At 62.3% G+C, this 115098-nt stretch carries 104 protein-coding genes and 5 tRNA genes (1 of these 109 running past the window's edge); 32 read left to right on the top strand and 77 right to left on the bottom strand.

The genetic code is table 11. The annotated features are described in order from the left end of the window. Positions 1 to 41: 41 nt before the first annotated feature. The 14 genes from FH041_RS01905 to FH041_RS01835 all read right to left on the bottom strand — a co-directional run bounded on the left by FH041_RS01905 (position 42) and on the right by FH041_RS01835 (position 14963). Positions 42 to 971 carry a ketoacyl-ACP synthase III gene (locus tag FH041_RS01905; protein WP_023533948.1) on the bottom strand — a complete coding sequence of 310 codons (930 nt, stop codon included), beginning with the start codon at positions 969 to 971 and terminating at the stop codon, positions 42 to 44. A gap of 366 nt (positions 972 to 1337) precedes the next feature. After that, a complete protein-coding gene (locus tag FH041_RS01900) occupies positions 1338 to 2900 on the bottom strand; it encodes a flagellar hook-associated protein 3 (protein ID WP_140174129.1) in 1563 nt (520 codons plus the stop codon). A 12-nt stretch (positions 2901 to 2912) separates the two neighbouring features. Continuing rightward, positions 2913 to 4955, bottom strand: a complete 2043-nt coding sequence (gene flgK, locus FH041_RS01895; protein WP_140174128.1) for a flagellar hook-associated protein FlgK — start codon at positions 4953 to 4955, stop codon at positions 2913 to 2915. Positions 4956 to 4967: 12 nt separating this feature from the next. After that, positions 4968 to 6128, bottom strand: coding sequence for a flagellar assembly peptidoglycan hydrolase FlgJ (gene flgJ / locus FH041_RS01890; RefSeq protein ID WP_027915937.1), 1161 nt, complete (start codon positions 6126 to 6128; stop codon positions 4968 to 4970). An 11-nt stretch (positions 6129 to 6139) separates the two neighbouring features. After that, complete coding sequence (locus FH041_RS01885) at positions 6140 to 7249, bottom strand: flagellar basal body P-ring protein FlgI (RefSeq protein WP_023533921.1); 1110 nt, start codon at positions 7247 to 7249, stop codon at positions 6140 to 6142. Positions 7250 to 7260: 11 nt separating this feature from the next. Continuing rightward, positions 7261 to 7956, bottom strand: a complete 696-nt coding sequence (flgH, locus tag FH041_RS01880; RefSeq protein ID WP_023533931.1) for a flagellar basal body L-ring protein FlgH — start codon at positions 7954 to 7956, stop codon at positions 7261 to 7263. 37 nt (positions 7957 to 7993) lie between these two features. Further along, on the bottom strand, positions 7994 to 8779 hold the full coding sequence (gene flgG, locus FH041_RS01875) for a flagellar basal-body rod protein FlgG (RefSeq protein ID WP_023533986.1): 786 nt from the start codon (positions 8777 to 8779) through the stop codon (positions 7994 to 7996). 47 nt (positions 8780 to 8826) lie between these two features. Beyond that, positions 8827 to 9567, bottom strand: a complete 741-nt coding sequence (locus tag FH041_RS01870; RefSeq protein WP_023533964.1) for a flagellar basal body rod protein FlgF — start codon at positions 9565 to 9567, stop codon at positions 8827 to 8829. A gap of 390 nt (positions 9568 to 9957) precedes the next feature. Next, a complete protein-coding gene (gene flgE / locus FH041_RS01860) occupies positions 9958 to 11280 on the bottom strand; it encodes a flagellar hook protein FlgE (RefSeq protein ID WP_049695617.1) in 1323 nt (440 codons plus the stop codon). Between the two features lie 30 nt (positions 11281 to 11310). After that, complete coding sequence (gene flgD / locus FH041_RS01855) at positions 11311 to 12012, bottom strand: flagellar hook assembly protein FlgD (protein ID WP_027915934.1); 702 nt, start codon at positions 12010 to 12012, stop codon at positions 11311 to 11313. 12 nt (positions 12013 to 12024) lie between these two features. Continuing rightward, complete coding sequence (gene flgC / locus FH041_RS01850; RefSeq protein ID WP_023533977.1) at positions 12025 to 12468, bottom strand: flagellar basal body rod protein FlgC; 444 nt, start codon at positions 12466 to 12468, stop codon at positions 12025 to 12027. A gap of 2 nt (positions 12469 to 12470) precedes the next feature. Continuing rightward, entirely contained in the window at positions 12471 to 12881 is a 411-nt protein-coding gene (flgB, locus tag FH041_RS01845; protein ID WP_023533958.1) for a flagellar basal body rod protein FlgB, read from the bottom strand. A gap of 274 nt (positions 12882 to 13155) precedes the next feature. Beyond that, positions 13156 to 13983, bottom strand: a complete 828-nt coding sequence (cheR, locus tag FH041_RS01840) for a protein-glutamate O-methyltransferase CheR (protein WP_023533991.1) — start codon at positions 13981 to 13983, stop codon at positions 13156 to 13158. A 50-nt stretch (positions 13984 to 14033) separates the two neighbouring features. Next, complete coding sequence (locus tag FH041_RS01835) at positions 14034 to 14963, bottom strand: chemotaxis protein CheV (protein ID WP_023533940.1); 930 nt, start codon at positions 14961 to 14963, stop codon at positions 14034 to 14036. A gap of 76 nt (positions 14964 to 15039) precedes the next feature. On the opposite strand from FH041_RS01835, the gene flgA reads away from it, so the two are divergent. The 4 genes from flgA (at position 15040) to FH041_RS01815 (ending at position 17609) form a co-directional block, all read left to right on the top strand. Then, a complete protein-coding gene (gene flgA / locus FH041_RS01830; RefSeq protein WP_110607044.1) occupies positions 15040 to 15789 on the top strand; it encodes a flagellar basal body P-ring formation chaperone FlgA in 750 nt (249 codons plus the stop codon). 165 nt (positions 15790 to 15954) lie between these two features. Continuing rightward, positions 15955 to 16269 (top strand): flagellar biosynthesis anti-sigma factor FlgM, encoded by a 315-nt coding sequence (flgM, locus tag FH041_RS01825; RefSeq protein WP_023533930.1) that lies wholly within the window; start codon positions 15955 to 15957, stop codon positions 16267 to 16269. Positions 16270 to 16318: 49 nt separating this feature from the next. After that, positions 16319 to 16786 carry a flagella synthesis protein FlgN gene (locus tag FH041_RS01820; protein WP_027915932.1) on the top strand — a complete coding sequence of 156 codons (468 nt, stop codon included), beginning with the start codon at positions 16319 to 16321 and terminating at the stop codon, positions 16784 to 16786. 79 nt (positions 16787 to 16865) lie between these two features. Then, entirely contained in the window at positions 16866 to 17609 is a 744-nt protein-coding gene (locus FH041_RS01815) for a flagellar brake protein (protein ID WP_027915931.1), read from the top strand. 454 nt (positions 17610 to 18063) lie between these two features. Here the strand turns inward: FH041_RS01815 and FH041_RS01810 are convergent, their stop codons facing one another. Together FH041_RS01810 and bkdR are read right to left on the bottom strand one after the other, a co-directional pair. Continuing rightward, complete coding sequence (locus tag FH041_RS01810; RefSeq protein ID WP_088523371.1) at positions 18064 to 19401, bottom strand: MFS transporter; 1338 nt, start codon at positions 19399 to 19401, stop codon at positions 18064 to 18066. 165 nt (positions 19402 to 19566) lie between these two features. Further along, positions 19567 to 20052 (bottom strand): Bkd operon transcriptional regulator BkdR, encoded by a 486-nt coding sequence (bkdR, locus tag FH041_RS01805; protein WP_023533792.1) that lies wholly within the window; start codon positions 20050 to 20052, stop codon positions 19567 to 19569. A gap of 198 nt (positions 20053 to 20250) precedes the next feature. Here bkdR and FH041_RS01800 point away from each other — a divergent pair, with 198 nt between their 5' ends. From FH041_RS01800 to lpdA, 4 genes are read left to right on the top strand one after another with little or no spacing between them, the layout of a single operon-like run. Continuing rightward, positions 20251 to 21483 carry a 3-methyl-2-oxobutanoate dehydrogenase (2-methylpropanoyl-transferring) subunit alpha gene (locus FH041_RS01800; protein ID WP_027915929.1) on the top strand — a complete coding sequence of 411 codons (1233 nt, stop codon included), beginning with the start codon at positions 20251 to 20253 and terminating at the stop codon, positions 21481 to 21483. A 1-nt stretch (position 21484) separates the two neighbouring features. Continuing rightward, positions 21485 to 22543, top strand: coding sequence for an alpha-ketoacid dehydrogenase subunit beta (locus tag FH041_RS01795; protein WP_027915928.1), 1059 nt, complete (start codon positions 21485 to 21487; stop codon positions 22541 to 22543). Further along, positions 22544 to 23815 (top strand): dihydrolipoamide acetyltransferase family protein, encoded by a 1272-nt coding sequence (locus FH041_RS01790; protein WP_027915927.1) that lies wholly within the window; start codon positions 22544 to 22546, stop codon positions 23813 to 23815. A gap of 2 nt (positions 23816 to 23817) precedes the next feature. Continuing rightward, complete coding sequence (gene lpdA, locus FH041_RS01785; protein ID WP_059183742.1) at positions 23818 to 25197, top strand: dihydrolipoyl dehydrogenase; 1380 nt, start codon at positions 23818 to 23820, stop codon at positions 25195 to 25197. A gap of 27 nt (positions 25198 to 25224) precedes the next feature. On the opposite strand, the gene FH041_RS01780 is transcribed toward lpdA, so the two are convergent. The 3 genes from FH041_RS01780 to phnN all read right to left on the bottom strand — a co-directional run bounded on the left by FH041_RS01780 (position 25225) and on the right by phnN (position 27205). Next, the gene (locus FH041_RS01780) at positions 25225 to 26223 is read right to left on the bottom strand and encodes a diguanylate cyclase (protein WP_028688021.1); all 999 of its coding nucleotides are present in this window, start codon (positions 26221 to 26223) and stop codon (positions 25225 to 25227) included. 201 nt (positions 26224 to 26424) lie between these two features. Then, positions 26425 to 26501 (bottom strand) — tRNA-Arg (locus FH041_RS01775). 110 nt (positions 26502 to 26611) lie between these two features. Beyond that, the gene (gene phnN, locus FH041_RS01770; protein ID WP_049695616.1) at positions 26612 to 27205 is read right to left on the bottom strand and encodes a phosphonate metabolism protein/1,5-bisphosphokinase (PRPP-forming) PhnN; all 594 of its coding nucleotides are present in this window, start codon (positions 27203 to 27205) and stop codon (positions 26612 to 26614) included. A gap of 343 nt (positions 27206 to 27548) precedes the next feature. Between phnN and FH041_RS01760 the strand changes: the two genes are divergently transcribed. Further along, complete coding sequence (locus tag FH041_RS01760) at positions 27549 to 27875, top strand: Arc family DNA-binding protein (protein WP_027915923.1); 327 nt, start codon at positions 27549 to 27551, stop codon at positions 27873 to 27875. A 130-nt stretch (positions 27876 to 28005) separates the two neighbouring features. Here the strand turns inward: FH041_RS01760 and mgtE are convergent, their stop codons facing one another. From mgtE to alaS, 8 genes are all read right to left on the bottom strand, one after another. Then, on the bottom strand, positions 28006 to 29448 hold the full coding sequence (gene mgtE, locus FH041_RS01755; protein ID WP_023533822.1) for a magnesium transporter: 1443 nt from the start codon (positions 29446 to 29448) through the stop codon (positions 28006 to 28008). 408 nt (positions 29449 to 29856) lie between these two features. After that, positions 29857 to 29933 (bottom strand) — tRNA-Arg (locus FH041_RS01750). A 69-nt stretch (positions 29934 to 30002) separates the two neighbouring features. Then, positions 30003 to 30079 (bottom strand) — tRNA-Arg (locus FH041_RS01745). A 70-nt stretch (positions 30080 to 30149) separates the two neighbouring features. Further along, positions 30150 to 30226, bottom strand: a tRNA-Arg gene (locus FH041_RS01740). Positions 30227 to 30332: 106 nt separating this feature from the next. Next, positions 30333 to 30423 (bottom strand) — tRNA-Ser (locus FH041_RS01735). Between the two features lie 72 nt (positions 30424 to 30495). Next, positions 30496 to 30684, bottom strand: a complete 189-nt coding sequence (csrA, locus tag FH041_RS01730; protein ID WP_023533771.1) for a carbon storage regulator CsrA — start codon at positions 30682 to 30684, stop codon at positions 30496 to 30498. Between the two features lie 167 nt (positions 30685 to 30851). Continuing rightward, positions 30852 to 32087: an aspartate kinase gene (locus FH041_RS01725; protein WP_023533761.1), complete on the bottom strand. Its 1236-nt coding sequence runs from the start codon at positions 32085 to 32087 to the stop codon at positions 30852 to 30854. A 118-nt stretch (positions 32088 to 32205) separates the two neighbouring features. Next, positions 32206 to 34830, bottom strand: coding sequence for an alanine--tRNA ligase (gene alaS / locus FH041_RS01720; protein ID WP_027915921.1), 2625 nt, complete (start codon positions 34828 to 34830; stop codon positions 32206 to 32208). A 395-nt stretch (positions 34831 to 35225) separates the two neighbouring features. Between alaS and FH041_RS01715 the strand changes: the two genes are divergently transcribed. Next, positions 35226 to 36059 carry a hypothetical protein gene (locus tag FH041_RS01715; RefSeq protein ID WP_140174126.1) on the top strand — a complete coding sequence of 278 codons (834 nt, stop codon included), beginning with the start codon at positions 35226 to 35228 and terminating at the stop codon, positions 36057 to 36059. A 3-nt stretch (positions 36060 to 36062) separates the two neighbouring features. On the opposite strand, the gene astE is transcribed toward FH041_RS01715, so the two are convergent. From astE to acs, 13 genes are all read right to left on the bottom strand, one after another. Continuing rightward, positions 36063 to 37070, bottom strand: coding sequence for a succinylglutamate desuccinylase (gene astE / locus FH041_RS01710; RefSeq protein ID WP_027915919.1), 1008 nt, complete (start codon positions 37068 to 37070; stop codon positions 36063 to 36065). Positions 37071 to 37081: 11 nt separating this feature from the next. Then, entirely contained in the window at positions 37082 to 37372 is a 291-nt protein-coding gene (locus FH041_RS01705; RefSeq protein WP_023533754.1) for a type IIA topoisomerase (DNA gyrase/topo II, topoisomerase IV), A subunit, read from the bottom strand. 13 nt (positions 37373 to 37385) lie between these two features. Beyond that, on the bottom strand, positions 37386 to 38735 hold the full coding sequence (astB, locus tag FH041_RS01700) for an N-succinylarginine dihydrolase (protein ID WP_027915918.1): 1350 nt from the start codon (positions 38733 to 38735) through the stop codon (positions 37386 to 37388). A gap of 20 nt (positions 38736 to 38755) precedes the next feature. Beyond that, positions 38756 to 40219 (bottom strand): succinylglutamate-semialdehyde dehydrogenase, encoded by a 1464-nt coding sequence (astD, locus tag FH041_RS01695; protein WP_088523374.1) that lies wholly within the window; start codon positions 40217 to 40219, stop codon positions 38756 to 38758. Beyond that, on the bottom strand, positions 40220 to 41248 hold the full coding sequence (gene astA, locus FH041_RS01690; protein ID WP_023533743.1) for an arginine N-succinyltransferase: 1029 nt from the start codon (positions 41246 to 41248) through the stop codon (positions 40220 to 40222). It abuts the gene before it with no gap. Between the two features lie 69 nt (positions 41249 to 41317). Further along, positions 41318 to 42337 carry an arginine/ornithine succinyltransferase subunit alpha gene (gene aruF / locus FH041_RS01685; protein WP_027915916.1) on the bottom strand — a complete coding sequence of 340 codons (1020 nt, stop codon included), beginning with the start codon at positions 42335 to 42337 and terminating at the stop codon, positions 41318 to 41320. Positions 42338 to 42466: 129 nt separating this feature from the next. Then, positions 42467 to 43687, bottom strand: coding sequence for an aspartate aminotransferase family protein (locus FH041_RS01680; protein ID WP_028688027.1), 1221 nt, complete (start codon positions 43685 to 43687; stop codon positions 42467 to 42469). 238 nt (positions 43688 to 43925) lie between these two features. Next, positions 43926 to 44906: a transcriptional regulator ArgR gene (gene argR / locus FH041_RS01670; protein WP_023533814.1), complete on the bottom strand. Its 981-nt coding sequence runs from the start codon at positions 44904 to 44906 to the stop codon at positions 43926 to 43928. Between the two features lie 98 nt (positions 44907 to 45004). Beyond that, positions 45005 to 45769, bottom strand: a complete 765-nt coding sequence (locus FH041_RS01665) for an ABC transporter ATP-binding protein (RefSeq protein ID WP_027915914.1) — start codon at positions 45767 to 45769, stop codon at positions 45005 to 45007. Positions 45770 to 45791: 22 nt separating this feature from the next. Beyond that, positions 45792 to 46490, bottom strand: a complete 699-nt coding sequence (locus FH041_RS01660) for an ABC transporter permease (protein WP_023533799.1) — start codon at positions 46488 to 46490, stop codon at positions 45792 to 45794. After that, positions 46487 to 47176, bottom strand: coding sequence for an ABC transporter permease (locus FH041_RS01655; RefSeq protein ID WP_023533806.1), 690 nt, complete (start codon positions 47174 to 47176; stop codon positions 46487 to 46489). The genes FH041_RS01660 and FH041_RS01655 overlap by 4 nt, the downstream gene beginning before the upstream one ends. Positions 47177 to 47264: 88 nt before the next feature. After that, positions 47265 to 48050 (bottom strand): ABC transporter substrate-binding protein, encoded by a 786-nt coding sequence (locus FH041_RS01650; RefSeq protein WP_027915913.1) that lies wholly within the window; start codon positions 48048 to 48050, stop codon positions 47265 to 47267. A gap of 557 nt (positions 48051 to 48607) precedes the next feature. Further along, complete coding sequence (gene acs / locus FH041_RS01645; protein ID WP_023533744.1) at positions 48608 to 50569, bottom strand: acetate--CoA ligase; 1962 nt, start codon at positions 50567 to 50569, stop codon at positions 48608 to 48610. 385 nt (positions 50570 to 50954) lie between these two features. Between acs and FH041_RS01640 the strand changes: the two genes are divergently transcribed. Further along, positions 50955 to 51209 carry a DUF2790 domain-containing protein gene (locus FH041_RS01640; RefSeq protein ID WP_027915912.1) on the top strand — a complete coding sequence of 85 codons (255 nt, stop codon included), beginning with the start codon at positions 50955 to 50957 and terminating at the stop codon, positions 51207 to 51209. A gap of 105 nt (positions 51210 to 51314) precedes the next feature. Here FH041_RS01640 and FH041_RS01635 read toward each other — a convergent pair whose 3' ends face one another. Continuing rightward, positions 51315 to 52877, bottom strand: a complete 1563-nt coding sequence (locus FH041_RS01635) for a sigma-54-dependent phenylalanine hydroxylase transcriptional regulator PhhR (protein ID WP_027915911.1) — start codon at positions 52875 to 52877, stop codon at positions 51315 to 51317. 250 nt (positions 52878 to 53127) lie between these two features. Between FH041_RS01635 and phhA the strand changes: the two genes are divergently transcribed. The 3 genes from phhA (at position 53128) to FH041_RS22875 (ending at position 54680) form a co-directional block, all read left to right on the top strand. Further along, positions 53128 to 53916, top strand: a complete 789-nt coding sequence (gene phhA, locus FH041_RS01630; RefSeq protein WP_027915910.1) for a phenylalanine 4-monooxygenase — start codon at positions 53128 to 53130, stop codon at positions 53914 to 53916. A gap of 40 nt (positions 53917 to 53956) precedes the next feature. Beyond that, entirely contained in the window at positions 53957 to 54313 is a 357-nt protein-coding gene (locus tag FH041_RS01625) for a 4a-hydroxytetrahydrobiopterin dehydratase (protein WP_023533765.1), read from the top strand. 238 nt (positions 54314 to 54551) lie between these two features. Next, positions 54552 to 54680, top strand: coding sequence for a hypothetical protein (locus FH041_RS22875; RefSeq protein ID WP_255212317.1), 129 nt, complete (start codon positions 54552 to 54554; stop codon positions 54678 to 54680). A gap of 87 nt (positions 54681 to 54767) precedes the next feature. Here the strand turns inward: FH041_RS22875 and FH041_RS01620 are convergent, their stop codons facing one another. Further along, complete coding sequence (locus FH041_RS01620; protein ID WP_140174125.1) at positions 54768 to 57788, bottom strand: FAD-binding and (Fe-S)-binding domain-containing protein; 3021 nt, start codon at positions 57786 to 57788, stop codon at positions 54768 to 54770. A gap of 150 nt (positions 57789 to 57938) precedes the next feature. On the opposite strand from FH041_RS01620, the gene FH041_RS01615 reads away from it, so the two are divergent. Continuing rightward, positions 57939 to 58823 (top strand): LysR substrate-binding domain-containing protein, encoded by an 885-nt coding sequence (locus FH041_RS01615; RefSeq protein ID WP_027915908.1) that lies wholly within the window; start codon positions 57939 to 57941, stop codon positions 58821 to 58823. A 63-nt stretch (positions 58824 to 58886) separates the two neighbouring features. Here FH041_RS01615 and FH041_RS01610 read toward each other — a convergent pair whose 3' ends face one another. From FH041_RS01610 to FH041_RS01585, 6 genes are all read right to left on the bottom strand, one after another. After that, complete coding sequence (locus FH041_RS01610) at positions 58887 to 60305, bottom strand: amino acid permease (RefSeq protein ID WP_125922310.1); 1419 nt, start codon at positions 60303 to 60305, stop codon at positions 58887 to 58889. Between the two features lie 806 nt (positions 60306 to 61111). After that, positions 61112 to 62179 carry a 23S rRNA pseudouridine(2605) synthase RluB gene (gene rluB / locus FH041_RS01605; RefSeq protein ID WP_028688030.1) on the bottom strand — a complete coding sequence of 356 codons (1068 nt, stop codon included), beginning with the start codon at positions 62177 to 62179 and terminating at the stop codon, positions 61112 to 61114. A 193-nt stretch (positions 62180 to 62372) separates the two neighbouring features. Beyond that, positions 62373 to 63149 carry an SMC-Scp complex subunit ScpB gene (scpB, locus tag FH041_RS01600; RefSeq protein WP_027915905.1) on the bottom strand — a complete coding sequence of 259 codons (777 nt, stop codon included), beginning with the start codon at positions 63147 to 63149 and terminating at the stop codon, positions 62373 to 62375. Beyond that, the gene (locus FH041_RS01595; RefSeq protein WP_168199548.1) at positions 63136 to 63861 is read right to left on the bottom strand and encodes a ScpA family protein; all 726 of its coding nucleotides are present in this window, start codon (positions 63859 to 63861) and stop codon (positions 63136 to 63138) included. Before FH041_RS01595 ends, scpB begins: the two co-directional genes overlap by 14 nt. 125 nt (positions 63862 to 63986) lie before the next feature. Next, entirely contained in the window at positions 63987 to 64616 is a 630-nt protein-coding gene (locus FH041_RS01590; RefSeq protein ID WP_023533818.1) for an L-threonylcarbamoyladenylate synthase, read from the bottom strand. Positions 64617 to 64629: 13 nt separating this feature from the next. After that, entirely contained in the window at positions 64630 to 65490 is an 861-nt protein-coding gene (locus FH041_RS01585) for a PHP domain-containing protein (protein WP_027915902.1), read from the bottom strand. Positions 65491 to 65557: 67 nt separating this feature from the next. Between FH041_RS01585 and FH041_RS01580 the strand changes: the two genes are divergently transcribed. The 5 genes from FH041_RS01580 (at position 65558) to FH041_RS01560 (ending at position 69208) form a co-directional block, all read left to right on the top strand. Beyond that, on the top strand, positions 65558 to 66151 hold the full coding sequence (locus FH041_RS01580; RefSeq protein WP_027915901.1) for a septation protein A: 594 nt from the start codon (positions 65558 to 65560) through the stop codon (positions 66149 to 66151). 1 nt (position 66152) lies between these two features. Then, positions 66153 to 66452 (top strand): YciI family protein, encoded by a 300-nt coding sequence (locus tag FH041_RS01575; protein WP_027915900.1) that lies wholly within the window; start codon positions 66153 to 66155, stop codon positions 66450 to 66452. A gap of 117 nt (positions 66453 to 66569) precedes the next feature. Continuing rightward, on the top strand, positions 66570 to 67247 hold the full coding sequence (locus FH041_RS01570; RefSeq protein WP_027915899.1) for a response regulator transcription factor: 678 nt from the start codon (positions 66570 to 66572) through the stop codon (positions 67245 to 67247). 134 nt (positions 67248 to 67381) lie between these two features. Next, positions 67382 to 67798 carry a Spy/CpxP family protein refolding chaperone gene (locus FH041_RS01565; protein WP_027915898.1) on the top strand — a complete coding sequence of 139 codons (417 nt, stop codon included), beginning with the start codon at positions 67382 to 67384 and terminating at the stop codon, positions 67796 to 67798. Between the two features lie 75 nt (positions 67799 to 67873). Further along, entirely contained in the window at positions 67874 to 69208 is a 1335-nt protein-coding gene (locus FH041_RS01560) for a sensor histidine kinase (protein WP_111475165.1), read from the top strand. A gap of 61 nt (positions 69209 to 69269) precedes the next feature. Here the strand turns inward: FH041_RS01560 and FH041_RS01555 are convergent, their stop codons facing one another. Continuing rightward, entirely contained in the window at positions 69270 to 69830 is a 561-nt protein-coding gene (locus tag FH041_RS01555) for a nitroreductase family protein (RefSeq protein WP_059183736.1), read from the bottom strand. A 167-nt stretch (positions 69831 to 69997) separates the two neighbouring features. Between FH041_RS01555 and FH041_RS01550 the strand changes: the two genes are divergently transcribed. Further along, a complete protein-coding gene (locus FH041_RS01550) occupies positions 69998 to 71452 on the top strand; it encodes a TrkH family potassium uptake protein (protein WP_027915895.1) in 1455 nt (484 codons plus the stop codon). Here the strand turns inward: FH041_RS01550 and FH041_RS01545 are convergent. Then, the gene (locus FH041_RS01545) at positions 71409 to 72470 is read right to left on the bottom strand and encodes an AraC family transcriptional regulator (protein WP_027915894.1); all 1062 of its coding nucleotides are present in this window, start codon (positions 72468 to 72470) and stop codon (positions 71409 to 71411) included. The genes FH041_RS01550 and FH041_RS01545 overlap by 44 nt on opposite strands. 153 nt (positions 72471 to 72623) lie before the next feature. Between FH041_RS01545 and FH041_RS01540 the strand changes: the two genes are divergently transcribed. After that, positions 72624 to 72935, top strand: a complete 312-nt coding sequence (locus FH041_RS01540) for a DUF962 domain-containing protein (protein WP_027915893.1) — start codon at positions 72624 to 72626, stop codon at positions 72933 to 72935. 45 nt (positions 72936 to 72980) lie between these two features. On the opposite strand, the gene FH041_RS01535 is transcribed toward FH041_RS01540, so the two are convergent. From FH041_RS01535 to recQ, 3 genes are all read right to left on the bottom strand, one after another. Next, positions 72981 to 73262 (bottom strand): SelT/SelW/SelH family protein, encoded by a 282-nt coding sequence (locus FH041_RS01535; protein WP_027915892.1) that lies wholly within the window; start codon positions 73260 to 73262, stop codon positions 72981 to 72983. 24 nt (positions 73263 to 73286) lie between these two features. Further along, entirely contained in the window at positions 73287 to 73724 is a 438-nt protein-coding gene (locus FH041_RS01530; RefSeq protein WP_023533772.1) for a MarR family transcriptional regulator, read from the bottom strand. Positions 73725 to 73872: 148 nt separating this feature from the next. Further along, on the bottom strand, positions 73873 to 76020 hold the full coding sequence (gene recQ / locus FH041_RS01525; RefSeq protein ID WP_027915891.1) for a DNA helicase RecQ: 2148 nt from the start codon (positions 76018 to 76020) through the stop codon (positions 73873 to 73875). A 241-nt stretch (positions 76021 to 76261) separates the two neighbouring features. On the opposite strand from recQ, the gene FH041_RS01515 reads away from it, so the two are divergent. The 3 genes from FH041_RS01515 to FH041_RS01505 all read left to right on the top strand — a co-directional run bounded on the left by FH041_RS01515 (position 76262) and on the right by FH041_RS01505 (position 78890). Further along, the gene (locus tag FH041_RS01515; RefSeq protein WP_027915890.1) at positions 76262 to 76849 is read left to right on the top strand and encodes a UPF0149 family protein; all 588 of its coding nucleotides are present in this window, start codon (positions 76262 to 76264) and stop codon (positions 76847 to 76849) included. Between the two features lie 6 nt (positions 76850 to 76855). Beyond that, positions 76856 to 77221, top strand: a complete 366-nt coding sequence (locus FH041_RS01510; RefSeq protein WP_027915889.1) for a YbaN family protein — start codon at positions 76856 to 76858, stop codon at positions 77219 to 77221. 310 nt (positions 77222 to 77531) lie between these two features. Beyond that, on the top strand, positions 77532 to 78890 hold the full coding sequence (locus tag FH041_RS01505; protein WP_027915888.1) for a TolC family outer membrane protein: 1359 nt from the start codon (positions 77532 to 77534) through the stop codon (positions 78888 to 78890). Between the two features lie 17 nt (positions 78891 to 78907). On the opposite strand, the gene FH041_RS01500 is transcribed toward FH041_RS01505, so the two are convergent. The 5 genes from FH041_RS01500 to FH041_RS01485 form a co-directional block, all read right to left on the bottom strand. After that, a complete protein-coding gene (locus FH041_RS01500) occupies positions 78908 to 79519 on the bottom strand; it encodes a tRNA-uridine aminocarboxypropyltransferase (RefSeq protein ID WP_027915887.1) in 612 nt (203 codons plus the stop codon). A gap of 90 nt (positions 79520 to 79609) precedes the next feature. Then, a complete protein-coding gene (locus tag FH041_RS01495; protein WP_027915886.1) occupies positions 79610 to 81175 on the bottom strand; it encodes a PAS domain-containing methyl-accepting chemotaxis protein in 1566 nt (521 codons plus the stop codon). A 345-nt stretch (positions 81176 to 81520) separates the two neighbouring features. Further along, positions 81521 to 81649 (bottom strand): PA1414 family protein, encoded by a 129-nt coding sequence (locus FH041_RS23090; RefSeq protein ID WP_023533827.1) that lies wholly within the window; start codon positions 81647 to 81649, stop codon positions 81521 to 81523. A 186-nt stretch (positions 81650 to 81835) separates the two neighbouring features. Next, positions 81836 to 82762: a DMT family transporter gene (locus FH041_RS01490; RefSeq protein WP_027915885.1), complete on the bottom strand. Its 927-nt coding sequence runs from the start codon at positions 82760 to 82762 to the stop codon at positions 81836 to 81838. A gap of 95 nt (positions 82763 to 82857) precedes the next feature. Further along, positions 82858 to 83265, bottom strand: a complete 408-nt coding sequence (locus FH041_RS01485; protein WP_028688038.1) for a hypothetical protein — start codon at positions 83263 to 83265, stop codon at positions 82858 to 82860. A 200-nt stretch (positions 83266 to 83465) separates the two neighbouring features. Between FH041_RS01485 and FH041_RS01480 the strand changes: the two genes are divergently transcribed. Beyond that, positions 83466 to 83738, top strand: a complete 273-nt coding sequence (locus tag FH041_RS01480) for a hypothetical protein (protein WP_027915883.1) — start codon at positions 83466 to 83468, stop codon at positions 83736 to 83738. A gap of 57 nt (positions 83739 to 83795) precedes the next feature. On the opposite strand, the gene FH041_RS01475 is transcribed toward FH041_RS01480, so the two are convergent. Further along, a complete protein-coding gene (locus FH041_RS01475; RefSeq protein ID WP_033695144.1) occupies positions 83796 to 85118 on the bottom strand; it encodes a DEAD/DEAH box helicase in 1323 nt (440 codons plus the stop codon). Between the two features lie 140 nt (positions 85119 to 85258). Between FH041_RS01475 and FH041_RS01470 the strand changes: the two genes are divergently transcribed. Next, positions 85259 to 86566, top strand: coding sequence for a mechanosensitive ion channel family protein (locus FH041_RS01470; RefSeq protein ID WP_125922314.1), 1308 nt, complete (start codon positions 85259 to 85261; stop codon positions 86564 to 86566). A 111-nt stretch (positions 86567 to 86677) separates the two neighbouring features. Next, positions 86678 to 87676 (top strand): DUF2314 domain-containing protein, encoded by a 999-nt coding sequence (locus FH041_RS01465; protein ID WP_080992823.1) that lies wholly within the window; start codon positions 86678 to 86680, stop codon positions 87674 to 87676. A gap of 129 nt (positions 87677 to 87805) precedes the next feature. Here the strand turns inward: FH041_RS01465 and FH041_RS01460 are convergent, their stop codons facing one another. The 9 genes from FH041_RS01460 to mtnA all read right to left on the bottom strand — a co-directional run bounded on the left by FH041_RS01460 (position 87806) and on the right by mtnA (position 101120). Beyond that, positions 87806 to 88741, bottom strand: a complete 936-nt coding sequence (locus tag FH041_RS01460) for an AEC family transporter (protein WP_027915878.1) — start codon at positions 88739 to 88741, stop codon at positions 87806 to 87808. Between the two features lies 1 nt (position 88742). Then, positions 88743 to 89618, bottom strand: coding sequence for a carboxylate/amino acid/amine transporter (locus FH041_RS01455; RefSeq protein ID WP_059183732.1), 876 nt, complete (start codon positions 89616 to 89618; stop codon positions 88743 to 88745). Between the two features lie 154 nt (positions 89619 to 89772). Beyond that, positions 89773 to 91449 carry a 30S ribosomal protein S1 gene (gene rpsA, locus FH041_RS01450; protein ID WP_003252673.1) on the bottom strand — a complete coding sequence of 559 codons (1677 nt, stop codon included), beginning with the start codon at positions 91447 to 91449 and terminating at the stop codon, positions 89773 to 89775. A 124-nt stretch (positions 91450 to 91573) separates the two neighbouring features. Further along, positions 91574 to 92260: a (d)CMP kinase gene (gene cmk, locus FH041_RS01445; protein ID WP_023533778.1), complete on the bottom strand. Its 687-nt coding sequence runs from the start codon at positions 92258 to 92260 to the stop codon at positions 91574 to 91576. Then, the gene (locus tag FH041_RS01440; RefSeq protein WP_257225428.1) at positions 92257 to 94464 is read right to left on the bottom strand and encodes a bifunctional prephenate dehydrogenase/3-phosphoshikimate 1-carboxyvinyltransferase; all 2208 of its coding nucleotides are present in this window, start codon (positions 94462 to 94464) and stop codon (positions 92257 to 92259) included. The genes cmk and FH041_RS01440 overlap by 4 nt, the downstream gene beginning before the upstream one ends. A gap of 110 nt (positions 94465 to 94574) precedes the next feature. Next, positions 94575 to 95669, bottom strand: a complete 1095-nt coding sequence (gene pheA, locus FH041_RS01435; RefSeq protein WP_023533762.1) for a prephenate dehydratase — start codon at positions 95667 to 95669, stop codon at positions 94575 to 94577. Further along, complete coding sequence (gene serC, locus FH041_RS01430; RefSeq protein ID WP_023533733.1) at positions 95669 to 96754, bottom strand: 3-phosphoserine/phosphohydroxythreonine transaminase; 1086 nt, start codon at positions 96752 to 96754, stop codon at positions 95669 to 95671. Before serC ends, pheA begins: the two co-directional genes overlap by 1 nt. A gap of 136 nt (positions 96755 to 96890) precedes the next feature. After that, positions 96891 to 99656: a DNA gyrase subunit A gene (gene gyrA / locus FH041_RS01425; RefSeq protein WP_027915875.1), complete on the bottom strand. Its 2766-nt coding sequence runs from the start codon at positions 99654 to 99656 to the stop codon at positions 96891 to 96893. A 387-nt stretch (positions 99657 to 100043) separates the two neighbouring features. Then, on the bottom strand, positions 100044 to 101120 hold the full coding sequence (gene mtnA / locus FH041_RS01420) for an S-methyl-5-thioribose-1-phosphate isomerase (RefSeq protein WP_028688041.1): 1077 nt from the start codon (positions 101118 to 101120) through the stop codon (positions 100044 to 100046). Between the two features lie 360 nt (positions 101121 to 101480). Here mtnA and ubiG point away from each other — a divergent pair, with 360 nt between their 5' ends. The 3 genes from ubiG to FH041_RS01405 are packed head-to-tail and all read left to right on the top strand — an operon-like array spanning position 101481 to position 103620. Further along, complete coding sequence (ubiG, locus tag FH041_RS01415) at positions 101481 to 102179, top strand: bifunctional 2-polyprenyl-6-hydroxyphenol methylase/3-demethylubiquinol 3-O-methyltransferase UbiG (RefSeq protein WP_023533768.1); 699 nt, start codon at positions 101481 to 101483, stop codon at positions 102177 to 102179. Positions 102180 to 102181: 2 nt separating this feature from the next. Continuing rightward, positions 102182 to 102853 carry an N-acetylmuramic acid 6-phosphate phosphatase MupP gene (gene mupP / locus FH041_RS01410; RefSeq protein WP_027915873.1) on the top strand — a complete coding sequence of 224 codons (672 nt, stop codon included), beginning with the start codon at positions 102182 to 102184 and terminating at the stop codon, positions 102851 to 102853. 26 nt (positions 102854 to 102879) lie between these two features. Continuing rightward, the gene (locus tag FH041_RS01405) at positions 102880 to 103620 is read left to right on the top strand and encodes a YciK family oxidoreductase (protein ID WP_125922317.1); all 741 of its coding nucleotides are present in this window, start codon (positions 102880 to 102882) and stop codon (positions 103618 to 103620) included. Positions 103621 to 103723: 103 nt separating this feature from the next. On the opposite strand, the gene FH041_RS01400 is transcribed toward FH041_RS01405, so the two are convergent. The 5 genes from FH041_RS01400 to FH041_RS01380 all read right to left on the bottom strand — a co-directional run bounded on the left by FH041_RS01400 (position 103724) and on the right by FH041_RS01380 (position 110276). Continuing rightward, positions 103724 to 104509: a TenA family transcriptional regulator gene (locus FH041_RS01400; RefSeq protein ID WP_125922318.1), complete on the bottom strand. Its 786-nt coding sequence runs from the start codon at positions 104507 to 104509 to the stop codon at positions 103724 to 103726. Between the two features lie 30 nt (positions 104510 to 104539). Next, positions 104540 to 106996: an EAL domain-containing protein gene (locus tag FH041_RS01395; protein ID WP_140174123.1), complete on the bottom strand. Its 2457-nt coding sequence runs from the start codon at positions 106994 to 106996 to the stop codon at positions 104540 to 104542. A gap of 305 nt (positions 106997 to 107301) precedes the next feature. Further along, a complete protein-coding gene (locus FH041_RS01390) occupies positions 107302 to 107622 on the bottom strand; it encodes a hypothetical protein (RefSeq protein ID WP_027915869.1) in 321 nt (106 codons plus the stop codon). Beyond that, complete coding sequence (locus FH041_RS01385) at positions 107619 to 108983, bottom strand: acyclic terpene utilization AtuA family protein (RefSeq protein ID WP_028688046.1); 1365 nt, start codon at positions 108981 to 108983, stop codon at positions 107619 to 107621. Before FH041_RS01385 ends, FH041_RS01390 begins: the two co-directional genes overlap by 4 nt. Continuing rightward, on the bottom strand, positions 108984 to 110276 hold the full coding sequence (locus tag FH041_RS01380; protein WP_027915867.1) for a CitMHS family transporter: 1293 nt from the start codon (positions 110274 to 110276) through the stop codon (positions 108984 to 108986). A 129-nt stretch (positions 110277 to 110405) separates the two neighbouring features. On the opposite strand from FH041_RS01380, the gene FH041_RS01375 reads away from it, so the two are divergent. Continuing rightward, entirely contained in the window at positions 110406 to 111278 is an 873-nt protein-coding gene (locus FH041_RS01375; RefSeq protein WP_027915866.1) for a LysR family transcriptional regulator, read from the top strand. An 87-nt stretch (positions 111279 to 111365) separates the two neighbouring features. On the opposite strand, the gene FH041_RS01370 is transcribed toward FH041_RS01375, so the two are convergent. The 4 genes from FH041_RS01370 to FH041_RS01355 all read right to left on the bottom strand — a co-directional run. Beyond that, the gene (locus FH041_RS01370) at positions 111366 to 113198 is read right to left on the bottom strand and encodes an ABC transporter ATP-binding protein (RefSeq protein ID WP_140174122.1); all 1833 of its coding nucleotides are present in this window, start codon (positions 113196 to 113198) and stop codon (positions 111366 to 111368) included. Beyond that, complete coding sequence (locus FH041_RS01365; RefSeq protein ID WP_027915864.1) at positions 113191 to 113823, bottom strand: DsbA family protein; 633 nt, start codon at positions 113821 to 113823, stop codon at positions 113191 to 113193. Before FH041_RS01365 ends, FH041_RS01370 begins: the two co-directional genes overlap by 8 nt. 3 nt (positions 113824 to 113826) lie before the next feature. Further along, on the bottom strand, positions 113827 to 114759 hold the full coding sequence (locus FH041_RS01360) for a rhodanese-related sulfurtransferase (protein ID WP_027915863.1): 933 nt from the start codon (positions 114757 to 114759) through the stop codon (positions 113827 to 113829). 217 nt (positions 114760 to 114976) lie between these two features. Next, on the bottom strand, positions 114977 to 115098 hold the 3' portion of the coding sequence (locus FH041_RS01355) for a BolA family transcriptional regulator (protein WP_027915862.1). 175 nt of this gene lie beyond the right edge of the window; 122 of the gene's 297 nt are visible here — the last part of the coding sequence; its start codon lies off the right edge, out of view; its stop codon occupies positions 114977 to 114979.

Raw genomic sequence — 115098 nt, 5'->3', positions numbered from 1 at the left:
CCCGAACCAAGGCAGAACGCCCCTACCCCACCGCGAACACATCAATCGCGATAAAGAATCGCTGAAGCCCAGGACAACCCTACCCCGAACCCACTCACAGCCACCCGCTTCCAGCTACCGTCGAGCATGTGCTTCTGCAGCAGCAATGGCACGCTGGACGACACGGTATTGCCCGTCTCCAGCATGTCTTTCACGAATTTCTCCGGGTGATGCTCCTCGAACCGGCGAGCTACCGCATCGACAATCGCCGCACTGCCCTGGTGGATGCAGAACGCATCAATGTCCGACGACTGCAACCCACTGGCATCGAGCAGCTCGTGCAAGTGAGCCGGTACCTTGACCAAGGCGAAGTTGAAGACCTGCCGGCCATTCATGAAGAACGTGCCATCGGACACCTTCAGGTGCTCGGCGCCCGAACCGTCGGTGCCAAATCGCGCCTCGCCCAGCTTCCAGATGGCGCCATCGGCCATCCAGGTGGCCGTGGCCGCATCGCCGAACAGCATGGTGGTATTGCGATCTTCCGGATCGACGATCTTCGAGTACGGGTCGGCGGTGATCAGCAGCCCGTTCTTCAGGCCCGCCGCCTCCATGAAGCCCTTGATCGCATACAGCCCATACACATACCCCGAGCAGCCCAGGGAGATATCGAACGCTGCCACGCGGGTAGACAACCCAAGCTTGCTCTGGACGATAGCGGCCGTGTGCGGCAGGCCCTCTTCATCGCCGTTCTGGGTCACCACGATCAACGCGTCGATCGACTGCGGATCGAGGTCGGGGTTGTTGGCGAACAGTGCCCGGGCGGCCTCCACGCACAGGTCGGAGGTTTCCTGCTCCGGGGCCTTGCGTGGCAGGAAGGACGCACCGATCTTGCCGAACATGAACTCTTCGTCCTTGCCGAACTTCGCACCCTGGACGTAGTTGTCCAGGCCAGCGGTGGGCACGTAACTCGCGATACTCTTGATGCCAATCATTCTGGCTTCCCAATGAAAACAGCCAAAGACCACCACTCGATCAATTGAGGGCGCCAAAAACCGGAGCGTCACCGCCTGGGGAGGGGATAAAGCAGCGCCTGCCTGCGCACCGGTAACAAAATGCTGCAACAGCTGCTGCATAGAATACAGGGAAGATGATCGTTTTGACTCATTGGTCACATTGAAATGCAACGAAAGTCAGGGACAGACGGCCAGAACGCGCCAGATCAGGACGTGGCCGACGGGTCATCTGGGCGGGTAAGTCGCTCTTGCCGACAACGCTGGGAGCGCCCAGCCATAGGCGCTAGGACGCGATCGAAAGCGCCCAGCAGGACCCTCAGGTCCTCCTGGGTACGCGCGCTCAGATCAAAGCTTGTTGAACAGGCTCAACTGCGAGATGCGCGAGAACGCCAGCTGAGAAGCCTCCAGCATGGCCTGTTGCAGGGTCAGGGTAATGGCCGCCTGCGACATGTCGGTGTTGCCGATCGCGTTCTGCGTGGTCTTGTTGGCAACCCCCAGGCTGGTGTTTTCCTGCCGCTGGATTTCCAGCGAGCTGCCACGAGCGCCAATCGAGCCGCGGGTGATGTCGACCTGCTCGCGCGCACTGGCCAGGTTGGCGATAGCCGAGGCCACCGCATCCTTGAGACCATTGGCAACATTGGCGCCGGTAACCGGCGTGTCCAGCGCCGCACGTAGCTGGCTGATGGTCTCCAGCACGTTCTGGTTCTGATGGGTATTGGCAGTCACCGCGAACTGATCACCGGCTTCGGGCGAACCACTGACCTGATAGGTGACCCCTGCCACCGTCAGGTCAGGCGCAGTGAACGTCCCCGTGCCAACCGGCTTGCTGTCCGCGGTCAACGGCTGGGCGTAGAACTCGTAACTGCCGGGGCCGGTGAATTTGATCACCGCTCCGCCATTGGGGAACGTGCTGCGGTACGCAGCCGGATCGGTCACGGTGCTGCCCGTCATCTGGGCGGTCGAGGGGTTGCCGGCGCCGCGGGTGGTCGTGAACGAATCGGCACGGGTGGTCAGGGAAAACTCGCGACCACTCACCGCCGCATCGGCATCGGCGCCCTCCTCCAAGGTCACGGTGACCTCGAACTCCACCCCGCGCAGGGCAATGCGGTTGGCCCCTTCGGTCTTGCTGTCGAAGTGGCCATTGGTCGGGGTTTCAGACGTGATGTCGTTACCGTTGACATCGGTGATCATGTATTGATTGGCGCTGGTGAACGTGAGCTTGTAGGGCTGGCCCGCCGCGAAGCTTTCGTTGTAGGTATTGCTGGATTTCAGCAACCCAGGCGATACACCGACCACGCCATCATCGACGGCAGGCACCAGCAGGTTCGACTCGGTGCGGCTCTTGTTCTTGGCCGAATCGAAAATACTGAAACCGGTGTCGTTGGTCGCCAGGTTCAACGTGTCCGACACCTGCAGGCTCAACTGGGTCTGGTCGCCATGGTAGCTGTAGGTCCCGTCGGAATTACGCACGTAAGGCGGCGTGGTGCTCTTGGAGCCGCCGAACATGTAGTCGCCATTGGCATCGCGGGAATTGAGCAAACCGAAGATATTGGCCTCGATCTCCTTGAGCTCGGTGCTGATCGATACCCGGTCAGCATCGGTCACGCCCGCACCACCGGCGCGGATCGCCAGTTCGCTGGCGCGCTGCATCGCATCGTTGATGGTGGAGAGCACGCTCTCCTCCTGCAGCAAGGCGTTGCTGACGGTGTTGATGTTGCCGCTGTACTGGTCCAGCAGCGATTGCTGCTGTTGCAGCAGCAGCAGGCGCGCCGCGCCGACAGGGTCGTCGGCAGCGGTCTGGATACGCACGCCGGAGGTGACTTGATCGTTGGTCTTGTTCATGGCGGAGAAGTTCTTCGAGTAGCTGTTGGCGCTGGATTCGTAGAACTGGGCAGTGGAAATACGCACGGTCGCTTCTCCTTACAAGGCGTTGATCAAGGTGCTGAAGGTTTCTTGCGCCGCCTTGATGATCTGCGACGACGCCGTGTAATAGTGTTGGAACTTGACCAGGTTGGCCGCCTCGTCATCCAGGTTGACACCGGACACGGCGCTGCGGCTTTCACTGGCCGACTTGAGCACGGCCTGGGTTGCCGTGGTATCGATGCTGGCCTGGCTGGCTTTGGCGCCCACCCGCTCGACCAGGGAGGCATAGGCGGAGGTAAAGCTGGTGCCGCCGCCGGAGCCAGTGTTCACCGTGGACTTGGTCTGCAGGCCCAGCAGCGCGGTGGCATTGCGGTTATCGGCCTTGCCATCGACATTGAACGACAAGGTAAAGCTGTCGTTGGTCGCCGGGCTGCCACCCAGGGTGGTCTCCAGCGCAAAGGTGCGCGGATTGCCGCTGGGGTCGAGAATCGGGTTGCCCGATGCATCACGCATCGGTATGGACAGCGAGAGCTTGTTGTCCTGGCCTGGCACCACGGTCCCGGTGCCGATCTGTGCGCCCTTGGCATCGAACAGCTTGTAGCCCTGGGACCCACCGCTGGCTGCGTCGAACACCACGCGCACCGGCATGGCGTCCTTGATCGCCTGCTGCGTCATGGCTGTGTCGGCACCGCCGTAGATATCCAGCGCTTGCCCAAGGTTGGGTTGGGTGATGGTGCCGGTGCCGCTGTTGCCGCTGCCAACAGCAGCGCTAACAGGGCCGGCGAGCGCCAGCTTGTTGGCATCGGTGAGCACCGTGGCAATACCGGTGGCGGCTGAACGGGTAGGAATTACTTTGAAGCTGTCGCCGGCGGCCAGCGCACCGCCCTTGAGGGACAGGCTGAAGCCATCGATGACCGGCGCAGGGTCGGCATTGAGGTCGAACGAGCCCATGTCGGTGCCGTCGGAACGGCGCACGCTGTACTGATTGCCGCTGGTGAACTTCACTTCGTAGTCGTAGGTGCTCAGGGCGCCGCTGTTGGCAATGGTGACATCGAGGTTGCCCGAACCTGCGCTGTTGTTCGACGAGGCCAGGCTGCGCTGGGCGATGGCACTGGCGCTGTTGATGCTGGAGAACAGCGAGCTGCCGAACTGGCCATTGGCGTCCAGGCCCTGGCCCAGCTGGCTGTTGATGCTGTCGGCGACGACCAGCGCCACGCGGCCCAGCTCGTTCATCGACGGCGTCAACACGTCCTGACGGTAGCGCAACAGGCCACCGATGGTGCCGCCGGTGGCCACCGAGGTTACGTCCGAGCTGAACGACTCGTAGTTGATGCGCAAGGTCGCCTGGCTCTTGTCAGCCACCCCCGGCTGAACCGACAGCGGGTTGGCCCTGCTCCCGGTCACCAGCGACTGGCCGCTGCCCAGGATCACATCGTAGTTGCCTTCACGCTCCTGAACGGTCACGCCCACCAGTTCGTTCAACTGGCGAACGGCCTCGCTGCGGGCGTCGAGCAGGTTGTTGGGCGTGCTGCCGGTGCCGCTGGCGGCCACGATCTGCTTGTTATATTCGGCGATGCTGGTGGTGAGCTTGTTGACCTGCCCCGCCAATGTATCGAGCTGGGAGTTGATCACATCGTTCTGCTGTGTCAGTTGGGTGCTGACGGCGTTGAAACGGTTGCTCAGGGTCTGCGCCTGGGTCAACAGCAATTGCCGCGAAGCCACATCGCCCGGTTTGGCTGCCGCCGTCTGCAGGGCCGAGAAGAAGGCCGTGAGCACCGAGCTGATGCCGGTGTCCCGGTCAGCCAGCAATTTGTCGATGCCGGTGATCTGGTCCTGGAATGCCGTGGAATCGGCTTGCAGGGAGGTCGCCGTCTGCAACTGATTGTCGAGGTAGGCACTGTAGATACGGCGCACGTCCGCCAGTGTGGTCCCACTGCCCAGAAAACCTGCGCCCATGTACTGCGAAGCGCCGGCCACTTGCATGGCCTGCTGGCGCGAATAGCCGCTGGTGGCCGCATTGGCGATGTTGTTACTGGTGACCGACAGGTGCGCCTGGCTGGCACTCAAGCCACTCAGGCCGATCGAAATCAGGCTCGACATGATGTAGTCCTTTTAAAGGTTCGTGGTGCTGCCAGCCATGGCGTATTGCGGTGTCTTCTGCATTTGCTGGGCGATGCTGATGATTTTCTTCGCATAGCCCGGGTCGGTCGCGTAACCGGCCTTTTGCAACTCGCGTGCAAACTGCTCAGGGTTATCGGCCGACTTGACCGCTTCTTGATAGCGCGAATTGTTCTGCAACAGGCTCACCAGGTCGTGGAAGCTGTCCTGGTAGGAGTCGTAGCTGCGGAACTGGGCGGTTTCCTTGACGAACTGGCCGTCGCGGAATTCGCTGGTGATGGCCCTGGCCTGTTCGCCCTGCCAGTTGCCGGTGGCCTTGATGCCGAACAGGTTGTGGCTGCTGCTGCCGTCGCTGTTGCGCATGACCGACTTGCCCCAACCGGTTTCCAGCGCAGCCTGGGCGACCAGGTAGCGCGGGTCGATGCCGATGCGCTTGGCAGCCTGTTCGGCCATCGGCAGCATGGTGGCAATGAACGAATCGCTATCGGTGAACGCCTTTTTCGGCGCCAGCGGCGGCTGGGCGATGGCGCGGCCGGTGATGCGCAGCCCGTTCTCGGGCACGGCAAAAACCTTGGCCGGTTGCTGGCCGTCGCGCACGGGGGCAGCGGGGGCCGCGCCGACAGGCGCGGTGGCCGCAGTAGGCACGATGCCCGCCAGCAGGCGGTCGGTAAGACGGCTGGGCAGCGCCAGGCGCCGCGCATTGAGCGCGGCGACGTCGTTGCGGGTGCTGGCCGCTTGCGTGGCGTGAACCGGGTCTGCGACCTTGCTGCCCCACAGCACCGGGCCGGCCTGCCCTCGCGGGAACGGGCTGGTATTGGCGGCGGCACTGCGGCTTTTGGTCAGCTGACGTACCAGCACATCCTGCAGGCCGATACCGCCACCCTCGCGGGACATGCTCACCGACAACTGTTGGTCGTACATGTCCCGGTACTGCTTGACCGTCTCGGTGTTCATCGGGTTGTCGTCGGCCAGGACATCGCTGGCCTTGCGCGAGGCCTTGAGCATCTCGCTGATGAACATCGACTCGAACTCCTGGGCCACCTTGCGCACGTTGGCTTCGCTGTCGCGGTCACCGTGCTTGAGGGCATTTAGGCGGTTGAGGTCGGTGAAGGCACCGCTGTCGACACTGCCGGAAACCAGGCTCTTGCTGTTCATCGACGCCGTCCTCAGATCACGATCAGGTCGGCCTGCAAGGCGCCGGCCTGTTTCAGGGCTTCGAGAATGGCCATCAGGTCACCGGGCGCGGCGCCCACCTGGTTCACCGCCCGGACGATTTCATCCAGCGTGGTACCCGGGCCGAACTTGAACATCGGCTTGGCTTCCTGCTCGGCATTGACCCGCGAGCGCGGGACCACGGCGGTCTGGCCGTTGGAAAGCGGGCCCGGCTGGCTGACGATGGGGTCTTCGGTGATGGTCACGGTCAAGCTGCCGTGGGTCACCGCCGCTGGCGACACCTTGACGTTCTGGCCGATGACGATGGTGCCGGTACGCGAGTTGATGATCACCTTGGCCACTGCCTGGCCTGGGTCGATTTCCAGGTTTTCCAGGATCGACAGGTAGTCCACCCGCTGGCTGGGGTCCATCGGCGCGCTCACGCGCACCGAACCACCGTCCACGGCCTGGGCCACGCCAGGACCGAGCAGGTCATTGACCTTGTCGACGATGTGCTTGGCGGTGGTGAAGTCGGGGCGGTTGAGGTTCAGGGTCAGGGTGTTGCCCTGGTTGAAACCGCTTGGCACTGCCCGCTCAACGCTGGCGCCGCCCGGGATACGGCCGGCAGACGGTACGTTGACGGTGATCCGCGAGCCGTCGCGGCCTTCGGCATCGAAGCCGCCTACCACCAGGTTGCCTTGGGCGATGGCGTAGACGTTGCCGTCGATGCCCTTGAGCGGGGTCATCAACAGGCTGCCCCCGCGCAGGCTCTTGGAGTTACCGATCGACGATACGGTGATGTCCACCACCTGCCCTGGCTTGGCGAAAGCCGGCAAGTCGGCATGCACCGACACTGCGGCGACGTTCTTCAACTGCACGTTGCCCGACCCAGGCGGCACCTTGATGCCGAACTGCGAGAGCATGTTGTTGAACGTCTGCAGGGTGAAAGGCGTTTGCGTGGTCTGGTCGCCGGTACCGTTGAGGCCGACGACCAGGCCGTAGCCGATCAACTGGTTGGAGCGTACGCCCGAGATGCTGGCGATGTCCTTCAGGCGCTCGGCTTGCGCCGCGCAGGCACAGGTCAGCAGCAAGGTGGCGGTGAGCAGTTGCCTCAGGTTGAGCATGGTCAGGGTACTCAGAAGGGCCAAAGCGGGCTCATGAAGAAGCGGTCCAGCCACCCGGGCTGGCTGGCATCGGCAAACGAGCCGGTACCGGAATAGGTAATGCGCGCATCGGCCACCCGCGTGGACGGCACGGTGTTGTCGGTGGCGATGTCGTCGGCGCGAATGAGCCCGGCGATGCGCACCAGTTCTTCACCGGTATTCAGGGTCAGCCACTTCTCGCCGCGCACGGCGATGATGCCATTGGGCAGCACTTCGGCCACGGTGACGGTCACCGAGCCGGTCAGGGTGTTGCCCTGGGTAGCCTTGCTGTCGCCCTTGGTGGTGCGATCCCCGCTGTAGCCGGCATCGAGCGACAGGTCGCCGCCGCCGAACGGGTTGTTGGTGTTCGGCTTGGCCCCGAACAGCGACGACAGGCCAAGGCTGGCCTTGCTGTTCTTCTGAATCTGGGAGCCTGCGTTCTTGCTGGCCGACGTGCGCTCGTTCAACGTGATGGTGATGATGTCACCCACACGGAACGCCTTGCGGTCGCCGTACAGGTTCTGCTCGAACCCGGCCTGGTAGATCGAACCGTTGTTGGCCGCTGCCGGCAAAGGGGTGCGCGGGAGCACCGGCGCATAGTACGGGTCGTTGGGCTTGGCCGCCGGGGCGACGCAGCCTGCAAGCAACACCGCACCGCCCAGGGCGAAAACGGACAACAGACGATTCATGATGCATACCTCGCGGGTGCTACGGAAGTTGCTGGGATCACAGCTGCTGGGTAACGGTCTGCAGCATCGAGTTGGCGGCAGAAATGACCTTGGAGTTCATCTCGTAGGCGCGCTGGGTGGTGATCATGTTCACCAGCTCTTCCACGGTGCTGACGTTGGAGTTCTCCAAGGTTTGCTGCAAGGTGGTACCGAAGCCGTTCAGGCCTGGGGTGCCGACCTGGGGGGCGCCGCTGGCGGCCGTTTCCAGGAACAGGTTGCCACCAATGGCCTGCAAGCCCGCCGGGTTGATGAAATCGGCGGTCTGGATGTTGCCGATCACCTGGGCGGCCGGGTTACCGGCGGTGGTGATGGACACGGTACCGTCCTGGCCAACGGTGAAGGTCTGCGCGTCGTTGGGCACGACGATGGCAGGCTCCAGGGCGTAGCCGTTGGCGGTGACGATCTGGCCATCGGAGTTGAGGTGGAAGGTGCCGTCACGGGTGTACGAAACCGTGCCATCTGGCTGCAGGATCTGGAAGAAACCGCGACCATTGACCGCCATGTCCAGCGGGTTCTCGGTGGTCTGCAGGCTGCCAGCCACGAAGCTTTTCTGGGTGCCGACGATGCGCACGCCAGTACCCACCTGCAAGCCAGAGGGCAGCTGGCTGTCCTGGGTGGACTGGGCGCCTGGCTGGCGACGGATCTGGTACAGCAAGTCCTGGAACTCGGCGCGATCACGTTTGAAGCCGGTGGTCGACACGTTGGCCAGGTTGTTGGAAATCACCGTCAGGTTGGTGTCCTGGGCGGACAGGCCGGTTTTGGCGACCCATAGAGCTGGAAGCATGTAAGTTCTCCTCGCGCGCCTGTTTTACGGCACCCGTTCAAATGTCATTAGCCGATTTGCAAAACCCGCGCCATGGCTTCATCGCCTTCCTTGGCCGCGCTCATCATCTTCACGTGCAGCTCGAACTGGCGGGACAACGCCAGCACCGAAGTCATCTCCTCGACTGCGTTGACGTTGCTGCCTTCAAGAAAGCCCGATACCACGCGAACATTGACGTCGGCATCGGCCGGCTGGCCGCTGGCCGTGTGGATCAGGCCGTCTGCGCCCTTGTTCAGGCCCTTGGTGTCCGGGTTGACCAGCTTGATGCGGTCGACCTCGGCCATCACCCGTGGGTCTTCGCCCATGGAACGAATGCTGATGGTGCCGTCGGCACCCACTTCCACCTTCTGTTCAGGTGGAATGGCAATCGGGCCGCCGTTGCCGATCACCGGCATGCCGTTACCGGCACGCAACACGCCCAGGGCGTCGATGTTCAGGCTGCCGGTGCGCACGTAGGCTTCGCTGCCGTCAGGCGCCTGCACGGCGATAAAGCCATGCCCGCTCACCGCCACGTCCAGGTCGCGACCGGTTTCGATCATCGGCCCTTCGCTGAAGTCGGTGGCCGGGCGCTCGGTCAGGGCAAAGGCCCGCGCCGGGAAGCTGTCGCCAAAGACCGGCATCGAGCGGGCCTGCTCCAGGTCACGCTGGAAGCCGTTGGTGGAAACGTTCGCCAGATTGTTGGCGTGGGCCTTCTGGGCCAGCGCGTTCTGGCTGGCGCCGGTCATGGCCACGTAAAGCAATTTGTCCACAGCATCTCCTCCGCGCGCCAGTACCGCGCTGTCATCAGGCAGGGTCAAGCAATAATCGAACCAGCTTTGCACCCCGGCGAATCGGGCACTTCAGCGCGACGGCTTTAGCGTCGGTGTCAGTTTGTTGGCATCGGATCAGCACGCCTGGATCAGTGATCGCGGCAGGCGCCGTTTTTATAGGGGCCGGCAAACCGGGTCCAGCCTGAACCCGGGTTGCCTTGGACGCAGATGTATCGCCCGGTGACCAGGCTTTGCCACAGGAAGAAAGGCCTCGGGGCGGCCTCTGCCCATTGGGCACTGCCGCCCCCTATCACCAGGAGCAAGGACAACAAACCGGCATGCTTCACCGACCTTGCCCTTGAACCCCACGTATCACGCCTGAGCACGTCATCAGCTCATCTGAATGATGGTCTGCATGATGGTGCTTTCGGTGGAAATGGTCTTGGCGTTGGCCTGGTAGTTACTCTGCGCCTTGATCAGATTCACCAGCTCGCCGGTCAGGTCGACGTTGGAATCTTCCAGCGAGGAACCTGCAATCTGGCCCAGGGTGCCGGTGTCCGGCGCGCCGATCACCGGGACACCCGACGAAAACGACTCTTGCCAGTTGGTGCCGCCAATCGGCGTCAGGCCCTGCATGTTGGCGAAGCTGGCAATGGCGACCTGGCCGATGACCTTGTTCTTGCCATTGGTGAAGTTGGCGAACAGGAAACCGCCCTTGTCTACCGACAGGCTGGACAGTTCACCGGTAGCGAACCCGTCCTGATCCTTGGCGGTCACGGCCGAGGCCGCGTTGTACTGGGTCATGCCCAGCATGTCGAGGCTGACGCCGCCGGGGTTGGCGTTGGCGCCGTTGGCCGACCACTGGCCGGCAGCGTTCTTCTGCGCGGGGATCCAGTTGTCCAGGTTGAAGGTCTTGTTGGCATTGATCGACAGGCCACCGGCTACCGGCCCGGCCGTGAGGGCATCGGCGTTGAGCGTGCCGTCGGACTTGAACGGCAGATCATTGATCAGCGGCTGCGTGGAGGTCGGGTCCTGTGGGTTGCGACCGTCGATGGTGCTGTACATCTTCCAGGAATTGGACGTGTCATCCTTGATGAAGTACTGGTTCAACTGGTGCGCATTGCCCTGGCTGTCGTACACGTCGCTTGAGAACGTGAAGTTGTAGCTCTTGACGTCGGCTGGGTCGAACGGGGTGACCGTAGGCGCGCCATCGCTGGACTTGAGGTTGACCGTCTGGTCGATCTTGGACGTGGCCTTGGGGGTGAGATTGGCCGTGTCGATCTGAAGGTTGGTCAATACCCCCTGGACCACCTGGCCATTCTCATCGACGCCATAACCTTGCAGGTTGGCGCCGCCGGCATTGACGACGAAGCCCTGCTTGTCACTGTAGAAGGCCCCGGCCCGAGTATAGATCTTCGAGCCGTTGTCGTTGAGCGCGAAGAAGCCGTTGCCGTCGATGGCCATGTCCAGTGCCTGGCCGGTGCCGTTGATGTTACCGGAGCTGAACTGCTGGGAAATGGCGGCGGTTCTTACACCGGTACCAATGGTGGTGCGGCCGGCGCTGGTGCCGCGAATGGAGCTTGAGTACTGGTCGGCGAATTCGGCGCGCGAGGCCTTGAAGCCGGTGGTGGCGACGTTGGCAATGTTGTTGCCGGTTACGTTCAGGGCCTTGTTGGCTGCATTGAGGCCACTTAAGCCAATGTTGTAAGACATACGCTAACTCCTGAAGATGTGCCCTAGGCCCTAGATGCCGATGCTTTGAATGGTGGAAAGTGGAACGCTGCCCAGCCCTGCCAGGTTCAGCGACATTTCGCCGCCGTTGGTGCCCATGGTCACGCTGGTGACGGTGGCCGGCAGGTTGGTGGTCATGGCCGTGGCCGTGCCGTTGATCGAGGCGGTGGCCTTGAAGCTGTAGGTGCCGGCCGGCAGGGCCTCACCGGCGTCATCCTTGCCATCCCAGGTGAAGTCCACCTTGCCGCCAGCCTGGGAACCCAGATCGAGGGTGCGCACCAGCTTGCCGTCCTTGTCGTACACCCCCACCGAGGTGGCGGTACTCGAGCCGGTCAGGTTCACCGAGCCCTTCATGTCCTTGCTGGTGTCGACCATGGCCTTGTCGGTCTGCACGATCACGTTGCGCCCGACCAGCGACGATGCCTGCAAGGCCTGGGAAGACTGAAACGCACCGGCGATGTAATTGACCGAGCTGTTCAGGGTCTGGATACCTTCCAGGCTGCTGAACTGCGCCAACTGCGCCACGAACTCGCCGTTCTGCTGCGGGTCGAGGGGGTTCTGGTTCTTCATCTGGGTGACCAGCAGCTGCAGGAAGGCATCTTTGCCCAGCGCACTGCCGGCGGCGCCGGTCTTATCGTCGTTCTTGCTTTCTTTGCGTTGCAGCGAGTTCAGGTAGCTACTACCGACGTCGCCTGTCGCATTGGTGGTGGTCATGTCGGCGTCCTATCACTGACCCAGGGTCAGTACCTTCTGCATCATGCTCTTGGCCGTGTTCATCAACTCGGCATTGGTCTGGAACGCGCGGCTGGCCGAGATCATGTCAGCCATTTCCTCGACCACGTTGACGTTGGGGTAATACACGTAGCCGTCCTTGTTCGCCGCCGGGTGGCTGGGCTCGTAGCGGGCCTCCAGGTTGCTCTGGTCCTCGACGATGCCGGTTACCTGCACGCCCTGCCCTGCCTCGCCCTGGTCCTCGAACAGCGACTGGCTGGTGCCGGCCTGGGTGTTCTGGAACGTGGTGGCGAACACGGGGTGACGAGCGCGGTAGGTCTGGTCGATGCTCGACGAGACCGTCTCGGCGTTGGCGATGTTGGAGGCGACGGTGTTCAGGCGCGTGTTCTGCGCGCTCATGCCGGAACCGGCAATGTTGAAGACACTGGAAAGGGACATGGTCATTCTCCCCGCAGGGCTGACACCAGCCCTTTGAATTTACTGTTGAGCAACGTGAAGCTGGCCTGGAAGCCGATGGCGTTTTCGGTGTAGTTCGACTGCTCGATCTGCGCGTCCACGGTGTTCTGGTCGATCGAGGGCTGCATCGGCGTGCGGTACTTGAGGGCTTCGTCGCTAAGCGCCACGCCGTCGGCCTCGATGTGCCGGCTGTTGGTGCGCTCCAGACCGAAGCGGCCGCCGTTCTGCTGCTTGTCGCTTTCGGCGGCCAGCACAGAGGCGAAGTCCAGGTCACGGGCCTTGTAGTTGGGGGTGTCGGCGTTGGCGATGTTGTTGGCCAGCACTTCGGCGCGTTGCGCACGAAAGCCCAGGGCCTTTTCATGGATACCAAGCGCCTTGTCGAAGCTGATGCTCATGTCGGGGAAACCTTCAGCGGTTGACCAGAGTGTCGTTGCCGAAGGTTTTAGCAAAGCTTGTGCCAACATCTGCAAAGCCCGGATTCAAGGCCTTGCAGGCCTGCTCGCGAGGATGCGATGCCAGAAAAGCGGCAAACCACACGTGGCCGAATGGCCACAAGCGGCAAAAAGAAGCGCACTTGAGCGGCAAAACAAAAATTTGACGTCAGCGGCAGGGCCGACTCAGTGAAGGCCGCTGACAAGACGTCTTGTCAGCGCCATATACGACTCAGGCCTACTTGGCCTGGTAGATGATCCCCGGGCTGCATTGCACCATCTGGTAATGATCCGGCAGGCCGTTGAGGGCTTCGGATGCGCCCAGGAACAGGTACCCGCCCGGCTTGAGCGTGCTGTGGATGCGCAGCAGGATGTCTTTCTTGACCTGGGCCGAGAAGTAGATCAACACGTTGCGGCAGAACACGATGTCGAATTTGCCCAGGCTTGCATAGCTGTCGAGCAGGTTGAACGAGCGGAACTCCACCCGGTTGCGAATCGCCGGCTTGATGGCCCAGCGCCCCGGCCCCTTGGGGTCGAAGTAGCGCTGCAGGCGCTCGGCCGACAAGCCGCGGGCTATCGCCAGGCTGTCGTATTCGCCAGTCTTGCAGTTGTTGAGCATGGTGCCCGACAGGTCGGTCGCAACGATCTGCGCGCCCATTTTCAGCTGGCCCAGGTTGCTGCGTTCGAACTCGTCGATGGCCATGGAGATGGAGTACGGCTCCTGGCCCGACGAGCACGCCGCCGACCACATGCGCAGGCGCTGGCCGGGGTTGTTGCGGATGAACTCGGGGATGACCTTGTTCTTGAGCACCTCGAACGGGTAGGTATCGCGAAACCACAGGGTTTCGTTGGTGGTCATGGCGTCGACCACCTGCTCGCGCAGGCCGCCACGCGGCTGCGCCTGAATGCGCTGCACCAGCTCGCCCAGGCTCTTGATGCCCTGCTGCTCCATCAACTTGTTGAGGCGGCTGGACACCAGGTACTGCTTATTCTCGCCCAGCAAGATGCCACAGGCTTTTTCCAGAAATACCCGGAACTGTTCGAAATCCAAATTACCCGTAGACACTGCTGCCGCCTCTTTTCAATCACTGTGGCCGGGGCGAACCCCGGCGCCTTTCAATGCGCTGCCTTGATCCGGTCAACCACGCGCTGGGCCAGATCATCCGGCCGGAACTTGGCCAGGAAGTCATCGGCGCCCACTTTCTTGACCATCGCCTGGTTGAACACCCCGGACAGGGAAGTATGCAGGCAGATGTGCAGCTTTTGCATGCGCGGGTCGCTGCGAATTTCCGCTGTCAGGGTATAGCCGTCCATTTCCGGCATCTCAATGTCGGAAATCATCATCAGAAACTCTTCTTCGGGCTTCTTGCCTTCGTCCACCAACTGGCGCAGGTAGTTCAAGGCCTGGCGACCGTCATTGAGCGCCACCACCTCGACGCCGACGGTCTGCAGGCAGCGGCTGACCTGCTTGCGTGCCACCGACGAATCGTCGACGGTCAACACCCGCAGCATCACGGCCTTGTCCTGCACCTCGGCGTCCACCACACCCGCCGACACCGACTCCGAAGACGGCGCGACCTCGGCCAGCACCTTCTCCACGTCGATGATCTCGACCATGCGGTTGTCCACCCGAGTGACTGCCGTCAGGTAGTGATCGCGGCCGGTCCCCTTGGGTGGCGGATGGATTTCTTCCCAGTTCATGTTGACGATGCGCTCGACCGAGTGCACCAGGAAGCCCTGGGTCTTGGTGTTGTACTCGGTAATGATCACGAAACTGCTGCGCGTGTCCTCCTGCAACGGGCGCAGGCCGGTGGCCATCGACAGGTCAAGGATCGGGATCGTCGCGCCGCGAATGTTGGCGACGCCGCGCACTACCGGGTGCGCCTTGGGCAGAATGGTCAGCGCAGGGCATTGCAGCACTTCCCTGACCTTGAAAACGTTGATGCCATAAAGCTGTTCGCCGTTGAGGCGGAACAGCAGCAGTTCCAGGCGATTCTGCCCTACCAGCTGTGTGCGCTGGTTGACCGAATCCATAACCCCCGCCATGCCGAACTCCTTACCTGTCAGCCATTCGTTGCCACTCACTCAAGAAGTCGGCACGGGCTTTGCTTTTTTGAGCGCCATGTACATGAAAACGACAGTTTCCCGACGATTGACGCGCCTGCTGGCTGGCTTGCTGGCCGCACTGTGCCTGCTGGTACCGGTTCGCACCTGGGCGGACGCGTTCACCATGCCTGAACAGCTTATCGGTGTCACCCAGGGGTTTCTTGAGTTCACCGTCGAAGATTATCTCGCCACGACCCAAACGGCCGGCCGCTACGAGATCCAGGTCAACCCGTTGGACCCACGGTTGCGCATGCCCCTGTGCAGCCAGGCGCTCGACGCCTCGTTGGAAAGCCCGAGCGTGCCGCTGGGGCGGGTGACGGTGCGTGTGCGCTGCGACGGCGCGGCGCCTTGGACCGTGTTCGTGCCCGCCACTGTTCGCTTGTTCCGCGAGGTGGTCGTGGTCACCCGCCCGCTGCGACGGGACAACGTGGTGAGCGAAGGTGATGTGGCCCTGCGCGAACGGGACGTCGGCACGCTGGGCCAAGGGTTTCTGACCGATATGGGCCAGGCGGTCGGCATGAAGATGCTGCGCCCGACGGTGATGGATCAGGTGCTGACGCCTCAGCACCTGGAGCAGGCGGAGGTGGTGCGCAAAGGCGATCATGTGGTGATCGTTGCCCGCAGCGGCACGTTGAGCGTACGCATGCCTGGCGAGGCGCTGAGCAAAGGCGGCATCAGCGAGCAGATTCGGGTGCGCAACCTCAATTCCAAACGCGTGGTCAAGGCCATGGTGACAGGCCCGGGCCAGGTCGAGGTGAGCATGTAAGCCAGTGGGCGAAAGCCGCTGGCGCACGGGAACCGCTTTTTTTAGACTGTGTCAGAAAACGGGTAACAGGCTGTCGCTCAAGACAGCCACGCATTTGTGCCTAAAGTTTATCGTGAGTTGGCCGAAAACAAGGCAAGCGTCCATAAACCCAGAGGTTTTCTGATCATGGTCATCGACTTCAGTCGTTTGAATAATTCCCCGGCCGTCACCGGCGGCGTACGCGGCAGCAATGCCCCTGGCAGCACTGAAAAGCCGGCCGCCAGCCAGGAAACAGTAAAGGGCGCGGGTGCAAGCGGAGAAGCCGTACACCTGAGCCCAGAGGCCCAGCAGTTGCAAAAGATCAGCGACAAGCTGCGCGATGAACCCGTCGTCAACAGCGCCAAGGTAGCCCAGCTCAAACAGGCCATTGCCGACGGCAGCTACCAGGTTGATGCCGGCCGGGTCGCCAGCAAGCTGCTTGATTTCGAAGCACAGCGTTGACCGTCGGGTGCGCTGACTTCAATGGACGCTTGAAAACCGGGAGTTAGCCATGCATGACACCACGCTGCTGCAACTGATCGAACAAGACATCGCCCCCATGCAGGAGCTGCTCGAGCTGCTGCAGAACGAGGCCGTCGCGCTGCACGGTCGCGACATGCAGTTGCTCGAGCAGATCCTGGCGCGCAAACAGTCACTGATCATCCTGCTCGAACAACACGGCCAGCGCCGTGGCCAGTTGCTGACCGACCTGGGCCTGAGCGCAGACCGCGCCGGCGTACAGGCGGTGGCGGCGCAATCGCCGCACGGTGACGTGATGCTGGAGCGACTCGATACGCTGGCGCAGCTGATGGATGAATGTCAGCAGGTCAACTTGACCAACGGCCGTATCATTCAGGTTCAGCAACAGGTCACCAACAACCAGGTACGCATTCTCATGGGCGGTGACTCACCCTCGCTCTACAACAGCCGCGGCAGCACCTCGCCCCTGACCAAGCCGCGCGCCCTCAGCCAAGTGTGATTTCCCTATCAAGGCACGGCACATACTGGCAAAATGCTGTTAATTGCCTGTGTCGCTTTTGCCTGGAGAACGTCAAGCCGTGTTCAATGAATCCGATGCCCCGCAACCGCCCAAGGTGCTGAGCACACCCTTGGAAATTGCGGCCAATTTACGGCAGCTCCAGGAAAGTCACGACCCCCTGATCATCACCTTCCATGACCGAGGCCATCGCTTCCAGAGTTACGTGGTGGACGTCGATCGGGAAAACAATGTGCTGGCGCTTGACGAGCTGATCCCCCGCGACGGTGAGAAATTCATCGAAAACGGCGAGCATTTCCGGGTGGAAGGCTTTCATGATGGTGTGCGCATCGCCTGGGAATGCACCCACGGCTTGCGCATCAGCGAAGTGGACGGCCATCGCTGCTATCGCGGCGGCCTGCCACTGGAGATGACCTACCACCAGCGCCGCAACGCATTTCGTGCCGCGCTGAAGCTGTCGCAGCTGGTGGACATCATGCTTGATGGCACGCACCTCAAGGGCAATGGTGCCTTGCGTGGCAAGTTGCTGGATGTGTCAGCTACCGGGTGCAAGCTGCGCTTTGACGGTAATGTCGAGGATCGCCTGCAGCTGGGTCAGGTCTATGAACGCTTCAAGGCCGGCGCACCGCTTGGGTTGGTGGATACCATGGTCGAGCTGCGCCATCTGCATTATGAAGAGCGCATCAATACCACGTTTGCTGGGGTTCGTTTTCATAACCTCAGTGGGCCTGCCCAGCGCAAGGTGGAGAGTTTTGTCTATCAGCTGCAGCGTGAGGCGCGGCGGTTTGATAAGGACGATTATTGATTTGCAGCTGGCGGTTTGGCCCCCGCGGCCTTTCAGCAGTTTGGGTGCTATCACTGAGTTTTAAAGCGTGGGTATGGGCGCTTAAAACAGTGTAGGTATTCATTGGCGAGGGTGGCGCGCAGTCACCCTTCCGCCCTTACGGCGGCTCACTTTTTGTCTTGTCAAAAAGTAAGCAAAAACCGCCTGCTCCTATCATACGGCCCCTGCGCTGCGCTCCGGGGTTCCCTCGCTCCGGGCTTGCTCCGGGAGGACCGCGCTGCAGGCCCCATCCTGGGGCCCAGCGCTTGACAGGCATCCATGCCTGTCACCTCCCTGCGCAAGCCCTGCGCTCGGCCTCCTGAAGTCGCGATCTGCGGCGCCTGGGCTACCGCGCGCTTAGAAGCAGCAACAGCAACAGCAACAGCGCATGTCTCTGATTTCATGCTCAAGCAGCTGTCCCAAACTTCCCCCACATTCAAACCGGCTTGTCCCCCTGAAGCTCCTCCTGCGGCGACTCGCTGTCTTTCTCGGTCTCCTCCGTATCCTCGGCCGCTACCGGTGTCTGCATCACATCCTGCACGGTCTGCTCATCCACACGTGGGTCCAGCGCTGCCGACAGAGGCGAGCCGGCGGCGGGCATGGCGACGTGGCCCAGAGGGGCATCCTGGACCTGGTGCAGGCCAGTAACGGCTTTTGGACGGATGCGCCAGACCAGCACCAGGGCAAAGAATACGAAGAAGGCGTACAACATCTGCACCCCCAGCACTTTCATCAGCACGCCAGCAGCCAGTGGGCCGATGCACGCCCCCACGCCGTAAGTCACCAACAACATGGCAGTCAGCGAAACGCGGCGCTCGCTCTCCACGTGGTCGTTGGAAAAAGCCACGGCCAGCGGGTACAGGCTGAACTGCAACAGCGACACCACAAAGCCCATGGCGAACAGCAACTCCAGCGGCACGTCGGGCAGGATCGCCAGCGGCGCGGCGGTCACAGCCAGCCCCACTGCGACACTGCGAATCAGTACCGCACGGTCGTAACGGTCCGACAACCAGCCCAGCGGCCACTGAACCACCAGCCCTGCGAAGATGCAGCAGCCCATGAACAGACCGATCTGCTCGGTGCTCAGGCCCTGGCTGGCGGCATACAGCGGAGCAAGGCCGTAGAACGACCCGACGATCAAACCCGAACCCAGTACGGTACTGAGCGACTGCGGTACGCGCTTGATGAAGAACTTCGGCTCCATGGGGGCCGGACGCAGCGGCGCAGGGTGGATGCGGCGGGTCATGGCCACTGGCACCAGGCACAAGGCGAAGCACATCGCGACCAGCATCAGCAGCTCAAGCCCCAGCTCAGGGTGCACCACCAGTATCAGCTGACCCAACACCAGGCCCAGGTAGGACGCGATCATGTACCCACTGAATACCGCGCCCCGGTACTTCACGTCCGCCTGCTCGTTGAGCCAGCTTTCGATGACCATGTACTGACACATCATGCCCAGGCCCACGATCATCCGCAGCCCGACCCAGGCCGGCAGCCAGTTGGTCAGGCCATGCCCAAGCACGGCGGCGCCGACGATCCCGGCGCAGGTGGCATAGGCGCGTATATGCCCTACTCGGCCGATGAGCCGGTGGCCGACCTTGCCGCCCACGGCAAGGCCGAAGTAGTTGGCCGCCATCAAGGCACCGACCCACAGGCTATCGACGTTGTCGGCAGCCAGGCGCAGCGCCAGGTAGGTACTGAGCAGGCCCGAGCCGATCAACATCATCAATGCAGCGAAATACAACGACTGAAACGGCTTCCAGATAGTGCGCATAAATCCCTTCGGCTCCTGGGTTGAGCTGGCAGTGGTACGTGCAGAATAAAGGCTTACGACAGGCGTTGCAGGCCCCGTGCTGCAAAATCGAATAGTCCCTCGTCCGTGGCCAGGTGATAGACGGGGCAGGCCACGCCACAGGGCACCGACGAACTTGGACAGCAGTCATTCGCGCAAGGTCATACCGTTTGCCGGTAACGGCAGGGCTGTCTTGTAGCGCACCTGCTTGAGCGCGAAGCTGGAACGAATGTTGGCAACGCCCGGCAGGCGGGTCAGGTAATCCAGAAACCGCTCCAGTGCCTGAATGCTGGGCAGTAGCACACGCAGCAGGTAGTCCGGGTCGCCAGTCATCAGGTAGCACTCCATGACCTCGGGCCGTTCGGCGATCTCTTCCTCGAAGCGGTGCAATGCCTGCTCTATCTGTTTTTCCAGGCTCACATGAATGAATACATTCACATCCAGCCCCAGCACCTCGGGCGACAACAGCGTGACCTGCTGGCGAATGACGCCAAGCTCCTCCATGGCCCGCACCCGATTGAAACAGGGCGTAGGCGACAGGTTGACCGAACGTGCCAGCTCGGCGTTGGTAATGCGGGCGTTTTCCTGAAGGCTGTTGAGAATGCCGATATCGGTACGATCGAGTTTGCGCATGAGACAAAATCACCGGTTTTTTGTGTTTATGCGAAATGTTTATCTGGCCTGCTCGCCAAAGGCAATCAACTAGAGAGAAATATTCTGCGCCGAGGCAACTAACATGTAGTTAACGCTGACCTGCTGGTCACGAGCCGGCACTCAGCAGCGACCGCTTCAAAGCTCACAAAAACAAATACCCGAGCGAGCGTAAACAGCATGAACGAGTACGCCCCCCTGCGCCTGCATGTGCCCGAGCCTACCGGCCGGCCAGGCTGCCAGACCGATTTTTCCTACCTGCGCCTGAATGACGCCGGCCAGGTCCGTAAACCGCCCATCGACGTAGAAGCCGCCGATACCGCCGACTTGTCCGGCAGCCTGGTGCGCGTGCTGGATGAACAGGGCAATGCCCAAGGCCCCTGGGCCGAGGACATTGACCCCCAGGTACTGCGTCAGGGCATGCGCGCCATGCTCAAGACCCGGATCTTCGACAGCCGCATGGTCGTCGCCCAGCGCCAGAAGAAGATGTCCTTCTACATGCAGAGCCTGGGCGAAGAAGCCATCGGCAGTGCCCAGGCACTGGCGCTGAACCGCACCGACATGTGCTTTCCGACCTATCGCCAGCAAAGCATCCTGATCGCCCGTGACGTTTCGCTGGTGGACATGATCTGCCAACTGCTCTCCAACGAGCGTGATCCGCTCAAGGGCCGCCAGTTGCCAATCATGTATTCGGTACGCGAGGCTGGCTTTTTCACCATCAGCGGCAACCTGGCGACCCAATTCGTGCAAGCGGTGGGCTGGGCCATGGCCTCGGCCATCAAGGGCGATACCAAGATCGCCTCGGCCTGGATCGGCGATGGTGCCACCGCCGAATCGGACTTCCACACCGCCCTTACCTTCGCCCACGTCTACCGCGCCCCAGTCATCCTCAACGTGGTCAACAACCAGTGGGCGATTTCCACGTTCCAGGCCATCGCTGGCGGCGAGTCCACCACCTTCGCCGGCCGCGGCGTGGGCTGTGGCATCGCCTCGTTGCGCGTGGACGGCAACGACTTCGTGGCCGTCTACGCGGCCTCGCGCTGGGCAGCCGAACGCGCACGCCGCGGCCTCGGCCCCAGCCTGATCGAGTGGGTCACCTACCGTGCTGGCCCGCATTCCACGTCCGATGATCCGTCCAAGTACCGCCCTGCGGACGATTGGAGCCACTTCCCGCTGGGCGATCCGATCGCTCGCCTGAAGCAGCACCTGGTCAAGATCGGCCACTGGTCCGAAGAAGAACATCAGGCGACCACGGCCGAATTCGAGGCTGCCGTGATCGCCGCGCAGAAGGAAGCCGAGCAGTACGGCACCCTTGCCAACGGACACATCCCCAGTGCCGCTTCGATGTTCGAGGACGTGTACAAGGAAATGCCGGACCACCTGCGTCGCCAACGTCAGGAACTGGGGGTCTGAAATGAACGATCACAACAACAGCATCAACCCGGAAACCGCCATGGCCACCACCACCATGACCATGATCCAGGCCCTGCGCTCGGCCATGGACATCATGCTCGAGCGCGACGATAACGTGGTCGTGTATGGCCAGGACGTCGGTTACTTCGGCGGCGTCTTCCGATGCACCGAGGGCCTGCAGAACAAGTACGGCAAATCGCGGGTGTTCGATGCCCCGATTTCCGAAAGCGGCATCGTCGGCACGGCGGTGGGCATGGGTGCCTACGGCTTGCGGCCGGTGGTGGAGATTCAGTTCGCCGATTATTTCTATCCAGCCTCGGACCAGATCGTGTCGGAAATGGCGCGGCTGCGTTACCGCTCTGCTGGCGAGTTCATCTCGCCGCTGACCCTGCGCATGCCATGTGGCGGGGGCATTTATGGTGGCCAGACCCACAGCCAGAGCCCGGAAGCGATGTTCACCCAGGTGTGCGGGCTGCGCACCGTCATGCCGTCCAACCCCTATGACGCCAAGGGGCTGCTCATTGCCTCGATCGAGTGCGATGACCCGGTCATCTTCCTTGAGCCCAAGCGCCTGTACAACGGCCCCTTCGATGGCCACCACGACCGTCCTGTGACGCCATGGTCCAAGCATCCCCAAAGCGCCGTGCCCGACGGTTACTACACCGTGCCCCTGGACAAGGCAGTGGTAACCCGGCCCGGCAACGACGTCACGGTCCTCACCTATGGCACGACGGTCTATGTCGCCCAGGTCGCGGCCGAAGAGACAGGCGTCGATGCCGAGGTGATCGACCTGCGCAGCCTGTGGCCGCTGGACCTGGAAACCATCGTCGCCTCGGTGCAGAAGACCGGCCGCTGCGTGGTGGTACATGAGGCCACGCGAACCTGCGGGTTCGGCGCCGAACTGGTCGCGCTGGTGCAAGAGCACTGCTTCCATCACCTGGAGGCGCCCATCGAACGCGTAACCGGTTGGGACACGCCCTACCCCCATGCACAGGAGTGGGCGTATTTCCCAGGGCCATCGCGGGTGGGTGCGGCATTGAAAAAGGTCATGGAGGTCTGAATGGGCACGCATGTCATCAAGATGCCGGACATTGGCGAAGGCATCGCGCAGGTTGAGTTGGTCGAGTGGTTCGTCAAGGTGGGCGACCTGATCGCCGAGGATCAGGTCGTGGCCGATGTCATGACCGACAAGGCCACGGTGGAGATCCCCTCCCCGGTCAGTGGCAAGGTTATGGCCCTGGGCGGCCAGCCTGGTGAAGTGATGTCGGTTGGCAGCGAGCTGATCCGCATCGAGGTCGAGGGCAACGGCAACCATGTGGACGCCCCGCAGGCCAAGGCCGCCGAAACACCACCTGCCAGCGAAGCCCCCAAGCAGGCTGCACAGGAACAACCCGCGCAGGCCACGCTGACGCCCCCGGCCAACCGCCCGGCCGCACCGCTGGCGCCCCGCCAGGCCAGCGACAAACCCCTCGCCTCGCCCGCGGTGCGCAAACGCGCGCTGGATGCCGGCATCGAGCTGCGTTATGTGCATGGGAGCGGCCCTGCCGGGCGCATCCTGCATGAAGACCTCGATGCCTTCCTCAGCCAGCCCCAACGCACCGGTGAGCAAGCGCCAAGCGGCTACGGCAAGCGCACCGACAGCGAGCAAGTCCCGGTAATCGGCTTGCGGCGCAAGATCGCCCAGCGCATGCAGGACGCCAAACGGCGCGTGGCCCACTTCAGCTACGTCGAAGAAATCGACGTCACTGCTCTCGAAGCGCTGCGCCAGCAGCTCAACGGCAAGCACGGCCAAGACCGCGGCAAGCTCACCCTGCTGCCGTTCCTGGTCCGTGCGCTGGTCGTGGCACTGCGTGATTTTCCACAGATCAACGCTACGTACGATGACGAAGCACAGGTCATCACCCGCCATGGCGCGGTGCACGTCGGCATCGCGACCCAAGGGGACAACGGCCTGATGGTGCCGGTGCTGCGCCATGCCGAGGCAGGCAACCTGTGGGCCAATGCAGCGGAAATCGCCCGTGTGGCCAATGCCGCTCGCACCAACAAGGCCAGCCGCGAAGAACTGTCGGGTTCGACCATCACCCTGACCAGCCTCGGCGCACTGGGCGGCATCGTCAGCACGCCAGTGGTCAACACTCCGGAAGTGGCCATCGTGGGCGTCAACCGCATGGTCGAGCGGCCCGTGGTCATCGACGGCCAGATCGTGGTGCGCAAGATGATGAACCTGTCCAGCTCGTTCGACCACCGTGTGGTCGATGGCATGGACGCCGCGCTGTTCATCCAGGCCGTGCGAAGCCTGCTGGAACAACCCGCCTGCCTGTTTGTGGAGTGAGCATGCAACCGATCATCGAAACCACGCTGCTGATCATCGGCGGCGGCCCCGGCGGCTATGTGGCCGCCATCCGCGCCAGCCAGCTGGGCATACCTACGGTCCTGGTCGAAGGGCAAGCGCTGGGCGGAACGTGCCTGAACATCGGCTGCATTCCGTCAAAAGCCTTGATTCATGTAGCCGAGCAGTTCCATCAAGTCACCCGGTTTGCCGAGGGCTCCCAACTTGGCATCCGCGTAGCCTCCCCCGAGCTGGACATTCATCAGAGCGTTGCATGGAAAGACGGTATCGTCGACCGGCTGACCACCGGTGTAGCCGCCCTGCTGAAAAAGCACGGGGTCAAGGTCATCCAGGGCTGGGCGAAGTTGCTCGACGGCAAGCACGTGGAGGTCGACGACCAGCGCATCCGCTGCGAGCACCTGTTGCTGGCCACGGGCTCGAGCAGCATTGAGCTGCCCATGCTGCCGCTGGGGGACGCCGTCATTTCATCGACCGAGGCACTGACGCCCACTACGGTGCCGCGCCATTTGGTGGTGGTCGGTGGCGGATACATCGGTTTGGAACTGGGCACTGCGTACCGCAAGCTGGGTGCGCAGGTGAGTGTGGTGGAGGCCCGCGAACGGGTGTTGCCCACCTACGACGCCGAGCTCACCGCCCCCGTGGCCGAGTCGCTGAAAAAGCTCGGCATCGCCGTTTACCTCGACCACAAGGTGGAAGGCTATGAGCAAGGCACGCTGGTGGCCCGCAATAGCGAAGGCTCGCCCCTGCGCCTTGATGCCGACAGGGTACTGGTAGCGGCCGGCAGGCGCCCGCGCACCCAAGGTTTTAACCTCGAATGCCTGGACCTGCGCATGAATGGCGCGGCGATTGCCATCGACGCGCAGTGCCAGACCAGCATGCGCAACGTGTGGGCCATTGGTGACGTGGCGGGCGAGCCGATGCTGGCGCACCGGGCGATGGCCCAAGGCGAAATGGTCGCCGAACGCATCGCTGGCAAGCCACGTCGCTTCGAGCCGGCTGCGATCGCTGCGGTGTGCTTCACCGACCCGGAAGTGGTCGTCGCTGGCCTGACCCCTGATCAGGCGGTGGCGCAAGGGCTGGACTGCATCGTGGCGCAATTCCCCTTTGCCGCCAACGGGCGGGCCATGAGCCTGGAGTCCAAGACGGGGTTTGTGCGGGTGGTGGCACGCCGCGACAACCACCTCGTGCTGGGTTGGCAAGCGGTAGGCGTGGCTGTCTCCGAACTGTCCACTGCCTTTGCCCAGTCATTGGAAATGGGCGCGCGGCTGGAAGATGTGGCAGGCACGATTCATGCCCACCCAACCCTGGGCGAGGCGGTCCAGGAGGCCGCCCTGCGCGCGCTGGGCCACGCACTGCACATCTGACCCTTGCCGCAGCCTGGGTCAGCCAGGTCATTGGGCGACGGCGTTCTTGCCTGCGCCCTTTGCCCGGTAAAGCGCCTGATCGGCGCGCGCCAGCAGACTGTGCGGGTCGTCGTCTTCGCGCCACTGCACCACGCCGTAGCTCAAGGTCAATCGACACTCGCCAATGGGCTCCAACTGCGCTACCACCTCGCGCAGTTGTTCGGCGCAGGCGCAGGCTTGCTCCAGGCTCGTCTGGGCCAGGACCAGGACAAATTCATCACCCCCCCAACGCGCCAGCAAGTCGGTAGTGCGCTGGCGTGAGCGCAATGCCTCGGCTACGCGAACCAAGGCGGCGTCCCCCTGCGCATGGCCGTATTGGTCGTTGATAGGCTTGAAGTCATCCATGTCCATGGCGATGATCGACAGCGGCTGGCGAAAGCGCTGAGCCCGCTCGCACTCCTGCTTGAGCACATTCTCCAACCGATAGCGGTTGGCGATGCGCGTCAGGGAATCACGCTCGGCAAGCTCGCGGTTTTCGTCCAGTTGGCGCTGGAGCTGCTCGTTCACCCAGGACAATTCGCGCGTGCGCTCGGCGACCAGGCATTCCAGCGATTGGTTGCGCCGCTCAAGCTGCGCCAGTTGCCGCTTGCCGCTGTCGATGTTGCGATGGGCACCCAGCATGCGTGCCACCGAGCCGTCCGGATTGCGTGCAATGACGTACCCACTGTCCTCGACCCACAGGTAGCTGCCGTCGGCGCAGCGGCACCGGTACTCGACCAGGTAACGCTCGTTGCGCTGATGGATGTAGGCATCGAAGTGGGCCATGACACGCTGGAAATCGTCGGGGTGGATCAACCGCTCCCAGGTCAATACCGAGTTTTCCTGCGAGTGAGGCCCATAGCCAAGCATGAGGTACCAGCCAGGATTGCGATAGACATAACCCGTGTTGGCATCCCAGTCCCAAATACCGTCGCTGATCAGGTCATAGAGCGTGTGCAGCTGCTCCTGGGTAAAGCCCGTGGGCACGGGGGTGACGTGCTGGTTCATGCAAACTCCTGGATAACCAGCAACTGCGCCCCAGTCCAAGGGCTGCTGAAGGTGGACAGAGACGGCGCGCGCCCAGTGAGGGTGGCCTTTGACGGGGCAAGCATAGGGGTACGGGCGTAGGGCTGAAATACGTCTTAAGGCGTAGATTTGTAACGGGCGATTGGCGCAGGAGAACGGAGTGCTGGAGGCACTGGGGAGAAATGGCGTCCCAGGCAGGATTTGAACCTGCAACCTTCCCCTTAGGAGGGGGATGCTCTATCCAATTGAGCTACTGAGACACAACAACTGGCAGCAGGCGCTGCTCAGCGGGACGGCGTGCATGTTAACCAGCGTGTCGCCGTTTGTCATGTGTTGGAGTGCCATTTGAGCGTAATCCTTTTCCGCAGCCCTAGTTAGCCTGGATAACGCCCTCTTCTCGCAACACGCCCAGCAAGGCCTCCACTGCCGTGGACAGCGTAGTCGAGTTGTCCACCGTTCGTACGCCATCGTCGGCCGCATCACTCAAGCTGACATGCCGAGCCAGGCGCTGGTCGATCTCGGCTTGAGTCTCCCGGCCGCGGGCCTGCAGGCGTTGACGCAGGATATCGAGACTGACGTCCACACGGATGGCCAGCAAGTCAGGGTAGCGGATACGCGCCTGAGCCAGGTGACCGCGCGAGCCGTTTACCAGCACCGACCTGCCCTGCGCTAGCCACTCGTCTATCTGCCGGGGGATACCGTACTGCAACCCATTGGCCTGCCAATGCATGGCGAATGCGCCTTGCAGCTTCATCCGTTCGAACTGCTCGGCATCGACGCCTACTGCGGCCTCCCCTTTGGCCTCAGGCGAGCGTGTGATGACTCGACGGGCGATTTCGACACGCGCTGCCGCCAGCTGCGGTCGGGCAGCGTCGATCAATGAGTCTTTGCCCGCGCCAGACGGTCCGATCAACAGAATCAGCTTGCCTCTAGGCGGCGAAACGCAGCTTGCATCATGGTGCATTGCCACTATGCTCTCTGGTTAAGAACCTGTGCGTTTGACGCTACTTTCGGCGCAGGTTTCAGGTTTTTTGCAGGATTCGCGGGGATACGTCTGACGTGAGGCCGCTATTGGACATGGGAAAATTTTAACCAGTGCTCATTTCTGATAATTGGTACTGGCATAAAGCCTTTATGAAGATCACTATTTGTCACAGAATTGACGCCAAGGAAACGGCAGCATTTAGGCAAGATGAGCGTCCATCTGCACAACCGGTTGAACATTTTGGCGATAAGGCGGTCGTATTTCCACCCCGCGCGGCCAATTTGAGAACCGCTTCCCCTGAACCAAAATCTGGTCAATTTATATGCGCCCAATGAAACAGGCTATTTATTCGAGCCGCACTGCTGACAAGTTCGTCGTTCGCCTGCCAGACGGGATGCGTGAGCGCATCGCCGAGGTAGCACGCAACCACCACCGCAGCATGAACTCGGAGATCATTGCACGCCTGGAGCAGAGCCTTATCCAGGAAGGTGCCCTGGGTGAGGAATTGAGCATGCGCCTGGACAGCCCTGAACTGTCGTTGCACGAACGCGAACTGCTGCAACGCTTCCGCCAGCTCTCCCATCGCCAGCAGAATGCGCTGGTTGCCCTGATTGCCCATGACGTGGAAATGGCCGCCGACGCTTCCTGACGCAAACCTTTGCTGTCACCCACAAAAAAGCCAGCTGATGCTGGCTTTTTTGTTTTAAGGGGTAGCCGCTTATCTGCCATCTATCACCCAGGCAGGCCAGGCGTTACGCAAGGCGTAACGCCCCGAGCCGTTAGAGCAGGAACACCGTGGCGAGCCCCAGGAAGATAAAGAAGCCGCCGCTGTCGGTGACTGCGGTGATCATCACGCTCGACCCCATTGCCGGGTCGCGCCCCAGCCGCGTCAAGGTCATCGGTATCAACACGCCCATCAGGGCCGCGAGCAGCAGGTTCAAGGTCATCGCGGCTGTCATTACCAGGCCCAGCGACCAGCTGCCATAGAGCCAGAAGGCCACGGCACCGATGACGCCACCCCATATCAATCCGTTGATCAAGGACACCGCCAGCTCTTTGCGCATCAGGCGCGAGGTATTACCGGGAGATACCTGGTCAAGGGCCATGGCGCGCACAATCATGGTGATGGTCTGGTTGCCGGAGTTGCCACCGATGCCCGCCACGATCGGCATCAGCGCAGCCAGGGCAACCAGCTTCTCGATGGACCCTTCGAACAAGCCGATCACCCGGGATGCGACGAAAGCGGTGATCAGGTTCACGGCCAGCCACGCCCAACGGTTGCGCAGCGAACGCCAAACCGACGCGAAGATGTCCTCTTCTTCGCGCAGACCGGCCATGTTTAGCACTTCGCTCTCACTCTCTTCGCGAATCAGGTCGACCATTTCGTCGATGGTCAGACGACCGATGAGCCGATCGCTCTTGTCCACGACCGGTGCCGATACGAGGTCATAGCGCTCGAAGGCCTGGGCTGCGTCGTAGGCGTCTTCATCGGGGTGGAAGGACACAGGATCGGTGGCCATCACGTCGGCCACTTGCTTGTCCGGGTCGTTGACCAGCAGGCGCTTGATCGGCAACACACCCTTGAGAATGCCATCGTGATCGACCACGAACAGCTTGTCGGTGTGGTTGGGCAATTCCTTGAGACGGCGCAGGTAACGCAATACCACTTCCAGGCTGACGTCTTCACGGATGGTCACCATCTCGAAGTCCATCAGCGCGCCGACTTGTTCCTCGTCATAGCTCAGCGCAGAGCGTACGCGCTCGCGTTGCTGGGCATCGAGAGTTTCCATCAGCTCGTGGACCACATCCCGTGGCAACTCAGGTGCCAGGTCGGCCAGCTCGTCGGCGTCCATTTCCTTGGCGGCGGCCAACAGCTCGTGATCGTCCATGTCGGCGATCAACGACTGGCGCACGGCGTCTGACACTTCAAGCAGAATGTCGCCGTCACGATCCGAGCGCACCAGCTGCCAGACCGTCAGGCGGTCTTCGAGGGGCAAGGCTTCGAGGATGTAGGCGATATCGGCGGGGTGCAGGTCATCGAGCTTGCGCTGCAACTCGACGAGATTCTGCCGGTGGACGAGGTTTTCTACCAGGTCGTTGTGCGCACCCTCCTGGCGGTGGGTGACATCTTCGACCAGGCGCTGGCGCTGAAGCAGGTCAACGACCTGGGACAGGCGGTCCTGAAGGCTTTCTTGCGCTTTCTTTACTTCTACTTCAGTCATAGGCGAACTCCACTCCCAGCCGCGGAGCACGCCGGGGGAATCAATCGATTAGATCTATCTGTACGAAACGGTTTGGGGAGTAACTACTGGGTAAGTCCATGGTGGTAATCCACAAGCCCCGGCGGGGCTGACGGGCGCAATCATACACTGCTCAAGCTGACAGATCGCTTAAATTTTTGGCTATAACAATCGTTTGCGCGTCATTGCTCTGACAACGCATGAAACCATCGGTGCAATGGCATTGCGCCAGCTGGGTGTGCGCCCTGCCAAGGGCTTGGCATGCAGGCACAGAGCGCCTTAGCCGTATGTAAAACGTAGGGCGTAGGGCGTAGGGCGTATAAGCGATTGGGTGTACAAACCCTGGAAAAACAAAAAGCCCGCTCAATGAGCGGGCTTCCTGTTTGGGTATGGCGGACTCAGCAGGATTCGAACCTGCGACCGCTCGGTTCGTAGCCGAGTACTCTATCCAGCTGAGCTATGAGTCCGTTAGGTAGTTTTAGACCAGATTACCACTGGTTTTTGAAGCAGCCTTGATAACAAAACCACTTCGAAAGTGGCGGACTCAGCAGGATTCGAACCTGCGACCGCTCGGTTCGTAGCCGAGTACTCTATCCAGCTGAGCTATGAGTCCGTTTGGTAGTTTTAGACCAGGTTACCACTGGTTTCTTGAAACAGCCTTGATAACAAAGCCACTTCAAAAGTGGCGGACTCAGCAGGATTCGAACCTGCGACCGCTCGGTTCGTAGCCGAGTACTCTATCCAGCTGAGCTATGAGTCCGTGTCTTGCCGCGCATTATAGGTTGCTGAAACATTTTTGCAAGAACTTTTTCGTTTAAAATCAACTACTTAGCGTTCTTACAACTTACAGCAACCTAAGCGAATAATGGCGGTGAAGGGGGGATTCGAACCCCCGATACCCTTATGAGGTATACTCCCTTAGCAGGGGAGCGCCTTCGGCCACTCGGCCACCTCACCGCAACACGAGGCGAATATTAAACAGGTTCTTCCTCGTCTGCAACCCTTTTTTTGAAAAAAACTTCAAAAGAATTAAAGGCTTGGCTCCTCGTCCTTCTCGTTCTTGATCCGCAGGTAGATTTCCTCGCGGTGAACAGCCACTTCTTTTGGCGCGCTGACGCCGATACGTACCTGGTTGCCTTTGACGCCGAGCACCGTCACGGTGATCTCGCCATCGCCAATGATCAGGCTCTCCGCACAGCGACGAGTCAGAATCAACATAGCTTTCTCCTTACGCAAAACATTCAGGGGTAACAGTCTTTTGGGGTTTCAGCCCAGTCGTGGACGCCGACACGGGCTGTAATGCTTAATACACAGGCCTGGACGGAGCCTGCGCAACGAGCAGAAACGCGAAGGGCGCGGCAAGCCGCGCCCTCCCAGGCAGGGCCTTACTCGCTCTGTCGAGCCGGGGCGTCGAGCTCGAAGGCGGTGTGCAGGGCGCGCACCGCCAGTTCCAGGTACTTCTCCTCGATCACGACCGATACCTTGATCTCAGAAGTGGAGATCATCTGGATGTTGATGCTCTCTTTGGCCAGCGCTTCGAACATGCGGCTTGCAACGCCGGCGTGCGAACGCATGCCCACACCGACGATGGAAACCTTGGCGATCTTGGTATCACCGATCACTTCGCGGGCACCGATCTCGCGCGCGGTGTTCTGCAGCACGCTCTGGGCCTTCTCGTATTCGTTGTGCTGTACGGTGAAGGTGAAATCGGTGGTGTTATCGTGCGCCACGTTCTGCACGATCATGTCCACTTCGATGTTCGATGCACTGATCGGGCCGAGAATCTTGAACGCCACGCCCGGATTGTCCGGTACGCCGCGGATGGTCAGCTTGGCTTCATCACGGTTGAAGGCGATACCGGAAATGATCGGCTGTTCCATGGATTCCTCTTCATCGATGGTAATGAGGGTACCCGGACCCTCCTTGAAGCTGTGCAGCACGCGCAGCGGGACGTTGTACTTGCCGGCGAATTCCACCGAGCGGATCTGCAGCACCTTTGAACCGAGGCTGGCCATTTCCAGCATCTCTTCGAAGGTGATCTTCTCCAGGCGTCGTGCCAGCGGCACGACGCGAGGGTCAGTGGTATAGACGCCATCGACATCGGTGTAGATCTGGCATTCCTGCGCCTTGAGCGCAGCGGCCAGGGCAACACCCGTAGTGTCGGAGCCACCTCGGCCAAGGGTGGTGATATTGCCGTGCTCATCCACACCCTGAAAGCCCGCCACCACTACCACGCGCCCGGCCTTGAGGTCAGCGCGGATTTTCTGGTCATCAATTTGCAGGATGCGCGCCTTGTTGTGCGCACTGTCGGTCAGGATGCGCACCTGGTTGCCGGTGTACGACACGGCAGGTACACCGCGCTTGGTCAATGCCATGGCCAACAGCGCGATGGTGACCTGCTCGCCCGTGGACACGATCACATCCAGTTCGCGCGGAACCGGATGCTCGCTGATCTGCTTGGCCAGGTCGATCAGTCTGTTGGTTTCGCCGCTCATGGCAGACAGCACGACCACCAGGTCGTCGCCTGCCTCACGGTGCTTCTTGACCTTGTCGGCTACCTGCTCGATCCGCTCGATGGAACCGACAGAGGTGCCGCCAAATTTCTGTACGATCAACGCCATTTCAATGGTGCCTCAGCCCATACAGGGCCCCAAAAAACAATCCAACCTGAAGGGCAGGAAAACTCACCCCAGCAGGGCCATGAACGCCAATCGCGCTCAAGCCACCCTGCCCTTCATCTCAAAGTCCCTGCTCTGCGAACGGCACGGCCAGCGCCAGGGCCTGATCCAGGGCCGCGACGTCGACGCCGCCACCCTGCGCCATGTCCGGACGCCCGCCGCCCTTGCCACCCACTGCCGCAGCGGCTTGCTTCATCAGATCGCCAGCCTTGAGTTGGCTGGAGAGGTCTTTGGTCACGCCGGCCACCAGCACGACCTTGCCCTCATGCTCGCTGCCCAGCAGGATCACTGCATGGCCGAGCTTGTTCTTAAGCTGATCGACCAGGGCGAGCAAGGCCTTGCCATCCTGCCCGTCTACACGGGCGGCAAGCACCTTGGCACCCTTGACCGCCACAGCCGCGTTGGAGAGATCATCCCCGGCGGCACTGGCGGCCTTGGCCTGCAGCTGCTCGAGCTGCTTCTCCAGCTGGCGGTTGCGCTCGAGCACAGCCGACAGCTTGTCGATCAGGTTGTCGCGGTTACCTTTGACCAGTTGCGCAGCTTCCTTGACCTGCTCCTCGGCAGCGTTCAAATATGCCAGCGCAGCGGCACCGGTCACGGCCTCGATACGACGCACGCCCGACGCCACGCCGCCTTCGCTGATGATCTTGAAGACACTGATGTCGCCTGTGCGCTTGGCATGAATGCCCCCGCACAGCTCCACCGAAAAGTCGCCACCCATGGTCAGCACGCGCACCGTATCGCCGTATTTCTCGCCGAACAGGGCCATGGCACCCTTGGCTTTGGCCGTCTCGATGTCGGTCAACTCGGTTTGCACAGGCGTGTTGCGGCGCACTTCGCGGTTGACGATGTCTTCCAGCGCCTTCAGTTGCTCAGGCTTCACCGCTTCGAAGTGGCTGAAGTCGAAGCGCAGGCGTTGGCTGTCCACCAGCGAGCCTTTCTGCTGCACATGCTCGCCCAGCACCTGTCGCAAGGCTTCATGCAGCAGGTGGGTCGCCGAGTGATTCAGGGCGGTGGCGTGCTGCACGTCGGCATCGACCTTGGTCTGTACCGGAGAGCCTATGACCAGCGCACCGGTGGCGACCACACCGTGATGCAGGAAGGCGCCACCGGTCTTGGTGGTGTCCCGCACGTCGAAGCGCGCCGAACCTGCCTGGATGTAACCGGAGTCGCCCACCTGGCCACCGGACTCGGCGTAGAACGGGGTGCGATCGAGCACGATCACACCTTCCTGGCCTTCGCCCAGTTGGTCCACAGGCTGGCCATCGTGGTACAGCGCGATGATCCTGGCCGAGGCTTCGGTGGCCTCATAACCCAGGAACTCGGTCGCACTGTCGACCTTGACCAGGCTGTTGTAGTCCATGCCGAACGCGCTGGCAGAGCGTGCACGTTCGCGCTGGGCTTCCATTTCACGCTCGAAACCGGCCTCGTCGATGGTGAGCTCGCGCTCACGGGCGATGTCGGCCGTCAGGTCCATGGGGAAGCCGTAGGTGTCATAGAGCTTGAACACCACATCGCCCGGCACCACGCTGCCCTGCAACTGGGCCAGGTCCTGCTCGAGAATCCGCAGACCCTGCTCAAGTGTCTTGGCGAACTGTTCTTCTTCGGCCTTGAGCACACGTTCGATGTGCGCCTGCTGGCTACCCAACTCCGGGAACGCTTCACCCATCTCGGCGACCAGCGCGGCGACGATCTGGTAGAAGAAGCTGCCCTTGGCGCCCAGCTTGTTGCCGTGACGGCAAGCACGACGAATGATGCGGCGCAGCACATAGCCACGGCCTTCGTTCGAAGGCAACACGCCGTCGGCAATCAGGAAGCCGCAGGAGCGGATGTGGTCGGCCACCACTTTCAGCGAGGCCTGCCCCTCGTTGGTGCAACCGATGGCCGTGGCCGCCGCTGACAGCAGGTTCTGGAACAGGTCGATCTCGTAGTTCGAATGCACGTGCTGCAGCACGGCGCTGATGCGCTCCAGGCCCATGCCGGTATCGACCGACGGCGCCGGCAGCGGGTGCAGCACGCCGTCGGCGGTACGGTTGAACTGCATGAACACGTTGTTCCAGATCTCGATGTAACGGTCGCCGTCTTCTTCGGGCGACCCGGGCGGGCCACCCCAGATGTCTGCGCCGTGGTCATAGAAGATCTCGGTGCACGGCCCGCATGGGCCTGTGTCGCCCATGGTCCAGAAGTTGTCCGACGCGTAGGGTGCGCCCTTGTTGTCGCCGATGCGGACCATGCGCTCGGCCGGCACGCCCACTTCCTTGGTCCAGATATCGTAGGCTTCGTCGTCGGTGGCATAGACCGTGACCCAGAGCTTGTCCTTGGGCAGGTTCAGCCACTTCTCCGACGTCAGAAAGGTCCAGGCGAAGGTGATGGCGTCGCGCTTGAAATAATCACCGAAGCTGAAGTTGCCCAGCATTTCGAAGAAGGTATGGTGACGTGCGGTGTAACCGACGTTTTCCAGGTCATTGTGCTTGCCACCGGCGCGCACGCACTTCTGGCTGCTGACAGCACGGGTATAGGCGCGCTTCTCCGCTCCGAGGAAACAGTCCTTGAACTGGTTCATGCCGGCATTGGTGAACAACAGGGTCGGGTCGTTGTTCGGAATCAGCGAACTGGACGCGACTCGGGTATGCCCCTGTTCTTCGAAGAAGCGAAGGAAGGCTTCACGGATTTCTGCGCTTTTCATAGGATCTTCCACGGAAACGGCGGCCCATCAGGGCAAAGCGTCGACGAAACGACGGCAAAGGGCCGCATTATATCGGGCCTGCAGGCTTGGTGCAGTGAGTTTGTGCTATTGAAATGGCCGAATCGGCTATTGGCAGCGTCAAACGCATCAATCATTCATCACGCCTGATGCTAAATCCCCGGCTTCCCAACTGGCAACTCCTGAAACCGTTGCCTGCAACCGGTATCCCCGACAGGCGGCCTGAGCCCCGGGAATCAGCGTCCTGGCAGAATTAGCCACGCACCCCTGCGCATCACCGGCTCATTGAATACAGCGTCGGCCAAGCCTAAATAACTACCGCACCCAGCAAGCCCGGCAGCCTTAGCGTGAATGCTCTTGAACAGGAGATCATGCCCATGACTGCAGTAACCCAAACCGTCAATATCGACGGCGGCGACAATAGTGAGCGCTTGAGCTTCGGGGAACTGGACGAAGCGTTAGCCTACGACACTACAGACGGCGAAGAACGTCTGGGGTCTCGCGTCTACTTTGATTACGAGCTGTACAAACTCTATTCGGCTGGCCAGCTCAACATCCAACGAAGGGTGATCGAGGCATTCGACGACAACGTGAAGGTAGGCACCGTCGATGAAGTCCAGGTCTGGCTCGATACGGTGAACGTTAGCCTGAACCAGGAATGCGGCCTGGATCTGGAAATAGACGGCGTGCCGCTGAGACTGAACAGGTCCACACCCGATCAGCGTGTGCATCTGCTGTTCAGTGGCCAGGAGATTCCAGCGGGGCTGGCCGATAACGCCGACGGCACACTGCGCGTGGATGCCAATGCCAGCGCTGATGCGCGGTTCGAAACCACTGCCATCGACCACCTGTTCATCTACGGCACACCGCAGTTCCAGAACCGGGTGTATGAGCAGCTCGCACTGCTGTCGGGTTACCCAGAGTTGAAGAGGGCATTGGATGCTGCCCGCCAGGGCTATGCCGATGTGCCCGACATCGTGCTCATGCAATGCCATGCAGGCCCGGCGCAGCAGGGACCAGGCTTCGACCTGAGCCGCGTCATCCCAGCCAGATACGCCCATTTGCTACCCGGTGCTTACACCGCTGTACTGTACGACCCTTACCAAGCCAAGGGCCTGGACGGCCTGACTGCACTTGCCAGGCTGCTGCAGGACGCATACGAAGCCTTGACCCTAAGCGTACTGGTACCGGCACTGGATATCGACATCTAGGGCTCAGGCCAGGTTTTCACCGTCATCAGGTACCACGATGATGCCCGCCCTGAGGCCATTGCGAACCTTGGGGTTGGGGAAGATGATCCGTGCGCCCTCCTCTTCGATCACCCAGCGCACGCCGGCAAGGTCATCGGCCAGCAGGTAGCCCTTGTTCAGCGGGGAGAAATTCTGGATGTCTGCTGGCAGGTGCAAGCGGAAACCATCGCTGTGCTTGATGACCTCACGCGCCACGCTGAACAACTGCAACCCCTCAAGCGACACGTCGTCATCGGGCTCGGTGGCTTGAAGGATGCGCACTAGCCGGGCTTCGAGCTTGTCGAGATTCACCGCGTCGTTCTGGCCAAAGGGGCGGGCCTTGCCCAGCTCAAGGGTAAAGGCCTCGGCGTCGAGCTGCTCGTAGGTAAACGCACTGAACGTGATTGAAGGCTTGCACTGCAGCAGTACCGCCTCCATGCCCGCTGCTGCCAGGCGGGCCAGTTCGCGCCGGGAATGCGCACGTCCTTGCTTGAAGGGATACAGCGCGAACTGCTCGATCCTGGAGCCTCGAATGGCCGTGTGCAGGTCGTAGTGCAGGCGACTACGCCCAGGCTTGCTGAAGAAGACCCGTGCGAACTGTTCGAGCTCCGCAGCGCGCAACGCCTCCGGCCCGCTGGACTGCTCGTGGCGGCCATTGAACAGGCGGTTGATGTCCTGTTCGATGAACCGCTCACCCTTGATGATGGCCGCCGGGTTGCCGAACAGGAACAGCACGCGCGCCCTGGGCACGATATCCCCGCGCGCAACGCCATGCAGCAAACGTTCGAGCAACTCGATCGGGGCCGTCTCGTTGCCGTGGATACCTGCAGACAGCAACAGGTCCAGGCCGCAGTCGTCAGCGGCGCTGGGGCTCACTTCCAGGGCACCCTGCCCCAGCCAGCGAAGGCGCACGCCCCTGGACGTCACTTGGGTCTTCTCGGCCGGTTCATGGCCGGTGAGGGTCAGCTCAAGCAGTTTGCCAAGGGCGAGCATGGCGGGCTTCCTCAGTGATGATGGCCGCAGTCCGGGCCGTGAACGTGGTCGTCGTCTTCGCCCACGTCGGCCGGCTCCATTTCCAGTTGCAGGCTGACCAGGTTGGTCGCCAGGGGGCGCAGCAGCAGGTTGGCATACTCGGCATCGCCCTCCTCCACATCCACCCCGATCAACAGTTGGCCACGGCCGTCCTGCTGGATCCATACTTCCTTGCCTTGCCACATCACGGCAAAGCGCGTGCACGAAGTTTCCAGCTGAGTGCCGTCTTCATCTTCCAGGATCAGGCGCAGGGCGTCGGTCATTGCAATTCTCTCTTCAAGGTTGGCGTTGGAACGGGTATACCGAGCCCAACTTGAGTATCTGGGTCAATTCGTCCAGTGCCGTACGGCACTCCTGCAACAACAGAGGATCGGCCAGGTCAGCGTCGACCAGACGGTCGCGATAGTGCCGATCGACCCACTGCAGCAGTGTCTCGTACAACGGGGCGCTCATGATAACGCCTTGGTTCACCGCCGCCAGTTCCGTTTCGTTCAAGGCCACGCGAAGGCGCAGGCAAGCCGGCCCGCCGCCGTTTTGCATGCTCTGCTTGAGGTCGAACACCTGCACCTCCCGCACCGCCGTGCCCAGGCGGGTAAGCTGCTGCAGATACGCCCAGACCCGCTCATTGTTGCGGCACTCTTCCGGCACCACCAGCAGCATCGACCCATCGTCGCGGCTGAGCAACTGGCTATTGAACAGGTAGGAGCGCACGGCATCTTCTACCGATACGGTGGCACGCGGCACGCAAATGGCCTGCAACTCACCGCCCTTGGCGGCCAGCTTGATGCGAAGCTCGGTGAGCACGGCCTCGGTGTCGAGAAACGCATCCTCATGGTAGAACAGCACCTCCCCATTACCGACCGCGATCACATCGTTGTGAAACACACCTTGATCGATCACAGCGGGGTTCTGCTGAGCATAGACCACCGCGTCGGCGCTGAGCCCGTGCAGGCGGGCCACGGCCTGGGACGCCTCGAGGGTCTGGCGGGCTGGGTACTTCTGCGGAGCGGGGTAACGGTTGTCGAAGGCACTGCGGCCATAGACGAAAAATTCGACCCCAGCCTGCCCATAATCGTGGCAGAACCGCGTGTGGTTCGCGGCGCCCTCATCGCCGAATTGGGCGACGCCCGGCAAGGCGGGATGGTGGCTGAAATGCGCCTCGTCCCTGAACATCGCTGCCAGCACGCGGCTGGTGGTGGGGTGCTCGATACTGCGATGGTATTTGCAGTTGAGGTTGGCGGCAGTGAAGTGCACCCGTCCATCGGCCGTGTCGGCGCTGGGGCTGACTGTCGCGGCGTTGGCCACCCACATGCTCGACGCTGAGCAACTGGCCACCAGCAACGGCATGGCCTCCCGTGCGGCGCGCTGGATCACCTGGGCATCGGTGCCGGCGAAGCCAAGCTGGCGCAGTGCGGCCACATCGGGGCGCTCCTGAGGCGCCAGCACCCCTTGCTGGAAGCCAAGGTCGGCCAGCGCCTTCATCTTCGCCAGCCCCTGGCGCGCCGCTTCGCGCGGGTTGGACCCCTGGTGGCTGTTACTTTGAGAGGCCACGTTGCCGTAGGACAGGCCACCGTAGTTGTGGGTGGGCCCCACCAGGCCGTCAAAATTCACTTCGTATGCTTTCATCGGCAAGGCTCCGACCATCGTTATAGTGTGACGCCCGGCGCCAGGGTTGCCGGCAAGGTCAGGCCGGTGGCCTCCAGCGACGCGACGGGGTAGGCGCAGTAGTCGGCTGCGTAGTAGGCGCTTGCCCGGTGATTGCCACTGGCGCCCACCCCACCGAACGGCGCGCTGCTGGCAGCGCCGGTAAGCTGGCGGTTCCAGTTGACGATGCCTGCGCGGCTGTGGAGCCAGAAATGCTCGTAGCGGGCCTGGGAGTCGCTGAGCAACCCGGCAGCCAGGCCATAGCGGGTGTTGTTGGCTTCGGCAATGGCCGCCTCGAAATCGGGGTAGCGCAGCACCTGCAACAGCGGCCCGAAAAACTCCTCGTCCTTGCGCGGTGCCACGTCCGTGACATCGACGATACCCGGGGTCAGCAAGGCGGCGTCATGCTGCGGCTGCGTCATCTCCAGCAAGCTGACGCCGCCCCCGGCGATCAGCTCGGCCTGGGCGGCCAGCAGCGCGTGCGCCGCCTGCAGGGAAATCACCGAGCCCATGAATGGGGCTGGTTGCTGATCGAAAGCGCCCACGGCCAGGGTGCGGCTCACCTGAACCAGCCGCGCCAGCAACTGATCGCCCCATGGGCCCTGCGGCACCAGCAGTCGGCGCGCGCAGGTGCAGCGCTGGCCGGCCGAAATGAACGCCGACTGAACGATGGTGTAGACCGCAGCGTCGAGGTCCTGGACCTCGTCCACCACCAGCGCATTGTTCCCGCCCATCTCCAGGGCCAGAATCTTGTCGGGGCGGCCGGCGAACTGCTGGTGCAGCAAATGGCCAGTACCACTGGAGCCCGTGAAGAACAACCCATCGATGCCAGGGTCGGCGGCCAAGGCCACACCCGTGTCACGCCCCCCTTGCACCAGGTTCAACACCCCGGTAGGCAGGCCGGCGGCAATCCAGCAATTGACGGTCAGCTCGGCCACCTTGGGCGTCAGCTCACTGGGCTTGAACACTACGCAGTTGCCAGCCAGCAGCGCCGGGACGATATGCCCGTTCGGCAAATGACCGGGGAAGTTGTAAGGTCCGAATACCGCCACCACGCCATGTGGCTTGTGCCGCAGCACTGCAGTGGCGTCAGCCAGTGGGCCGCTCTTCTCGCCGGTGCGTTCACGGTAGCTCTGCACCGAGATCGCCACCTTGTTGATCATGCTGGTGACTTCGGTAGCCGATTCCCACAAGGGCTTGCCGGTTTCCTCACCAATGCAATAGGCCAGCGCGTCGGCATGCTGCTTTAGCTGCGCGGCAAACTGTTCCAGCACCTCGATGCGCCCCTGCAGGCTCATGTGCGCCCAGGCGGGGAACGCCTGGCGCGCGGCCTGTACGGCAGCCCGCACCTGGCCTGCATCAGCCCCTTGACCTTGCCAGACGGTCGCCTGGCTCACCGGGTTGAGCGATGCCAGGTGCTCGCCGCGCCCTGCTACCCAGTTACCGCCGATGTAATGCGTGGTCATTTACTGGCCCTCCCGGGCGGCCGACAGGGGCACGGCCCGCACGTTGTCGCCTGCACCCATGCGCAGGCGCTTGGCCGTCAGCGGGTCGACCACCAAGGTGCCCGCCGCCAGCCGAGCCGGGGCAGCCGTGATCCGGCAGTCGTCGCGCTTACGGTTGTGGATGATGAAGGGCGTGGCATCCTCACCAGGCGTACCGATGGCCAGTACCAGTGTCTGGCTGTCGCGTACCGCGCGGATGCGGGCCGTGTCGCATTCGATGGCAGGCCCTGCGTCGAAAATGTCCACGTACCCCTGATAGGTGAAGCCTTCCTGCTTGAGCATGGCCAATGCTGGCTCGGTGTCGGCATGCACCCGGCCGATCACGCTGCGCGCCGCTTCGGACAGGAAGCAGGTGTAAAGCGGGAACCTGGGCATCAGCTCGGCGATGAATGACTTGTTGCCCACACCCGTCAGGTAGTCGGCCTGGCTGAACTCCATCTTGAAGAAGTGGCGGCCCAGGCTTTCCCAGAACGGCGAGCGCCCCTGGGCATCGGACATGCCACGCATCTCCGCCATGATCTTCTGACCGAACAGCTCGGGAAACTCGGCGATGAACAACATGCGCGCCCGGGACAACAGCCGACCATTGAGCCCTGAGCGGTAGTCATGGCGCAGGAACAGCGAGCACAGCTCGGAATTGCCGGTCAGGTCGTTGGCCAGGAACAGCGTGGGTATCTCGCGGTAGATCTTCAATTCCTGGGACGCACTGACGGTGAGCCCGACGCGGTAGTTGTACCAAGGCTCGCGCAAGCCTACGGCGCCAGCGATTGCACTGATGCCCACGACCAGCCCTTCGTCGTTTTCCAGCACGAAGAGGTAGTCGGTATCACCGCGCTCGGCTTCACCGCGAAAGCTCTTTTCCGCCCACCCTACGCGATGCTCCAGGCGTTCCTCGTTGGCAGGCAGCGTGGTCAGCCCCGTGGTGCCGGTGCTGCGTGCCAATTCGATCAACGCAGGCAGGTCGCTGCTGCGTACAGGACGAACGATCATGCTATCTCCTTGTGCGGCGGCATCAACCGGCGCGAAACTCTGCTAATCCTGCAAGATGGCGGTCGGCGCTCAGGCCGCGACCAGCCGCACACTGGCACCCTCGCCCACGCCCAGGGCGTCGGCCACCTCCTGGCTCAGGCTGACGGGCTTGCCAGGTACCCAGTCCAATTCCACCAGCACGGCACGGTAATCTTGCAGCTGGCCATTGCAGACCAGGTACGGCCGCGTGCCGCGGGCCGCCACCGGCTCGACTTTCACGGGCGCCACGCGGCTTTGTGCAATCGAACGAATACCGGAGGTACGGGCATGCAGGGTCGGGCCGCCATCGAAGATGTCGATGTAGTGCTCGGTTTCGAAGCCTTCGCGCATGAGGATGTCGAAGGTGATCTGCGCCCGCGGGTGCACCTGGCCCATGGCTTCCTGCGCAGCGTCAGGCAGCAACGGCACGTAGATAGGGTAATGGGGCATCAGTTCAGCCAGGAACGTGCGGCTTTTGAGGCCGCACAGGCGCTCGGCATCGGCGTAGCTCAAGTCGAAGAAGTTGCGCCCGATGGCGTCCCAGAAAGGCGACTCGCCCTGCTCGTCGCTGAAGCCTACGATTTCCGTCACAACCGACTCGGCGAACCGCTCGGGGTGCGATGCCATGAACAACAGGCGACCCCGGGAATTGAGTTCGGCCCACCCACTGCCCACAAGCTCGGGCAGCACGTAGAAGCTGGTCAGCAAACTATTGCCGGTCAAATCGTGACACAGCGACAGGACGTGAATCTTGTTGTGGATCTTCAGTTCCCGCGAGGCGTGAACGAAGGTTTCGTTACGAAAACTGTAGAAAGGCTCGGAATAGCCTGCCGAGGCAACGATGGCCGAGCAGCCAGCCAGCTTGCCGGTCTCACTGTCTTCGAGTACGAAGAAGTAGCGTTCCTCGCCGTTGAAGCTCACCTCGGCGGCGAAGGAAGTTTCGGAGGCGGCGATCTTGTCGCCCAGCCGAGCGCTGTCGTCCGGCAACGAGGTGACACCAATGGGGCTGTCCGCAGCCATTCGCTGCACTTCGTTCAGATCAGCCATTTGCGCCGGGCGCATCACCAGCATGGTGTCACTCCTTGGAAAACGCGCTGCCAATGGCGGCGCGTGAAAAAGGCAGGCGCCAGGCGCCTGCGTTGGAATCCGGGCTCACCGGCCGGTGTTGCAACCGGCGCGGCGCCAACCCTGCGAGCCGGCTCAGCCTTGGGTCAAGGTGACCACGGCACGTTCGAAGCGCTGCAGGCCTTCGTCGATGTCGGCATCTTCGACAACCAGGCTAGGGGCAAAGCGCACCACGTCAGGCCCTGCCTGCAACACCATGACGCCTTCTTTCTCGGCGGCATTGAGCACGTCCTTGGCCTTGCCCTGCCAGGCCTCGGAAAGCACACAACCGATCAGCAGGCCCACGCCGCGGACATGACTGAACAGCCCATTGTCACGACCGATCTGCTCCAGACGGGCCTTGAATCGCTCGTGCTTGGCCTTGATGCCCGCCAGGGTCTGCGGGGTGTTGATCACATCCAGCACGGCGCAGGCCACCGCGCAGCCCAGCGGGTTGCCCCCGTAAGTCGTACCGTGGGTGCCGACAGCCAGGTGCTTGGCCAGGTCATTGGTAGTGAGCATGGCGCCAATCGGGAAGCCGCCGCCCAGGCTCTTGGCGCTGGTCAGGATGTCGGGCGTCACGCCGTAGTGCTGGTAGGCGTACAGCGACCCGGTACGACCGACACCGGTCTGTACTTCATCGAATATCAGCAAGGCATTGTGCTGGTCGCACAAGGCGCGCGCGCCTTCCAGATAGGCCTTGTCAGCCGGGACCACACCGCTTTCACCCTGGATCGGCTCGATCACGACAGCGCAGGTCTTGTCGGAAATCTGCGCTTTCAACGCTTCCAGGTCGTTGTAGGGCACGTGGCTGATCCCGGTGATTTTGGGCCCGAAACCATCGGAATACTTTGGCTGACCACCCACGCTCACGGTAAACAACGTGCGGCCGTGGAAGCTGTTGAGCGTTGCGATGATCTCGTGCTTTTCAGGGCCGAAGCGATCATGGGCTACCCGACGGGCCAACTTGAACGCCGCCTCGTTGGATTCGGCGCCGGAATTGCAGAAGAACGCGCGATCGGCAAACGTGGCCTCTACCAGTTTGTGAGCCAGGCGCAGGGCCGGCTCGTTGGTGAAGACGTTGGATACATGCCACAGGGTATTGGCCTGATCGGTCAGTGCCTTGACCAAGGCCGGATGGCAATGACCCAGTGCATTGACGGCGATGCCACCGGCAAAGTCGATCAATTCGCGGCCAGTCTGGTCCCAGACACGGGAGCCCTCGCCTCGCACAGGAATGAAGGCCGCCGGGGAATAGTTGGGGACCATGACCTGATCGAAATCGGCACGTAGCACCGGGGCTTGCTCAACGGACATCTGAGTCTCCTGAAGAGGATCGCTGACCTGAAAGTGGCGAGCGATGGGGGGATTGTAAGGAACGAAGACCGCGTGGCCTTGCGGCCAAGCGACAACTTGTTACAGCGCAAAACCGGCATTCGGGCGGGCTTTCGGCAATGCGACAAACACTGTCGCAATCGCGCAGTGTACGGCAGAGAAGAAGCTGGGTGAACGGGTGTTCACCTAGTTGTGCAGCCCGGCCGCGCTGACACGTCGACTAGCCTTTTTCAGCCGGCGCGGAGCTCAGTTCGAACGGGCTGCTGTTGCGTCGCTGATTGCGGTCTTCACGGGGCGTGGCGCCAAAGAAGTTGCGGTAGGCGCTAGAGAAATGCGGGCCGGAGGAGAAGCCGCACGACAGGCCTATCTGGATGATGGACTTGCTGGTCTGCATCAGCATCTGCCGTGCCTTGTTCAGGCGCAGCTCCAGGTAATACTGGCTCGGAACCCGGCTCAGGTACTGTTTGAAGATGCGCTCGAGCTGTCGCCGTGACACGCAGACATGCTGGGCAATTTCATCGGTGGTCAGCGGCTCCTCGATGTTGGCTTCCATCAACAGCACCGCCTGAGTGAGCTTGGGGTGGCTCGAGCCCAGCCGGTTCTGCAGCGGAATGCGCTGGCGCTCACCGCCCTCGCGAATACGCTCGACCACCAGTTCCTCGGACACCGCGCCTGCCAGCTCAGCGCCATGGTCCCGGGCCAGCACTGCCAGCAACAGGTCGGTTACCGCCATGCCGCCGCAGGCCGTCAGGCGATCGCGGTCCCAATCGAACAGGTGGCTGGTGGCGATGACCTTGGGGAACCGTTCGGCAAAATCGTCCTGCCAGCGCCAATGCACGGCCGCGCGATAGCCATCGAGCAGGCCGAGCATGGCCAGTGGATAGACCCCGGCAGACAACCCGCCAATCATGCAGCCGCTTCGGGCCAATTGCTTGAGCGCTGTCGACAGGCCAGCCCCGATGTTGCCCGGCGCTTCATCGGCCATCAGAAACAGCTTGTGGCACCCTTCCAGGCGCCCGTTCCAGGGCTCGCCCGGCATGCGCCAGCTGCCTTCGACCGGGGCTTCGGCCTGCAGGAACAGTGTTTCGTACACCACATCGGGATGGACCCGCTGCGCCACCTGCAGGACTTCTTCGGCCAGCGCCAGGGTCAGTGGCCGGGTGCTGGGCCAGATGAGAAAACCGATTCGCTGGGTGGTCATAGGGTAAGGTCCGAAACCTGAGATCGTTCGATTCGATGCGCCGGGTCAGGCTGCGCGTGACACGCAGCATGCCCTATCGTGGTGCAGAAAAGCAGCTTTTACTTCAGGCTGCCGGACAGGAACTGCTTCAGGCGTTCCGAACGCGGGTTGGCCAGCACCTCGCGTGGGCAGCCGGTCTCCTCGACCAGGCCCTTGTGCAGGAACACCAACTGGTTCGACACCTCGCGGGCAAAGCCCATTTCGTGGGTTACCACCACCATGGTCCGGCCTTCCTGGGCCAATGCCTGCATCACCTTGAGCACATCGCCGACCAGCTCAGGGTCCAGGGCCGAGGTCGGTTCGTCGAACAGCATGACCTCAGGTTCAACGGCCAGCGCCCGTGCAATGGCCACCCGCTGCTGTTCGCCACCGGACATGTGGCCTGGGAAGGCATCCTTGCGGTGGGCGACCCCGACCTTCTCAAGGTAGTGCTCGGCCTTCTCAAGCGCCTCCTTGCGGCTGACCCCCAGCACATGCACCGGCGCTTCGATGATGTTCTCCAGCGCCGTCATGTGCGACCACAGGTTGAAATGCTGGAACACCATCGCCAGGCGCGAGCGCATGCGTTGCAGTTGGCGCGCATCGGCTGCCTTGAGTGCGCCATCCTTGCCGGGGGTCAGTTTCAGCTCTTCGTTATTGAGCAGTATCTTGCCCGCATGGGGCTGCTCCAGCAGATTGATGCAGCGCAGGAAGGTGGACTTGCCCGAGCCACTGGAGCCGATGATGCTGATGACATCGCCTGCCTTGGCCGCCAGAGAAACACCCTTGAGGACCTCGTGGCTGCCGTAGCGCTTGTGCAGGTCTTGGACTTGGAGTTTGTACATGCTGTCGATTCTCACAGAGCGGTCAGTGCTTGCGCGGCGCCAGGTAGCCGAGCCAGCGGCGTTCGGCCATCTTGAACAGGCGCACCAGGATGAAGGTCAGGCACAGGTAGAACACGCCCGCCGTGATGTAGGCCTCGAAAGGCAGGTAGTACTGAGCATTGACCGTGCGCGCGGCACCTGTGATGTCGATCAGGGTCACGATCGATGCCAGGCTGGTGGTTTGCAGCATCATGATCACTTCATTGCTGTATTGCGGCAGCGCACGGCGCAGCGCAGACGGCAGCAGGATGCGTCGGTACATCTTCATGCGCGACATGCCCATGGCCTTGGCCGCCTCGATCTCGCCGTGGGGCGTGGCCTTGAGGCTGCCGGCAACGATCTCGGCGGTGTAGGCACTGGTGTTGATGGCAAAAGCCAGGCACGCGCAGAAGGTCGCGCTGGACAGCAAGGGCCAGAACACGCTGGCCCGCACGGCTTCGAACTGGGCCAGGCCGTAGTAGATCAGGAACAGCTGCACCAGCATGGGCGTGCCACGAATGACGTAGGTGTACAGCCAGGCCGGCAGGTTGACCCACGGGCGCTTCGACACGCGCATCAAGCCCAGCGGAATGGCCGCCAGCAAGCCGAAGAACAACGAGACCGCCAGCAGCTTGAGGGTGGTGAGCAGGCCGTCGAAATACATCGGCAACGCTTCCCAGACCACGTTGTAGTCGAAGATCATAGTTCGGTCACCTTGACACCCACCGAGTAGCGGCGCTCCAGATACTTCAGCGCCAGCAGCGAGACACTGGTCAGCACCAGGTACAAGGCGGCCACTGCCAGGAAGAAGGTGAAGGGTTCACGGGTGGCATCGGCCGCCTGCTTGGCCTTGAACATCATGTCCTGCAGGCCGACCACCGAAATCAACGCCGTGGCCTTGGTCAGCACCAGCCAGTTGTTGGTAAAACCTGGAATCGCCAGGCGAATCATTTGCGGCACCTGGATGCGGAAGAACACCTGCCGGGCATTCATGCCGTAGGCGACACCCGCCTCGGCCTGGCCTTTTGGAATGCCCAGGAATGCACCCCGGAACGTTTCCGAGAGGTAGGCGCCGAAAATGAAGCCCAACGTCCCGATACCTGCCAGCAGCGGGTTCAGGTCGATGTAGTCGTCGTAGCCCACCAGCGGCGCCACGCGATTGATGATGTCCTGCCCGCCATAGAAGATCAGCAGGATCAGTACCAGATCCGGTATGCCGCGAATGACCGTGGAATACAGGTCGCCCAGCCAGGCCAGCCAGCGCACCGGCGACAAGCGCAGTGCCACGCCGATCAGGCCGAGCACGATGGCCAGGGCCATCGACGAAAGGGCGAGCTGTAGCGTCAGCCACGCCCCATCGAGGATGACTGCCCCGTAGCCTTTCAACATGTTGAGGTCCTCGACCTAGAGAATGAAAAATGGTGCAAACCTCAGCGCTCCTGCTGTTTGCACCATTGCACAGCGGTTGACGGCTAACTCAGTTCGCGTCTGGGCCGTAGATGTCGAAGTTGAAGTATTTCTTCTCGATCTCTTTGTACTTGCCGTTGGCACGGATGGCATCGATGGCCGCATTGATACGATCGACGTTGGCCTTGTCACCCTTGCGCACGGCAATGCCGACGCCGTCACCGAAGTACTTCACGTCGGTGAAGGCCGGACCGACAAACGCGAAGCCCTTGCCGGCATCGGTCTTGAGGAAGCCATCTTCCAACAGGGTGGCATCGGCCACGGTGCCGTCCAGGCGGCCAGCCGCCACGTCGAGGTAGATTTCGTTCTGGGTGCCGTAGGGCACCACGGTGGCCCCTTTGGGCGCGAGCACTTCCTTGGCGAAGCGATCGTGGATCGAGCCACGCTGCACGCCAATCTTCTTGCCCTTGAGCTCATCGAGGCTGTCGGTAACCGCGGTACCCTCCTTCATGACCAGACGCGCCGGGGTGAGGTAGTAACGCTTGGTGAAGTCCACCGACTTCTTGCGGTCCTCGGTGATGGACATCGAAGACAGGATGGCGTCGATCTTGCGCACCTTGAGCGCAGGAATCAGGCCGTCGAACTCCTGCTCGACCCAGGTGCACTTGGCTTTCATCTCTTCGCACAGGGCATTGCCGATGTCGTAGTCGAAGCCGGCGATGCTGCCATCGGGCTGCTTGAAAGCGAAGGGAGGGTAAGCCGCTTCGATACCGATTTTCAGCGGTTTTTCATCGGCCTGCGATACCAGGGAAAACACGGACAGCGCCAGGGCGCCAAGCAGTGCGAGCTTCTTCATCAGGTAACTCCATCGGTACGGGGCAATACAAGGCAGGTAACAGCTGCCCGATATGCGAATGGTTACAACGCGAGCCGCGCAGGGTTCGACCAAGGTCGCAGACCACGAGCGAGTGAATGGCATTTTAACGACAGCCCGGTAGTCGAAATTTCTTCAAAGCGACAACTACTTACAGAAGCGCTTGAAACCGCTACGGGCGATGTTGACAGCCAATGCAGAATATGCAAAAGCGCAAGAAATTGAACCCATGAATCTAGCAAATCCTGGGCCTATTATTGGCAAACCCTTGTGGGACGGCAAGTGTAGCGTGATAGACCGACACACATGACAGCCCAAATGCCCTCAAACAGCGCGAAGTGTTTCCAGGCGCCCCGCTATAGCGCATTGCCGGTGACAGAAAAGTAACCGATCACTGTCGGGTAGCAGATTCAGCCGTCTATTAAAGCAAAAACCCCGCCGGTTCACCCGGCGGGGCCGATGTTGGACGCTGGCGTACTGCCGGCGCGACCCAAATTACCTTGCCATCAAGCTTGGACCTCGGGCCGCGCGCGGTGCCGTCAAGCCGTGGCCAAGCTCATGGCCTTGTGCGTGTCGATCAGGTGCTGCACGACACCTGGGTCTGCCAAGGTCGAGATATCCCCCAGTGCGTCATACTCGGCGGTTGCGATCTTGCGCAGGATGCGGCGCATGATCTTGCCCGAACGGGTCTTTGGCAACCCTGGCGCCCACTGGATCACATCCGGCGAAGCGATCGGGCCGATTTCCTTGCGCACCCAGTTCTTCAGTTCAAGGCGCAGTTGCTCGCTTGGCTCGACGCCGGCATTGAGGGTGACGTAGACGTAGATACCCTGGCCCTTGATGTCGTGCGGCACGCCCACCACCGCGGCCTCGGCCACCTTCGCATGCGCCACCATGGCACTTTCGATCTCGGCGGTGCCCATGCGGTGGCCCGAGACGTTCAGCACGTCATCCACGCGACCGGTGATCCAGTAGTAGCCGTCCTCGTCGCGGCGCGCGCCGTCACCGGTGAAGTACATGCCCCGGAAGGTCTTGAAGTAGGTATCGACGAACCGGTCGTGGTCACCGTACAGCGAGCGCGACTGGCCTGGCCATGAATCGAGGATCACCAGGTTGCCCTCGGTCGCGCCTTCGATCAGGTTGCCCAGGTTGTCCACCAGGGCCGGCACCACGCCAAAGAACGGGCGCGTGGCCGAGCCTGGCTTGAGCGCCGTCGCCCCTGGCAACGGGCTGATGAGGATGCCGCCGGTTTCGGTCTGCCACCAGGTGTCGACGACCGGGCAACGCTCCTTGCCCACGGTCTTGTAGTACCAGTTCCAGGCTTCGGGGTTGATCGGCTCGCCCACAGAGCCCAGCAGGCGCAGGCTGGAACCGTCGGCACCGTCCACCGCCGCCTGCCCTTCGGCCATCATGGCGCGGATGGCGGTGGGTGCGGTGTAGAGGATGTTGACCTTGTGCTTGTCGACGATCTTGGACACGCGGGTGATGTCCGGGTAGTTCGGCACACCTTCGAACAACACGGTGGTGGCACCGTTGGCGAGCGGGCCGTAGACGATGTAGCTGTGGCCCGTGACCCAACCGACGTCGGCGGTGCACCAGTACACCTCGCCCGGGCGGTAGTCGAACACGCGCTCATGGGTCAGCGCCGCGTACACCAGGTAGCCACCGGTGGTGTGCAGCACGCCCTTGGGCTTGCCGGTCGAGCCGGAGGTATAGAGGATGAACAGGGCTTCCTCAGCCCCCATTTCCTTCGGCGCGCAGTGGCTGGAAGCCACTTTCATCAGGTCTTCGTACCAGATGTCGCGGTGCTGGTGCCAGGCGATGTCGCCGCCGGTGCGCTTGCAGACGATGATCTTCTGCACGCTGCTGGTTTCAGGGTTGGTCAGCGCCAGGTCGACGTTGGCCTTGAGCGGTGTACGGCGACCGCCGCGCACGCCTTCGTCCGCCGTGATCACCACCTTGGACTTGCAATCGATGATGCGCCCTGCCAGGGCCTCGGGCGAGAACCCACCGAATACGACTGAATGGATTGCACCGATACGGGCGCAGGCCAGCATGGCGACCACAGCCTCTGGGATCATCGGCATGTAGATGGTGACCACATCGCCGCGGTGCACGTCCTGCCCACGCAAGGCGTTGGCGAACTTGCACACCTGCTCATGCAGTTCGCGGTAGGTGATGTTGCGGTGTTCGGAGGGGTCGTCGCCTTCCCAAATGATGGCCAGTTGATCGCCACGCTCTTCCAGATGGCGGTCCAGGCAGTTGGAGGAAACGTTCAGAGTGCCGTCGGCAAACCATTTGATGTCCACATGGTGGTCATCGAAGGAGGTCTGCTTGACCTTGGTGAAGGGCTTGATCCAGTCAATGCGCTGGGCCTGCTCACGCCAGAAGCCGTCCGGGTTGATCACCGACTGCTGGTACATGGCCTTGTAGGTGGCCTCGTCTGTCAGGGTAGTGGCCGCGATCTCGGGACGAACGGGATACAGTGGAGCCGCACTCATCGTGTTTACCTCGGTGTAATAGTTGTTTTTGTATGGGACCGATGTAACTGTACCAGAGCGATAACCGCCATTCGACGTTGGTAGTAATCTGCCAGTCGATCAGGTCGCAACCGCTCAGGCGCGGGCATTTTGCTGCCTGCCAGGTTAAAGGCCTCGCAGATTGTTACCAATTTCACCAACAGACTTTATCAAAAGCCCCACTGTTTCAGCCTGGGCCACAGTTCTAGAATTGATCTCGCCAGCAACGGCAAGAAGATTGACAACCTGTAACCGCCCCCACGAAGGCAACTGTCAATTTTCTGCAAACGTGATCAATACCTTAACGGTTGTCGTAGTGCCTGACGCACTGCGCGCACCCTGACGACTTTAAACAGGCAGATTAAACATGAAAGCTTTAATGGTAGTACTGCTGGGCAGTCTGTGCGGGACGGCCATGGCCGACGAAGCCCAGGCCGCCGAACAGGCACCGGTTGAACAGTACAGTTACTCGCAACACCTGGACATCGACCACGTCATTTCCATGAGTGAAATCCCCAATGTCTGCGGCGTAGTGCCTGCTCGCATGACCTACGCCGACTCGCAAGGCCATACCCACGTGCTGGAATACCGCGTGATGGGCAATGGCTGCTCAAACGGCTGACAGCGCGGCGACCAAGGGGGCCGAATGACCCCCTTCGCAGCCGTCTGCACACAAGTAACACTTAAAAGTTAGAAGCAACAGGCCCCTACACTTAGCACCGCCCACTCAGTGCCCTGCCGATTTGCCCAGTGAATAATCTTTCAACTTATTGGCAATGGTCGTGTGCGATACACCCAAGCGCTTGCCCAATGCTCGGCTGCTTGGAAACTCCTTGAGCAAACTTTCCAATACGGCTTTTTCAAAACGCCCGACAATATCGGACAATGCACCGTCCAGTGAAAAATCACCTAAGGGCTGTCGCACGCCATAATCGGGCAATCGCACATGTTCAGTCTTGACCACACCGTTTTCACATAACGACACAGCCTGGAACACCACGTTTTCCAACTGTCGAACGTTACCCGGCCACTCATAGCTGGCCAACTTTTGCATCGCCCCCGGCGCCAGGCGAGGCATGGCGCATCCGATCTGCCGACTGGCCTGATCGAGAAAATACTGCACCAGCCCATCAAGCCCATCCATGCACTCGCGCAAGGGCGGAATGTGCAATGACAGCACATTGAGCCGGTGGTACAGGTCCTGCCGGAACTCGCCCCGGGCACAGAGCTCGGACAGGTCCACCTGCGTGGCGCAGATCACCCGCACATCCAGATAGACCTCCTCGTCGCTGCCCACACGCCGAAAACATCCGTCTTGCAAGAACCGCAGCAACTTCACCTGAAGCCGCGGGCTCATTTCAGCCACGCCATCGAGAAACAGCGTGCCGCCGGCCGTCAGCTCCAGCAGCCCCAGCTTGCCTTCGGCGCGGGCGCCCTCGAAGGCGCCCGGCCCGTAGCCGAACAGCTCTGTCTCGGCCATCGACTCAGGCAAGCCGGCGCAGTTGAGCGCCATCAGCGGTGATTGTCCACGCGGGCTGGCCAGGTGGCACGCCCTGGCCAGAAGCTCCTTGCCGGTGCCGGTCTCCCCCTCGATCAACAGCGGTGCATCCAGCGGCGCCATTCGCCTGGCTTCACGGACAACGGCAGCCATCAGACGTGAACTCTGGAAAATGCTGTCGAACCCCCGCAACTCCTGCTTGCGCACATTGTAGATACGCTCACCGATGCGATCGGCACGGTGCAAGGTGAGCACGGCCCCAGCCAACGCTTCGCTGTCGTCATGCTCCGATTGCAGCGGCGCGATGTCGGCCAGGAACACATGGCCCCTGACCTGTACCCGCAGGCCGTTGATACGCGACTTGTTGCTACGCACCAGTTCCGGCAGGTCGAAGTCGTCCACGTAGCGAGCCAGAGGCAGGCCGGGCACTTCGTCGACTCGCACCCCCAGCAATTGGGCCGCCGATCGGTTCGCCGCCACAATGCTGCCACCCATGTCGATCGAGAGCACGGGAAACTCCAGCGCCCCTAACAGGGCATTGAGCTCCATGTGCCGGCGCTCGCTGGGCATCAGCCCCACGCGTTTGACGCCGAACACGCCCGTAATGGCCTCGAACTTGGGGCGCAGGGCCTGGAACTGAAGGTTGATGAGGTTCGGGCAGTGCAGGTAGATGGCGTTGCCATGGTCCCCACCCACTTCGCCCCGCAATACGTTGATGCCGTATTCGACCAGCAGGTTGAGGATGTCGCGCAGAATACCGATACGGTTCTGGCAGTGCACTTTGATACGCATAGAGGGTACGCCTGGCAAAAACTTCCCGTCTGAGCGGAAAACTTGTAAAGAAATGCTGACAAAATGACCGCTAACGATCATCGCAGACGCTTGATGCTGGGACAAAATAGCGGATTTGTAAAATTATCCTTACAAGGTAGCGTATTTGCCTGCGCTCTAGCCCTTGCATGAGTAGGTGTGCACCGAGCAATAACGGGTTATTTCTGATGCCTACCTGTACATAACGACAAGAGCCGACCAGGAGACCTTCATGAAGCACACCCAGTACGTGGCCCGCGAGCCGGATGCCCAGGGCTTCATCGATTACCCGCAGCAGGAGCATGGCGTGTGGAACACGTTGATCACCCGCCAACTGAAGGTGATCGAAGGGCGTGCCTGTCAGGAATACCTCGACGGTATCGAGCAGTTGAAGCTCCCTCATGACCGCATTCCGCAGCTGGGCGAGATCAACAAGGTGCTGGGGGCAACCACCGGCTGGCAGGTCGCTCGGGTTCCGGCATTGATTCCGTTCCAGACGTTCTTCGAGCTGCTCGCCAGCAAGCGCTTCCCGGTGGCGACATTCATTCGCACACCCGAAGAACTGGACTACCTCCAGGAACCAGACATCTTCCACGAAATCTTCGGCCACTGCCCGCTGCTGACCAACCCCTGGTTCGCCGAATTCACCCATACCTACGGCAAGCTGGGCTTGGCCGCCACGAAAGAACAGCGTGTTTACCTGGCGCGCCTGTACTGGATGACCATCGAATTCGGCCTGATGGACACACCCAACGGCCGCAAGATCTACGGCGGCGGCATTTTGTCCTCGCCCAAAGAGACGGTCTACAGCCTGTCCGGCGAACCGGAGCACCAGGCCTTCGACCCCATCGAGGCCATGCGCACCCCTTACCGGATCGACATCCTGCAGCCGGTGTACTTCATACTGCCAGAGCTCAAGCGCCTGTTCGACCTGGCTCATGAAGACATCATGGGCATGGTCGCGCAAGCCCAACAGCTGGGGTTGCACGCGCCGAAGTTTCCACCCAAGGTTGCCGCTTGACCGCTGCTTGCCACTCACAACGCCACATGGATAAGAACGTATGAATGCCTTGAACCAAGCCCACTGCGAAGCCTGCCGCGCCGATGCACCGAAAGTCAGCGAGCAGGAGCTTGCCGAGCTGATTCGCGAAATACCGGACTGGAACATCGAAGTGCGTGACGGGCACATGGAGCTTGAGCGCGTATTTTTGTTCAAGAATTTCAAGCATGCCCTGGCGTTCACCAATGCCGTCGGGGAAATTGCCGAGGCCGAAGGCCATCACCCAGGGCTGCTGACCGAGTGGGGCAAGGTGACCGTTACCTGGTGGAGCCACTCGATCAAAGGCCTGCACCGTAACGACTTCATCATGTGCGCACGCACCGACAAAGTGGCCGAGACGGCCGAAGGGCGCAAGTAAACTGCCCAAGGCTTCAGTCTCGGGGCTCACACGGGCGTGGCCGCCGGTCACGCCTTTTTTATGCCGCCAGAGCAGCCTTGAGCCTGCGGCACGAGCCGCCTTGATCGACCCGCTGCGGGGGCCGGGCGTAGGAAAAAAGCCAAACTGTCATCCAGACTTGTGTATCCTGCCCCAGCTTCTTGAAGCTTCACACGCGCCTGGCGCAGCCTTTTCACTCACACTTGCGAGGAACGACGAGATGCACGAGATCCCGAATCTTCCCTTCCCAAGCCTGAACCCAGAAGAGCCCACCGTTACCGCCCATGCCGACTCGGCACCTGCCCGCGAGCAGGAAGGTGACGATCAGACCAGCGCCGATCAGGACTAGACCGCGCGCACTGGCTGTGTGAAAACGGCTGATCGACACCTGGCGCTTCAGCACGTTTTCACACCGCTCGGTCGAGCAAGTCTCCCTTCAGCGCCTGGCGAACTGCAACACCACTTCCAATGGATGACGCATCGGCCGCCCGGCCATGCGCTTGACCTGACTGCGGCAGGAATAGCCGGTCGCCAAGGGCTCCCCTTCCTTATCCAGTTTCAGCGCCCACGACTGCTCGAAGATGTCCTTCGAGGTCTGCTGATTGCGCGCCTCGTGCCCATAGGTACCCGACATGCCGCAGCACCCGGTGGCCTCGGTGATCAGCTTGAGCCCCATGCGTTCGAACACCTGCTCCCATTGCCGGGTGCTGGCAGGGGCGTTGGTCTTCTCGGTGCAATGGGCCAACAGGCGGAAGGTGGACGTGCTCCCTGCCGCTTGCTCGGGCAACGCGCTCAGCAGCCACTCCTGAGGCAACAGCACGGTGGGGCACCCTTCGAGCCCAGGCACTTTCGGGTATTCCTGGCGATAGACGAGGGTCATGGCCGGATCCAGCCCGACCAACGGCACCCCGCAGTCGGCCAGCGCCTTGAGCTGGGTGGCGTTGCGCACGGCGGCCTTGGCGAAGGCACCCAGAAAGCCCTGAACATGCAGCGGCTTGCCATTGGCACTGTACGGTGCCAGGAAAACCTTGTGGCCCAGGCGATGCGCCAGGTCGATGAATGCCGACAGCAACGGCGTCTCAAAGTAGCGGGTGAATGCATCCTGCACCAGCACGATGCTGCGCTCGCGCTGGGCGGGCGTCAGTTCGCGTAGCGCCGGCACAGTGGCCACGCCCACGCCACAGCGCGTCAGGGTCGCCTGGAAGTTGAACCGGCTGATCAACGGGCTATCGACCATGCCCACCTGCTCGGCCAGCAGACGGCTGACCCATTTCGAGCCCATCACCGCGTTGTACAGACCAGGCGCATGGGCCAGGTACGGGATGGTGAATTCCAGCGACCCGATCAGGTAGTCGCGCAAGGGGCGCTGGTAACGGGTGTGGTACAGCTCGAGAAAGCGCGAGCGGAAGTCAGGTACGTTGACTTTGATCGGGCATTGTCCTGCGCAGGATTTGCACGCCAGGCAGCCAGCCATGGCGTCATAGACTTCATGGGAAAAATCTTCCTGCCCCTGGCGCCGCGCCCGCTCGTTGCGCAACCGCGCTGGCAGCCCTTTGACCCAGGACACCGGCTTGCGCGCCACCTCCAGTACATCGACCCCCGCCTCGCCTTGCAGACGCAACCATTCGCGCATGAGCGAAGCCCGCCCCTTGGGCGAGTGCCGACGTTCACGGGTCGCCTTCCACGACGGGCACATGGCGTCGTTCGGGTCGTAGTTGTAGCAGGCACCGTTGCCGTTGCAATGCACGGCGCTGCCATAGGCCTGCCAGACCCGCTCATCGATGGTGCGATCCAGCTCGCCGCGCAAGGTCACGCCATCGACCTTGGTCAGGCCCTCGCTGGCCCCGAGCGGCGTGCAGATCTTGCCGGGGTTGAGCTGGTTGTGCGGATCGAACGCGCCTTTGAGGCGCTGCAGTGCCGGGTACAGCTCGCCAAAGTACTCGGGCACGTACTCCGAGCGCAGGCCCTTGCCGTGCTCGCCCCACAACAGACCGCCGTAGCGACGGGTCAAGGCAGCTACTGCATCGGAGACAGGCTTGACCAATGCCGCCTGGGCCGGGTCCTTCATGTCCAGCGCAGGGCGCACATGCAGAACCCCGGCATCGACGTGCCCGAACATGCCGTACGCCAACCCGTAGCCGTCGAGCAAGGCACGGAACTCGGCGATGTAGTCGGCAAGTTTTTCCGGTGGCACCGCCGTGTCCTCGACGAACGGCTGCGGCCGCACTTCGCCTTCGACGTTGCCCAGCAGGCCAACCGAGCGCTTGCGCATGGCGTAGACGCGGGTCACCGCCTCAGCCCCCTCGGCCAGCGTATGGCCAAGGCGCTCGACGCTGGTGTCGACACGCAGGTGATCGATGAAGGCCTGGACCTTTGCGTTGACCTCGACGGGGTCATCACCGCAGAACTCGACCAGGTTGATGCCCAGCGTGGGGCGCTCGGGGTCGGCCGGGAAATACTCGGCGACGCTGTGCCAGACAATGTCCTTCATCGCCAGCCCAAGCACTTTGGAATCGACGGTCTCGATGGACAATGGCCGCTGCGCCATCAAGGCATTGGCATCGCGCAGCGCATCCATGAAGCTGGCGTACCGTACGTTCACCAGGGCAGCATACTTGGGAATCGGCAGCACGTTGAGCTTTGCCTCGACCACATACCCCAGCGACCCTTCGGCGCCGCACAGTACGCTGTTGAGGTTGAAGCGGCCTTGCTCGTCTCGCAGGTGCGCCAGGTCGTAGCCGGTCAGGCAGCGATTGAGCGGGGGAAAGGTGGTGCGGATGAGTTCAGCCTGGGTGTCCCAGATATCCAGGGCCGTGCGGTACACCTGACCCACGCGACCGGGCGCCGTACACGCTGCCTGCAACGCGTCTTCGTCAAGCGGCAGGCTGTGCAGGCGCTCACCCCCGAGCAGGATGCTGTGCAGCTCAAGCACATGGTCGCGCGTTTTGCCATAGGTGCAACTGCCCTGCCCGCTGGCGTCGGTGTTGATCATGCCACCCACGGTCGCGCGGTTCGAAGTGGACAGTTCAGGCGCGAAGAACAAGCCATGGGGCTTGAGGGCGACGTTGAGCTGATCCTTGACCACACCGGCCTGCACCCGCACCCAACGCTGCTCGACATTGATTTCGAGGATGCCGTTCATGTGCCGCGACAAATCCACGACCACGCCATCGGTCAACGACTGGCCATTGGTGCCTGTGCCGCCACCGCGCGGGGTCAGCTTGATCGCCTGGAAGCGCGACTCGCCCATCAGCGTGGCGACGCGCGCCACATCATCGGCGTCCAGTGGAAACACCGCAGCCTGCGGCAGACGCTGGTAGATGGAATTGTCGGTGGCCAGGACGGTTCGGGTACCGTAGTCGGCGCTGATCTGGCCACGAAAGCCACTGTCATGCAGGGCTTTGAGGAATGCCGGGTAGTCGGCGTCAGGTGCAACGGTAGGCAGCTGGGCGATCATCGAAGGACGGCCTCGGAATAGGGCGGGTTCACGGAAAAGATGTCGTGGCGGCATGGGTGGCGCCGGCAACAGTGACGAATGTGGCAATGTTCCTGTAGTTTTGCGCCAGGGGCAAACGGATAATCCTGCCGCTATCGATGACTTTCATGAATGAATTACCGCCACCTAACCCCGTCCATGTCTCTGCTGCTGGCCTTCGAGGCGGCCGCCCGGCACCAGAGCTACACCCGCGCGGCCACTGAACTGTCGCTGACCCAGAGCGCGGTCAGCCGGCAAGTTCAGGCGCTGGAACAGCAGTTGGGTCTGACCCTGTTTCGCCGCGAGGGTCGCCAGGTACGATTGACGGACGTCGGCCGCCTGTACCAACGCGAGCTCAGCGAAGCACTGGGCCGCATTCGGGGCGCGACCCTACAGGCGCTGGCCTATCAGTCCGGGGTCGGCACTTTGCGCCTGGCCACCTTGCCCACCTTTGGCTCCAAATGGCTGTTGCCGCGCCTGAACGACTTCTACAAGGCGCACCCTGGCATGCTTGTGCACTTGCATTCGCGTATCGAAGCCATCGACTTCGACACCAGCGAGATCGATGCAGCCATTGGCGTGGCCAGCGGTGACCTGCCAGGGCTGATCAGCCACCGCCTGCATGCCGAGGAACTGCTGGTGATCCTTCCGGCCCAGGCCGCAAACGAACAACCGCACTGGAGCCCCACCCGCATCAGCGAGCAGTTACTGTTGAACGTGGCCAACAACCCCCATGCCTGGGGTGAATGGTTCTCGCACCATGGCCTGCCCCACCGAAGCATGCGCCTGGGGCCAAGCTTCGAGTTGACCTCGCACTTGATTCAGGCCGTGCAGGCGGGGATTGGTGTGGGCCTGGTGCCCCGCGTGCTCGTGGAAGACGAGCTGGCCAAAGGGGCGCTGTACAGCCCAGGCCTGGCATTCGCCAGTCAACGCAGCTATTACCTGATCTATCCGCCGCGCAACGAAGCGCTACCTTCGCTACGGGCATTCAGGGCGTGGCTGCTGGAACAGATCTGACGCGCAGAAAAGAAAAACCCGAAGCGGTCGACGCTTCGGGTTTTACAGGCGACTGTACGACGCTTATTTGGCGGCGCTGCTAACGGCTTCAGTGATGACGCCCTTACGCCGTGACTTGATGACATAAGCTACGAACATGCAGAGCAACCAGACCGGGATGGCGTAGACGGACACCTGGATACCCGGAATCTGCAGCATGATGCCCAGGATCAAGACCACGAAGGCCAGCACCACGTAGTTGCCGTAGGGGTACCACAGCGCCTTGAACAGGGGTTTCTGACCCGTGCGATTGAGGTGCTGACGGAACTTGAGGTGCGAGTAGCTGATCATGGCCCAGTTGATCACCAGGGTAGCCACGACCAGCGACATCAGCAGCTCCAGCGCGCTGGAAGGCATCAGGTAGTTGAGCAGCACGGCGATCAGGGTCACGGCCGCGGACACCAGAATCGAACGCACCGGTACGCCACGCTTGTCGACCTTGGCCAAGGCAGCCGGCGCATCGCCCTGCTCGGCCATGCCCAGCAGCATGCGGGCATTGCAATAGGTACCGCTGTTGTACACCGACAAGGCCGCGGTCAGGACCACGAAGTTCAGCAGGTTGGCGGCCACATCGCTGCCCAGCAACGAGAACACCTGCACGAACGGGCTGCTGCCGTAGCTGCCGCCGGAGGCATCGATGCTGGCGACCAAGGTGTCCCACGGCGTGAGCGACAGCAGGATCACCAAGGCACCGACGTAGAAGATCAGGATGCGGTAGATGACCTGGTTGATGGCCTTGGGGATCACGGTCTTGGGCTTGTCGGCTTCTGCGGCCGTAAAGCCGAGCATCTCCAGCCCCCCGAACGAGAACATGATGAACGCCAGGGCCATCACCAGGCCACTGACCCCATGGGGGAAGAAGCCACCGTGCGACCACAGGTTGGCCACGGTCGCGTCAGGCCCGCCACTGCCGCTGGTCAGCAGGTAGGCACCCAGGCCGATCATGCTGACAATGGCCACCACCTTGATGATGGCAAACCAGAACTCAGCTTCGCCGAAGAACTTCACGTTCATCAGGTTGATGGCGTTGATCAGCACGAAGAACGCAGCGGCTGTTACCCAGGTAGGGATTTCCGGCCACCAGTAGTGCACGTACTTGCCCACGGCGGACAATTCGGACATGCCCACCAGGATGTACAGCACCCAGCAGTTCCAGCCCGACAGGAAGCCGGGGAAGCCACCCCAGTAGGTATGGGCGAAATGGCTGAACGAGCCGGCCACGGGCTCCTCGACGATCATTTCGCCGAGCTGGCGCATGATCATGAAAGCGATGAAACCACAGATCGCGTAGCCCAGGATCATCGACGGGCCGGCGGATTTCATCACGCCCGCCGAACCCAGGAACAGGCCGGTACCGATGGCGCCTCCCAGGGCGATCAACTGAATATGGCGGTTCTTCAGGCCCCGCTTGAGCTCGCCTGAATGCTTGTCGTGTCCACTCATGAACGAAGTCACCTGCATTGTTTTTATCTGTGACGGAATCGGACCCACCGCGCTCGTGGCGCAGCGGAATGGGCAAGGTGGTCACCTTGTTTCCTGAAGGTACAGCTGCGCGGTCGAGTCAACCGGGCGGGGTCAGGAGTGCGCGGTACGCAAGGGGGTCACAGGTAAAACGCGGCGCACTGTATAACCCTGCAAGCGCGCAGGCGTCAACGCGTTGCGTGGTTTCCGGCGGAAAAAACGCAGCGTTCCTGAGGTAATGGCCTTTGTGGGCGAGTTGATCGGCGTACATGGCGCCTCCATTTGTTGTTTTATCAACCGGCTCTGCGGCGGGCTGTTGCACGGGGCAATGAGGGCTATAACACCGTGGAGCGGGGGTTTAAGCAAGGGAGGTGAAGGGCTGAGGACGCAACCGGAGAGAGGGGCTTCGGCAAGCTTTCTTTACGGACGGGGACTTTTTCTGATTTGCTGCGAGAATCAGCCAAGGCTTGTAAACAAAACCTTACAAGCTGGAAATATAAGTTGCCAGACTAACGAAATGGCTTTGCGCCCAATGGGTTACGGCCGACCATGAGTTGAGTCAGATCAGCACACTCGCACCCTCTGGCAGGGTGCATCTGGCAAGGCATGCATCATTTAGCGGGCTGCACATTGGGGCCGCTTCGCGCCCCATCGTTGGCCACTGGCTCCTGCTCAGCGCGAGATATTCGCCTTTTGCAGAAGCCGGCTTGCGGGCAATGGGCTGCGTAGCAGCCCCAATGTGTTCAGCGTCGGTAATTAAGCAAGGGCCAACAATGGCTCCGAATGCCTCAGCCGCGTGGCTTGCCGCGACCACGGCCTGCAGGCTTGTCACCCTCGGGCTTGGCCGGGCGCTTGCGCATTTCGCTCGGGCGCTCGGCCACTGCGCTGCCACGGTTGCCTTTGCGCGGCGATTCTTCGCGCGCCGGGCGTGCTGGACGCTCGCCGGCCGCCGCGCCGTCCTGGGCCGGGCGCAGGCTGCGCACGCGCTCACCTCGACCCAGGGGGCGGGACGATTTGCGCTGCAGACGCTCCATCTTGTCCTTGGCCTTGAGCTTCAAGGCCGGCAACGCCACGGGCTGCAAGCCCACCTCGGCCGCCAGGATGTCGATTTCACCCTGGGTCATTTCCCGCCAGCGGCCCATGGGCAAATCCGAGTTGAGGAACACCGGGCCAAAGCGCACACGCTTCAGGCGGCTGACCACCATGCCCTGCGACTCCCACAGGCGACGCACCTCACGGTTGCGGCCTTCCATCACCACGCAGTGGTACCAGTGGTTGAAGCCTTCGCCGCCTGGTGCCTTCTGGATGTCGGTGAACTTGGCGGGGCCGTCTTCGAGCATGACACCCGCCTTCAGGCGCTCGATCATCTCGTCATCCACTTCCCCACGTACGCGCACGGCATATTCGCGGTCCATTTCGTAGGACGGGTGCATCAGGCGGTTGGCCAGTTCACCGTCGGTAGTGAACAGCAGCAAGCCGGTGGTGTTGATGTCCAGACGGCCGATGTTGATCCAGCGACCTTCCTTGGGACGCGGCAGGCGATCGAACACGGTCGGGCGACCTTCCGGGTCATCGCGGGTGCAGATCTCGCCATCGGGCTTGTTGTACATGATCACCCGGCGCGTCGCCTCGGCCGCTTCTTCACGCTTGATCAGCTTGCCGTCGACGGCAATGGCGTCATGCAGGTCGACTCGCTGGCCAAGGGTGGCTGCAACGCCGTTGACCTTGATGCGGCCCTGGCTGATCCAGGCCTCGACGTCACGGCGCGAGCCCACGCCAATACGCGCGAGGACTTTCTGCAGCTTCTCGCCAACAGGTGGGGTGATCTGGGTATCTTGCAGGTCTTGCTCACTCATCTGGGCACCTCCCGGTGTAGGAATGAAAACAGGTTTCTGGCAACGAACGCGCCAAAAGGCCGCGCATCATACGTGGTTCGCCGCCTGAATGCATGGGAGGGTAGAAGCTTTTCCACCCTCTGCCACGACTTTCTGCCAGGCGGGCCCTGCTCGACGGCCTGGCCCATGGCCACAGCAGATCGAGTTGAGGCGATCAGGCCTGCTCGCTCGGCTCCCCCTCCAACGGCGTTTCGGCATCAGGGTCGTGCTGGAGCACATCGTCGAAATCGGTCTTGAGGCCCTGCTCCATGGCGTCGAGCTCCACGAGCAGGCTGCGAAAGCTGGTCTCGTCCTTGACCGGCTCAGCCTCCTCGTCCTCGCCCAGGCTGGCGTCGGCCAGGGCCTGCAGGTGCGCCGGTACCGGGGCATCGTCCGGGTCGAGCAAGGGCTCGGGTTCCATCTCGCGCAATTCGGCCAGCGCTGGCAGCTCATCCAGGCTGCGAAGGTTGAAATGGTCCAGGAATGCCTTGGTCGTGGCAAACAGAGCCGGCCGTCCGGGCACTTCCCGGTGGCCCACTACACGGATCCACTCGCGCTCGACCAACGTCTTGACGATGTTGCTATTGACCGCGACGCCACGCACGTCCTCGATTTCGCCACGGGTGATGGGCTGGCGGTAGGCAATCAGCGCCAGGGTCTCGAGCAGCGCCCGAGAATAGCGCTGCGGGCGCTCTTCCCACAGCCGGCCGACCCAAGGCGCGTAATCCTCGCGAATCTGCAGCCGATAACCGTTGGCCACCTCCTTGAGCTCGAACGCCCGACCGGCGCACGATTTGCCTAGCACCTCGAGTGCTCGCTTGAACGTCTTCGGCTCGGGCCGCTCGGGCTCCTCGAACAGCTCGTACAAGCGCTCAAGCGATTGAGGCTTGCCAGAGGCCAGCAGGAAGGCTTCGATCAACGGGGCCAGGTCGCGGGGGTCATTCAGGTTCATGGGCGTCTTCGGCAGGAGCAGGGCGTAACCGCACATGGATGGCGGCAAAGGCTTCATTTTGCACCAGTTCGACGAGGGTTTCCTTCACCAGCTCCAACACAGCCATGAACGTGACCACCACCCCCAGCTTGCCTTCATCGGGCGCGAACAGATCGATGAAGGGCACGAAACCACCGTCTTTCAAGCGTTCCAGCACCTGCCCCATGCGTTCCCGGGTCGACAGGGTCTCTCGGCTGATCTGGTGGCTTTCGAACAGGTCGTTGCGGCGCATCACTTCGGCCATGGACGCCAGCAGCTCCGGCAGGCTGACCTGCGGCAACAGCTTGCGTACCTTTGCCTGGGGCGCCTCCAGGCACGGCACGACCAGGTCACGACCGACCCTGGGCAACCCGTCCAGGCCTTCGGCGGCCGCCTTGAAGCGTTCATACTCCTGCAGACGTCGGATCAGCTCGGCGCGTGGGTCGCCCTCCTCCCCCTCGACCGTGACGCTGCGCGGCAGCAACATGCGCGACTTGATTTCGGCCAGCATGGCGGCCATCACCAAGTATTCGGCAGCCAGCTCAAGGCGCACGGTTTTCATCAACTCGACGTAGCCCATGTACTGGCGAGTGATTTCTGCCACCGGGATATCGAGGATATCGATGTTCTGCTTGCGAATCAGGTACAGCAGCAGGTCCAAAGGCCCTTCGAACGCTTCGAGAATGACCTCCAGGGCATCGGGGGGTATGTACAAGTCCAGCGGCAGCTCGGTCACGGCCTCGCCGTAGACCAGCGCGAGCTGCAACTGGCCTGGCAGCTCGGCCGGCTCGGCCGCTGCCTGGGCGAACGGCTCGGCGGTCACGCGTTGACCATGAACGGAGTAGGGTCGCCGCAGCCTTCGCGAATCAGTTCGGGTTCATCGCCTGACAGGTCGATGATGGTCGACGCCTTGAGGTCACCGTAGCCGCCATCGATGACCAGGTCGACATGGTGCTCCAGACGCTGGCGAATTTCGTAGGGGTCGGTCATGGGTTCGGCGTCGCCGGGCAGGATCAGGCTCACGCTCATCAAGGGCTCACCCAGCTCGGCAAGCAGTGCCAGGGTAATGGCATGGTCCGGCACGCGCAGGCCGATGGTGCGGCGTTTTTCATGCAACAACAGGCGCGGCACTTCGCGCGTGCCGTTGAGAATGAAGGTGTAGGGCCCCGGCACATGGGCCTTGAGCAGGCGGAAGGTGCCCGTATCGACCTTGGCGTACAAGCCCAACTGGGACATGTCGCAGCACATCAGGGTGAAATTGTGGGTCTTGTCCAGCCCGCGCAAACGGCGCACCCGCTCGATGGCCGACTTGTCACCGATCTGGCAACCCAGCGCATAGGCCGAGTCGGTGGGGTAGACCACTACCCCACCCTTGCGGATGATCTCGACCGCCTGGCGTATCAGTCGCGGCTGTGGGTTTTCCGGGTGAATCTGGAAAAATTGGCTCACGTCGTCGTCCTGTTCAAACCGGCAATGGCTGTTCATGGCTGAAACGGTGCCACACAGGTGGCAGGTCCTCGGGCAAAGGCCGATAGGCACCGATTTCGCCCCAGGTGCCGGGGCCGTGGAAGTCACTGCCAGCACTTGCCAGCAGCCCGAACTCACGGGTGAGGATGGACAGGGTGCCCACCTGCTCGGCCGGCATCATCCCATTGACCACTTCAAGCGCCTGCCCGCCTGCCTGAATATAGTCGGCAATCAGCCGCCTGCGCTTGCTGCGCGTCAGCTCGTAATGCATGGGATGCGCCAGGCTCACCCATGCGTTGGACTGGCGCAGGGTGGCAACGGTTTCCTCCAACGATGGCCAATGTTGCTTGACGTCACCGAGCTTGCCGGCACCGAGCCATTTGCGGAAGGCCTCGCCCCGGTCTTTGACGTGGCCGGCATGCACCAGGTAGTCGGCAAAATGTGGCCGGGCCGGGGCATTGCCACTGTCACCGAGCGCCTGCTGGATTTGCCGGGCACCTGCCAGCGTCCCTGGCATGCCCTTGGCTGCCAGGCGCTTGTCGATTTCCTCGGCACGCAACCAGCGGCCACGGTGCAGGGCCTCGATCGCCGCCAGCAAGGGCGGTGCATCTACGGGGAAGTTGTAACCGAGTATGTGGATGGTTGCGCCGCCCCAGGTACAGGACAGCTCGACGCCGCTGACCCATTGCATGCCGTGCTCGCGGCAGGCCTGGCGGGCTTCGGCCAGGCCTTCGAGGGTATCGTGGTCGGTGAGCGCCAGCGTACGCACCCCATGCTCGAAGGCCCGGGCGACCAGGGCCGAAGGCGACAGGGCGCCGTCGGAGGCCGTGCTGTGACAGTGCAGATCAACATTCATGGAGTAGCGCTTTCGCTGGATTCGATGTTTGTTATTATGCCGTCACATCCCGGTTCTGGCTGCCATTGTGAAACAATTCATCGATTTCATCCCGCTGCTGCTGTTCTTCATCGTCTACAAACTGGACCCACGGCCCGTCGAGCTGGCCGGGCACAGCTTCGAATTCGGTGGTATCTACAGTGCCACTGCCATGCTGATCATCAGCTCGCTGGTGGTGTACGGCGCGTTATTCCTGCGCCAGCGCAAGCTCGAGAAAGGCCAGTGGCTGACGCTGGTCGCCTGCCTGGTGTTTGGCGGCCTGACCCTGGCCTTTCACAGCGAAACCTTCCTCAAGTGGAAGGCGCCGGTGGTGAACTGGCTGTTCGCCCTGGCCTTCGCCGGTAGCCACTTCATCGGCGACCGGGTACTGATCAAGCGCATCATGGGCCATGCGCTGACCTTGCCCGATGCCATCTGGGCCCGCCTGAACCTCGCCTGGATCGCGTTCTTTCTGTTCTGCGGCGCCGCCAACCTGTTCGTCGCCTTCACCTTCCCAGCGTTCTGGGTCGACTTCAAGGTGTTCGGCAGCCTGGGCATGACCGTGCTGTTCCTGGTGGCACAAGGGCTGTACCTGTCGCGCCACCTGCAAGATACCTCCTCTGCCTCCAAACCCAAGGACTGACATGCTCTACGCCATCATTGCCAGCGACGTCGCTAACTCCCTGGAAAAACGCCTGGCTGCGCGCCCGGCCCACATCGAGCGCCTTCAGCAGCTCAAGGCAGAAGGCCGGGTGGTACTGGCCGGCCCGCACCCGGCCATCGACAGCAACGACCCAGGCGAGGCAGGCTTCAGCGGCAGCCTGATCGTGGCCGAGTTCGATTCCCTGACCGCCGCCCAAGCCTGGGCCGATGCCGATCCCTACATCGCTGCCGGCGTCTACGACCAGGTCGTGGTCAAGCCCTTCAAGCAAGTGCTGCCTTGAAACACCTCGCCTAGAAGGCGTGCTTGGCATCGCCAGTTGGCAGCTGACCTCAAGACTGGGGTATCTTTCCGGCTGGCGGACCAACGCGTCGCCGTCAATGGTTGAATTGAGTGAGTCATGAGCGAGCTGTTACTGATTGATGACGACCAGGAGCTGTGCGAGCTGCTCAGCAGCTGGCTGACCCAGGAAGGGTTCACTGTGCGGGCCTGCCACGATGGCCAGGCTGCACGCCAGGCGTTGGCCGAACGTGCGCCAGCGGCCGTGGTACTGGATGTGATGCTGCCCGACGGTAGCGGTCTTGAACTGCTCAAGCGCCTGCGCAGCGAGCATGCCGACCTGCCCGTGGTGATGCTGTCGGCCCGCGGCGAGCCGCTGGACCGCATCCTGGGCCTTGAACTGGGCGCCGACGACTACCTGGCAAAGCCGTGCGACCCACGCGAGCTGACTGCGCGGCTGCGCGCCGTGTTGCGCCGCAGCCATCCAGCCCCGGCCACCAGCCAGCTGGAATTGGGCGACCTGGTCTACAGCCCTGCCCGCGGGGTGGCCAGCATCGACGGTCGCGAGCTGACCCTGACCCTGTCCGAGAGCCGCATTCTTGAAGCATTGCTGCGCCAACCGGGCGAGCCTCTGGACAAACAGGCGCTGGCGCAGATCGGCCTTGGTCGCCGGCTGACGCTCTACGACCGCAGCCTGGACATGCACGTGAGCAACCTGCGCAAGAAGATCGGCCCGCACGCCGACGGCCGCCCCCGCATCATCGCCTTGCGCAGCCGCGGCTACTACTACTGCCTGTAGTACTTGCGTCAGTCTGATGCCAGGAAAGGGAACTGGCCTTTACGTTCCCTTTACCGTGCCCTGACCGCGCTTGACGATCATCTCCCTAGACTGTGCTCATCCGGTGATCGCCGGCCCATGACAGGAGAGACACCATGCGCAAGACCCTTACCGCCCTGCTGTTCGCCGCCGCACTGCCCACCGTTGCCATGGCCATGCCCGACGGCGGCCCGCGCCATGATGGCCCGCATCATCGCGGCGGCCCGGCCTTCCACGAACTGGACCTGAGCCGCGAACAGCGCGACCAGATCGGCAAGCTGATGGGCGATCAGATGAAGCAGCGCCACGACATCACCGAGCGTTACCTTGGCAAGCTGCCGGCGGCCGATCAGAAAGCCATGAAAGAAGAGATGCAGGCCAGCCGCGACAAGACCGACGCTGCGGTACGCAACCTGCTCAAGCCAGACCAGCAAAAGAAGTTCGACGAACTGCAAAAGGAACGCGCCGCCAAGAAAGCGGAGTGGCAGGAGTTCCAGGCCTGGAAAGCTGAAAAAGCCGGCAAGTCCCAGTAAGCTCCACTGTCAGCGCCCGCTGTGCGCCAGGTTCGCCTGGTGCACGGCGGGCTTTCATCGTTTGGGGAGGTCTACGTGCGTTCACTGTTCTGGCGCATCCTGGCCAGCTTCTGGCTCGCCATCGCCCTGGTAGCTGGGCTGTCGATATTGCTGGCGCACACGCTCAACCAGGACGCCTGGATTCTAAGCCGTCACCCGGGGCTGAACACGTTGGCCAGCCAATGGGCCAGGCACTACGAACAGGAAGGCCCGGACGCAGCGCAGCATTTTCTCGAAAAGCGCAAGGCGCGCTACAAGATCGACGTGCAAGTGCTGGACGACAGCGGCGACGCCGTGGTGCCAGGCACCTTTCCCCGGCGCGCGGCTGCACTCGAAGCCAGGCAGCACAACGATGAGCGGCGCCTGCCGTGGCGCCGCCTGACCGAGGAATACACCAGCCCCGAGAGCAAGGCGTCCTACCTGCTGATCTACCGCATCCCTCACCCTGCCCTCGATGCCTGGCACCGCGAGAGCCTGCTCTGGCCGCTGAGCGCACTGGGCATCGCCCTGGTGGTGCTGACCCTGTTCAGCCTGTTCGTCACACTGTCCATTACCCGCCCCCTGAGCCGCTTGCGTGGCGCGGTGCACGACCTGGGGCAGAGTACCTACCAGCAGAACAGCCTGGCGCAACTGGCCGGCAGGCGCGACGAATTCGGCGTCCTGGCCAAGGATTTCAACAAGATGGGTGCTCGCTTGCAGAGCACCATCGCCAGCCAGCGCCAGTTGCTGCGCGATGTGTCCCACGAGCTGCGCTCTCCGCTGGCCCGTCTGCGCATCGCCCTGGCCCTGGCCGAACGTGCCGAGCCGCAGCAACGCCAGGCCTTGTGGCCGCGCCTGACCCGCGAATGCGACCGGCTGGAAGACCTGATCAGTGAGATTTTGACCCTGGCGCGCGTGGATGCCGACCAGGCCCATGCCGAAACGGTCGATCTCAACGCGCTACTGGGCAGCGTGCGCAAGGACGCGCAACTGACGGCACCCGAGCATGACGTGCGCCTCGAAGCGCAACCCGGGTTGACCTTGCAAGGTTGGCCGACCCTGATCGAGCGTGCGGTGGACAACCTGCTGCGCAATGCACTGCGCTTTACCCCCGCGGGTCAACCCGTGGAGCTGAGCGCCTGGCGCGAGGACGACGTGCTCAGGGTCTGCGTACGTGACCGAGGCCCCGGCGTGGCAGCTGAGCACCTGGCCCAGCTGGGCGAGCCGTTTTTCCGGGCGCCGGGGCAAAAAGCCCCTGGACACGGCCTTGGGCTGGCGATTGCACGCAAGGCGGCAGAGCGCCACGGCGGCCGACTGATACTGGCCAACCATCCACAAGGCGGTTTTGTCGCAACCCTGGCGCTGCCGGTGGCAGAAGCACCTGGCAGCTAGCGCCACCACGCAGGCCTGCGCCAAGGCCAGCGGCTTGGGTCAAACGCGGCGGGCTGGGCGGTCAGTCGCCCCAGGCGCTGACGAAGTCGGCAGTGGCGAGCACAGGCGCCGTGCGAGGCTCGGTCATGGGCGTACCCACATACAGGAAGCCAAGCAGCTCCTCGTTTTCTGCCAAGCCCAGGCCTTCATGAACATGGGCATCGAAGGCCAGGTCTCCGGTACGCCATACGGCACCCACGCCCTGGGCGTGCGCGGCAATCAGTATGCCGTGGGCGGCGCATCCTGCTGCCAGTTGCTGCTCGAGCACTGGGACCTTGGGGTGCTGCTTGTGCAAATGGGCAATGACCACGATCAGCAAGGGCGCGCGTAGCGGCATGGCGCGGGCCTTGCTCAATGCCGTCTCACTGGCATCACCGCGCTTCTGAACCGCGCTGGCGAACAGTTCACCCAACCGCTCGCGTGCTTGGCCTTCGATGGTCAGAAAGCGCCACGGGCGTAGCTGACCGTGGTCCGGGGCGCGCAGCGCAGCCTGAAACAAGGCCTCACGCTGGGCATCGTTGGGCGCAGGGTCGGTCAGGCGCGGGACCGAAACCCGGTTGAGCAATGCGTCGAGAGCCTCCATCGGCTACCCTCCTGGAACATGAATGTGCGGCCATTCTCAAGGGCCCGGCCCCAGGCTGCAAGCCCGACCTCGTCGGAGACCTGCAGCATGAAGATGCAGCTTGGCCTTGAGCCTTTGCGCCCCACAGGTAGAATGGCGCCCTTCCGTTTCGAGCCCGAGCAGAACACATGGCGTTGCCGACCTTAAGGATCATTGGTTTCATCATCGGCATCTTCCTCATCACCCTCGCCGTGGGCATGGCTGTCCCCATGGCTACCTTGGTGATTTTCGAACGCACCAGCGACCTGCCGTCCTTTCTCTGGTCGAGCCTGATCACCTTCGTGGCGGGCCTGCTGCTGGTAGTGCCCGGCAGGCCGGAGCACGTGCATTTGCGTCCGCGTGACATGTACCTGCTGACGGTGTGTTCCTGGGTGGTGGTGTGCGTATTCGCTGCCCTGCCCTTTCTGCTTACGCAGCACATCAGCTACACCGATGCGTTTTTCGAAAGCATGTCGGGCATCACCGCCACTGGCGCTACCGTACTCAGCGGCCTGGACAGCATGTCGCCCGGCATCCTGATGTGGCGCTCGATGCTGCACTGGCTGGGCGGCATCGGCTTCATCGCCATGGCGGTGGCCATTCTTCCCCTGTTGCGCATCGGCGGCATGAGGCTGTTCCAGACCGAATCCTCGGACCGCTCCGAGAAGGTGATGCCGCGCTCGCACATGGTCGCCAAGTCCATCGTCGGGGTCTATGTCGGGTTTTCCATTTTCGGTGCCCTGGCGTTCTGGTGGGCCGGCATGAGCCCGTTCGATGCGATCAACCACGCCATGTCGGCGATCTCCACCGGCGGTTTTTCAACGTCCGACCAGTCCCTGGCCAAATGGGACATGCCCGCCGTGCACTGGGTGGCCGTGGTGGTGATGATCCTCGGCAGCCTGCCGTTCACCTTGTACGTGGCCACGTTGCGCGGCAACCGCGGGGCCCTGATACGTGATCAACAGGTGCAAGGCTTGCTGGGCATGCTGGTCGCGACCTGGGTGATACTGGGCACCTGGTACTGGTACACCACCAACCTGCACTGGCTCGATGCCTTGCGTCACGTCGCACTGAACGTGACCTCGGTCGTGACCACCACAGGGTTTGCGTTGGGTGACTACAGCCTGTGGGGCAATTTTTCGTTGATGCTGTTCTTCTACCTGGGATTCGTGGGCGGGTGCTCCGGCTCGACGGCCGGCGGCATCAAGATATTCCGGTTCCAGGTGGCCTACATCCTGCTCAAGGCTAACCTCAACCAGTTGATACACCCCCGGGCGGTGATCAAGCAGAAGTACAACGGGCATCGCCTCGACGAAGAAATCGTACGCTCCATCCTCACGTTTTCCTTCTTCTTCGCCATCACCATCTGCGTGATGGCATTGCTGCTGTCATTGCTGGGGGTCGACTGGATGACCGCCCTGACCGGCGCGGCCGGGACGGTGTCCGGTGTGGGCCCCGGCCTTGGCGAAGTGATCGGGCCGTCCGGCAACTACGCCAAACTGCCCGACGCTGCGAAGTGGATCCTGGCCGGCGGCATGCTGCTGGGCCGGCTGGAAATCATCACCGTGCTGGTGTTGTGCATGCCGGCTTTCTGGCGTCACTGACGGCGTCGAGATCGGTGCCCAGGCGTGCCCGGTACTCGCTGGGCGTGACGCCAAACCAACGGCGAAAGGCCCGATAGAAGTTGCTAGGGTCGGCGAAGCCAAGCAGGTAGGCAGTTTCCAGCAAGGTCATGGTGGGCTGGGCCAGGTACTGTTCGGCCAATTCGCGCCGGGTATCGTCAAGTAACGCCTGGAAGCTGGTGCCCTCGTCTTGCAGCCGGCGCTGCAAGGTGCGCTGGGACAGGTGCAGTGCCTGTGCCAGGGTTTCACGCTTGGGCTCGCCCTGGGGCAGGATGCGGCACAGCACCTGACGCACCCGATGGGTCACCCGGCTCTCCGAGAAACGTGCCAGGTACTCACCGGCGAACCGATCGTGCAACACGGCCATGGCTTCGTTGGCCGTGGGCAGGGGTGCCTCCATGTCAGCCCGCTCGAACACCAGAGCATCGTGGGGGGCATTGAAGATCAACGGGGAATGAAAGGCTACCTTGTAGGGTTCCAGGTGCTTGGGCGGTGGCCCCTGTATCAGTACCCGCCGCGGCTGCACTGGCCGGCCGCTAAGCCATTTGCACAAGGACAGCGCACAGGCCAGCGACGCCTCGGCACTGTGCCGGGTGGGCGGCAAGTGGTCGCCGTGCACGGTCAGGATCAGCGAATAGCCTTCAGGGGTGAGGATGAAGCTCAAGTCAGAACTTTCGGCAATGATGCGCTGATAGCGCACCAGCCGTGCGAAGCCTTCGGCCAGGGTACGGCTGGACATCAGCGCGTAGCCCACCACATGAAAGGATGCAGGCCTGACCACGCGCGCCATGTTCAGGCCTATTGCTTCATTGCCCGACAGCTCCACCGCCAGTTGCCAGAGCCGGGTCATGGCGTCCTGCGGGAAGCGCGCATCCGGATCATCGAGAGCAGCGAAGTCCAGCCCCAGCTGCTTGAACATGGCCTGGCAATCGAGCCCTTCGAGCTCCAGCGCCTTGACGATCCCAGATGCCCAGCTGGCGGAGGTGGTTCTTTCGCTCATGGCACGCTTCTTATGCTGACCGCTCCTGCGGTGAACCCCAAGGATACTCAATTGGCGCCTATTGTCACTGGTACGCCTCGTCAGTGACTCTAGACTCGAATCAGGCTCCACGCCGTGTCTATCATTCGCCAGTCAACCTTCCGGAGCAGTGTCATGGACCGCACAGCGCAATTCCGAACCTTCGCCGAGTTCTATCCCTACTACCTCAGTGAGCACAGCAACCCCACGTGCCGTCGTCTGCACTTCGTGGGCACCAGCCTGGTCATTGCCCTGCTGGCCTATGCCATTGGTAGCGGCAAGTGGATGCTGCTGCTCGCCGTGCCCGTGGTCGGCTACGGCCTGGCCTGGGCAGGTCATTTCTTTTTCGAGAAGAATCGGCCAGCGACCTTTACCTATCCCTTCTACAGCCTGCTGGGGGATTTTGCGATGTTCAGGGACGTGCTACTGGGCAAGGTGCGCCTCTGACGCCAAAGGGCCAGACTGCCCGCGGTATCGACACGGCCAGGGCGGTCAGCGATCGTTGTGACCCAGGTCGCGCTGTGGATCGATCTGATCGCGTATGCGCTGCTTGAGCACCTTCGCTTCGGGGAAGCCGCCATCGGCCTTGCGCTCCCACACCTGCACGCCATCGCACGTGATGCGAAAGACGCCGCCGCTGGCGGGCTGCAAGGCCACCTGCCCCAGGTCCTGGCCAAACGTACTGAGTAGCTCTTGGGCCAGCCAGCCGGCACGCAACAGCCACTGGCACTGGGTGCAATAGGTGATGATGATTTCAGGCTTTGGCTCGGTCATGTGATACCCCTCGCAATCGATGGATCAGGGCTTTTCGAGGTTGCCCAGAATCTTGGCATGGACCCGCATGCAGACCTCAAGGTCTGCTTCGTCGACACCTGTGAAAAGCTCGATGCGTAGCTGATTGGCGATGGTCTCGATCTGCTCGATCAGGGGCTTGGCCGGGGGGCACAGCACAATCTTCTTGGCCCGCCGGTCTTCGACAACGGCCTGGCGGCGCACCAGCCCCTGCCCTTCGAGGCTGTCGAGCAACCGCGCCAGGGTCGGGCCCTCGACGCCGACGCTCTGGGCCAGTTCGCGCTGGGTGGGCGCCTCCTCGAACCGCGCCAGGTGCAGCAGCACCAGCCACCGCGCCTGCGACAGATTGAGGCCGGCCAGGCGGCGATCAAGCTCGGCACGCCAACCACGGGACATCTGGGCAAGCTGCATGCCGAAGCGGTGTTGATTGTCGGTCAGGGGCATAAAGCGACTCGTTGAACAGTTCTAATTGTTAGGCAGCTAATCATGCGCGGCGCGACGAGGCAAGCCGTCCGGTCGCGCTGCTGCAGGGGAAACATGCGCTGGCATGACACGGATCAGCAAACCGCTTGGGGCAAGGCAGCGTGCATCGTTACAGCTCGAACTCTGCCGCCAAGGCGGCGCGCACGCAGTGCAAGACGCCGTCTGGCACACGTGATCCGAACAACGGCGCAATGGTGGAAACGGGTGGCAATTCGCCTTCGCCGTCGAGGAAGGCATCCTGGATCTCCGACAGAAGATCTTCCGGCAGGTCCAGCGCCTGTTCGAGGTTAAGCTCCTGACGCCCCAACGCCTCGGCCAGCAGGCTGTAGACATTCTTTTCCGTGCAGTCGAGCTGGCCGGCGATCTGCGCCGGCGTCATGCCGGCGCGGGCCAGGCTGACCAACTCATGACGCAAGTCCAGTACCACCTTCGGCGCCTCAGGGGTACCGCCACTGCCATTGAGCACTTCCAGGAAAGCCTGCCCGTAGCGTTCCAGCTTGCGGGCGCCAACACCGCTGACCTGCGCCATGTCGCTCAGGGTCACCGGCTGGCTGCGCAGCATCTCGAGCAAGGTGGAGTCCGGGAAGATGACGTAAGGCGGGACGCGGTGCTCTTCGGCAAGCTTGCGGCGCAAGGTGCGCAGCGCTTCCCACAATTCGCGTTCTTCTGCGCGCACCAACTGGCTGGCCGGGCTGCCGCCGCCAGAAGACGATGCCTTGGCCACGGTCTGCGGCTTCAGGTCACGGCGCAGTTGCAACGTGACCTCGCCCCGCAACAGCGGCCGGCAGCTGTCCGATAGGCGCAGGCCGCCGTAGCCTTCCAGGTCGATATCCACCAGGCCACGGGCCACCAGTTGGCGGAACAGGGAGCGCCAATCGGCCTCGGCCAGCGCCTTGCCGACGCCGAACACCGACAGTTTGTCATGTCCGAAATTGGTCACTTTCTCGGTCTGCTTGCCCAGCAGCACGTCCACCAAATGCCCCACGCCATAACGCTGGCCGGTACGAAATACCGCTGACAACGCCTGACGGGCAGGCTCGGTGGCATCCCACGTCTGCACATTGTCGACACAGTTGTCGCAGTGCCCGCAGGGCTGTTCCAGCGTCTCATCGAAGTACGCCAGCAAGGTCTGGCGTCGGCAACGTGTCTCCTCGCACAAGGCAAGCATCGCGTCGAGTTTGTGCTGCTCGATGCGCTTGTGGCGCTCGTCACCTTCGGAGTTCTGCAGCATTTGCTTGAGCATGACCATGTCCTGCAAGCCGTACGCCATCCAGGCGTCCGAAGGCAGGCCGTCACGACCGGCGCGACCGGTTTCCTGGTAGTAGGCTTCCAGCGACTTTGGCAGGTCCAAGTGCGCGACGAAACGCACGTTGGGCTTGTCGATGCCCATGCCAAAGGCGATGGTCGCGACCATGATCAGCCCTTCTTCGTTGAGGAACCGATGCTGGTTGGCCGAGCGCGTTTCAGCCGGCAGACCGGCGTGGTATGGCAGCGCCGGGAAGCCTTGGTCGCAGAGGAAGGCAGCGGTTTCGTCGACTTTCTTGCGCGACAGGCAATAGACGATACCTGCGTTTCCACGGCGTTCGCCGAGAAATGCCATGAGCTGCTTGCGGGGCGCTTCCTTGGGGACGATGCGGTAGAAGATGTTCGGCCGGTCGAAGCTCGACAGGAAGCGCTCGGCCCCCTGCAGGTGCAGACGCTGGACGATTTCTTCCCGGGTACGCATGTCCGCAGTCGCGGTGAGCGCGATGCGGGGTACATGGGGGAACAGCTCGGCCAGTTGGCCCAGTTGCAAGTATTCGGGGCGAAAATCGTGGCCCCACTGGGATACGCAGTGGGCTTCGTCGATGGCGAACAGGGAAATGTCCAGGTCGCGCAGAAAATCGAGCATGCGCGGTTGCACTAGGCGCTCTGGCGCCAGGTAGAGCATCTTCACCTCGCCGCGGCGCAGGCGCCCGGCCAGCTCACGTTGCTGCTCGGCGTTGAGCGTGGAGTTCAGCGCAGCGGCCGACACCCCCAGTTCATCGAGCGTGGCGACCTGGTCGTCCATCAGTGCGATCAACGGCGACACTACCACGGTCAAGCCTGGGCGCAGCAACCCCGGCACCTGGAAACACAGCGACTTGCCGCCACCTGTGGGCATCAGCACCAGGGCATCGCCACCATTGGCTACGCATTCGATGATCGCTGCCTGGCGCCCTCGGAAGCTGTCGTAACCGAAGATGTCCTTGAGAACGCGCTGAGCCTGTTCGAGCATGTGCAACTCCAAAAACGCCGTACCACCCCGCTACAGGCTGGACGAAAAACCCGCGCCGCACACGCCGAATGCGTAAGCGGTTTTTGCCAAGGGCCCGACAACGGTGGGCCTTTGGCTGGAAACCGCCAAGTATACCGCACCCACCCCCTGCACTGGCACCGTTGCGATGGGCGTGTCTTTGCCCCGCTGACGCTGCAAGGTGCTAGAATTCGGTATCGTTTATTCCCAAGGTAGCCCCGTAATGTCCTTCGCCGAGCAACTGACCCGCCTGCAAGCCTTCCTCGACGCCGATGAGCTGCACGAAGAAGCGCTGGACTATGTCGCCGCCCACGGCTACCTCACTGCCTTGTCGATCAACGCCGAGGAGGTGCCCGAGCGCGAATGGATCGACGCCTTGTTCGCCGAAGAACCGCACTACGCCAGCGAGGCCCAGCGCGTGGAGATCGAAGCCACCCTGGTTGCCCTCAAAGGCCATATCGCGCGCCAGTTGGCCAGCGATGACGAGTTCGAACTGCCGTGCGACCTGGATCTGGGCGATGACCCAGACGACTCCGACCTGCGCGGCTGGTGCATCGGCTTCATGGAAGGGGTTTTCCTGCGTGAGGAAGCCTGGTTCGAGAACGCCGAGGAAGAAGTGAGCGAGATGCTGCTACCGATCATGGTCGGTTCTGGCCTGTTCGACGAGCAGCCTGAATTTGCCGACATCGCCAGTAATGCCAGCCTCCAGGACGACATGATCGTGCAGATTCCCGAGGCCCTGACCGCGCTGTTCCTGCTGCTGCATGCTCCGGAAGAGAAACCGGCACTGCTCAAGCCCCGTCACCACTAAGCCGGCATGCGCTACCTGTTGCTGGCCATCGGCTGGCTGAGCGTGGCGCTGGGCGTGGTCGGCGTCTTCCTGCCGGTACTGCCGACCACGCCGTTTCTCCTGCTGGCAGCGGCGTGTTTTGCCCGCAGCTCGCCGCGCTTTCACAACTGGTTGGTCAACCACCCTCGCCTGGGGCCCTGGATCAGGGGCTATCTCGGGGGCGAGGGGATGCCGCTCAAAGCCAAGGCTTATGCCCTAGGCCTGATGTGGTTGAGTATCGCCGTTTCCTGCTACCTGGTTGCGTTTCCTTGGGCACGGCTGTTCATGCTGGCCAGTGCGGTGGGCGTCACTGTCTACATTCTTCGACAAAAAACCTATACACCGCGTAAGTGACAATAATTTGTCGCCAAATATCAATTTGGCCTTCCGTGCTGGTTTTTTATCTAAATCCGTTCTGGAACTGCCTGTAGCCCACGTCCAGCGCCATCTGGACGGCGCCGAGTGGCGCCTGATTCAGCAGCAACCCTACTAATCGTTAGACAATTAATGTCGAACATGGCACGTTGATATGAATAAATCTTCTTACTCATTCCAGTGAATGTACTTAGCTGTGGGCTAAAAAACCTGCAACACTATACGGCATCAAAATATAGTCATTTTTTTGGCGATCTGCAGGAAAAACCAGGATCAGGGAGAGGTACCCATGCGTCTTTTGAACCCCATCACCAGCGCGTTGCTGTTGGCTCTGGCAAGTGCCCACGTGCAGGCGATGTCGATCACCGAAGCTGTCCAAAGCGCCGTGGATTACCACCCCCAGGTCAGCTCGAACCGCAACAGCAAGTTGTCTGCTGATGAAGATGTGAAGTTCGCCCGTGGGGGCTACTACCCGTCCGTCGACTTGGTGGCGGGCTACGGCCGTCAGCGCTCTGACAACGCCAATACGCGCGCAGAAGGCCGTCATAACAAAGAAACCCTCAACTACTCCCAGGCCGACCTGCGCCTGCGGCAGATGATCTTCGATGGGTTCAACACCTCCAGCGAAGTGGGCCGCACCCAAGCGGTCTCCACTTCCCGTGCGTACTACACCCAGGCGGTGGCTCAGGACGTTGCCTTGCGCGCCATCGAGGTCTACCTGGAAGTGCTCAAGCGCCGCGAACTGGTGAGCCTTGCCAAGAACAACCTGCAAGCCCACCTGCGAGTGAACGACCAGATCGGCCTGCGCAACGAACGGGGCGTAGGCAGCACGGCTGACCTGGACCAGTCCCGTGCCCGTCGCGCCCTGGCGGAAAACAACCTGGATACCGCAGAGGTCGACCTGGCCGATGCCGAGGCCAACTTCTTCAGCGTCGTAGGCCGTGTGCCGGATGAGCTGGAAGACCCGCAAGCGGTTGCCGTGCAGATGCCTGCAACGCTGGAAGAAGCACGCGAAGGCATGCGCCAGAACAACCCCTACCTCAAGTCGGCCCAGGCAGACGTTAACGCTGCCGAAGAGCAGTACAAGGTTGCCAAGTCGACCTTCTACCCGCGCTTTGATGCCATTCTGGCCACCGGTGCCAACAACAACACCGGCGGTGAAAAAGGCCACAGCAACAACGACTGGCAGGCAGGCGTAGAGATGAACTACAACCTGTTCCGCGGTGGCAGCGACAAGGCACGCCTGAACTCCGATGCGCACAAGATCAACCAGGCTATGGACATTCGCAACAATGCACTGCGCGAGCTGACCGAAAACCTGAGCCTGGCCTGGAACGCCTTGAACAACGCCAGCAAGCAGTTGCCTACCGCGCGCGAATACGCCGACACCACCAAACGGGTGCGTGCTGCCTACCAGGACCAGTTTGGCCTTGGCCAGCGCACCCTGCTGGACGTGCTCGACAGTGAGAACGAACTGTACAACGCCGACCGTCGTTACACCGAGGTACGCTACACCGAAGCCTATTCCCGCTACCGGGTACTGGCCACCATGGGCGAGCTGTTGAGCAAGCAGCGCATCTCGCTGCCGCCTGACGCCTATGCTGCCACCGAGGTGCGCACCGAAGCCCATCTGCCCGAGATGCGCTGATTGCACCGGGGCGCCGTTCAGGGCGCCCCTGTGTCCTTGCGATGATTACGCTGGTAGGTGCCTGCCCCCATGGCTTGGATCTGCCCTTCGATCAGGCCTTCGAACGGCGCCAGCACGGCGTCGAAGCTGACCGGTTGCTCGAGCACGTTCAAGGCCTGCACCACCGCCTCGATGGTCGATAGCGCGCCTGCCTCCGGGGCCTTGCGCAGTCGGTAGCGTGACGGCGTCACATTCCCTAGGGTTACTTTCGGCAGAGCCGCCAGCAGCGGGTTGAGGTACATCAACTTGCGCGCCTTGCGCCAGGTGCCGTCCGGCACGACCAGCAACAACGGCATGCCGTCGGTCTGCGTGTAAGGCCCGAGCGCTTGTGAGTCCGCGCCCGGGAACAACACCACTGGCCGATAACCTGGCATTGCCAGCCATTGATCCAGGTCCTTGAATACCTCACCTACGTGCAACTGGGCATTGACCAGGCCAAGCGCTGCCAGGCGAGCCGTGTTCAGCGCATGAGACGCCTCGCTTGGGTGCTGCAGCAGCAACACGCGGGTCCTGCTGCTGATCGCAGGTATCAAGGCGCAGAGGCAATGGTCGAGGGGGCGCAGGCAGCGCTCGCAGCGGGGTCTGGACATGGGGTCTCCTTGGCCGCGCAGTGTGCCACACAATCGCAGATCAACTGGCACGCCTTCAGGCCAAAGCGCGCCCAACGCAGGCATTGGCGATCAGCGATTGAAGCGCTCGGCCAAGCCATAGAGGTAGTCGGCCATGCGTTCGAGGTCCTGGCTGATTTGCGCGCCTTGCCGTGCCTGCCCGGCGCTTTGATCGCACAACTGGGCAATGCGCGTGATCTGCTGGTTGATGTCCTCGGCCACATGGCTTTGCTGTTCGGAAGCGGCAGCCATCTGCTGGCTCATGCCTGTGATCCTGCTGACCGCCTGGGCGATGCCGACCAGCGCGTTCTGCACGGCCTCGACGCTTTGCCTGCTGTCGCGCGCGATGCGTTCACCGTGGCCGGCGGAACTCACCGCCCGCTCGGCACCGGCGCGCAGGGTGGCGATGATCTGGTGAATTTCCTCGGTCGAGGTGCGGGTACGCTGGGCCAGCGAACGGACCTCGTCCGCCACCACGGCAAACCCCCGCCCTTGCTCTCCCGCACGGGCTGCTTCGATAGCAGCGTTGAGTGCCAGCAGGTTGGTCTGCTCGGCAATGGCAGTGATCACATCGACCACGCTGCCGATGGACTGGGTCTGCTGAGCGAGCGCATTGACGGCCTGGCCAATGTCACTGACCGCCTCGCTCATGCTGTCCATGGCATGCAGGCTCTGCTGGGCCAGCTCGCTGCCGCGCTGAGCGAGCTGATCGGCGTCACCGGCAGCATGGGCCGTGTTCTGAACGTTCTGCGTGACCTGCTGGATGGTGGCTGCCATCTCGGCGATGGCAGTGGCCGATTGATCCGTTTCACTGCGCTGACGGTCAAGCATCGCGGCCTGGGTGTCTGACAATTTCGAGGATTGTGACGCCCGGTCCTTGACCCCCACGCCTGCATCCTCAAGCCGGGTCAGGGCCGTTTGCAGGCGTGCTTCTTCACTCAGGATGGCCAGGTCCATTTGCCCATGCAGCCCGGGGCTGGCGCTATAGGTCAGCGCCACCAGCGGGCTGGTGAAAGCCTTGGGGTGTGCGGCCAGCGTGCGCTGGATGGCTTGGCTGTGCTGGCGTTCGATGACGTACCAGGCCAGCAGCAGACTGGTCATCAGTACCGCCAGCGCAGCGTAGGCCGGCAGGCTGGCATAGGCCAGCGCCGATATCACCCCGGCGGCGGCAAGCGGCCAGCCAGTCCCCAGGCGCTGACGCACACGTGCCACCCAAGGCAACGGTGCGCGGTCACTGCGCAGGCGTGCGTACAGGCGCTCGGCACGTGCGATCTGCGCGCGGCTGGGCACTGAACGCACTGACTCGTAACCACTGACGCGGCCTTGTTCGTAGATGGGCGTGACATAGGCACTGACCCAGTAATAGTCACCGTTCTTTGCCCGGTTTTTGACGATTCCCATCCAGGGCTTGCCCTGCTTGATGGTGTCCCACATATGGCCAAACACCGCGGCGGGCATATCCGGGTGACGTACCAAATTGTGGGGCTGACCCACCAACTCGTCATAGGTGAAGCCACTGATGGCCACGAACGCTTCGTTGCAGTAGGTGATTCGGCTATCCAGATCGGTGGTCGAGATCAGGCGCTGATCGCCGGGGAAGGTTCTTTCGTGCTCGGTGACGGGCAGGTTCGTGCGCATCTTCGGCGATCCTTGCAGGATGAAAATGTGAGAAAAATAGGCGCAAGGTTGATATGTAGCAGAGCGCTTTCAAATAGGAGGCCGTAGCCGCAGGAAATTATTGCATCCTGACGAAATACATCAACGCAATGTTTAACCCAATGTCGCAGCTGGCTGAAACAGGTCGCAATGAACGGGGATGAGCGCATGAAGCGGGAGGCATGACAGGGGGCGGAGCGGGGTTGCATCAGGCGGCATTAAGCCGCCTGAACAGACGGAACCTGGCAGCGGACGTGCCGGGAGCAGAAACGCTGATCGGAACAAAAAAGCCGCTCTACCCAAAACGGGAGAACGGGCTTCGCTCGCTCAGCGGCGTCGTGGCTGGCGAGGGCGCTGCTTTTCGTCAGTCGGTATGGGAACCGGCTGCAAGGGCGGCGGAATCAAACCCAAGGCAACCCCAAGGTCGTGGAGCCAGTTGTACAGTGCTTTATTCATAATGCCCCCTTTACGGGTAAGCCTAACGGCGAATCAGTTCGGCGCTGCCTTACACAGATCATAGCCGCATGTATCGGCTGACGCCTATATCTGATCTTACAGATGGGGGTGATTGTGACGCTGATCAAGCCGTTTGGGGGATTTCCTGGCACTGCCAATCGTTTCCCTATGTTACTGCTTGCCCCCTCATCCGACCCATTTGCGCAATTGCTGCCGTACCCAGGGCTCGGCACTTACCAGAACCACCCCCAAGAGCACCAGCACAGCGCCAAGCACGAAATTCACGGTCAGCGGCTCGCCCAGGATCAACACCCCGAAGGTGACGCCGAACAGGGGCGTGATGAATGAAAACACAGCCAGGTTCGATGCCAGGTATTTGCGCAACAGCCAGAACCAGGTCAGGTAGCTGATGAACGAGACGATTACGCCCTGAAACAACACGCTCCCAACCGCCAGCGGCGTCATGACCACATCGCCGGCCTGCCCCGTGATCAGCCCAATGAGCAGTAAACCGACGAAACCTACGGCTAGCTGATAGAACAGGGTAAGGGTTGCCGGCGCCTCGGAAAGCCGCGACCCCCTGACCACGACCGTGGTCGCGCCCCACGCCAAGCCGGCCAGTACCCCGAAGGCATCTCCCAGCAAGGTGCGCCCGTCCATGTTGGCCCATGACGTCCCACCCGCAAAGGCCATTGCAATGCCCACGAACGCCAGCAGTATACCCAGCCACTGCAACAACCTCAGCCGTTCGCTGGGCAGCATGAAATGCAGGCCAAGGGCAGTGAAGATTGGCGCTGTGTACAGGAATACTGACATGTGCGCGGCCGTGGTCAGCTTGAGCCCTTCGGCAATGAACAGAAACTCAAGCCCGAACAACCCACCCGCCAGTACACCCGCGCGCCAGGTCACCCCCATCTGCTTCCAGTCGCCGCGCCAAAGCACCATCAACCCGACCAGCACCGCAGCGATGCAATTGCGCAGGGTTGCCTGCATCACCGGGGCAATGTCCACGGCGGCCGTTTTTATCAGCACCTGCTGGCTGCCCCAGATCAGGCAGAGCACCACCATGACCTGGAACGCGAAGGCATCGGGGTTCTTGCGGGCCACGCTCATCGGCGGACCTCGAGACGGTACAAAGGCATGCGCAGTGATTCACCTGAAGAGAGGGACAGGAGATTATCGATTCACGCATGCCTCACTGGCCAGCCTTAAATGGCACCACCGGCAATCTGCGCCTTGGACGAGACGTGCTCGAAGGTGCTTTCATCCAACGCATCTTCCTGATCGTCCAGCACTTGCCGCGGGTGTTCAAAGCCTGGAATGCTGCTGTCGATCAGGCTCATCAGGCGCGACCCTCGCTCGGTTAGTACGAAGTTTTCGCCGTTACCACCCTCCTCTTCCGGGCGGCTTTGAATATAGCCTCGCTCCAGAAGCAGCTTCTCATAGTCGCAGGCCTGGGTTTTGAGGCGATCCAGGTCACCGACCGGCTCCCCCTTGGCCGCCAGGTCAGCGGCATGCGCTTCGGCATAAGGGCGGGGCGTGAAGTTTTGCCCGCTACCGTTTTGTACTTCATGCAACAAGCGTTCGATCAGGTCCCAGTTATAGACAGTACGCATGCGATTACCTCCTGGTGTGCGTCGAGGATGTACACAGGCTTGGGACCTTCCGAATCTTCGCACGTTCCACGCAAATGGCCTGAAGGTCGCGTGCATTAGCTGCAAGAAACCACGCCAGCTTCTGCCCATTCATCCAAGGCTGTGAACCAATCGGTTTGCTGCACCTCAACCGTCCATCAACAACGCCGGAGGGCTAAAGGATGAAACCACTGCTGCGTATCACTTGCCTGGTTACCTTGTGCAGCGCGTTGCCCGCCTGGGCATGCACGCCGGAAGAAGCGACGCAAAAGCGCGAGGAACTGGCTGGGCTGGTGGCTCAACTGACCGAACAGAACCCGGCGAAGGCCAAGGAAATCAACGAGGAACTGCAAGGCATGCAGCTGGGAACCGCCAGCAAGGACTTGCCGGACAAGTGTCAGTTGATCGACACGCGTATCAAGGAATTGAAAGCGGCCGAGAAAAAGGCAGGGTGATACAGGGACGTTAGGCCAGAGCAGCGCTGAGCGCTGCCCTGGCCCAGGCCCCTGGTATTACTCGGCTGAGGGCTTGCGCTTCTTCAACGGTGCGAGCCCATCGGAGCTGGTCAACGGTGCGTTGGCCTTGGGCTTGGCCGTAGGCTTGCGCTTGGCAGTGGCCTTCTTGTCACCACCTTTCTTGTCCGTCTTCTTCTTTTTGGTACTGGCAGCCTTGCCAGACGCCTTGACCTTCTTGGGCCCGCTATAGGTGCCCTTGACTTCCTTGATGACCCGGCGCTCGAACTGCTGCTTGAGGTAGCGCTCGATGCTGGACATCAGGTTCCAGTCGTTATGGGTGATCAGCGAGATCGCCAAGCCTTCGCCGCCGGCGCGCCCGGTACGGCCCACCCGGTGCACGTATTCATCGCCGCTGCGTGGCATGTCGAAGTTGATGACCAGGTCCAGCCCATCGATGTCCAGGCCCCGCGCGGCCACGTCGGTGGCGACCAACACCTTGGAGCTGCCCTGCTTGAAGCGCTCGATGGCCAGCTTGCGGTCTTTCTGGTCCTTCTCGCCATGCAGCACGAACGCCTTGACGTCCTTGGCGACCAGGTGACCGTAGATACGGTCAGCCATGGCGCGGGTATTGGAGAAGATGATCGCCTTGTCGAAGGTTTCGTTGGCCAGCAGCCATTGCACGATCTGCTCTTTGTGCTGGTCATGGTCGGCGGTGATGATCTGTTGGCGAGTGCCCTCGGCCAATTGTGACACGCTGTTGAGCATCAGGTGCTCAGGGTCCTTCAGGACCTTGCCGATCATGTCGCGCAAGGCCGCGCCGCCGGTAGTGGCCGAGAACAGCAGGGTCTGCTCGCGGTTTTCGCATTCCTTGCACAGGCGCTCCATGTCCTCGGCGAAGCCCATGTCGAGCATGCGGTCGGCTTCGTCCAGGATCAGCACCTGGACGTGGGACAGGTCGAGGTTGCCGGCGTTGAGCTGCTCAAGCAAACGGCCCGGTGTGCCGATCAGCACGTCCGGCACCTTGCGCAGCATGGCGGCCTGTTCCTTGAAGTCTTCGCCCCCGGTCACCAGGCCCGACTTGATGTAGGTGAACTGCGAGAACAGCTGCACCTGCTTGAGGGTCTGCTGTGCCAGCTCACGGGTAGGCAGCAGGATCAGCGCGCGAATCTCCACACGACGCTCGCGCAGATCGACCAGACGATTGAGCAGCGGCAGAACGAACGCTGCCGTCTTGCCACTGCCGGTCTGCGCGGTGACACGCAGGTCCCGCCCTTGCAGCGCCAGGGGAATGGCGGCGGCCTGCACCGGGGTAGGCTCGACGAATTTAAGCTCGGCCACGGCTTTGAGCAGGCGTTCGTGCAAGGCGAATTGGGAGAACACGGAGGTAACCTCAGGCAAGTACGGAAATCAGCTGCATAGGGTAACGTTTTCTAGCGATTTAGCCGAATTTCTTTTGGCATGGGCCTGCCCATCCGCGTTCTAATAACGCTTCGTTTGGCAACAAGACTGTAAGCAAGCCCATGGACATCCAACGCTTCTGGCGCGACTCCCTCGACCTGTGGGGCACACTCGACCAACACCCCATGCTGCACGCCGCCATCGGCCTAGCCGTATTGCTGGTGATATCGCTGATTCTAGGGCGCCTGGCGCGCTTTCTGGTGCTGCACGGCGCCCGCCTGCTGGCACGCCAGCCAGCCCTGAAATGGCTCGACGACTTGCGTCACAACAAGGTCTTCCACCGCCTGGCGCAGACCACACCGTCGCTGGTACTGCAGTTCGGGCTCAAGCTGGTGCCGGAGCTGTCCGACACCGCCCAGCACTTTCTGGGCAACCTGGCGTTGGCCTTCACGCTGCTGTTCATGACCATGGCCCTGTCGTGCCTGCTCGATGCCCTGCTCGACATCTATGCCCGCACCGAGCACGCCCGCACTCGCTCCATCAAGGGCTATGTGCAACTGGCCAAGATGATGCTGTGGATCTTCGCGGCCATCGTCATCGTCGCTACCCTGATCGACCGTTCGCCGTTGCTGCTGCTGTCTGGCCTGGGCGCGATGTCGGCCGTGCTGCTGTTGGTGTACAAGGACACGCTCTTGTCGTTCGTGGCCAGCGTGCAGCTGACCAGCAACGACATGTTGCACGTCGGCGACTGGATCGAAATGCCGCAGGTCGGCGCCGATGGCGATGTGGTGGACATTACCCTGCACACGGTCAAGGTACAGAACTTCGACAAGACCATCGTTTCCATCCCCACCTGGCGCCTGATGAGCGAATCGTTCCGCAACTACCGTGGCATGCAGCAATCAGGCGGCCGGCGCATCAAGCGCAGCCTGTTCATCGATGCCGCCGGGGTCCGTTTTCTGACCCGAGAAGAGGAACAGCGCCTGGGCCAGGTGCGCCTGCTGGGTGACTACCTGGCCGGCAAGCGTCAGGAGCTGCAAAGCTGGAACGAAGCCTTGGGGCCGGTGGCGGAACTCTCGGCCAACCGCCGCAAGCTGACCAACATCGGCACCTTCCGCGCCTTCGCTCTGGCCTACCTGAGAAACCATCCCGACGTGCACGCGAACATGACCTGCATGGTCCGCCAGATGCAGACCACGGCAGAAGGCGTGCCGCTGGAAATCTACTGCTTCACCACCACCACGGTGTGGGCCGAGTACGAGCGCATCCAAGGGGACATCTTCGATTACCTGTTGGCGGTGCTGCCGGAGTTCGGATTGAGTTTGTATCAGCAGCCCAGTGGCAATGACATGCGCGTAGGCCTGGCCGTGCACAATGCGCCCGTGCAGGAGCCGATGCCGCGGCATCTGGAGGAAATGAGCGAGGCTTAAGCCAGGCGGCTGTGTTCAAGGCTCGCCAGCCTCTCGAACCAGCTCCCTGCTCTTCGGTCAGATGACCTTGATACTCTTCGTCATCAACGCGCACTCACACGGATGTACCCCATGACCGAGCAAATCATCTACCCGGCCGACGACAACAGCCCTGCCCTTCAAGCCGCCATCGCCAATGCACAGGCCACGTTCAAGTTCTTCTGGCGCGAGCTCTCCTGGGAGGCGCGCCGGATCATCAAGGGCCTGGAAATGGCCGCCGTGAAGATGGCTTTCCCGGTCCAGGGCAACGACCCGGAACTGCCAACCGTCGAGAACATGTGGCTCAGCGAAGTGGCGTTCGACGGCGTCTCGATCAGCGGCGTACTGCTCAACGAACCGGAATGGGCTACGGGCTTCGATGCAGCGCAGCGTGTGACGCTGCCGTTTTCGGCGCTCACTGACTGGATGTACGTGTCTGCCGGTGAGGTCTATGGAGGCTTCACCATCGATGCAATGCGCAGCGAGATGCCCGCAACCGAACGTGCTGAACACGATGCGGCGTGGGGCCTGGAATTTGGTGAGCCCGGGTTCGTGGCGCTCGTACCGGCACCCAAAGGGCAACCTCAGGTATTGCTCTCGCGGGCCCTGGATACTCCTGCTGACGCCGAAGCGCTCAAGCGGCTGGAAGAGGCTGACCATCCAATGGCCGTGAACATGGTGGCGCAGGTGCACGATGCACTGGTGCAACATCCTGCCATGGTGACCGATCCCGATGAGGGCGGTTGGTTGCTGCTGCACCGCGAAACGCTGGCGGGCAACTACCCGGTGGTGAGCGCTCTGCTTGAGCACGGGGCCGACACCTCGGCGCTCAACCCGCTGGGTCAAACGCCGTTGCAACTGGCCGAGCAGGCAGGCTGGCCGCGACTGGTGCGATTGTTGCGCGGGGAGGAGGTGCCGCTTGCAGCGCCGCATGCCCCTGCCCCGCAGGCGCGACCCGCTGAACCTGACGAGGAGCAGACGCACACCCGGCCCCACGCCCAGGCGCAGCCACAGCAAAACAGCCGGCCGCGCTGGATGATCGTGGCTGGCGTGGTAATCGTGGTGGCCTTGATCTGGCTGCTGGTGCGCTAGCGACCTACCCGGCGGTCAAGCAGCCGTGTCGGTGAGGCGTTCTGGACCAGCGCCTCACCCTCAGTGTTCAGGTCCCGGCCAGCATGTCGCTGAACGCGATCGGAATCTCTGAGCGTTCGAACCGCTCATTCACTGCGCATACCCCAAAAGGTAAAGCAGCGCCGTCAAGGTCAGCAGTGAGACCACCGTTGACCAGAGAATGGTCCTGGAGATCAAGCCCGCATCCCGGTTGTAGTACTCCGCCAGCATGAATGGCCCAGTACCGGTGGGCAGTGCAGCCAGCAGCACGGCCGAGGCGGCCCACATGTCGGGCAGGTGAAACACCTTGTACGCCAGCACCCAGGTCAGCGCCGGCTGGCCGATCAATTTCAACGCCACCAGCGGCCAGGGGCTGGCCTGTGCGCGCGGCTGTTTCTCTGCCAGAAAGGCTCCGAGCGACACCAATGCACAGGGCGTGGTGGCCAATGCGAGCATGTCGAGCAAGTGCATCACCGGTTCGGCCAGCCCCAGCCCGGTCATGGCCCACGCTGCACCTGCCAGCGGCGCGACGACCAGCGGGTTTTTGGCCAACGCCTTGAGCACCAGACCCACGGCGCGGCCCACTTCGGGCTCATCCTGCAAGCCGATTTCGATCAGCATCAGCGACAGGGCAAATACCAGGCAGACCACAATCAACGATGAAATCAGCGCTGGTTGCAAGCCAGGCTGACCGAACAGCAGCAAGCACAAGGGAATGCCGATGTAGCCGGTGTTGGCGTAGCCGGCACTCAGCCCATCGATGCTCGACGCCACTAATCCATGGCCGCCGCGCAGCCGCCATAGCAGGGTAATCGCAAACATCGCCAGGGCCCCGGCGCCAAATGCGGCGATGAACCCAGGGTGCCAGATTTCAGCCCAGGTGGCCGTGGCGGTGACCTTGAACAGCAAGGCCGGCAGGCACAGCCAGACCACCATCTTGTTGATTTCGGCCGCTGCCTTGTCGCCCAGTTTATGGGTACGGCGGCACAGGTAGCCGACGATGATCAACGCAAAGATCGGTGCGACAATCACGAAAACGGTATGCATGTCAGGCTTTGCCGGGCATTGGGGCCTGTGCCCGTGCACTGAAACGACTCAACCATACTGATCCCAGAATGATGGCTCCGCCTGCCAGAAGCCGCCCAAGCGGTTCATGCTGGTTCCAGATCAGCAGGTTGAGCAGCAGCCCCACCGGCACGTGCAGGTTGTTCATCACGGCGAGCGTGCCACCCGATACCAGGCAAGCACCCTTGTTCCACCAGTACAGGCCCAGCGCCGTGGGGCACAGCCCTAGAAACACCAACACGCCCCACTGCACCGACGTGCTGGGCAGGTGTGCGCCGTTGCCGAACAACACAAACGCAGGTAGGACCACCATCAGTGCCCCCAGGTAGAAATAGCCGAACCGCGCATAGTGCGGCAGGTCACTGGGAAAACGGGCAACCAGATGCCGATACAACACTTGGCCCGCGGCATACGTGAAGTTGGCCAGCTGTAGCAACAGGAAGCCCATGAAGAATTCGCCACTGATGCTGTCGAAGCGAATCACCGCCGCGCCGGCTACGGCCACCAGCGCTGCCAGCAGCGCCCATGGGTTGAACCGCCGGTTCATGGCATCTTCGATCAGGGTCACGTGCAACGGCGTAAGAATGGTGAACAGCAATACCTCAGGTACGCTGAGCACGCGAAAGCTCAAGTAAAGGCACACGTAGGTGATGCCGTACTGCAAGGCACCTATCAGCAGCATCGAGCGGACAAAGCGCGGTTCTACCTGCCGCCATCGGGTCAACGGCAGAAAGACCAGGCCCGCCAGCACCACGCGTGCAAGCACGGCAAAATAGCTGTCGACGTGGCCGGCCAGGTACTCGCCTATCAAGCTGAAAGAGAACGCCTGGATAAGCGCAACGATGATCAGATAGCCCATGGTTGTCTCTCGAAAATCAAGGTCGGGACCTTAGCGGGTTGAGGCAAGCGAGTTCAACCACGAAAAACGTAGGGACACGCCCTAAACGAGGCGAAGATGACGCCCATAAAAAAGGGCGACCCGAGGGTCGCCCTTTTTACCGATCAAACAGAACTCAGTTCTGCTTGGCCATTGCTTCGCGCAGCAGCGCAGCCATGGTGGTATCGGCAGCCGCTTCCGGAGCGTTTTTCAGGCTCTGGATGGCTTCACGCTCTTCAGCGTCGTCTTTGGACTTGATCGACAGGCTGATGACACGCGATTTGCGGTCAACGCTGATGATCTTGGCTTCGATCTCTTCGCCTTCCTTCAGAACGTTACGCGCGTCTTCAACGCGGTCACGGCTGATTTCGGAAGCTTTCAGAGTGGCTTCGATGTCGTCGGCCAGGGTGACGATGGCACCTTTGGCGTCAACTTCTTTCACGATGCCCTTGACGATAGCGCCCTTGTCATTGACAGCAACGAAGTTGGAGAACGGATCGTCTTCCAGCTGCTTGATGCCCAGGGAGATGCGCTCGCGCTCTGGATCGACCGACAGGATGACGGTTTCCAGCTCGTCGCCCTTCTTGAAACGACGTACGGCTTCTTCGCCGGTTTCGTTCCAGGAAATGTCGGACAGGTGAACCAGGCCGTCGATGCCGCCGTCCAGACCAATGAAGATACCGAAGTCGGTGATCGACTTGATGGTACCGGTGATCTTGTCACCCTTGTTGAACTGGCCGGAGAAGTCTTCCCATGGGTTGGACTTGCACTGCTTGATGCCCAGGGAGATACGACGACGCTCTTCGTCGATGTCCAGAACCATGACTTCCACTTCGTCGCCAACCTGAACGACTTTCGACGGGTGGATGTTCTTGTTGGTCCAGTCCATTTCGGAAACGTGTACCAGACCTTCAACGCCTTCTTCCAGCTCAGCGAAGCAGCCGTAGTCGGTCAGGTTGGTTACGCGAGCCTGTACGCGAGTACCTTCTGGGTAACGGGCAGTAATAGCTACCCACGGATCTTCGCCCATCTGCTTCAGACCCAGCGAAACGCGGTTGCGCTCGCGGTCGAACTTCAGAACGCGTACGTCGACTTCGTCGCCAACGTTAACGATTTCCGATGGGTGCTTGATACGCTTCCAAGCCATGTCGGTGATGTGCAGCAGGCCGTCGATACCGCCCAGGTCCACGAATGCGCCGTAGTCGGTGAGGTTCTTGACGATACCTTTGACTTGCTGGCCTTCCTGCAGGGTTTCCAGCAGGGCTTCGCGCTCGGCGGAGTTCTCGGCTTCCAGCACGCTGCGACGGGAAACGACAACGTTGTTGCGCTTCTGGTCGAGCTTGATGACCTTGAATTCCAGCTCTTTGCCTTCCAGGTGGGTGGTGTCGCGCACTGGGCGGACATCAACCAGGGAGCCCGGCAGGAACGCACGGATGCCGTTAACGTCGACAGTGAAGCCGCCCTTAACCTTACCGTTGATAACGCCCTTGACCACTTCTTCGGCGGCGAAAGCTGCTTCCAGAACAATCCAGCACTCGGCGCGCTTGGCTTTTTCACGGGACAGCTTGGTTTCGCCAAAGCCGTCTTCGACCGCGTCCAGCGCAACGTGCACTTCGTCACCGACCTTGATGGTCAGCTCGCCAGCTTCGTTGTAGAACTGCTCGAGCGGGATGACGCCCTCGGACTTCAGGCCAGCGTGTACGGTAACCCAGTCGCCGTCGATGTCGACAACGATACCGGTGATGATCGCACCCGGCTGAAGATTGAGGGTTTTCAGGCTTTCTTCAAAGAGTTCTGCAAAGCTTTCGCTCATTTTAATTCCTGTAGATTCGGGCGAAACAGACGCCCATCGCCACATTCCAGACAATGTGGGTTTCGTTTAGATAAAGGAAAGCGGGCAGGACGTTGACTGGTGCCCCTGCCTGCCTTCCTGGTTATCAGAGGAGATCGCGCAAGGCGAGCTCGCTCCTGATACGTTGCAACACCTGCTCGATGGACAACTCGGTTGAGTCCAACTGAATGGCATCGGCCGCTGGTTTGAGCGGGGCCACTGCACGTTGGGTGTCGCGCTCGTCACGCGCACGAATCTCATCCAGCAGACTCGACAGACTAACATCTTCACCCTTGCCCTTCAACTGAAGGTAACGGCGGCGGGCACGTTCCTCGGCACTGGCGGTCAGAAATACCTTCAGCGGCGCGTCCGGAAACACCACCGTGCCCATGTCACGGCCATCGGCAATCAGGCCTGGGGCCTCGCGAAAGGCGCGCTGGCGCACCAGCAGCGCATCGCGCACCGCAGGCAGCGAAGCAACCATGGAAGCACCGGCACCGACGGTCTCGGTGCGAATCACGTTGCTGACATCCTCACCCTCGAGAATGATCTGCTGCAGTTTACCGGGCTCGGCGGCAATGAATTGCACATCCAGATGGGCGGCAAGCTGAGTCAGCAACTCCTCGTTGGTCAGGTCCACGCCATGGTTGCTGGCATTGAAGGCCAGCAGACGGTACAGCGCGCCCGAATCCAGCAGCCGCCAGCCCAGCTCGCGCGCCATCAGACCGGCCACGGTCCCCTTGCCGGAACCACTGGGCCCGTCGATAGTAATGACTGGCGTCAAGGCGCTCACGACTTGCCCTCTTCGGCCACGCGGACGCCAACCTCAGCGCACAGCGACAGGAAGTTGGGGAACGAAGTGGCGACGTTGGCGCAGTCATGGATACGAATCGGCGCGCTGGCGCGCAGCGATGCGACGCTGAAGGCCATCGCGATGCGGTGGTCACCGTGCCCGTGCACCTCACCGCCGCCCAGTTGCCCGCCGTCGATGATGATGCCATCGGGGGTGGGCTCACACTGGATGCCCAAAGTGAGCAGACCGTCGGCCATCACCTGGATGCGGTCGGACTCTTTCACGCGCAGTTCTTCGGCACCGCGCAGCACGGTACGCCCTTCGGCGCAGGCAGCGGCGACGAACAGCACGGGGAATTCGTCGATGGCCAGTGGCACGAGCGCCTCCGGGATCTCGATACCCTTGAGCTTGGCACCGCGCACACGCAGGTCCGCCACCGGCTCACCGCCCACCTCACGCTGGTTCTCCAGGGTGATGTCGCCGCCCATCAAGCGCAGGATGTCGATGACGCCGGTACGGGTCGGGTTGATGCCGACATGTTCGAGCACCAGTTCCGACCCCTCGGCAATGGATGCCGCCACCAGGAAGAACGCTGCAGACGAGATATCGGCCGGCACCTCGATGCGGGTGGCGGTGAGTTTGCCGCCGGACTGCAACGAGGCGACCGGGCCATCGGACTGCACGTGGTATCCGAAACCGCGCAGCATGCGCTCAGTGTGGTCGCGCGTTGGCGCCGGCTCGGTGACGGTGGTGCGCCCCTCGGCGTACAGGCCGGCCAGCAGCAGGCAGGATTTGACCTGGGCGCTGGCCATCGGCAGCGTGTAGGTCAGGCCCTTGAGCGGCTTGCCGCCGCGAATGGTCAGCGGCGGACGGCCTTCGGGGCCGGTCTCGACCACGGCGCCCATTTCGCGCAGCGGGTTGGCCACCCGGTTCATCGGGCGCTTGGAAAGCGAGGCGTCGCCGGTCATGGTGACGTCGAACGACTGGCCGGCCAGCAGGCCCGACAGCAGGCGCATCGAGGTGCCGGAGTTACCCACGTACAGTGGACCCGGCGGCGGCTTCAGGCCGTGCAGGCCGACACCATGGATGGTCACGCGGCCCTGATGGGGACCTTCGATGACGACGCCCATGTCGCGAAATGCCTGCAAGGTCGCCAGGGCATCTTCACCTTCGAGGAAACCCTCGACCTCGGTGGTGCCTTCGGCCAGCGAGCCGAGCATGATCGAGCGATGGGAAATCGACTTGTCGCCCGGTACGCGGATTCGCCCGTTCAGGCGGCCACCGGGTTGGGCCAGGAAAATCAGATCGTTGGCGTTCATAGCGTCCACATAGGCCCGGCGGGCCAGGATTTTACTGAAATGCTCGCGGGCAAACCGAGCGCGGGTGAAAACACCCAGCAGCTGGTGCCCGTCCCCTTCAGCGATCGCGTCGCGCAAGGCGTCGAGATCACTGCGATATGTATCGAGTGTGCGCAGGACAGCGTCGCGGTTGGCGAGAAAGATGTCATGCCACATGGTCGGGTCGCTACCGGCGATTCTCGTGAAATCGCGAAAGCCTCCCGCAGCGTACCGGAAGATGTCCAGGTTTTCATTGCGCTTGGCCAGCGAATCGACCAGCCCGAAGGCCAGCAGGTGTGGCAAGTGGCTGGTCGCAGCCAGCACTTCGTCGTGGCGCTCGACGGGCATATGCTCAACGTCAGCCTCCAGCGTACGCCACAGGCGATCGACCAGGGCCAACGCAGCAGGGTCGGTTTCGGCCAGCGGCGTGAGGATGACCTTATGCCGACGGAACAGGCTGGCGTTGGACGCCTCCACCCCGCTCTGCTCGGAGCCGGCGATGGGGTGGCCAGGCACGAAGCGCGACAAGCGCTCGCCAAGGACCGAACGCGCTTCGCGCACGACGTTACCCTTGGCGCTGCCGACGTCAGTGATCACGGCCTCACCCAGATCGAGCCGGGCCAGGCGCGCCAGGACTTTCTCCATGGCCAGGATCGGCACGGCCAGCTGGATCACGTCGGCGCCAAGGCAGGCCGTGGCTAGATCCTCTTCGCAGCGGTCGACCACGCCCAGGGCAACGGCCTGCTTGCGCGAAGGCGCATCGAGGTCGACGCCGACCACTTCGCGGCACAGGCCACTTTCACGCAGGCCTTTGGCGAACGAGCCACCGATCAGACCGAGACCGACCACCACCAGGCGGTCGATGATCGGGACGGGTTTGGTTTTTGCTGCTTTTACCACTGGTATGAACCCTGTACGAAAATCGAGGCAGTCCTTGAGGGCTTACGGGGCCATGCATCGGCCCGGAAGGTTGCGCTTCAAAGCACCGCCTTCGGATAAGACCCCAGCACTTTCAGCGCCACCGCCTCCTGGCTGATCTGTTCGAGCACTGCCTTGATCAACGGATCGCGGTGATGACCGACGAAGTCGATGAAGAAGACATACGTCCACTTGCCACTGCGCGAAGGCCGGGTCTCGATGCGGGTCAGGTCGATGCCGTTCTGGTGGAACGGCACCAACAGCTCGTGCAGGGCACCGGGCTTGTTGCTCATCGAGACGATGATCGAGGTCTTGTCGTCCCCAGTGGGCGGCACTTCCTGGCTGCCAATCATCAGGAACCGCGTGGCGTTGTCCGGGCGGTCCTCGATTTTCTCGGCAAGGCGGGTCAGCCCGTACAGGTTGGCCGCCATGTCGCCGGCGATGGCCGCCGAGTTCCACTCACCCTTGACCCGCTTGGCAGCCTCGGCGTTGCTCGACACCGCTACCCGCTCGACATTGGGGTAGTGGGCATCGAGCCACTTACGGCACTGGGCCAATGACTGGGCATGGGAGTAGATGCGGCTGATACTGTCGGTCTTGGTGTTCTCGCCCACCAGCAGATGGTGGTGAATACGCAGCTCCACTTCGCCACAGATCACCATGTCGTGCTCGAGGAAGCTGTCCAGGGTGTGGCTCACTGCGCCTTCGGTGGAGTTTTCCACCGGCACCACGCCGAAGTTCACGGCCCCGGCCGCCACTTCGCGGAACACCTCGTCGATGGCCGCCATCGGGCGGCTGACTACCGCATGACCGAAATGCTTCATGGCGGCGGCCTGGGTAAAGGTGCCTTCAGGGCCCAGGTAGGCGATCTTGAGCGGCTCTTCCAATGCCAGGCACGAGGACATGATCTCGCGGAACAGCCGCGCCATCTCCTCGTTGTCCAGCGGGCCCTTGTTGCGCTCCATCACGCGCTTGAGCACGGCAGCCTCGCGCTCGGGACGATAGAACACCGGCGCCTCGCCCTCGGCCAACGACGCCGTCTTGACCTTGGCCACTTCCTGGGCGCAGCGGGCACGCTCGCTGATCAGCTCGAGAATCTTTTCGTCGAGGCTGTCGATGCGCACACGCAGCGCCTGCAGTTCATGCTCGGACATCAACCGTGCTCCTTCTCGAATTCAGCCATGTAGGCCACCAGGGCTTCGACCGCATCCAGACCCAAGGCATTGTAGATGGATGCACGCATGCCTCCGACTGACCGGTGCCCCTTGAGGTTGAGCAGGCCACGGGCGTCGGCACCGGCCAGGAAGGCCTTGTCCAGACGCTCGTCGGCCAGGCGGAACGGCACGTTCATCCACGACCGGGCATTGACGCTGATCGGGTTGCTGTAGAACGCGCTGGCATCGATGAACCCGTACAGCAGGTCTTTCTTGGCACGGTTGCGCTGCTCCATGGCGTCCACGCCGCCCTGCTCCTTCAACCACTCGAAGACCAGGCCCGAGAGGTACCAGGCATAAGTCGCAGGCGTGTTGTACATCGAGCCATTGTCTGCCGAAACCTTGTAGTCGAGCATGGTCGGGCAGCTGCTGCGGGCATGGCCCAGCAGGTCTTCACGCACGATGACCACCACCAGCCCGCTGGGGCCGATGTTCTTCTGGGCACCTGCGTAGATCAGGCCGAACTGCGACACGTCGATGGGGCGCGAGAGAATGTCGGAGGACATGTCGACCACCAGCGGCACATCGCCGGTCTGTGGCACCCAGTCGAACTGCAGGCCACCGATGGTCTCGTTGGAGGCATAGTGCACGTAGGCTGCGTTGGCGGTCAGGTTCCATTCGTTCTGGCCAGGGATGGCCAGGTAGTCGTAGGGCTTGGCGCTGGCAGCCACGTTGACGTTGCCGAAGCGGCGCGCTTCCTCGATGGCTTTCTTCGACCAGATACCGGTCTCGATGTAGTCGGCGGTGCCGTCTTCAGGCAACAGGTTGAGCGGGATTTCGGCAAATTGCTGGCTGGCGCCGCCCTGCAGGAACAGCACCTTGTAATTGGAGGGGATGGACAGCAAGTCACGCAGGTCCTGCTCGGCCTTCTCGGCTATGGCCACGTAGTCGTCGCTGCGATGGCTCATCTCCATGACCGACAGGCCCTTGCCGTGCCAGTCCAGCATCTCGGCCTGGGCGCGCTGCAGCACGGCATCAGGAAGCGCGGCAGGGCCTGCGCAGAAGTTAAAGGCTCGTTTGCTCACATCCACTCTCGCTCTGCCAAATAGAACAACATCGTAATTCGGTGGCCCAGGCCTGCCTGGGGCCCTTGCAGGCCAAATGCCTGGCTTGATCAGTCAAACGGGGCGACCTTGGTCGCCCCGTTCGGGTTCAGCGCACTTACTCTTGCGGGGCTTCTTCGGCGCCCGCTGCATCTTGCTCGTCAGGGGCCTGGGCCTCCACGCCCTCCTCGTCAAGCTCGATGAGCGCATCGAGCTCTTCCTCGGACGGCTCCTGGATGCGCTCAAGGCCCACCAGCGTCTCGTCGGAGGCCAGCTTGATCAGCGTCACGCCCTGAGTGTTACGGCTCAGGCTGGACACCTCGCCGACCCGGGTACGTACCAGTGTGCCCTGATCGGAAATCAGCATGATTTCCTCACCTTCCTGCACCTGGATGGCGCCGATCAGCAACCCATTGCGCCCCTTGGTACCCATGGCGATCACGCCCTGGCCGCCACGGCCGCGACGAGGGAACTTGGACAGCGGGGTACGCTTGCCATAGCCACGCTCGGACGCGGTGAGGATCTGCGCACCGGACTCCGGGATCAGCATCGAGATGATCTGCTGCCCCTTGCCCAGCTTCATGCCGCGCACGCCGCGGGCGGTCCGGCCCATTTCGCGCACCACGCTTTCGGCAAAGCGGATGACTTTGCCGGCGTCGGAGAACATCATCACTTCCTTGGCGCCATCGGTGATGGCCGCAGCGATCAGGGTGTCACCTTCCTTGAGCTTCAGGGCGATAAGGCCGTTGGAGCGAGGACGGGCAAACTGGACCAACGGCGTCTTCTTGACAGTGCCGGAAGCGGTGGCCATGAAGATGTAGGCGCCAGTAGGCTCTGCCGCCCACTCGGGGGTGTCGCCTTCTTCCTCGTCCACTTCCTCGACTTCGACCAGCTCGCCTTCGAGCACGGCGTCATCGGCGTCTTCGAGTTCTTCTTCAAGGTCGGCGTTCTGCTGCAAGGCCTCAAGATCGACCTGCAGCATGGCGGTGATGCGCTCACCCTCTTCCAGCGGCAGCAGGTTGACCAGCGGACGACCACGGGCAGCGCGAGATGCCTCGGGGATTTCGTAGGTCTTTTTCCAGTACACCTTGCCCTTGCTGGAGAACAGCAGCAGGGTGGCGTGACTGTTGGCGACCAACAGGTGCTCGATGTAGTCCTCGTCCTTCACGCCGGTGGCCGACTTGCCCTTGCCGCCACGGCGCTGGGCCTGGTAGGCGGACAATGGTTGGGTCTTGGCATACCCACCATGGGAAATGGTCACCACGCGCTCTTCTTCGGGGATCATGTCGCCGTAGTTGAGGTCGTGGCTGGCATTGAGGATCTCGGTGCGGCGGGCATCGCCGTACTCGGCGCGAATCGCCTCGAGCTCTTCGCGGATCACTTCCATCAGGCGCTCGGCGCTGTTGAGAATGCGGATCAGCTCACCGATCTGCTCCAGGATTTCCTGGTACTCGGCCAGCAGCTTCTCGTGCTCCAGGCCAGTCAGGCGGTGCAGGCGCAGATCAAGGATCGCCTGGGCCTGTTCCGGCGACAGGTAGTACTTGCCGTCGCGCAGGCCGTATTGTTCAGGCAGGTCGGCCGGGCGGCACGAATCGGCACCGGCACGTTCGACCATGACCTGCACGGCACTCGATTCCCAGGCGGTGGACACCAGGGCTTCCTTGGCCTCCGACGGGGTGGGCGAGGCCTTGATCATCGCGATGACCGGGTCGATGTTGGACAGCGCAACCGCCTGGCCTTCGAGGATGTGGCCGCGCTCACGCGCCTTGCGCAGTTCGAACACGGTGCGCCGGGTGACCACTTCGCGGCGGTGGCGCACGAAGGCTTCGAGCAGGTCCTTGAGGTTGAGCAGGCGCGGACGGCCATCGACCAGGGCCACGACGTTGATGCCGAACACGCTCTGCAGCTGGGTCTGCGAGTACAGGTTGTTGAGCACCACCTCCGGCACCTCGCCGCGACGCAGCTCGATGACGATGCGCATGCCGTCCTTGTCGGACTCGTCGCGCAGCTCGGTGATGCCCTCGATCTTCTTCTCTTTGACCAGCTCGGCGATCTTCTCGATCAGGCGCGCCTTGTTCAACTGGTACGGCAGCTCGGTCACCACGATCTGCTGACGACCGCCCACCTTGTCGATGTCTTCGATCTGGGAGCGGGCCCGCATGTAGATGCGGCCACGGCCGGTGCGGTAGGCCTCGATGATGCCCTGGCGGCCGTTGATCAGGCCTGCGGTAGGGAAATCGGGACCGGGGATGTGCTGCATCAGCTCATCGATGGTGACGTCCGGGTTGTCGATCAGCGCCAGGCAGCCATCGATGACTTCGCCCAGGTTGTGCGGCGGAATGTTGGTGGCCATGCCCACGGCGATGCCGCTGGAACCATTGACCAGCAGGTTGGGAATACGCGTCGGCATGACCGCCGGGATCTGCTCGGTGCCGTCGTAGTTGGGCACCCAGTCGACGGTTTCCTTGTGCAGGTCGGCCAGCAGCTCATGAGCCAGCTTGGCCATGCGCACTTCGGTGTATCGCATGGCCGCGGCGTTGTCGCCGTCCACCGAACCGAAGTTGCCCTGGCCGTCGACCAGCAGGTAGCGCAGCGAGAAAGGCTGGGCCATACGCACGATGGTGTCGTAGACCGCAGTGTCGCCGTGCGGGTGGTACTTACCGATCACGTCACCGACCACACGGGCGGATTTCTTGTACGGCTTGTTCCAGTCGTTGCCCAGTTCGCTCATCGCAAAGAGAACGCGGCGATGCACGGGCTTCAAGCCGTCACGCGCATCGGGCAGCGCTCGCCCGACAATCACGCTCATCGCGTAGTCGAGGTAAGACTGTCTCAGTTCGTCTTCGATATTGACCGGGAGGATTTCTTTGGCCAGTTCGCCCATGAGAAGCCTGATTCCTTTTTCTGGTGAAACTTCGCAGCGCCATCAAGGGCCGAACGAAGCTCGCCGCCGCAGTGCACTCGCCTGCGACGACTTACGACAAATCAATGAGTTGTGCCATGGATCTGCGCAATGAAGACCGCCGCACAGCGGGGTCTTGGAAACTGCCGGATATTACCACAACGGCAGGGGTAGTGGGAGATGCGGCAAGTGGCCAGCCGGGCCGCGAATTCATGCCCTGGCCGAGCGGTGCACGCCGGGGTGAACGGTAGCCGCGAGCCCCACAGGCCCGCGCTCGACAGCGCGCCGGGCAGGTGCGCCCGGGCGCGCGTGAACACCTGCTAGGTCGGCAGCAGGCTATGGCGCACGAAGGGTCTGCTGCGCCGCCCTTCAGTGAAGGCGCTTGCGGCACATCATCTGCGCCAGCTTGGCGGTATCCGGGCGTTCGATAATGCCGCGCTCGGTCACGATCACATCAATCAGGTCCGCCGGGGTCACGTCGAAGACCGGATTGAATACCTCCACCTCCGGTGCCACCCGCGTGCCGGCATAGTCGAGCAGTTCATCCGGCTCGCGCTCTTCAAGCGGGATGTCGTCCCCCGTCTCCAGGTTCAGGTCGATACTGCTGCTCGGGGCTACCACCATGAAGCGCACACCATGGTGCATGGCGCTGACCGCCAGTTGATAAGTGCCGATCTTGCTGGCCACATCCCCATTGGCAGCGATGCAATCAGCGCCGACCACGACCCAGGTGATGCCCTTGGTCTTCATCAAGTGCGCCAGGGCCGAATCGGCGCACAGGGTGACCGGCAGGCCTTCGTTGGCCAGCTCCCAGGCCGTGAGCCGCGATCCCTGGAGCCACGGGCGAGTTTCCCCGGCGTACACCCGCTCCACCATGCCTTCCAGAAAGCCTGCGCGAATCACCCCCAGCGCGGTTCCGAAACCGCCGCTGGCCAAGGCGCCGGCATTGCCGTAGGTCAGCAGCGTCTGGGCATTGCCCTGGTGTCGGCGGATCAGTTCGGTGCCGTGCTGGGCCATGGTCAGGTTGGCCTCGCGATCGCTTTCGTGAATGGCCAGCGCCTCGGCTTCCAGTGCGCCCAGCACGTTCTCGTCGGGACGCAGGCGTTGCAGGCGCTCGCGCATCCGGTTCAAGGCCCAGAACAGGTTGGCTGCGGTAGGGCGCGCCTCGGCCAGGAGCATGAAATCCTCTTCGAGATCCATCTCCCAGTCGCCACCTTCGGCCAGACGCTCCTCGGCGGCCAGTACCAGCCCATACGCGGCCACGATACCGATGGCCGATGCGCCGCGCACGGCCATGTCGCGAATGGCGGTGGCCACCTGGGCGACAGTGTCGCAGGCCAACCAGTGCTCCTGGGACGGCAGCAGGCGCTGGTCGAGCAGATGCAGAACGCCGCCCTGCCAGCGGATTCCGGTCACCTTCTCGGCCGCCAAAAGTTGCTCGCGCATCACCTCTCCCCGTCGTTCGCGTATCAAAAGCCGGCGATTATAGCGACCCGGCGCCCCGAGCGCTCGGGTATACTTCGGCCTTTTCCAGCGCAAGCTGCGCGCCGCAGACATCCGGCAGCACAAGCAAGGTTGGGCACAGCGTCGCTGGCCGAGGCGCCATCGCCGCCCGCCCTCTGGCATGGGCCTTTACGGCCACGCACAGAAAGCCGCCGCACTGCCCGACAGGCAAAAGGCCCACGGGGTGTGCACGAGCCCGGCCTGAACGCCGTGCGAACGCTTGGGCCAACGCCACCGTCTGTATGTCATGTACCTTGCAGCTTGCCACGTGAAGCTGATTCCCACGTTTCTGAGGACTGTTCAATGAGCAACGTCGACCGCGCTGAAATCGCCAAATTCGAAGCGCTGGCCCACCGCTGGTGGGACCGCGAGAGCGAGTTCAAGCCGCTGCACGATATCAACCCGCTGCGCGTCAACTGGATCGACGAGCGCGCCCATCTGGCTGGCAAGAAAGTGCTGGACGTGGGTTGCGGCGGCGGCATCCTCAGCGAAGCCATGGCCCTGCGCGGCGCCTCGGTGACCGGCATCGACATGGGCGAGGCGCCCCTGGCCGTCGCCCGCCTGCATCAACTGGAGTCGGGCGTGGAGGTCGAATACCGTCAGGTCACGGCCGAGGCCCTGGCCGAAGAAATGCCCGGTGCCTTCGACGTGGTCACCTGCCTTGAGATGCTCGAGCACGTACCTGACCCGTCATCGGTAATCCGCGCTTGCTACCGCATGGTCAAGCCAGGCGGCCAGGTGTTCTTCTCCACCATCAACCGCAACCCCAAGGCCTACCTGCTGGCCATCGTCGGCGCCGAGTACATCCTCAAGATGCTGCCGCGCGGGACCCATGACTTCAAGAAGTTCATCCGCCCTTCCGAGCTGGGTGCCTGGAGCCGCGTCGCCGGCCTTGAGGTCAAGGATATCATCGGCCTGACCTACAACCCGCTGACCAAGCACTACAAGCTCAGCAGCGACGTGGATGTCAACTACATGATCCAGACCCTGCGCGAGGAATGAGCATGCGCCTGCGAGCGGTACTCTTCGACATGGACGGCACCTTGCTGGACACGGCGCCCGATTTCATCGCCATCTGCCAGGCCATGCTCGCCGATCGAGGCCTGCCGGCCGTCGACGACGAGCTGATCCGGGGTGTGATCTCCGGTGGTGCTCGCGCCATGGTGGCCGCCACCTTCGCCATGGACCCGCAGGCCGAGGGTTTCGAAGCCCTGCGCCTGGAGTTCCTGGAGCGCTACCAGCGCGACTGCGCCGTGCATACCCGCCTGTTCGATGGCATGAGCGAGCTGCTGGAGGACATCGAGCGAGGCAAGCTGCTGTGGGGCGTGGTCACCAACAAGCCGGTGCGCTTCGCCGAGCCGATCATGCAGCGCCTGGGCCTGGCCGAGCGTTCGGCCTTGCTGATCTGCCCGGATCATGTAAAGAACAGCAAACCCGACCCGGAGCCGCTCATCCTGGCCTGCAAGACCCTGGCGCTGGACCCTGCCAGTGTGCTGTTCGTCGGTGACGACCTGCGCGATATCGAATCCGGCCGAGATGCTGGCACCCGCACCGCCGCGGTACGCTTCGGCTACATCCATCCCGAGGACAACCCCAACAACTGGGGTGCCGACGTGGTGGTGGACAGCCCGCAGGACCTGCGTAAAGTCATCGACAGCGCCCTGTGTGGTTGCTGATCACCGCTAACGCCAAAGGATCTGACATGTTCGAATACACTGCCCGCCCCGACCTGCTCAAAGGCCGGGTCATCTTGGTCACCGGTGCCGGGCGCGGCATCGGTGCTGCCGCGGCCAAGGCCTACGCCGCCCTGGGCGCCACGGTGCTGTTGCTCGGCAAGACCGAAGCGAACCTCAATGCGCTCTATGACGAGATCGAAGCGGCCGGGCATCCCCAGCCTGTGATGATCCCGTTCAACCTGGAAACCGCCCTGGCCCACCAGTACGACGAGCTGGCGGTCATGATCGAGGAACAGTTCGGGCGCCTGGACGGGTTGCTCAACAACGCCTCGATCATCGGTCCACGCACGCCCATGGAACAGTTGTCGGGCGACAACTTCATGCGCGTCATGCACATCAACGTCAATGCCACCTTCATGCTCACCAGCACCCTGCTGCCGCTGCTCAAGCAGTCCGAAGACGCTTCGGTGGTGTTCACCAGCAGCAGTGTCGGGCGCAAGGGCCGCGCCTATTGGGGCGCCTACGGCATCTCCAAGTTCGCCACCGAAGGCATGATGCAGACCCTGGCCGACGAACTCGAAGGGGTGGCGCCGGTGCGCTCCAACAGCATCAACCCGGGCGCGACGCGTACGGCCATGCGCGCGCAGGCCTACCCGAGCGAGAACCCCCAGGACAACCCGCTGCCCGAGCAAATCATGCCGGTCTACCTCTATCTGATGGGGCCTGACAGCAAGGATGTGAACGGGCAGGCATTCAACGCCCAGTGAACGGCTCGTCTACCTGAGACCGCCTTGCGCGTTCTCGGCCGTTTCGCAGCCCATCGCCGGCGTATCGGCGATGGGCTGAGCCTGCATCACGACAGGCGCGCAATCACCCCGCCGCCAACGCCGGGCTCGCCCGCTCGTGCTGGGTGGTTTCAAGTTGCATGCACCGCTCCAGGAACAGGTACATGCAGTCATAGCTCTTGCAGATGGCCCGGCGCAATTCGGTGCGCAAGGCCGTGCTCGGGTTCTCGCCTACCAGCGTACAGATGATCTCCAGCGCCTCCCACGGGTGGGTGTCGTCATACTGCGCGTGCATCTTGAGCCACTTCATGGCCCGCTTGCGCTGCTCTTCCGGGAAGCCCATCGCGTAGGTGTCGGTGGAACACACCACCGCCGACCACTCCCCGGTGGCCCCTTCGATGGCATAGTTGGTGGCGGCCATGGCAATGGCCAGGTTTTCCGTGGCACACACACGCCAGCACCAATCGTTGAGGCCATTGAGCTCAGGCGGCACATCCTGAGCCTGCAGGTCGTGCAGGTGAATGCCGTGGGCGTGGGCCCAGTTCACCCAGTAATCGGCATGGTTAAGCTCCACGCGGATATTACGCATCAACCAGCGCCGCGCCATGTCCTCGCCTGGGTGCCGGCCATAACGGGTCTTGGTGAGGTTATGGGCCATGTACAACGAGAACTGCTCGACCACCGGCCAGCCGCCGATCAGGTACTGGCGAATGGTCGCTTGCTTCAATTTGCCGTCACGCAGACGTCGATACACCTCATGGTCAACCACTCGCTGCTTGCTCTCATGGCAATCGGCAAGCAGTTGCTGGGCCCATTTGGGGTAACTGGCCGGGTCCATCAATGGCCCGATACGAACGAATGCATCAATCACTGTCTACTCCTTGTTCCTTGTGATTTCCAGCTAACGAAAGGTGCCAGGCGCCCGCTGCAACAGAGGCCGGGCGGCAATCCGTTGGCGATGCAGACTGTCACATGTGAATACCTGGGGCCGCTCGATCAGATAGCCCTGGGCGTAATCGACACCAATTTCCTGTAGCGCTTGTTCGATCATGGGTGTTTCCACGAATTCTGCAATGGTGCGCTTGCCCATGACATGGCCAATATGGTTGATGACCTCCACCATGGCCCGATTGACCGGATCGTCCAGCATGTCCTTGACGAAGCTGCCGTCGATCTTGAGGAAGTCGACGGGCAGATGCTTGAGGTAGGCGAACGATGACATGCCTGCACAGAAATCATCCAGTGAAAAACGACAACCCAGGCCTTTTAGCTCGTTGATGAAGCGAATGGCGCTGCCCAGGTTGGCAATGGCGCTGGTTTCGGTGATCTCGAAGCAGATCATGCGCGGAGGAATGGCATATTCGGCGAACAGGCGCTGCAGGTATTCGAGGAACTTGTCATCGCCGATGCTTGCACCGGACAGGTTGATGGCGCAGGTCGACAGCGGCCCCTGGTGGCCTGCATCCAGGCATTGGCGGATGATGATGAAGACGTTGCGCACTACCCAGCGATCGAGCGCGGTAATCAGCCCGTAGCGCTCGGCAGCCGGGATGAAGCTGTTGGGGAGTATGGTGCGCCCGCTTTCATCGTGCAGGCGCAACAGGATTTCGATGTGGCCGGGCCCCTCGAAAGCCTTCAACGGCGCGATCTCCTGGGCGTACAGGCAGAACCGGTTCTCTTCCAGGGCCACGTGCAAGCGCTGAATCCAGGCCATCTCGCCAAACCGAATGGACAGCTCGCTGTCATCGGCGTGGTACACCTGAACCCGGTTGCGCCCCTTTTCCTTGGCCATGTAGCAGGCCATGTCAGCAGCCCGCAGTGATGCCTCGAGGGTGCCGGGGGCCTGAGCGATATGCACCAGCCCGATGCTGACCGTGGTCACGAACGGCCGGCCTTTCCACACGAAATGCAGGCTCTGGACGGTCTGGCGTAACTGCTCGGCAATCCGCTCGGCCTGCTCGGACGGGCAATTCTCCAGCAACACGCCAAACTCATCGCCCCCCAGCCGCGCCAGCGTGTCACCTTCTCGCAGGCCCGATTGCAGCACGGCGCAGATGTGCCGAAGCAACTCGTCCCCGGCGGCATGGCCGCACGTATCGTTGACCAGCTTGAACTGATCCAGGTCCAGGAACATCAGTGAATGCCGCCCAGGTTGGCGCGCCAGCGCATTGAGCGCCTGCTCCAGCCGGTATTCGAACTCGCGACGGTTGGCCAGGCCTGTCAGCGCATCGTGCGTGGCCTGCCAGGAGAGGTTGGCGATGTACTGGCGCTCCTGGGTCATGTCGTGCAGCACCAGCACGATGCCATTGACCTGTCCGTCATTGACAATGGACGAGCCCACCAGGTTGATCGACACCGTGCTGCCGTCCAGGCGCTGAATCAGCCGGGCATGTTCGGCGCCCCCTTTCAAACTGCCACTGAGCACCTGCTCCACCAGGCTGCGGCCCTCGTCCACGTCGCGCTCGTCCACCAGGGTGAACAGGGCCGACAACGGCAGGCCCAGGGCCTGGGCGGCCTTCCAGTGGGTCAGCTGCTCGGCCGCCGGGTTCATGTAGCCGATCAAGCCCTCCACATCCGTGGTGATTACCGCATCACCGATAGCCTGCAAAGTGATCTGCGCACGCTCCTTTTCTTCCTGCAGCGCGTTGGCAAATGCCTGGCGCTGGGCCAGCAGTTTGCTGGAGCGCCGCCAGGCGATGGTGATCAGGATCATCGCAGTCAGCAGGTTGGTGATCAGCAGCACCCACAGCAGGACGCGCGACCCCTCGCCCAGGGCATCGCTGAACGCCTTGGCAGCCGGCGTCACCCCCTCGTTGATGGTGGCAATGCGGCTTTTCCAGGCACGAATCACCTGCTCATCGACCGGCCCGCTGGCGAAGCGCTGGTGCATCTCGCCTGCCAGCACGTTCAGCTTGGCCAGGTAATCGTCGCCGATGTCCCAATAATTGATGGCTGTCTGCAGGTAGCTGACAGTACGAAAGTGGCGGTAGAACCAGATGATGCGTTGCACGTCGTCGGGGTGGTTGCCACCTTGCAGGACGGCCTGGCGCACCGCCTCCAGGTCCAGATTCGACTGATCCATGAGCTTGCGCGCGCGGTGATCGCCCTGGGGCACCACGATGGCCTGCTGGTAGCGGCCATAGGTGGCTTCGTCGCGCGTGGTGGCGTACAGGTTGAGGTAGTAGATGGCGTCTTTTTGCGCCTTTGACCACAAGCTTTCGCCCGCCACGTAGGCACGCACGGCAGAAAGCGTGTAGAGGCTGAGGCTGCCAAGGGCGACCTGGAAAACCACCACGGCGATGAATGGCCAGGTGAGCCCGAGGAGCTTGGGCGCTTCTTGAGTGCGATGTCCCTTCATGGAGTCCCTGTCACAGAGCAGATAAGGCGCGAATCAACCCAGACAAAGCACAGCGTAGGCCATCTGCCATTAACGCGATGAAAATTTAGGGGCCCGATTTCAGTCAATGATAGCCGCCGCGCCTGCTGCCTGCAGGGCGCAGCGTCTGGTTCGCCGGTTTGAGCGTGGCGCGGTGCTGGACCCATTGTCGCAGACACCGCACGGACCCCGTCAATCACGTCATGCCAGCCTGGTTTTTGGCCCACTCAAGTGCGCACCGCAGGGGCCGGGCTTGACCCGTGCGCACGGCGCGGGCCGACCGCTTGTCAGAGTTCGAGATCCAGCAGCGCCGCCCCCAGCGTCTTGCCATGGGCATCCAAGGCCAGCGATCGGGTCACACCGCCACGCAGGATGCCGGGCAGCACGAAGTTCAACGCCCCGAGCTGCGCCAGCTCGTACCGGCGAACGGGGGGGCCTGCCGGGTCCAGCAACTCGGCAAAGTGGGCCGTGACGCGCTCTACCGTCAGCCACTGGGCCAGGCGCGGGTAGTCAGCCGAATCAAAGGCGATTACCGAGATGTTCGACGTGTCGCCCTTGTCGCCAGTACGGCTGTGGGCTATATCGCGCAATTTCGTGTGGGTACTCATGCCACCTCCTCCAGATGCACCTGCAAGGCGACCGCGTCCCTGGGCAGCAACAGCGAAGCCACCGCTACCACCTGACGCACCGACTTGCTCGCTCCACCGCCGCCATAGGGGCCGTTGGTGTAGAGGGTTTCCACCTCGTTGCCGATGCGCACCGCATCATTTTTGGTGGCGCAGCGCGCCGCCACACGCAGCCGCACCTCCCAGGGCTCGCCCTGGGCGCGCTGGGCCAGGTCGTCACCGTGCAAGGCGCTGACGCCTATCAGCTCGCTGCGTATATCGTCGCAGGCCACACCGGTCAGTTGCAGGCGCTTGCGTACGATCGCTTCGGCCAGGCGCCCGCGGGCCACCGCACCAGGGCCGCCATAGGACATCTGCCCTTCGCCGATCCAACCGTCGAGAAAACCCACCGACACCTTCAACGCCTCCGGGCGCGCGCGCCCACTGGCGCCTCGCACCTGGACCTCATCTTGATCCAGGGCCTGAAACGTCACCTGACTGAAATCAGCCGTCACATCGGGCGTAAGGTAAGCGGCCGGATCATGCACTTCGTACAACAGTTGCTCGGTGCAGGTAGCGGTATCGATGCGCCCGCCGGAACCGGCCACCTTGCTGATCACCGCATGGCCCATGGCATCGATTTCGGCCAGCGGGAAGCCGAGGCGGTCGAGTTCGGGCACTTCCTTCACCCCGGGGTCGGCGAAGTAGCCGCCGCTGATTTGCCCTGCGCATTCGAGCAGGTGCCCGACCAGGGTGCCGCGCCCCAGTAGCGTCCAGTCGTCGACGCGCCAGCCGAACTCGAACAGCTGCGGTGCGAGAAACAGCGACGGATCGGCCACACGGCCGGTGACCACGATATCTGCATCGGCCTGCAAGGCCTGCACGATACCCTCTGCGCCCACATAAGCGTTGGCTGAAATCAATCGATCGCCCAGTTCAGAGAGGGTGGCACCGTTGTCGAGGGTCTGCTCGGGCCATTGCTGCAAGGTGGCGAGCACATCGTCGCCGGTCAGCGCCGCCACTTTGATACCAGGCAAGCCCAGCTCAGCCGCGATGCGGCGGATTTCAGAGGCCGCGCCCAGTGGGTTGGCCGCACCCATGTTGGTGATGATGCGCAGGCGCCGCCGCGTGCCGTCGGCCCCTGGACCTACGTAAGGCAGCACGCGGCGCATGCGCTCGCCCAGCAAGGGGTCGAAACCACCGTGCGGGTCCAGCAACCGCGCTTGCTGCGCCAGGGCGATGGTGCGCTCGGCCAGGCATTCGAACACCAGGTAGTCCAGTTCACCCTGTTGCGCCAACTCGATGGCCGGCTCGATGCGGTCGCCCGAATAACCGGCGCCAGCGCCGATGCGTATGGTCTTCATCTAGAAAACTCCAATGACCAGGGCGGTCAAGGTCATCAGAACCGAGGCCGCGAACAGGAAAGGGATGGTGAAGCGCTGGTGATCGGCCAGTTCGATCTTGCACAGGCCAACCAGCAGGAAGGTCGCGGGGGTCAGTGGACTGACCGGAAAACCCGTGGTGTGCACGCCCAGAAGCGAAGCCTGGGCTACTTGCATCGGGTCCACGCCCAGGGCTCTGCCAACCTCGGCGACCACCGGCATGATGCCGAAGTAGAACGAATCCGGGTCGAACAGCAGGCTCAGGGGCATGGAAAGAAAACCGACTACCGCAGGAATCAGTTGGCCATGCCCTGCAGGAATCTGCCCCACCGCCACCTCGGCCATCGCTTTGAGCATGCCGGTGCCTTGCATGATGCCGGTGAAGACGCCCGCGGCCAGAAGAATGCTGGCCATGGTCAGCGCGGTCTTGGCATGGGCGTCGATGCGCGCCCGCTGCGCGTCCACGTTGGGGTAGTTCAGGCACAAGGCGAGCACGGTACCGACCATGAACATCACCACCGGGTCCACCACCCCTGCGATCATTACGCCCATCACCACCAGGGTCAGCAGCAAATTGGGCCAGAACATGCGCGGCTTGCGCAGCTCGCGTTCGGCGTCAGTCAGCACACGCTGGTGAGGGGTGACGTCGAGCGCGTCCCGGCCCAGACCCAGGCGCCGTTCTTCGCGTCGCCCAAGCCAGTAGGCACAGGCGAAGACGAAGATCAGCCCGACGATCTGCACCGGAATCAGCGGCTGAAACAGGTCAGCCACCGGCACGTGCAGCGCTGCCGATGACCGCAGCACCGGGCCGGTCCAGGGCAGGAAGTTGACCCCGGCCGCCATGGCCGTGACGCAGGCCAGGATGCGCTTGTCCATGCCCAGGCGGGTGTACAGCGGCAGCATCGCGGGGATGGTCACCAGGAAGGTCACTGCGCCCGAACCGTCCAGGTGCACCAGCAGGGCCAGCAGGGCCGTGCCCATGACGATGCGCGTCGGGCGTGTGCCGACGCGCTTGAGGATGCGGTCGATGATCGGGTCGAGCATGCCGGCGTCGGTCATGATGCCGAAGAACAGGATGGCAAAAACGAACATGCCCACGACCGGGGCGACGTTCTTGATGCCGGTGATGATGAAGCCGCTGGTTTGCAGGCCGAAGCCACCGAGCAACGCCGCGATGATGGGCAGGGCGATCAGGGCGACCAGGGGGGAGATGCGTTTGCTCATGATGCTCACGAGCATGCACAGGACAGTAGCGACACCGAGGGTGGCGAGCATGGGGTTTCCTCTTCGGGCTCAGGTCCGCGGTTGCGAGAGAAGGCCCTGTTGTTGTTTTGCAAGAGTAATAACAACGGCGTTAGGCTCTGTGAATTGAAATATTCGGCAAGCCACGTTCGGAAAAACAAAATGAAGAATGCGATACAGCTCATCCGCGCGTTCCTGGCGGTGGCGCGAACCGGTAACTTTTCCAAGGCCGCCCTGACCCTGAACCTGTCGCCCTCGGCGCTCACCGTGCAGATTCGCCAACTCGAAGACTGGCTTGGGGTGACCTTGCTCGAACGCAGCCCGCGTCACGTAGGCCTCACCGCTGCGGGTCAGCATGCGTTGTTGCCGATGGAAAAGTTGCTGCTCGATCTGGACAACATCGTCGAGGCGGCCCGTGACCATGCCACCTCCCGCCGTGGTGTACTGACCATCGCGGCCCTGCCCTCGCTGTGCTCGGGGTTGCTGCCAGGCGTGGTGCAGCGCTTTCGCGAACGCTTCCCCGGCATCGAGGTCAGGCTGCGTGACGTGGTAGCCCAGCGCATCGATACGCTAGTGCTGGAGCAGGAAGTGGATTTCGGCCTGGGTGTGCAGGCACGGCCTACCCAAGGGCTGGCGTTCAAGGCCGTGCTCGAAGATCGCCTGTGCCTGTACGTACCGCACGACCACCCCTTGGCCAGGCATACGGCGGTGACGCTGGCCGAAGCGGCGGCATACCCCATGCTGCTGACCGGACGGGACAGCAGCGTGCGCAACTTGGTCGAGCGGCTGTTCGCCGACGCGCGCCTGCCCCTGGCGGCAGGGCTTGAAGCTAACTACATGTCGACGGTGCTGGCACTGGTGCGTCAGGGCCAGGGCGTGGCGTTGTTGCCCGAGTCGGCCGACGAGGGCCGTCACGAAGTGAGCAAGGTGGCGGTGGATCATCCGGGAGTGGTACGCGAGATCGGCGTGATCACGCGGGCTGAACAGGTGATGGCGCCGGCCGGTGTCGAATTCCTGCGATTGCTCAGGCCCTAGCCTGGGTGTGAAACGCTCGAATACTCGGTGAGACTGTGTTGCAAGCAGCCCCGTCTGACCGTCGCCCCAAGGCACTTCACACAGCGCTCAGAGCTGCTGCAGGTGCCCGTACAGTTTGGCGTACAACCCGCCCTCGGCAATCAACTGCTGATGGTCGCCGTCCTCGGCCACATGACCGCCGTCGAACACCAGCACCCGGTCCGCCTGTTTCACCGCCGACAAGCGGTGGGCAATGATCAGCGTGGTGCGGCCCTTGAGAAAACGCGCCAGCGCCTGATGCAGGTTGTATTCGGTGGCAGCGTCCAGCGCCGAGGTGGCTTCGTCCATAATGACCACCTTGGGTTCGGCCAGTACCATGCGTGCAATGGCCAACCGTTGACGCTGACCGCCGGACAAGCGAACACCCGAACGTCCCACCACGCTGTCCAGGCCGTGAGGCAGCGCGGCGATGGTGCCGTCGAGCTGAGCGATCCGCAGTGCCTGCCAGCAGGCATCATCGGTGCAGTCCCGGCCCATGGTCAGGTTGGCCCGCACACTGTCGTTGAACAGCGACGGGTGCTGCAAGACCACGGCCACCTGCTCACGCAGGGTTTCCAGGCCGATTTCCTGCAGGGTGGCACCGCCGAAGCGAATGGTGCCTGCATCCGCGCTGTACAGCCCGAGCAGCAGCTGCACGAGCGTGCTCTTGCCACCCCCGCTGGCGCCGACAATGGCAACCTTCTCACCGGGTGCGATGGCCAGGTTCAGGTTATCCAGCACCGGCTCGTCGGCGTAGCCAAAGGACAGGTCCCGTACCTCGATGCCCACCGTGGCGTGCCCGGCGAAAGGGTCACTGGCTGCCGGGTACTGGGGCTCGTCGGCGCGTGCCAGCAGCTCATTGAGGCGGTTGAGCGCACCGCCAGCGGCATAGTAGGCATATTGCAGGTTCAGCAACTGCTCGACCGGGCCGATCATGAACCAGAGGTAGCTGAAGACGGCAAGCATCTGGCCGATCGACAAGTCCGAGAACAACACCGTCAACATGGCCGCTGCTCGGAAGATGTCGATGCCGAACTGGAACAACAGTCCGCTGGCGCGGCCGCTGGCGTCGCTCTTCCACTGCGATTCCACGGCGTAGTCGCGCACCTCGCGCGCCTTGACGCCCAATCGACCGAGGAAATAGCCCTGGCGGTTACTGGCGCGGACCTCCTGGATGGCATCGAGCGTTTCGGCTAACGCCTGGGTGAAGCGGGCCGTGCTGTCGTTCTCGAGCTTTTTCAGGTGCTTGACCCGCTTGCCCAACTGCACCGTGAAGTAGATGACCAGCGGGTTGAACAGCAGGATCAGCAGCGCCAGTTGCCAGTGCATCCACAGCAGGATGGCGGCCGTGCCGGTGAGGGTGAGCATGGCGACCAGAAAGCGGCTGAGGGTCTCGCCCACGAACTTGTCGAGGGTGTCCAGGTCCGTGACCAGGTGCGTGGTGACCGTGCCGCTGCCCAGGTTCTCGTACTCTTTCAGGGAAATACGCTTGAGCCGTTCGATCAGGCGAATGCGTAGCCGGTAGACGATGTCCTTGGCCAATCCGGCGAACAGCCTGGCCTGGATGACGTTGAACGCCAGTGCCGCCAGGCGCAGGCACAAGGTCAGGCACAACATCAGGCCGATATAGCCTGCTGCGACCTGCCAGCCAGACGGCAGCAGCTGGTTCATCCACTTGAGCGCGGCATCGCCGTGCCCGAGCAGCACTTCATCCACCAGCAGCGGCAGCAATAATGGGATCGGGACACTGCAGCAGGCTGCCAGCACGGCAATCAGGTTCGCCGTCCACAGCTGCTTTTTGTGGTGCAGGGCAAGCCGGCGGATTTCCGACCAGCTCAGCCGGTCGGCCGAGCCCGCCGGCTTGGACGGCGCCGGGTCGGGCGACCCGGGCACATCAAGCATTGGCAGCCTGCTGCAGCCAGCGGCCAAGCAACGGTTGCAGACGCTCAAGCGGCTGATAACCGTTGGTCAGCAAGGCCAGTTGGCCGTTGCGCTCAGCGAGCAAGGTCGGGAAGCCCGCGATGCCCAAGCCTTGCGCCCAGGCGAAATCCGCGGCGGTGGCAGCGCGGGTTTCGGCGCGGGTGAACGCCTCGGCGAACGGCCCGCGCTCAAAACCCGCCTGCTCGGCCAGCTCCACCAGGTGCGGGGCGGTGGTCACGTCATGAGCCCCTTCATAGAACGCAGACTGTATGGCTGCCAGCAGAGGCCAGAGGCGCTCGCCATCCAACTCGCGGGCAGCAACCAGTGCTCGGCAGGCCGGTTCGGTGTCGTAGACAAAGCCGTCGGGCATGGCGCCCTCGAAATTGAAAGGCTGCCCCGTTGTCTGGGCCACGGCCTGCCAATGCTCGAGAATGTACTTGCGGGTGGCGCCGTCCAGCGCGGCACTGCCGCTGCGCAGCCCGCCGACCACCAGATGGGTAGGCACGCCCGCCTGACTGGCCTGATCGATCAGCGCACTGGCCACCGGTGCGAAGCCCCAGCACCAGGAACACATCGGGTCCATCACGTAGATCAGGCGCGCAGACATCACTCAGGCCTCGGCTTTGTAGTTGTGGCCAATCGGATGTGGCAGGTTGCGGGCCTTGGCCAGCTCGATCTGCTTCTGCCGGTCGATGGCGCTGCGGCGGGTCTTTTCGCTCAGCGAATCCCAGCAGTGCGGGCAGCTTACACCTGGCGAGTAGTGCTCCGAGGCACGCTCCTGGGCATTGATCGGGTGACGGCAGGCGTGGCACTGGTCATATTCACCCTCGCTCAGGTCATGGCGAACCGTGACGCGGTTATCGAACACGAAGCAGTCGCCCTCCCACAGGCTTTGTTCCTGTGGCACTTCCTCGAAGTACTTCAGGATGCCACCTTTCAGATGATAGACCTCCTCGAAGCCTTCACCGAGCATATAGCTGGACGCTTTTTCGCAACGGATGCCGCCAGTGCAGAACATGGCGACCTTCTTGTGGCGGGCCGGGTCGAAGTTGGCCTTGATGTAGTCGGGAAATTCGCGGAACGTTTCGGTCTTGGGGTCGATGGCCCCCTTGAACGTGCCGATGGCCACTTCGTAGTCGTTGCGCGTGTCGACCAGCAGCACCTCGGGGTCGCTGATCAGCGCGTTCCAGTCCTTGGGCTCGACGTAGGTGCCCACCGCCTGATTGGGGTCGACCCCAGGCACGCCCAGGGTGACGATCTCTTTCTTGAGCTTGACCTTGGTACGGTAGAAGGGCTGCTCGTCGCAGTACGACTCCTTGTGGTCGATGTCCACCAGGCGCGGGTCGCTGCGCAGCCAGGCCAGCAGGCCGTCGATGCCTTCGCGGGTGGCCGACACGGTGCCGTTGATGCCCTCATGGGCCAACAGCAAGGTGCCTTTGACATGGTTGTCGAGCATGGCCTTGAGCAGCGGCTCGCGTAGCTCGACGTAGTCTTGCAAGGTGACGAACTTGTACAGCGCCGCGACGACGATGGGGTGTGACATGAATCAGGTTCTCCAGGTGGCTGCCCTCGTAAGGGGCGGACCGGGTTACACAATGAACAAAGGGCCGCCGCACGCCCATCGCAGGCACACATGCCGCTTCAGGTGCCCGGTGCGTCAACGCAGTGGGGTTACCTGAAGCAGCTGGCGTACCAGCGATGGGCTGTGCAGCAGCCCCTTTTTGGGATGAAGCGGATTCTACCAGAACAACAGCAAGCTTTCAGTGCCCGCCGCCGGCGCAGACAGGCGATGCCGGCGCGCTGCCGACCTGTGCCCATTCATCGCCGGTATAGGTGTGAATCGCCAGCGCATGAATCTGGCCCATCAGCTCGCCCATGGTCG

Source organism: Pseudomonas sp. SWI7 (assembly GCF_006351945.1).
In the GTDB taxonomy this organism is placed as follows: domain Bacteria; phylum Pseudomonadota; class Gammaproteobacteria; order Pseudomonadales; family Pseudomonadaceae; genus Aquipseudomonas; species Aquipseudomonas fulva.
Note: the sequence above shows the minus strand (reverse complement) of the source record. Positions and strands in the feature narration are given on the sequence as shown.

Bases quoted from the DNA above. Each gene is read 5' to 3' on its own strand.
- FH041_RS01800 (WP_027915929.1), top strand. From the start codon at position 20,251: ATGAACGAGTACGCCCCCCTGCGCCTGCATGTGCCCGAGCCTACCGGC.
- FH041_RS01565 (WP_027915898.1), top strand. From the start codon at position 67,382: ATGCGCAAGACCCTTACCGCCCTGCTGTTCGCCGCCGCACTGCCCACC.
- FH041_RS01620 (WP_140174125.1), bottom strand. From the start codon at position 57,788: ATGATCGCCCAGCTGCCTACCGTTGCACCTGACGCCGACTACCCGGCA.
- FH041_RS01575 (WP_027915900.1), top strand. From the start codon at position 66,153: ATGCTCTACGCCATCATTGCCAGCGACGTCGCTAACTCCCTGGAAAAA.
- FH041_RS01550 (WP_027915895.1), top strand. From the start codon at position 69,998: ATGGCGTTGCCGACCTTAAGGATCATTGGTTTCATCATCGGCATCTTC.
- bkdR (WP_023533792.1), bottom strand. From the start codon at position 20,052: ATGCGCAAACTCGATCGTACCGATATCGGCATTCTCAACAGCCTTCAG.
- FH041_RS01635 (WP_027915911.1), bottom strand. From the start codon at position 52,877: ATGCGTATCAAAGTGCACTGCCAGAACCGTATCGGTATTCTGCGCGAC.
- FH041_RS01515 (WP_027915890.1), top strand. From the start codon at position 76,262: ATGTCCTTCGCCGAGCAACTGACCCGCCTGCAAGCCTTCCTCGACGCC.
- FH041_RS01360 (WP_027915863.1), bottom strand. From the start codon at position 114,759: ATGTCACACCCCATCGTCGTCGCGGCGCTGTACAAGTTCGTCACCTTG.
- scpB (WP_027915905.1), bottom strand. From the start codon at position 63,149: ATGAACCTGAATGACCCCCGCGACCTGGCCCCGTTGATCGAAGCCTTC.
- FH041_RS23090 (WP_023533827.1), bottom strand. From the start codon at position 81,649: ATGAATAAAGCACTGTACAACTGGCTCCACGACCTTGGGGTTGCCTTG.
- FH041_RS01725 (WP_023533761.1), bottom strand. From the start codon at position 32,087: ATGGCGTTGATCGTACAGAAATTTGGCGGCACCTCTGTCGGTTCCATC.
- FH041_RS01405 (WP_125922317.1), top strand. From the start codon at position 102,880: ATGTTCGAATACACTGCCCGCCCCGACCTGCTCAAAGGCCGGGTCATC.
- FH041_RS01390 (WP_027915869.1), bottom strand. From the start codon at position 107,622: ATGAGTACCCACACGAAATTGCGCGATATAGCCCACAGCCGTACTGGC.
- FH041_RS01540 (WP_027915893.1), top strand. From the start codon at position 72,624: ATGGACCGCACAGCGCAATTCCGAACCTTCGCCGAGTTCTATCCCTAC.
- FH041_RS01365 (WP_027915864.1), bottom strand. From the start codon at position 113,823: ATGTCTGCGCGCCTGATCTACGTGATGGACCCGATGTGTTCCTGGTGC.
- FH041_RS01820 (WP_027915932.1), top strand. From the start codon at position 16,319: ATGCATGACACCACGCTGCTGCAACTGATCGAACAAGACATCGCCCCC.
- flgC (WP_023533977.1), bottom strand. From the start codon at position 12,468: ATGTCCCTTTCCAGTGTCTTCAACATTGCCGGTTCCGGCATGAGCGCG.
- FH041_RS01395 (WP_140174123.1), bottom strand. From the start codon at position 106,996: ATGAAGGGACATCGCACTCAAGAAGCGCCCAAGCTCCTCGGGCTCACC.
- rpsA (WP_003252673.1), bottom strand. From the start codon at position 91,449: ATGAGCGAAAGCTTTGCAGAACTCTTTGAAGAAAGCCTGAAAACCCTC.
- flgA (WP_110607044.1), top strand. From the start codon at position 15,040: ATGTACATGAAAACGACAGTTTCCCGACGATTGACGCGCCTGCTGGCT.
- FH041_RS01510 (WP_027915889.1), top strand. From the start codon at position 76,856: ATGCGCTACCTGTTGCTGGCCATCGGCTGGCTGAGCGTGGCGCTGGGC.
- FH041_RS22875 (WP_255212317.1), top strand. From the start codon at position 54,552: ATGCACGAGATCCCGAATCTTCCCTTCCCAAGCCTGAACCCAGAAGAG.
- FH041_RS01380 (WP_027915867.1), bottom strand. From the start codon at position 110,276: ATGCTCGCCACCCTCGGTGTCGCTACTGTCCTGTGCATGCTCGTGAGC.
- FH041_RS01470 (WP_125922314.1), top strand. From the start codon at position 85,259: ATGGACATCCAACGCTTCTGGCGCGACTCCCTCGACCTGTGGGGCACA.
- FH041_RS01455 (WP_059183732.1), bottom strand. From the start codon at position 89,618: ATGGGCTATCTGATCATCGTTGCGCTTATCCAGGCGTTCTCTTTCAGC.
- FH041_RS01655 (WP_023533806.1), bottom strand. From the start codon at position 47,176: ATGTTGAAAGGCTACGGGGCAGTCATCCTCGATGGGGCGTGGCTGACG.
- flgK (WP_140174128.1), bottom strand. From the start codon at position 4,955: ATGTCGAGCCTGATTTCGATCGGCCTGAGTGGCTTGAGTGCCAGCCAG.
- astE (WP_027915919.1), bottom strand. From the start codon at position 37,070: ATGCTCGCCCTTGGCAAACTGCTTGAGCTGACCCTCACCGGCCATGAA.
- aruF (WP_027915916.1), bottom strand. From the start codon at position 42,337: ATGCTGGTGATGCGCCCGGCGCAAATGGCTGATCTGAACGAAGTGCAG.
- FH041_RS01615 (WP_027915908.1), top strand. From the start codon at position 57,939: ATGAATTACCGCCACCTAACCCCGTCCATGTCTCTGCTGCTGGCCTTC.
- FH041_RS01495 (WP_027915886.1), bottom strand. From the start codon at position 81,175: ATGCGCACGAACCTGCCCGTCACCGAGCACGAAAGAACCTTCCCCGGC.
- recQ (WP_027915891.1), bottom strand. From the start codon at position 76,020: ATGCTCGAACAGGCTCAGCGCGTTCTCAAGGACATCTTCGGTTACGAC.
- rluB (WP_028688030.1), bottom strand. From the start codon at position 62,179: ATGAGTGAGCAAGACCTGCAAGATACCCAGATCACCCCACCTGTTGGC.
- flgE (WP_049695617.1), bottom strand. From the start codon at position 11,280: ATGTCTTACAACATTGGCTTAAGTGGCCTCAATGCAGCCAACAAGGCC.
- FH041_RS01460 (WP_027915878.1), bottom strand. From the start codon at position 88,741: ATGCATACCGTTTTCGTGATTGTCGCACCGATCTTTGCGTTGATCATC.
- gyrA (WP_027915875.1), bottom strand. From the start codon at position 99,656: ATGGGCGAACTGGCCAAAGAAATCCTCCCGGTCAATATCGAAGACGAA.
- phnN (WP_049695616.1), bottom strand. From the start codon at position 27,205: ATGCACCATGATGCAAGCTGCGTTTCGCCGCCTAGAGGCAAGCTGATT.
- FH041_RS01905 (WP_023533948.1), bottom strand. From the start codon at position 971: ATGATTGGCATCAAGAGTATCGCGAGTTACGTGCCCACCGCTGGCCTG.
- mupP (WP_027915873.1), top strand. From the start codon at position 102,182: ATGCGCCTGCGAGCGGTACTCTTCGACATGGACGGCACCTTGCTGGAC.
- FH041_RS01780 (WP_028688021.1), bottom strand. From the start codon at position 26,223: ATGAACCAGCACGTCACCCCCGTGCCCACGGGCTTTACCCAGGAGCAG.
- FH041_RS01375 (WP_027915866.1), top strand. From the start codon at position 110,406: ATGAAGAATGCGATACAGCTCATCCGCGCGTTCCTGGCGGTGGCGCGA.
- phhA (WP_027915910.1), top strand. From the start codon at position 53,128: ATGAAGCACACCCAGTACGTGGCCCGCGAGCCGGATGCCCAGGGCTTC.
- acs (WP_023533744.1), bottom strand. From the start codon at position 50,569: ATGAGTGCGGCTCCACTGTATCCCGTTCGTCCCGAGATCGCGGCCACT.
- FH041_RS01570 (WP_027915899.1), top strand. From the start codon at position 66,570: ATGAGCGAGCTGTTACTGATTGATGACGACCAGGAGCTGTGCGAGCTG.
- mgtE (WP_023533822.1), bottom strand. From the start codon at position 29,448: ATGACTGAAGTAGAAGTAAAGAAAGCGCAAGAAAGCCTTCAGGACCGC.
- FH041_RS01485 (WP_028688038.1), bottom strand. From the start codon at position 83,265: ATGCGTACTGTCTATAACTGGGACCTGATCGAACGCTTGTTGCATGAA.
- mtnA (WP_028688041.1), bottom strand. From the start codon at position 101,120: ATGCGCGAGCAACTTTTGGCGGCCGAGAAGGTGACCGGAATCCGCTGG.
- FH041_RS01480 (WP_027915883.1), top strand. From the start codon at position 83,466: ATGAAACCACTGCTGCGTATCACTTGCCTGGTTACCTTGTGCAGCGCG.
- astA (WP_023533743.1), bottom strand. From the start codon at position 41,248: ATGATCGTTCGTCCTGTACGCAGCAGCGACCTGCCTGCGTTGATCGAA.
- FH041_RS01530 (WP_023533772.1), bottom strand. From the start codon at position 73,724: ATGCCCCTGACCGACAATCAACACCGCTTCGGCATGCAGCTTGCCCAG.
- FH041_RS01835 (WP_023533940.1), bottom strand. From the start codon at position 14,963: ATGGCGGGGGTTATGGATTCGGTCAACCAGCGCACACAGCTGGTAGGG.
- flgB (WP_023533958.1), bottom strand. From the start codon at position 12,881: ATGAGCATCAGCTTCGACAAGGCGCTTGGTATCCATGAAAAGGCCCTG.
- alaS (WP_027915921.1), bottom strand. From the start codon at position 34,830: ATGAAAAGCGCAGAAATCCGTGAAGCCTTCCTTCGCTTCTTCGAAGAA.
- astD (WP_088523374.1), bottom strand. From the start codon at position 40,219: ATGACCACGCATTACATCGGCGGTAACTGGGTAGCAGGGCGCGGCGAG.
- argR (WP_023533814.1), bottom strand. From the start codon at position 44,906: ATGACCACCCAGCGAATCGGTTTTCTCATCTGGCCCAGCACCCGGCCA.
- FH041_RS01500 (WP_027915887.1), bottom strand. From the start codon at position 79,519: ATGTCCAGACCCCGCTGCGAGCGCTGCCTGCGCCCCCTCGACCATTGC.
- FH041_RS01810 (WP_088523371.1), bottom strand. From the start codon at position 19,401: ATGCGCACTATCTGGAAGCCGTTTCAGTCGTTGTATTTCGCTGCATTG.
- FH041_RS01610 (WP_125922310.1), bottom strand. From the start codon at position 60,305: ATGAGTGGACACGACAAGCATTCAGGCGAGCTCAAGCGGGGCCTGAAG.
- FH041_RS01385 (WP_028688046.1), bottom strand. From the start codon at position 108,983: ATGAAGACCATACGCATCGGCGCTGGCGCCGGTTATTCGGGCGACCGC.
- FH041_RS01465 (WP_080992823.1), top strand. From the start codon at position 86,678: ATGACCGAGCAAATCATCTACCCGGCCGACGACAACAGCCCTGCCCTT.
- FH041_RS01505 (WP_027915888.1), top strand. From the start codon at position 77,532: ATGCGTCTTTTGAACCCCATCACCAGCGCGTTGCTGTTGGCTCTGGCA.
- FH041_RS01545 (WP_027915894.1), bottom strand. From the start codon at position 72,470: ATGAGCGAAAGAACCACCTCCGCCAGCTGGGCATCTGGGATCGTCAAG.
- FH041_RS01555 (WP_059183736.1), bottom strand. From the start codon at position 69,830: ATGGAGGCTCTCGACGCATTGCTCAACCGGGTTTCGGTCCCGCGCCTG.
- FH041_RS01370 (WP_140174122.1), bottom strand. From the start codon at position 113,198: ATGCTTGATGTGCCCGGGTCGCCCGACCCGGCGCCGTCCAAGCCGGCG.
- FH041_RS01640 (WP_027915912.1), top strand. From the start codon at position 50,955: ATGAAAGCTTTAATGGTAGTACTGCTGGGCAGTCTGTGCGGGACGGCC.
- FH041_RS01760 (WP_027915923.1), top strand. From the start codon at position 27,549: ATGCGCCCAATGAAACAGGCTATTTATTCGAGCCGCACTGCTGACAAG.
- flgM (WP_023533930.1), top strand. From the start codon at position 15,955: ATGGTCATCGACTTCAGTCGTTTGAATAATTCCCCGGCCGTCACCGGC.
- FH041_RS01705 (WP_023533754.1), bottom strand. From the start codon at position 37,372: ATGACCGACGCCCTGCGCCTGATCCTGGAAGATGAAGACGGCACTCAG.
- FH041_RS01625 (WP_023533765.1), top strand. From the start codon at position 53,957: ATGAATGCCTTGAACCAAGCCCACTGCGAAGCCTGCCGCGCCGATGCA.
- flgG (WP_023533986.1), bottom strand. From the start codon at position 8,779: ATGCTTCCAGCTCTATGGGTCGCCAAAACCGGCCTGTCCGCCCAGGAC.
- pheA (WP_023533762.1), bottom strand. From the start codon at position 95,669: ATGTCCGAGCATGAACTGCAGGCGCTGCGTGTGCGCATCGACAGCCTC.
- astB (WP_027915918.1), bottom strand. From the start codon at position 38,735: ATGAAAGCATACGAAGTGAATTTTGACGGCCTGGTGGGGCCCACCCAC.
- FH041_RS01885 (WP_023533921.1), bottom strand. From the start codon at position 7,249: ATGCTCAACCTGAGGCAACTGCTCACCGCCACCTTGCTGCTGACCTGT.
- csrA (WP_023533771.1), bottom strand. From the start codon at position 30,684: ATGTTGATTCTGACTCGTCGCTGTGCGGAGAGCCTGATCATTGGCGAT.
- FH041_RS01680 (WP_028688027.1), bottom strand. From the start codon at position 43,687: ATGTCCGTTGAGCAAGCCCCGGTGCTACGTGCCGATTTCGATCAGGTC.
- FH041_RS01535 (WP_027915892.1), bottom strand. From the start codon at position 73,262: ATGACCGAGCCAAAGCCTGAAATCATCATCACCTATTGCACCCAGTGC.
- FH041_RS01795 (WP_027915928.1), top strand. From the start codon at position 21,485: ATGAACGATCACAACAACAGCATCAACCCGGAAACCGCCATGGCCACC.
- flgD (WP_027915934.1), bottom strand. From the start codon at position 12,012: ATGACCACCACCAATGCGACAGGCGACGTCGGTAGTAGCTACCTGAAC.
- FH041_RS01715 (WP_140174126.1), top strand. From the start codon at position 35,226: ATGACTGCAGTAACCCAAACCGTCAATATCGACGGCGGCGACAATAGT.
- FH041_RS01790 (WP_027915927.1), top strand. From the start codon at position 22,544: ATGGGCACGCATGTCATCAAGATGCCGGACATTGGCGAAGGCATCGCG.
- FH041_RS01490 (WP_027915885.1), bottom strand. From the start codon at position 82,762: ATGAGCGTGGCCCGCAAGAACCCCGATGCCTTCGCGTTCCAGGTCATG.
- flgH (WP_023533931.1), bottom strand. From the start codon at position 7,956: ATGAATCGTCTGTTGTCCGTTTTCGCCCTGGGCGGTGCGGTGTTGCTT.
- FH041_RS01650 (WP_027915913.1), bottom strand. From the start codon at position 48,050: ATGAAGAAGCTCGCACTGCTTGGCGCCCTGGCGCTGTCCGTGTTTTCC.
- lpdA (WP_059183742.1), top strand. From the start codon at position 23,818: ATGCAACCGATCATCGAAACCACGCTGCTGATCATCGGCGGCGGCCCC.
- ubiG (WP_023533768.1), top strand. From the start codon at position 101,481: ATGAGCAACGTCGACCGCGCTGAAATCGCCAAATTCGAAGCGCTGGCC.
- FH041_RS01660 (WP_023533799.1), bottom strand. From the start codon at position 46,490: ATGATCTTCGACTACAACGTGGTCTGGGAAGCGTTGCCGATGTATTTC.
- flgJ (WP_027915937.1), bottom strand. From the start codon at position 6,128: ATGAACAGCAAGAGCCTGGTTTCCGGCAGTGTCGACAGCGGTGCCTTC.
- FH041_RS01665 (WP_027915914.1), bottom strand. From the start codon at position 45,769: ATGTACAAACTCCAAGTCCAAGACCTGCACAAGCGCTACGGCAGCCAC.
- FH041_RS01585 (WP_027915902.1), bottom strand. From the start codon at position 65,490: ATGAATGTTGATCTGCACTGTCACAGCACGGCCTCCGACGGCGCCCTG.